This window comes from Xanthomonas sp. NCPPB 3761, from assembly GCF_041475705.2.
GTDB lineage: Bacteria > Pseudomonadota > Gammaproteobacteria > Xanthomonadales > Xanthomonadaceae > Xanthomonas > Xanthomonas phaseoli.
The window spans coordinates 3681494-3796836 of sequence record NZ_CM191262.1 but is presented as its reverse complement, the minus strand read 5'-3'; the positions used below and the strand labels follow the sequence as shown (position 1 = coordinate 3796836).

The 115343-nt window shown below is 64.4% G+C and carries 93 protein-coding genes, 1 tRNA gene and 8 pseudogenes (2 of these 102 running past the window's edge); 55 read left to right on the top strand and 47 right to left on the bottom strand.

Going from position 1 to position 115343, the window contains the following annotated elements; translation table 11 throughout:
- A protein-coding gene (gene tkt / locus ACCQ00_RS16500; protein WP_039572075.1) for a transketolase crosses the window boundary here: on the top strand, positions 1 to 1090 show its 3' portion. The gene continues 911 nt to the left of window position 1, outside the view; 1090 of the gene's 2001 nt are visible here — the last part of the coding sequence; its start codon lies beyond the left edge, outside the window; the stop codon is at positions 1088 to 1090.
- An 86-nt stretch (positions 1091 to 1176) separates the two neighbouring features.
- Here the strand turns inward: tkt and ACCQ00_RS16495 are convergent, their stop codons facing one another.
- Positions 1177 to 1680, bottom strand: a complete 504-nt coding sequence (locus tag ACCQ00_RS16495; RefSeq protein WP_162292264.1) for a hypothetical protein — start codon at positions 1678 to 1680, stop codon at positions 1177 to 1179.
- Positions 1681 to 1750: 70 nt separating this feature from the next.
- Between ACCQ00_RS16495 and ACCQ00_RS16490 the strand changes: the two genes are divergently transcribed.
- Together ACCQ00_RS16490 and fhuE are read left to right on the top strand one after the other, a co-directional pair.
- Complete coding sequence (locus tag ACCQ00_RS16490) at positions 1751 to 1972, top strand: hypothetical protein (protein ID WP_039572078.1); 222 nt, start codon at positions 1751 to 1753, stop codon at positions 1970 to 1972.
- A gap of 119 nt (positions 1973 to 2091) precedes the next feature.
- Entirely contained in the window at positions 2092 to 4272 is a 2181-nt protein-coding gene (fhuE, locus tag ACCQ00_RS16485; protein WP_039583634.1) for a ferric-rhodotorulic acid/ferric-coprogen receptor FhuE, read from the top strand.
- Positions 4273 to 4747: 475 nt separating this feature from the next.
- On the opposite strand, the gene ACCQ00_RS16480 is transcribed toward fhuE, so the two are convergent.
- From ACCQ00_RS16480 to ACCQ00_RS16460, 5 genes are all read right to left on the bottom strand, one after another.
- Complete coding sequence (locus ACCQ00_RS16480) at positions 4748 to 5464, bottom strand: M23 family metallopeptidase (RefSeq protein ID WP_039572085.1); 717 nt, start codon at positions 5462 to 5464, stop codon at positions 4748 to 4750.
- Positions 5465 to 5466: 2 nt separating this feature from the next.
- Complete coding sequence (locus ACCQ00_RS16475) at positions 5467 to 6396, bottom strand: L,D-transpeptidase family protein (RefSeq protein WP_372354146.1); 930 nt, start codon at positions 6394 to 6396, stop codon at positions 5467 to 5469.
- Between the two features lie 385 nt (positions 6397 to 6781).
- The gene (locus ACCQ00_RS16470) at positions 6782 to 9496 is read right to left on the bottom strand and encodes a TonB-dependent receptor (protein WP_039572091.1); all 2715 of its coding nucleotides are present in this window, start codon (positions 9494 to 9496) and stop codon (positions 6782 to 6784) included.
- A gap of 116 nt (positions 9497 to 9612) precedes the next feature.
- Positions 9613 to 10788, bottom strand: coding sequence for a phosphatidylinositol-specific phospholipase C1-like protein (locus ACCQ00_RS16465; RefSeq protein ID WP_039583636.1), 1176 nt, complete (start codon positions 10786 to 10788; stop codon positions 9613 to 9615).
- Positions 10789 to 10922: 134 nt separating this feature from the next.
- Positions 10923 to 12881 (bottom strand): acetyl-CoA hydrolase/transferase C-terminal domain-containing protein, encoded by a 1959-nt coding sequence (locus ACCQ00_RS16460; RefSeq protein WP_372353985.1) that lies wholly within the window; start codon positions 12879 to 12881, stop codon positions 10923 to 10925.
- A 175-nt stretch (positions 12882 to 13056) separates the two neighbouring features.
- On the opposite strand from ACCQ00_RS16460, the pseudogene ACCQ00_RS16455 reads away from it, so the two are divergent.
- The 10 genes and pseudogenes from ACCQ00_RS16455 (at position 13057) to ACCQ00_RS16410 (ending at position 21786) form a co-directional block, all read left to right on the top strand.
- Positions 13057 to 13703: pseudogene (locus ACCQ00_RS16455) on the top strand (thermostable hemolysin).
- The gene (locus ACCQ00_RS16450) at positions 13700 to 15199 is read left to right on the top strand and encodes an AMP-binding protein (RefSeq protein ID WP_039571142.1); all 1500 of its coding nucleotides are present in this window, start codon (positions 13700 to 13702) and stop codon (positions 15197 to 15199) included. The pseudogene ACCQ00_RS16455 and the gene ACCQ00_RS16450 overlap by 4 nt, the downstream one beginning before the upstream one ends.
- Positions 15196 to 15870 (top strand): iron-containing redox enzyme family protein, encoded by a 675-nt coding sequence (locus tag ACCQ00_RS16445; RefSeq protein ID WP_039571140.1) that lies wholly within the window; start codon positions 15196 to 15198, stop codon positions 15868 to 15870. Before ACCQ00_RS16450 ends, ACCQ00_RS16445 begins: the two co-directional genes overlap by 4 nt.
- Entirely contained in the window at positions 15870 to 16709 is an 840-nt protein-coding gene (locus tag ACCQ00_RS16440) for an SDR family oxidoreductase (RefSeq protein ID WP_039571138.1), read from the top strand. Before ACCQ00_RS16445 ends, ACCQ00_RS16440 begins: the two co-directional genes overlap by 1 nt.
- Complete coding sequence (locus tag ACCQ00_RS16435) at positions 16690 to 17352, top strand: tetratricopeptide repeat protein (protein ID WP_017156898.1); 663 nt, start codon at positions 16690 to 16692, stop codon at positions 17350 to 17352. Before ACCQ00_RS16440 ends, ACCQ00_RS16435 begins: the two co-directional genes overlap by 20 nt.
- A gap of 22 nt (positions 17353 to 17374) precedes the next feature.
- A complete protein-coding gene (locus tag ACCQ00_RS16430) occupies positions 17375 to 18073 on the top strand; it encodes a response regulator transcription factor (protein ID WP_017156899.1) in 699 nt (232 codons plus the stop codon).
- 17 nt (positions 18074 to 18090) lie between these two features.
- Positions 18091 to 19452: an ATP-binding protein gene (locus ACCQ00_RS16425; protein WP_039571157.1), complete on the top strand. Its 1362-nt coding sequence runs from the start codon at positions 18091 to 18093 to the stop codon at positions 19450 to 19452.
- Between the two features lie 99 nt (positions 19453 to 19551).
- Positions 19552 to 19917: a BlaI/MecI/CopY family transcriptional regulator gene (locus tag ACCQ00_RS16420; RefSeq protein ID WP_039571126.1), complete on the top strand. Its 366-nt coding sequence runs from the start codon at positions 19552 to 19554 to the stop codon at positions 19915 to 19917.
- On the top strand, positions 19907 to 21205 hold the full coding sequence (locus ACCQ00_RS16415; RefSeq protein ID WP_039571122.1) for a TonB family protein: 1299 nt from the start codon (positions 19907 to 19909) through the stop codon (positions 21203 to 21205). Before ACCQ00_RS16420 ends, ACCQ00_RS16415 begins: the two co-directional genes overlap by 11 nt.
- Positions 21202 to 21786, top strand: a complete 585-nt coding sequence (locus ACCQ00_RS16410; protein ID WP_039571119.1) for a hypothetical protein — start codon at positions 21202 to 21204, stop codon at positions 21784 to 21786. The genes ACCQ00_RS16415 and ACCQ00_RS16410 overlap by 4 nt, the downstream gene beginning before the upstream one ends.
- Before the next feature lie 94 nt (positions 21787 to 21880).
- Here the strand turns inward: ACCQ00_RS16410 and modC are convergent, their stop codons facing one another.
- From modC to ACCQ00_RS16370, 8 genes are all read right to left on the bottom strand, one after another.
- Positions 21881 to 22495: a molybdenum ABC transporter ATP-binding protein gene (gene modC / locus ACCQ00_RS16405; RefSeq protein WP_039571117.1), complete on the bottom strand. Its 615-nt coding sequence runs from the start codon at positions 22493 to 22495 to the stop codon at positions 21881 to 21883.
- The gene (gene modB / locus ACCQ00_RS16400) at positions 22495 to 23181 is read right to left on the bottom strand and encodes a molybdate ABC transporter permease subunit (protein ID WP_180301719.1); all 687 of its coding nucleotides are present in this window, start codon (positions 23179 to 23181) and stop codon (positions 22495 to 22497) included. The genes modC and modB overlap by 1 nt, the downstream gene beginning before the upstream one ends.
- Before the next feature lie 16 nt (positions 23182 to 23197).
- A complete protein-coding gene (modA, locus tag ACCQ00_RS16395; RefSeq protein ID WP_039571111.1) occupies positions 23198 to 23974 on the bottom strand; it encodes a molybdate ABC transporter substrate-binding protein in 777 nt (258 codons plus the stop codon).
- A 75-nt stretch (positions 23975 to 24049) separates the two neighbouring features.
- Positions 24050 to 24874 (bottom strand): MBL fold metallo-hydrolase, encoded by an 825-nt coding sequence (locus tag ACCQ00_RS16390; RefSeq protein ID WP_039571154.1) that lies wholly within the window; start codon positions 24872 to 24874, stop codon positions 24050 to 24052.
- 13 nt (positions 24875 to 24887) lie between these two features.
- Entirely contained in the window at positions 24888 to 25661 is a 774-nt protein-coding gene (locus ACCQ00_RS16385; protein ID WP_306316064.1) for a S1/P1 nuclease, read from the bottom strand.
- 286 nt (positions 25662 to 25947) lie between these two features.
- Complete coding sequence (locus ACCQ00_RS16380; protein WP_039571106.1) at positions 25948 to 26562, bottom strand: OmpW/AlkL family protein; 615 nt, start codon at positions 26560 to 26562, stop codon at positions 25948 to 25950.
- Between the two features lie 117 nt (positions 26563 to 26679).
- On the bottom strand, positions 26680 to 27303 hold the full coding sequence (locus tag ACCQ00_RS16375; protein ID WP_039571104.1) for an OmpW/AlkL family protein: 624 nt from the start codon (positions 27301 to 27303) through the stop codon (positions 26680 to 26682).
- 285 nt (positions 27304 to 27588) lie between these two features.
- On the bottom strand, positions 27589 to 28101 hold the full coding sequence (locus ACCQ00_RS16370; RefSeq protein ID WP_007972396.1) for an SgcJ/EcaC family oxidoreductase: 513 nt from the start codon (positions 28099 to 28101) through the stop codon (positions 27589 to 27591).
- A 465-nt stretch (positions 28102 to 28566) separates the two neighbouring features.
- On the opposite strand from ACCQ00_RS16370, the gene gap reads away from it, so the two are divergent.
- On the top strand, positions 28567 to 29568 hold the full coding sequence (gap, locus tag ACCQ00_RS16365) for a type I glyceraldehyde-3-phosphate dehydrogenase (protein ID WP_039573701.1): 1002 nt from the start codon (positions 28567 to 28569) through the stop codon (positions 29566 to 29568).
- 74 nt (positions 29569 to 29642) lie between these two features.
- On the opposite strand, the gene ACCQ00_RS16360 is transcribed toward gap, so the two are convergent.
- Both ACCQ00_RS16360 and ACCQ00_RS16355 read right to left on the bottom strand, forming a co-directional pair.
- Positions 29643 to 30041, bottom strand: coding sequence for a hypothetical protein (locus ACCQ00_RS16360; RefSeq protein WP_039573698.1), 399 nt, complete (start codon positions 30039 to 30041; stop codon positions 29643 to 29645).
- 107 nt (positions 30042 to 30148) lie between these two features.
- Positions 30149 to 30631 carry a hypothetical protein gene (locus tag ACCQ00_RS16355; RefSeq protein WP_017155486.1) on the bottom strand — a complete coding sequence of 161 codons (483 nt, stop codon included), beginning with the start codon at positions 30629 to 30631 and terminating at the stop codon, positions 30149 to 30151.
- Between the two features lie 286 nt (positions 30632 to 30917).
- On the opposite strand from ACCQ00_RS16355, the gene ACCQ00_RS16350 reads away from it, so the two are divergent.
- The 7 genes from ACCQ00_RS16350 (at position 30918) to ACCQ00_RS16320 (ending at position 41313) form a co-directional block, all read left to right on the top strand.
- On the top strand, positions 30918 to 31346 hold the full coding sequence (locus ACCQ00_RS16350; RefSeq protein WP_017155485.1) for a hypothetical protein: 429 nt from the start codon (positions 30918 to 30920) through the stop codon (positions 31344 to 31346).
- 196 nt (positions 31347 to 31542) lie between these two features.
- Positions 31543 to 34386, top strand: coding sequence for a DUF2339 domain-containing protein (locus ACCQ00_RS16345; RefSeq protein WP_039573694.1), 2844 nt, complete (start codon positions 31543 to 31545; stop codon positions 34384 to 34386).
- A complete protein-coding gene (locus ACCQ00_RS16340; RefSeq protein ID WP_039573691.1) occupies positions 34383 to 35738 on the top strand; it encodes a DUF3999 domain-containing protein in 1356 nt (451 codons plus the stop codon). Before ACCQ00_RS16345 ends, ACCQ00_RS16340 begins: the two co-directional genes overlap by 4 nt.
- Positions 35739 to 36057: 319 nt before the next feature.
- The gene (locus ACCQ00_RS16335) at positions 36058 to 37233 is read left to right on the top strand and encodes a phosphoglycerate kinase (RefSeq protein ID WP_039573688.1); all 1176 of its coding nucleotides are present in this window, start codon (positions 36058 to 36060) and stop codon (positions 37231 to 37233) included.
- Positions 37230 to 37874, top strand: coding sequence for an HAD family hydrolase (locus tag ACCQ00_RS16330; protein ID WP_008574673.1), 645 nt, complete (start codon positions 37230 to 37232; stop codon positions 37872 to 37874). The genes ACCQ00_RS16335 and ACCQ00_RS16330 overlap by 4 nt, the downstream gene beginning before the upstream one ends.
- 258 nt (positions 37875 to 38132) lie before the next feature.
- On the top strand, positions 38133 to 39599 hold the full coding sequence (gene pyk / locus ACCQ00_RS16325; RefSeq protein ID WP_011348424.1) for a pyruvate kinase: 1467 nt from the start codon (positions 38133 to 38135) through the stop codon (positions 39597 to 39599).
- 709 nt (positions 39600 to 40308) lie between these two features.
- The gene (locus tag ACCQ00_RS16320; protein ID WP_039583629.1) at positions 40309 to 41313 is read left to right on the top strand and encodes a class I fructose-bisphosphate aldolase; all 1005 of its coding nucleotides are present in this window, start codon (positions 40309 to 40311) and stop codon (positions 41311 to 41313) included.
- 212 nt (positions 41314 to 41525) lie between these two features.
- Here the strand turns inward: ACCQ00_RS16320 and ACCQ00_RS16315 are convergent, their stop codons facing one another.
- The 4 genes from ACCQ00_RS16315 to cobA all read right to left on the bottom strand — a co-directional run bounded on the left by ACCQ00_RS16315 (position 41526) and on the right by cobA (position 45251).
- Positions 41526 to 42065 carry an O-acetyl-ADP-ribose deacetylase gene (locus ACCQ00_RS16315; protein WP_017155479.1) on the bottom strand — a complete coding sequence of 180 codons (540 nt, stop codon included), beginning with the start codon at positions 42063 to 42065 and terminating at the stop codon, positions 41526 to 41528.
- Between the two features lie 194 nt (positions 42066 to 42259).
- Positions 42260 to 42766 carry a methyltransferase family protein gene (locus tag ACCQ00_RS16310; protein WP_017155478.1) on the bottom strand — a complete coding sequence of 169 codons (507 nt, stop codon included), beginning with the start codon at positions 42764 to 42766 and terminating at the stop codon, positions 42260 to 42262.
- Positions 42767 to 43072: 306 nt separating this feature from the next.
- On the bottom strand, positions 43073 to 44032 hold the full coding sequence (gene cysK / locus ACCQ00_RS16305) for a cysteine synthase A (RefSeq protein ID WP_039573680.1): 960 nt from the start codon (positions 44030 to 44032) through the stop codon (positions 43073 to 43075).
- Between the two features lie 16 nt (positions 44033 to 44048).
- Entirely contained in the window at positions 44049 to 45251 is a 1203-nt protein-coding gene (gene cobA, locus ACCQ00_RS16300) for a uroporphyrinogen-III C-methyltransferase (protein ID WP_080949059.1), read from the bottom strand.
- A gap of 165 nt (positions 45252 to 45416) precedes the next feature.
- Here cobA and ACCQ00_RS16295 point away from each other — a divergent pair, with 165 nt between their 5' ends.
- Positions 45417 to 46400, top strand: a complete 984-nt coding sequence (locus ACCQ00_RS16295) for a LysR family transcriptional regulator (protein ID WP_003487249.1) — start codon at positions 45417 to 45419, stop codon at positions 46398 to 46400.
- A gap of 8 nt (positions 46401 to 46408) precedes the next feature.
- Positions 46409 to 46690, top strand: a complete 282-nt coding sequence (locus ACCQ00_RS16290) for a hypothetical protein (RefSeq protein WP_039573676.1) — start codon at positions 46409 to 46411, stop codon at positions 46688 to 46690.
- A gap of 841 nt (positions 46691 to 47531) precedes the next feature.
- Here ACCQ00_RS16290 and ACCQ00_RS16285 read toward each other — a convergent pair.
- Positions 47532 to 48728: a sensor histidine kinase gene (locus tag ACCQ00_RS16285; RefSeq protein ID WP_017155473.1), complete on the bottom strand. Its 1197-nt coding sequence runs from the start codon at positions 48726 to 48728 to the stop codon at positions 47532 to 47534.
- A gap of 302 nt (positions 48729 to 49030) precedes the next feature.
- Between ACCQ00_RS16285 and ACCQ00_RS16280 the strand changes: the two genes are divergently transcribed.
- The 3 genes from ACCQ00_RS16280 to ACCQ00_RS16270 all read left to right on the top strand — a co-directional run bounded on the left by ACCQ00_RS16280 (position 49031) and on the right by ACCQ00_RS16270 (position 53268).
- Entirely contained in the window at positions 49031 to 49468 is a 438-nt protein-coding gene (locus ACCQ00_RS16280) for a DUF2946 family protein (protein WP_039573673.1), read from the top strand.
- A gap of 195 nt (positions 49469 to 49663) precedes the next feature.
- Complete coding sequence (locus ACCQ00_RS16275; protein ID WP_372354145.1) at positions 49664 to 51667, top strand: TonB-dependent receptor; 2004 nt, start codon at positions 49664 to 49666, stop codon at positions 51665 to 51667.
- Entirely contained in the window at positions 51667 to 53268 is a 1602-nt protein-coding gene (locus ACCQ00_RS16270; protein WP_372353984.1) for a PepSY domain-containing protein, read from the top strand. Before ACCQ00_RS16275 ends, ACCQ00_RS16270 begins: the two co-directional genes overlap by 1 nt.
- A gap of 137 nt (positions 53269 to 53405) precedes the next feature.
- Here the strand turns inward: ACCQ00_RS16270 and ACCQ00_RS16265 are convergent, their stop codons facing one another.
- From ACCQ00_RS16265 to ACCQ00_RS16255, 3 genes are all read right to left on the bottom strand, one after another.
- Positions 53406 to 54131 carry a phosphoadenylyl-sulfate reductase gene (locus ACCQ00_RS16265; protein WP_039573664.1) on the bottom strand — a complete coding sequence of 242 codons (726 nt, stop codon included), beginning with the start codon at positions 54129 to 54131 and terminating at the stop codon, positions 53406 to 53408.
- Positions 54128 to 55834 (bottom strand): assimilatory sulfite reductase (NADPH) hemoprotein subunit, encoded by a 1707-nt coding sequence (gene cysI / locus ACCQ00_RS16260; RefSeq protein ID WP_039573663.1) that lies wholly within the window; start codon positions 55832 to 55834, stop codon positions 54128 to 54130. Before cysI ends, ACCQ00_RS16265 begins: the two co-directional genes overlap by 4 nt.
- 108 nt (positions 55835 to 55942) lie before the next feature.
- On the bottom strand, positions 55943 to 57790 hold the full coding sequence (locus tag ACCQ00_RS16255) for an assimilatory sulfite reductase (NADPH) flavoprotein subunit (protein ID WP_039573661.1): 1848 nt from the start codon (positions 57788 to 57790) through the stop codon (positions 55943 to 55945).
- A gap of 179 nt (positions 57791 to 57969) precedes the next feature.
- Here ACCQ00_RS16255 and cysD point away from each other — a divergent pair, with 179 nt between their 5' ends.
- The 8 genes from cysD to ACCQ00_RS16215 all read left to right on the top strand — a co-directional run bounded on the left by cysD (position 57970) and on the right by ACCQ00_RS16215 (position 71681).
- Entirely contained in the window at positions 57970 to 58878 is a 909-nt protein-coding gene (cysD, locus tag ACCQ00_RS16250) for a sulfate adenylyltransferase subunit CysD (protein ID WP_022558614.1), read from the top strand.
- Between the two features lie 17 nt (positions 58879 to 58895).
- Entirely contained in the window at positions 58896 to 60854 is a 1959-nt protein-coding gene (gene cysN / locus ACCQ00_RS16245; RefSeq protein WP_369908123.1) for a sulfate adenylyltransferase subunit CysN, read from the top strand.
- Positions 60855 to 61115: 261 nt separating this feature from the next.
- A complete protein-coding gene (locus ACCQ00_RS16240) occupies positions 61116 to 62186 on the top strand; it encodes an efflux RND transporter periplasmic adaptor subunit (RefSeq protein WP_039573656.1) in 1071 nt (356 codons plus the stop codon).
- A complete protein-coding gene (locus ACCQ00_RS16235; RefSeq protein ID WP_039573653.1) occupies positions 62183 to 65308 on the top strand; it encodes an efflux RND transporter permease subunit in 3126 nt (1041 codons plus the stop codon). Before ACCQ00_RS16240 ends, ACCQ00_RS16235 begins: the two co-directional genes overlap by 4 nt.
- A 343-nt stretch (positions 65309 to 65651) precedes the next feature.
- Complete coding sequence (locus ACCQ00_RS16230) at positions 65652 to 68333, top strand: M1 family metallopeptidase (protein WP_039573651.1); 2682 nt, start codon at positions 65652 to 65654, stop codon at positions 68331 to 68333.
- Positions 68334 to 68400: 67 nt separating this feature from the next.
- The gene (locus ACCQ00_RS16225; protein ID WP_039573706.1) at positions 68401 to 68970 is read left to right on the top strand and encodes a GNAT family N-acetyltransferase; all 570 of its coding nucleotides are present in this window, start codon (positions 68401 to 68403) and stop codon (positions 68968 to 68970) included.
- Between the two features lie 288 nt (positions 68971 to 69258).
- Positions 69259 to 70176 (top strand): TrmH family RNA methyltransferase, encoded by a 918-nt coding sequence (locus ACCQ00_RS16220; protein ID WP_039573648.1) that lies wholly within the window; start codon positions 69259 to 69261, stop codon positions 70174 to 70176.
- Positions 70176 to 71681, top strand: coding sequence for a carboxylesterase/lipase family protein (locus ACCQ00_RS16215; RefSeq protein WP_039573645.1), 1506 nt, complete (start codon positions 70176 to 70178; stop codon positions 71679 to 71681). The genes ACCQ00_RS16220 and ACCQ00_RS16215 overlap by 1 nt, the downstream gene beginning before the upstream one ends.
- A gap of 116 nt (positions 71682 to 71797) precedes the next feature.
- On the opposite strand, the gene ACCQ00_RS16210 is transcribed toward ACCQ00_RS16215, so the two are convergent.
- Entirely contained in the window at positions 71798 to 73762 is a 1965-nt protein-coding gene (locus tag ACCQ00_RS16210) for a glycoside hydrolase family 97 protein (protein WP_372353983.1), read from the bottom strand.
- A 218-nt stretch (positions 73763 to 73980) separates the two neighbouring features.
- Here ACCQ00_RS16210 and ACCQ00_RS16205 point away from each other — a divergent pair, with 218 nt between their 5' ends.
- Both ACCQ00_RS16205 and ACCQ00_RS16200 read left to right on the top strand, forming a co-directional pair.
- On the top strand, positions 73981 to 77451 hold the full coding sequence (locus ACCQ00_RS16205) for a glycosyl hydrolase 2 galactose-binding domain-containing protein (RefSeq protein ID WP_372353982.1): 3471 nt from the start codon (positions 73981 to 73983) through the stop codon (positions 77449 to 77451).
- Positions 77452 to 77592: 141 nt separating this feature from the next.
- Positions 77593 to 80529: pseudogene (locus tag ACCQ00_RS16200) on the top strand (TonB-dependent receptor).
- A 363-nt stretch (positions 80530 to 80892) separates the two neighbouring features.
- On the opposite strand, the gene ACCQ00_RS16195 reads toward ACCQ00_RS16200, so the two are convergent.
- The 6 genes from ACCQ00_RS16195 to ACCQ00_RS16170 all read right to left on the bottom strand — a co-directional run bounded on the left by ACCQ00_RS16195 (position 80893) and on the right by ACCQ00_RS16170 (position 85788).
- Complete coding sequence (locus ACCQ00_RS16195) at positions 80893 to 81945, bottom strand: LacI family DNA-binding transcriptional regulator (RefSeq protein WP_039583627.1); 1053 nt, start codon at positions 81943 to 81945, stop codon at positions 80893 to 80895.
- Between the two features lie 355 nt (positions 81946 to 82300).
- Positions 82301 to 83719 (bottom strand): M28 family peptidase, encoded by a 1419-nt coding sequence (locus tag ACCQ00_RS16190; RefSeq protein WP_017160431.1) that lies wholly within the window; start codon positions 83717 to 83719, stop codon positions 82301 to 82303.
- Positions 83720 to 83842: 123 nt separating this feature from the next.
- Complete coding sequence (mscL, locus tag ACCQ00_RS16185; RefSeq protein WP_372353981.1) at positions 83843 to 84274, bottom strand: large-conductance mechanosensitive channel protein MscL; 432 nt, start codon at positions 84272 to 84274, stop codon at positions 83843 to 83845.
- A gap of 60 nt (positions 84275 to 84334) precedes the next feature.
- Entirely contained in the window at positions 84335 to 85048 is a 714-nt protein-coding gene (locus ACCQ00_RS16180; protein ID WP_039573626.1) for a fumarylacetoacetate hydrolase family protein, read from the bottom strand.
- A 31-nt stretch (positions 85049 to 85079) separates the two neighbouring features.
- On the bottom strand, positions 85080 to 85403 hold the full coding sequence (locus ACCQ00_RS16175; RefSeq protein WP_046736039.1) for a hypothetical protein: 324 nt from the start codon (positions 85401 to 85403) through the stop codon (positions 85080 to 85082).
- Positions 85404 to 85512: 109 nt separating this feature from the next.
- Entirely contained in the window at positions 85513 to 85788 is a 276-nt protein-coding gene (locus tag ACCQ00_RS16170) for a hypothetical protein (protein ID WP_017155446.1), read from the bottom strand.
- A 265-nt stretch (positions 85789 to 86053) separates the two neighbouring features.
- On the opposite strand from ACCQ00_RS16170, the gene ACCQ00_RS16165 reads away from it, so the two are divergent.
- Positions 86054 to 86395 (top strand): Rieske (2Fe-2S) protein, encoded by a 342-nt coding sequence (locus ACCQ00_RS16165; protein ID WP_039573622.1) that lies wholly within the window; start codon positions 86054 to 86056, stop codon positions 86393 to 86395.
- 59 nt (positions 86396 to 86454) lie between these two features.
- Here the strand turns inward: ACCQ00_RS16165 and ACCQ00_RS16160 are convergent, their stop codons facing one another.
- The 4 genes from ACCQ00_RS16160 to thiS all read right to left on the bottom strand — a co-directional run bounded on the left by ACCQ00_RS16160 (position 86455) and on the right by thiS (position 90448).
- A complete protein-coding gene (locus tag ACCQ00_RS16160) occupies positions 86455 to 88317 on the bottom strand; it encodes an SLC13 family permease (RefSeq protein WP_005914542.1) in 1863 nt (620 codons plus the stop codon).
- Between the two features lie 77 nt (positions 88318 to 88394).
- Positions 88395 to 89153, bottom strand: coding sequence for a tRNA (guanosine(46)-N7)-methyltransferase TrmB (gene trmB, locus ACCQ00_RS16155; protein ID WP_025982204.1), 759 nt, complete (start codon positions 89151 to 89153; stop codon positions 88395 to 88397).
- Positions 89154 to 89403: 250 nt separating this feature from the next.
- A complete protein-coding gene (locus ACCQ00_RS16150; RefSeq protein ID WP_033473827.1) occupies positions 89404 to 90198 on the bottom strand; it encodes a thiazole synthase in 795 nt (264 codons plus the stop codon).
- Between the two features lie 49 nt (positions 90199 to 90247).
- Complete coding sequence (gene thiS, locus ACCQ00_RS16145) at positions 90248 to 90448, bottom strand: sulfur carrier protein ThiS (protein WP_017155443.1); 201 nt, start codon at positions 90446 to 90448, stop codon at positions 90248 to 90250.
- 187 nt (positions 90449 to 90635) lie between these two features.
- On the opposite strand from thiS, the gene ACCQ00_RS16140 reads away from it, so the two are divergent.
- The 5 genes and pseudogenes from ACCQ00_RS16140 (at position 90636) to ACCQ00_RS16120 (ending at position 94946) form a co-directional block, all read left to right on the top strand.
- Positions 90636 to 92420 carry an autotransporter domain-containing esterase gene (locus tag ACCQ00_RS16140; protein ID WP_014090904.1) on the top strand — a complete coding sequence of 595 codons (1785 nt, stop codon included), beginning with the start codon at positions 90636 to 90638 and terminating at the stop codon, positions 92418 to 92420.
- Between the two features lie 118 nt (positions 92421 to 92538).
- Positions 92539 to 92612: transfer RNA gene (locus ACCQ00_RS16135), tRNA-Gly, on the top strand.
- A gap of 251 nt (positions 92613 to 92863) precedes the next feature.
- Entirely contained in the window at positions 92864 to 94090 is a 1227-nt protein-coding gene (locus ACCQ00_RS16130; RefSeq protein WP_080950267.1) for a site-specific integrase, read from the top strand.
- A gap of 140 nt (positions 94091 to 94230) precedes the next feature.
- A pseudogene (locus ACCQ00_RS16125) lies at positions 94231 to 94386 on the top strand (site-specific integrase); the annotation flags it as partial.
- Positions 94383 to 94946 carry a hypothetical protein gene (locus tag ACCQ00_RS16120; protein WP_039575883.1) on the top strand — a complete coding sequence of 188 codons (564 nt, stop codon included), beginning with the start codon at positions 94383 to 94385 and terminating at the stop codon, positions 94944 to 94946. The pseudogene ACCQ00_RS16125 and the gene ACCQ00_RS16120, both read left to right, overlap by 4 nt.
- Position 94947: 1 nt before the next feature.
- Here ACCQ00_RS16120 and ACCQ00_RS16115 read toward each other — a convergent pair whose 3' ends face one another.
- Positions 94948 to 95151, bottom strand: coding sequence for a hypothetical protein (locus ACCQ00_RS16115; protein WP_157926033.1), 204 nt, complete (start codon positions 95149 to 95151; stop codon positions 94948 to 94950).
- Positions 95152 to 95413: 262 nt separating this feature from the next.
- Between ACCQ00_RS16115 and ACCQ00_RS16110 the strand changes: the two are divergent.
- Positions 95414 to 95497: pseudogene (locus ACCQ00_RS16110) on the top strand (histone-like nucleoid-structuring protein); the annotation flags it as partial.
- Between the two features lie 40 nt (positions 95498 to 95537).
- Here the strand turns inward: ACCQ00_RS16110 and ACCQ00_RS16105 are convergent.
- Positions 95538 to 96625 (bottom strand): IS3-like element ISXac2 family transposase gene (locus tag ACCQ00_RS16105; protein ID WP_099770635.1). Its coding sequence is split into 2 segments (ribosomal slippage): positions 95538 to 96373 and positions 96373 to 96625, totalling 1089 coding nucleotides; the frame shifts between segments, so codons are not numbered across the junction.
- A 70-nt stretch (positions 96626 to 96695) separates the two neighbouring features.
- Between ACCQ00_RS16105 and ACCQ00_RS16100 the strand changes: the two are divergent.
- Positions 96696 to 97355, top strand: a pseudogene (locus tag ACCQ00_RS16100) (IS256-like element ISXax1 family transposase); the annotation flags it as partial.
- 32 nt (positions 97356 to 97387) lie between these two features.
- Here ACCQ00_RS16100 and ACCQ00_RS16095 read toward each other — a convergent pair.
- Both ACCQ00_RS16095 and xopG read right to left on the bottom strand, forming a co-directional pair.
- Positions 97388 to 97693, bottom strand: a pseudogene (locus tag ACCQ00_RS16095) (transposase); the annotation flags it as partial.
- Positions 97694 to 98230: 537 nt separating this feature from the next.
- Positions 98231 to 98872, bottom strand: coding sequence for a XopG/HopH/AvrPtoH family type III secretion system effector (xopG, locus tag ACCQ00_RS16090; RefSeq protein WP_005997167.1), 642 nt, complete (start codon positions 98870 to 98872; stop codon positions 98231 to 98233).
- A 419-nt stretch (positions 98873 to 99291) separates the two neighbouring features.
- Here xopG and ACCQ00_RS16085 point away from each other — a divergent pair, with 419 nt between their 5' ends.
- From ACCQ00_RS16085 to ACCQ00_RS16070, 4 genes are all read left to right on the top strand, one after another.
- The gene (locus ACCQ00_RS16085; RefSeq protein ID WP_039575752.1) at positions 99292 to 99516 is read left to right on the top strand and encodes a hypothetical protein; all 225 of its coding nucleotides are present in this window, start codon (positions 99292 to 99294) and stop codon (positions 99514 to 99516) included.
- A gap of 398 nt (positions 99517 to 99914) precedes the next feature.
- A complete protein-coding gene (locus tag ACCQ00_RS16080; protein ID WP_039575701.1) occupies positions 99915 to 100394 on the top strand; it encodes a JAB domain-containing protein in 480 nt (159 codons plus the stop codon).
- A gap of 70 nt (positions 100395 to 100464) precedes the next feature.
- On the top strand, positions 100465 to 100656 hold the full coding sequence (locus ACCQ00_RS16075; RefSeq protein ID WP_046736104.1) for a hypothetical protein: 192 nt from the start codon (positions 100465 to 100467) through the stop codon (positions 100654 to 100656).
- A gap of 335 nt (positions 100657 to 100991) precedes the next feature.
- On the top strand, positions 100992 to 101390 hold the full coding sequence (locus ACCQ00_RS16070) for a DNA adenine methylase (RefSeq protein ID WP_127446520.1): 399 nt from the start codon (positions 100992 to 100994) through the stop codon (positions 101388 to 101390).
- 23 nt (positions 101391 to 101413) lie between these two features.
- Here the strand turns inward: ACCQ00_RS16070 and ACCQ00_RS16065 are convergent, their stop codons facing one another.
- Together ACCQ00_RS16065 and ACCQ00_RS16060 are read right to left on the bottom strand one after the other, a co-directional pair.
- Positions 101414 to 102436 carry an IS3 family transposase gene (locus ACCQ00_RS16065; RefSeq protein WP_236493351.1) on the bottom strand — a complete coding sequence of 341 codons (1023 nt, stop codon included), beginning with the start codon at positions 102434 to 102436 and terminating at the stop codon, positions 101414 to 101416.
- A pseudogene (locus ACCQ00_RS16060) lies at positions 102409 to 102558 on the bottom strand (transposase); the annotation flags it as partial. The pseudogene ACCQ00_RS16060 and the gene ACCQ00_RS16065, both read right to left, overlap by 28 nt.
- Positions 102559 to 103287: 729 nt before the next feature.
- Between ACCQ00_RS16060 and ACCQ00_RS16055 the strand changes: the two are divergent.
- The 3 genes from ACCQ00_RS16055 to ACCQ00_RS16045 all read left to right on the top strand — a co-directional run bounded on the left by ACCQ00_RS16055 (position 103288) and on the right by ACCQ00_RS16045 (position 104958).
- Positions 103288 to 103974, top strand: coding sequence for a thermonuclease family protein (locus ACCQ00_RS16055; protein ID WP_039575373.1), 687 nt, complete (start codon positions 103288 to 103290; stop codon positions 103972 to 103974).
- A 108-nt stretch (positions 103975 to 104082) separates the two neighbouring features.
- A complete protein-coding gene (locus tag ACCQ00_RS16050; RefSeq protein ID WP_017154749.1) occupies positions 104083 to 104475 on the top strand; it encodes a hypothetical protein in 393 nt (130 codons plus the stop codon).
- Between the two features lie 90 nt (positions 104476 to 104565).
- A complete protein-coding gene (locus ACCQ00_RS16045; RefSeq protein ID WP_017154750.1) occupies positions 104566 to 104958 on the top strand; it encodes an H-NS histone family protein in 393 nt (130 codons plus the stop codon).
- 458 nt (positions 104959 to 105416) lie between these two features.
- Here ACCQ00_RS16045 and glgX read toward each other — a convergent pair whose 3' ends face one another.
- Positions 105417 to 107549, bottom strand: coding sequence for a glycogen debranching protein GlgX (glgX, locus tag ACCQ00_RS16040; RefSeq protein WP_039575367.1), 2133 nt, complete (start codon positions 107547 to 107549; stop codon positions 105417 to 105419).
- 491 nt (positions 107550 to 108040) lie between these two features.
- On the opposite strand from glgX, the gene rimK reads away from it, so the two are divergent.
- The 4 genes and pseudogenes from rimK (at position 108041) to ACCQ00_RS16020 (ending at position 111608) form a co-directional block, all read left to right on the top strand.
- Complete coding sequence (gene rimK / locus ACCQ00_RS16035; protein WP_039575370.1) at positions 108041 to 108928, top strand: 30S ribosomal protein S6--L-glutamate ligase; 888 nt, start codon at positions 108041 to 108043, stop codon at positions 108926 to 108928.
- 176 nt (positions 108929 to 109104) lie between these two features.
- Positions 109105 to 109579 (top strand): annotated as a pseudogene (locus tag ACCQ00_RS16030) (hypothetical protein).
- A gap of 24 nt (positions 109580 to 109603) precedes the next feature.
- A complete protein-coding gene (locus ACCQ00_RS16025) occupies positions 109604 to 110281 on the top strand; it encodes a response regulator transcription factor (protein ID WP_003490678.1) in 678 nt (225 codons plus the stop codon).
- A complete protein-coding gene (locus tag ACCQ00_RS16020) occupies positions 110274 to 111608 on the top strand; it encodes a sensor histidine kinase (protein ID WP_039575364.1) in 1335 nt (444 codons plus the stop codon). Before ACCQ00_RS16025 ends, ACCQ00_RS16020 begins: the two co-directional genes overlap by 8 nt.
- Positions 111609 to 111713: 105 nt before the next feature.
- Here ACCQ00_RS16020 and ACCQ00_RS16015 read toward each other — a convergent pair whose 3' ends face one another.
- The 5 genes from ACCQ00_RS16015 to ACCQ00_RS15995 form a co-directional block, all read right to left on the bottom strand.
- Positions 111714 to 111983: a SymE family type I addiction module toxin gene (locus ACCQ00_RS16015; protein WP_080948717.1), complete on the bottom strand. Its 270-nt coding sequence runs from the start codon at positions 111981 to 111983 to the stop codon at positions 111714 to 111716.
- A gap of 8 nt (positions 111984 to 111991) precedes the next feature.
- Positions 111992 to 113079, bottom strand: a protein-coding gene (locus tag ACCQ00_RS16010) for an IS3-like element ISXac2 family transposase (RefSeq protein ID WP_099770635.1) whose coding sequence is annotated in 2 segments (ribosomal slippage) — positions 111992 to 112827 and positions 112827 to 113079 — 1089 coding nt in all. Because the reading frame shifts where the segments join, the coding sequence is not laid out codon by codon here.
- Positions 113080 to 113127: 48 nt separating this feature from the next.
- Entirely contained in the window at positions 113128 to 114198 is a 1071-nt protein-coding gene (locus ACCQ00_RS16005; RefSeq protein ID WP_157926032.1) for an RHS repeat domain-containing protein, read from the bottom strand.
- 181 nt (positions 114199 to 114379) lie between these two features.
- On the bottom strand, positions 114380 to 114991 hold the full coding sequence (gene coaE / locus ACCQ00_RS16000) for a dephospho-CoA kinase (protein ID WP_007962470.1): 612 nt from the start codon (positions 114989 to 114991) through the stop codon (positions 114380 to 114382).
- Between the two features lie 10 nt (positions 114992 to 115001).
- Positions 115002 to 115343: the end of a prepilin peptidase gene (locus ACCQ00_RS15995; protein WP_039573976.1), read on the bottom strand. It continues 522 nt past the right edge of the window; only the last 342 of its 864 coding nucleotides appear in the window; its start codon lies off the right edge, out of view; the stop codon is at positions 115002 to 115004.

The window sequence follows — 115343 nt, the reverse complement described above, 5'->3', positions numbered from 1 at the left end:
GCGTCAGGCCGAATGGGAACAGCTGTTCGACAAGTATGCCAAGCAGTACGCCAGCGAAGCCGACGAGCTGACCCGTCGCTCGCACGGCGAGTTGCCGGCCGACTTCATCGCCAAGGCCGATGCCTACATCGCCAAGGCGCAGGAAGAAGGCCAGACCATTGCCTCGCGCAAGGCCTCGCAGCTGGCGATCGAAGCATTTGCGCCGCTGCTGCCGGAGTTGATCGGCGGCTCGGCCGACCTGGCGCATTCCAACCTGACCTTGTGGAAGGCCAGCAAGTCGGTCGCCACCGACGACCCGGACGCCAACTACGTGTATTACGGCGTGCGCGAGTTCGGCATGACCGCCATTGCCAATGGTCTGGCGCTGCATGGCGGGTTCATTCCCTTCGACGCCACCTTCCTGGTGTTCAGCGACTACGCACGCAACGGCGTGCGCATGAGCGCGTTGAACCCGGCGCATGCGATTCATGTGTATACGCACGACTCGATCGGCCTGGGCGAGGACGGCCCGACCCATCAGCCGGTGGAACACCTGGCCTCGCTGCGCTACATCCCCAACAACGATGTGTGGCGCCCGGGCGATGCGGTGGAATCGGCAGTGAGCTGGAAGGCGGCCATCACCCGCAAGGACGGCCCGAGCTGCCTGATCTTCAGCCGTCAGAACCTGCAGCATCAGCCGCGCAGCGCCGAGCAGATCAAGCTGATCGAACGCGGTGGCTACGTGCTGGCCGATGCCGAAGGCGGTACGCCGGACGTGATCCTGATCGCCACCGGCTCGGAAGTCGGCTTGGCAGTAGAAGCCAAGAAGACGCTGGATGCGTCCGGCCTGAAGACGCGCGTGGTGTCGATGCCGTCGACCGACGTGTTCGATCGTCAGGATGCGGCGTACCGCGAGTCGGTGCTGCCGAACGCCGTGCGCAAGCGCGTGGCGGTGGAAGCGGGCGTAACCGGCTTCTGGCGCAAGTACGTGGGCCTGGATGGCGATGTGGTCGGCATGGATACCTTCGGCGCCTCGGCACCGGCCGATCAGCTGTACGCGTACTTCAAGATCACCGCCGAACACGTGGTTGCGGCAGCCAAGGCGCTGTAACGGCTTGCGTGGTGCTTGAAAGAAAAAGCCGGCGAAAGCCGGCTTTTTTTGTTGGATCTCGTAAGCGATGCGCGGTAGGTCATCGTTCAACGGACGCCTTGCGTGTTCCAGTGCGCATCGTTGGCCAGCGCCGCTGCACGGATCCTGTTCAGCACGTTCAGCTGTGCGTCCATCATCGGCGGATGGGATCGTGTCCTGTGCGTGGCAGCAGGAGGCATTCCTTGCTCGGTGCAGCAAGAACCATCGAAATAGGCTGTGCTGATGTGCGCCGAAGTCCCCAGATCCTGTTCGCCCTGAATCAGATAGACCAGCATGGCGAACTGCGGCCCGAGTACGCGCAGGTCGATCTGCGGACTCATGCCGTCGCCTGCCAGCCCGACGAACTGCAGGAAGGAAGCGTCTTCCCCAGCCGCATCGGCTGCGCGGTAGTGGGGCGTGTCGTACTCCGCTGCGAAGGGGAACCAGTCTTCCGGTGGCGGGTCGGTATTCAGGGCTTCGTACTTGCGTGATGCGCCGCAGGATTCCGACGTTGCGTGGGTTGGTCCATTGCGGCGGGCCGATCTTCTCCGGCTTGCCGACCGCATCTGCATCGCTGGCTGCGCGGGGCTGGCTCAACGTCCTGACGTAGCTAAACGCCAGGACGTCCTGGTAATTGACCAGTTGCGCCGTGCCGACATCCGCGTGGAACAGGTTCGGATTTGCCTTGGCGATAGCGACCGCGACAGTGCGAAGCCCGACGGTCTGCCCACCAGGATGCGCTGGGGTTTGCCCAGCGGTGGCGAGGCATGGCGTGCGACCTCGCTGCCGTCCTGGGTCAGCCGCGGCATGGTCGGCGGCTCGCCGTCGGCAGATTGCTTGCCGCATGCCAATCCGGCTATTTAAAATGTGAATCATTCCCATTAAAATGGTGCGCTGCCACGCTTGCGTGGCGCGTCCTCCCCTTTGTTCGCCGTCCGGCCCTGCCGTGATGGATGCCCTCGACTGCCTGTGCCGGAGCTGTGATGAATCGTCCTACCGTAATGCGTCTCCTTCCCATTGCGCTGCGCCCGCGCGCGCTGTCGCATGCGGTGTTCGCCGCGCTGTGCACCTTGTCGGCAGGGCAGGCGTTGGCCGAAACGCCGGCCGGCGATGCGGAGGTCACCACGTTGGACCGGATGACCGTGCAGGGCGAGCAGGCCAAGGGCTACACGGTGGAAAAAACCTCCGCCGGGACGCGCATGAACCTGGCGCTGCGCGAGATTCCGCAATCGGTCACCGTGATCACCCGCGAGCGCATGGACGACCAGAACCTGCAGAGCATCACCGACGTGCTCAATAACGTCACGGGCATCTCCGCTTCGCAGAATGACAGCGAACGGTTGGACTTCTATGCGCGTGGTTTCTACATCGACAACTACCAATTCGATGGCATCCCGGCCTACATGGAGCAGGCGTGGAGCTACGGCGATTCCGCGCTGGACCTGGCGTTGTACGACCGCGTGGAAGTGGTGCGCGGTGCGACCGGTCTGCTGACCGGCTCGGGCAACCCGTCGGCCTCGATCAATCTGGTGCGCAAGCATGCAGTGAGCCGCGACTTCACCGGCGCCGTGTCGGTGGGCGGCGGCGACTTCAACAAGACCCGCAGCGTGGCCGATGTCACCGTGCCGCTGAGCCCTGAAGGTACCGTGCGCGCACGCGTGGTAGGCGTGTATCAGGACGGCGAATCGGACATGGATCGCTACAATCTGCGCAAGAAGATCGGCTCGGCGATCATCGATGCCGACCTCACCGAGAGCACGCTGTTGAGCGTGGGCTACGAGTACCAGAAGAAGGAATCGGACGATGTCACCTGGGGCGGCTTCCCGCTGTTCTACAGCGATGGCACGCGTACCGACTACAAGCGCTCGTTCAATCCGGCAGCCGACTGGACGTTCTGGGACACGCGTCTGCAGCGCACCTTCGCCAGCCTGCAGCAGAGCTTCGACAGCGGCTGGACCCTCAAGGCCAATGTGAGCCACGAAAAGACCGAAGCGACGAACCACCTGTTCTATCCGTACTACACGATCTTTGGTTTCGACCGCACCACCGGCGGTGGCGTGGTGCCGTATTCGGGCAATTACCAGACCGAGCGCAAGGCCGATGGCGCCGATGTCTATGCGGAAGGTCCGTTCCAGCTGTTCGGCCGCGAGCATCAGCTGGTGGCCGGCGCCAGCTACAACCGGCGCGAGTACGTCAATAACGGTACCTTCGACTTCCCCGCACCGCTGGACAGCTACCTGGGCTGGAACGGCGCGTACCCGGAGCCCAATTGGAGCCCGCGCACGGTACAGAGCGAAGGCACCGTCACGCAGAAAGCAGCCTACGTGGCTGCACGGTTCTCGCTGGCCGATCCGCTGACGTTGCTGGTGGGCGCGCGCTATACCGATTGGCAGATTGATGGCCGTAACGCGGCGACCCAGGGGCTTGTGCCGTTCTCCGACACCCAGACTGAAGTCACTCCATACGCCGGGCTGGTCTACGACATCGACGATGTCTGGTCGACCTACGTCAGCTACACCGAGATCTTCAATCCGCAGACCTTGCGCGATGCCGCTGGCGGCTACCTGGATCCGTTGAGTGGCAAGGGCTACGAAGCCGGCGTCAAGGCTGCCTGGTTCGATGATCAGCTCAATGCCTCGCTGGCCCTGTTCCGCATCGAGCAGGACAACCTGGGGGTGGCGACGAGCACCCTGGTGCCGGGTAGCAGCGATTTTGCCTACGTCGCTGCCAATGGCGTGGTCAGCGAAGGCTTCGATTTCGAACTCTCCGGCCGCCTGGCCCAGGGTTGGAACGCGACCTTGGGCGCCTCGCACTACACCGCACGCGACGACAGCGGTGCCTCGATCAACACGCAACTGCCGCGCACCACCATCAAGCTGTTCAGTAGCTACACCCCGCAGGGCGCGTGGAGCGATCTGACCGTCGGTGGTGGGGTCAACTGGCAGAACCGTTCGTACTATGTGGACCCTGTGTATGGCACTTTCCAGCAGAGCGCGTATGCACTGGTCAGCGCATTTGCGCGCTATCGCCTGTCGCCGCAGTTCTCGGTGCAGCTCAACATCGATAACTTGCTCGACAAGCGTTACTACGCGCAGTTCAACAATGGCTATGGCGCGTGGGGCGCATCGCGCAACGGCATGCTGACCTTCAACTACACGTTCTGACCTGAAGCGACATCGGGCGTTTGCAACGCTCGCTGCGATTGCGCTAGGGCACAGGCATCTTGCGAAAGGTGCCTGTGCTTTTTCGTATTCCGACTTTCAGCCGACTGCAGGAAATCGCGCTGTCGAACAGGCACGTTCGTCAGCCGCGCTGAGTGCGAGTGGGGCACGTCATGCATGGAGACATCGATTGTCTTGAGGTAGCTTGCCGCCTCATCGAGTCGACCGGCATGCGATGCCCTCAACATCAGCGCCGCACGTTTGCTGCGAAGTACACAATGCAAGGGGCTCGCTGTGCATGACTGCCGATCGGCGCAGCACGCTGCGCCGATGTACGTGCTGCTTATCGCAAAAGCGGCTGCAGACGCGGTCCCGCCACTTCTGCCCTCCAAACCTATGCAGGCGCGCACGCGTTGCGGCCGATGGCGGCGCTGAGCCACAGGCGCAGGCCCTAGCCAGACCCACTGGTGCGACTGCTTCACTGCAGGGATTGGTCCCCATGCAATACCGGATAGGGGTTGAGCGCCTCGCCTTTCCACCACTGTTTTTCCGGCCCCAGCCGATGGATCTCGAAGTGCAGATGCGGTGCGGCGGGATTGGCGTTGCCGGTGCTCCCGACATAGCCGATGACCTGGCCACGCTTGATCGATTGTTTCTCCGCCAGGCCGTCGGCATAGCGCTCCAGGTGCGCGTAGTAATAGCAGTATTTGCCGCCGGGCTCGAACTGGTAGACGGTCAGGCCACCCCGGTCGCTGGTGAATAGTTTCTCCACCGTGCCGTCGGCAACTGCCACAACCGGCGTGCCGGTGGGAGCGAGGATGTCGATGGCATCGTGCACGCGGCCTTCGCTGCGCGCATCGGTGAAGGTGTCCTGCAGCTGGCTGGCGCTGATGCCTTGTACCGGAATCAGCAAGCCGCTGCCCGGTGGGGCGGCGTCGGGCGACTGCGCCGGCGTGGTGGCGACCGGCATGCTGGCAGGCGCGACGTCGGCGACTGGCGCCGAGGCAACCATCGGTGCCGGCGCGGCCGGTTTTGAGGCCGCCACCGGCGCGGAAACCGCTGCGTTGCGGTCTGCTGCGATGGGGGCAGCGCCCGATGACGGCTCCACGTTTGCTTCCGGCGCGGTGCGTTCCAGCCACCAGTAGCCGGCCGCACCCAGTACAACGCCCACCACCAAGGTCATCAGCAGTTTCATGTTTATTCCTGCATCACCACCGGCACCGACGGGCCCACCACGCTGGCGAGGTTGACCACGTCCCAGTTGGTCAGGCGCACACAGCCGTGCGATTCGGTCTTGCCGACATGGCCGGGCTCCGGCGTGCCGTGCAAGCCGTAATGCGGTTTGGACAGATCGATCCAGACGCGGCCGACCGGATTGTTCGGACCCGCGGGCAAGGTAGCCTTCTGCTCACCCTTTTTCGCGTCCCAGAACAGCTTGGGGTTGTACTTGAACACCGGGTCGCGCGAGATGCCAAGGATTTTCCACCGGCCAATGGGCAGCGGATCATGCTTGCTGCCGGAAGACACCGGGAATTGCGCATAGACCTTGCCGTCGGCGTCGAATAGCCGCAGGGTCGAATCGGACTTGTCCACCACCAGCTTGGCCGGCTTGGCCAGCGGCGGCACGCCGTCGATGTTGGGTACTTGAATGACACTGCCGGCCTTGCTCAGATCCACGCCAGGATTGAGTTGGCGCAGCAGCGCCGGGTCTGCGTGGAAACGTTCGCCCAGGGCTTCATCGACGGAGGCGTAGCCAAGCGCAGTCAGCTTGGCCTGTTCGGCAGGCCCCTTGGGAATGGGCTGGAACGGGCCGGCAACATCGGCGTCGGTGAGCGTGTACTGCACCAGGGCCGGCGTGGTGTCGGCCTGCAGGGCTTGCCAGGTCGCGTCATCCAGCTCGCCGGTGACCTTGATGTTGTGGGCGGCCTGGAACCCGGACACTGCGCGCTTTTGATTGGAGCCGCGCTCGCCGTCGATCTGGCCCGGCGAAAAATGCGCGCGATCCAACAACACCTGCGCGTGCTGATCCGAGCGTGCGCCGGTCGGGACGACCTTGGCCGCAGGAGCGGCGGCCGATCCAGGCGCAGCGGCAGGCGCGGGCTGCTGCGCTTGCGCCAGCGCAGACAAGGAAGCGCCCAATGCAAGGGCAAGCAGGCAGACGCGAGCGTAGGAGCGTGGTGGCATGTGCAGGTCCGTAAGAGGCATGCGCGCACCTTGCCGCAGCTGCCTGCGTTTTCGGCGTGAAATCGCTGCACCGGTACTGACTGGGCAAGCGTGGCGATGCGGCATTGTTGTGGGCATTGCCGCCGCGCAATCGACTGACGCAGCCTACCCTCGTGATTGATCTCCACGTGCCGATACCGTTACCGGTACCGCGGCGCGATCATGCGGCCGTGCACTCGCCTATCGCGCGATCGCGCTGCGCCAGCCGCCAGATAGCACGTGGGGCAATCGCCGCAGCGGCGCACGTTCCGTTGAAAGATCGCCGCTGCAGCGTGCCCCCCATTGTCGATCAGTATGTGTAGCCCAAGGTCAGCATGTAGGTGCGCCCGGTTTGCACATAGGCACCGTCGGCGCCGGGATCGTAGGCCATGTAGCGCTTGGACTTGCCCTGCGTTTCGTAGAACGTGGCGGCATTGAGCAGGTTCTTTGCCGATACGCCGACATCGATATGGTGCGGCAAGTGATAGGTCGCGTTGAAATCCAGCGACTTCACCGGCTGCAGGTAGTAATTGAGGCGGTCGGTGGTGAGCCCCAGCAGTTGCAGGCCGGTGTAGTTGTAGCTCAGGTCCGTGCGCAGGTGCGTGTCGTCGTAGAACAGATCCAGGTTGTAGATGCGCTCCGGTGCGCGCGGCAGCCAGGTCGTTTCCGGCTGGTCGCTGCGTTTGCTATCTGCCTGGCTGTGCTGCAGCGTCAGGTTGGCGGTGACGCCGAAATTGCTCCAGAGACCGGGCAACTGCTGCAGCCGCTTGCTCGCTGCCAACTCCAGCCCATAGAGCTTTGCGGTGCCGCCATTCTGCGGCATGGTCACCGGCACGCCATTTTCGAAGGTGGTGCCGGTTGGCACCAGGCCACCCAGGGTGCTGTCGTTGCTGGTGGCCGATTGCGAGGTATAGATGAACCCATTGATGCGCTTGTAGTACGTCGAGGCGCTGAGCACGCCGCCCGCGTGGTCGTAGAACTCGGCAGACAGGTCGGCGTTGTAGGCGGTGCTGGCCTGCAGGTTGGGGTTGGGCTTGGAGATGCCGACCACTTTTTGCGTGTCGTCGATCGAATACACCGTCTCGCCGGAAATCAGCCCGAATGCCGGGCGGCTGAAACTGCGGCGCAACGATGCGCGATACACGGCGAGATCGTCCGGCCGATAGTTGACGCTGATGCCGGGCAAGACCTTGCCGTAGGTACTGCCGCTGCCGACGAAACTGCCGGTGCTGCCATCGCCGCTGGATTGCCAGGAGTCAGCCGAATACTGGGTCAGTTGGTAACGCACGCCGGGCAGGATGCTCACCTTGCCGAGATGCAGCGCGGCCATCGCATAACCCGAATAGATCGCCTCGGTGCTGGAGGTGGTGTTGGCGTTGTAGTCGTTGGCGGTATAGATGCCTGCGCCGTTCGGGTCGTCGACGTATTTGTAGGGCAGCGCCTGCGCACGCATCCAGCCGCGATCCAGCAGCTTGAACGGCCCTGCGTAATGACCATCGAATGCGTTGTACGTGATGCGGCCGGGAATCGCGCTCAGCGGCGGGCCGCCGGCGGTGGGAAAGGCGTAATTGGGTCCGCCAAAGTACGGGCCGTTGGTGACGAAGTTGCCATCCTTGTGGAAGAACGGGTGGTCATAGGCGTCGCGCGCGGAGTGATCGGCCGACAGGCCAAGTTTGACGCTGTCCAGTACAGCGCCATCGACCTGGTACGCAATGTCGGTATGCGCGTTGAAGCGGTTATCGTGGCTGCCGGCGTCGTGGCCCTGCACCTTCCACAACAGCGAAGAATCCAGGTTGTAGAAGAAGTCCTTCAACGCCGGCGAGCTTGGGCCGATGCTCGGGTAGGCCGGGTCGCTGAGGTCGAAGGCGAAGCTGCCCGGGGTGAACCCGTACAGGCTGGCGGATACGTAATCCGGCCGGCTGCGGGTGCCGCGGCCGAACGAGGTGCCGTAGTCGAAATGCAGGCGGTCGAGCGTGGTCTGCCCACCCAACTGCACCGTGGCCAGGGTCTCGTCGATATCGTGTGTATTGAAGTACCCGCCACGCACCGCCGTGGGCTGGTTGCGATAGGTCTCCAGGCGCGCACTGGACTGGTCCTGCGTGCCGGTGACGCCGTAACTGCCGTAGATGGCACGTGCATACAGCGCGCTGCTCTCGCCCTGCCAATCCAGCGACAGGTTGCCGCCATAGCGTTCGATCTGGCTGGCGTACACGCTGTATTTGTAGCGCGTGCTGATCAACGGGCCGACATCGCGCAAATCGGCGGCTGCGGCGAGCGCAGGGTCGGCGGGTACGTATTTGCTGTTGGGCGCCGGGGCCTGCGCCATGGTGTTGTTCTTGCCGTAATAGGCCGATGCGTAGATGCCGAAGGCATCGCCCTGCCCGAACTTCCAGGCCAGCTCTTGCTGGAACGTGCCGCCGCTGTCCTTGCCACCCAGGTGGTGGGCCAATGCGTTGAACTGACCTTGCGCGGTGCTCTTGGCATAGACGTCCTGGTCGAAATCGAATGCATTGGGGGTGCGCATATCGATCGCGCCGCCGATCGAATCGCCGGGCATGTCGGGCGTTGGCGATTTGGAGACCTGCACCGACTGGATGCCGAACGGTGCCAGCATGTTCAAGGAGATGGCGCGTGTGGAGGAGTCGGTTTCCGGCATGCCGAACCCGTTGAGCGTGTACGCGTTATAGCTGGCGTCCATGCCGCGGATGCTGACGTAGGCGTTCTCGCCGGTGGTCGCCTGGCCAAGATGCATGTCGCTGTAGGACGACAACCCCGGCATGTGCGCCACCACATCGGCAATGCCGCCGGAGGGGATTGCGTCGATCTGCTGCTTGCTCATCACGCTGTTGACGCTATTGGACAGGCGCTGTTCGTTGAGCGAGCCCGGCGCCGCGGCCTGGGTGGCTTGCACATTGACCGAGTCCAACGTGGTGGTGGTCATCTCTGCAGCGCATGCAAGCGATGGTGCGCAAAGCACCGCGGCAATGGCGCAGCTCAAGCGATGGAGGGGGCGGGAAAACTGCATCTTGGAGGCTCGCGTGATGGGGGAGGTGGGGCGCGCGCCCGGTCAGCGGGCACGGTCATGGATCGCCGACGCTTCCATTGCGACAGGGCTGATGTGTCGGGCCGCGTGCGCTGCCCTCAGTGGTGCAGGTCGATGCTGTCGCAGCCCACATCGGGTCGCTGCGGATTGCAACGCGCCACCGCGTCGCCCTCGAAGCGCACCACGTAGCCGTTATCGGCCGGCTCATTGATCGGGAAGTCGGTACTGAGCAACTGTGCGCCGCTGGCCAACATGGCGTCGCGCCGGGCAGTGTCGTTGTGCTGCGCTTCCTTCAAATCCGCATCGGTGCGTGTACGCACCAGGTAGCCGGCCTTGACCAGCTTGGTGATGTCATCGGCAGGGCCGTCGTTGCGCTCGACGAAGGCCGCATCGTCTTCGCCCGGCACCGCATTGGTGAAACACACCCGGCCGCGCAGCGACGGGTGGCCGGGCAGGTAACTGGCGCTGGCAGCGCGTTGGTCGAGCAGGAACACCACCTTGCCGCGTGCCTGGGCCAACGACGGCCAGCCATGCGCGAGCACGCCCGCGTTGAGCGTCGGCGCGCGGCCGCGTACCTGGTCGGGACTGATGTATTCGCCGGGTTTGAAGACCGAGCGCACTTCGGCATCCAGCGCGTCCATCGCCTTTGCATCGAAGGGTTCGGGTTGCACGGTGGGAAATGCCAACTGGATCGGCGCCTGCTTGGTTTCGAGCAGGATGAAGATGGGCACGTGGCCCGGGTGCTGCTTCGACCAGCTGCGGATTTCCTGCAGGCAGGCAATCAAGGGCTGGCAGTTGCTGCGTTGATCCAGATCCTGCACATGCATGACCTTGAAGCCGGGCCTGTCCATCACTCCGGTGGGCGCGCTCGCCGGTGCGGTCGGCAGCCCGGCCTTGGCGATCTGCGCGACGATGGCCGGGTGTGCGTAGCGCCCACCCTGTGCATCGGCGAAGACGTCCAGTTCGAGTTGGCGCACGCCATCGTCAAGTTGCTGCGTCAAGGCGGGATGGCGGTAATCCAGTGCGGCAAACAGGGCCGGGTCCAGTTGCTTCAACAACGCCGCTTCGCTGGGCGCAAAGCCGGCGTGGTAGCTGTTGTGGCTGCCGATGTACTGCAGGTCGGTCAGGCGCGGCGCGGCGTGCGCGACAAGACTGCTCAGCAATAACGCGGCGCAAATGGCGGTGCGCGGCGTCTTTCTTCGCTTTGCACGCAACAACTTCGTTTTGCGATTGATGCCTGACGTGACAGCAGTAAACGCGCGAAAAAGATGCATGCAGCACAGCCGGAAAGCGACGAGGTCGCCATCATCACGGCCCAGTTTGACGCATATCTTTCCGCTGTGTGTCCGTGATGCGTCAGTGCTTGCCGCGATGTGTTCGTGCCGGTGGCAAAGCGCGGCATTGTTTTTTATGAAGCGGCGGTCTGTCGCAAGGCATAGGTCAGCAGCCGGGCCTGCAGGCGATCGCCAAGGCTGTCTGGCGCATCCAGTGCCATGCGTTGCAGGCAGGCGATCTGGTTAGTATCCGACGCGTCGCGCGCGAGCAGTGCGCGGGTCACCGTGGCGATCTTTCCGCCAGTGCTGGCGGTTGCGCCTTTGAGCCAGCCCAATGCGGGCAGCAGGCGCTGTTCGATCTCCGTGAAGTCGCTGCCGAGGGGGTAGTCGGGCAAGCTGCCGTCGCGTCGAAATGGCGCCAGTGCCTGTTCCAGTGCCCGTGGTGTGTTGCGCTGCGCGCGTGGCGGCAATTCCGGCGCGGTACGCAGCTTGCGCGACCGTTCCGCCTGGACGAGCAATTCATCCTGGAAGCGGGAATCGCAGATGGCGGCCATTTCCAGCACGCAGTCCTGGTCGGTCTTGTGGCGCAGATCGGCGATGCCGTATTCGGTGATGTAGAGATCGCGTAGATGACGTGGAATGGTGGTGTGGCCGTAGTTCCAGCGCACGTTGCTGGCGGTGTGTGCACCAGCCTCGCGCGTGGCGCGCAGCATCAAGGCACTGCGTGCGTGGGGCAGCGCATGCGCCATCGCCACGAAGTTGTACTGCCCACCAACCCCGGACACGATGCGGCCATCTTCCAACCCGTCGGAGACTGCCGCACCCAGCGCGTTCGCCATCATGCAGGAGTTGAAGAAGCGTGCGTCCTTGCGTTTGAGCCGGCTTAATGTCTCGTTGCCGCCGTAGAGCTGGTTGATCTCGCTGATGCGGCGCATGCCGATCGCCGCACGTGTCGGCGCATCCAGATCGCGCAGCCATTGATAGAACGCAGGCGAACCGAGATAGAACGCGCCATGCAGGAACTCGCCTTCGGCAGCAAGACGCGCGTGGTCGGCGAAGTCGGCGCTTCCATCGGCAATGCGTTGCATCAGTGGCAGATCGTCGTGCACCTTGCGACGGATCACGCCGCTGTCCACCAGTTGCTTGAAGCCTTCGTTGAGCATCTCGCTGCAGCCGTACAGGCCGACGGCGAACGGCTCCAGGCCACCGCTGGCCTGCACGGCCGGGTGCTGTTCCAGTGCCGGATCCAGCGCATGCAGCACACGGCGGTAGGTCGCGTTGTCGGTATGCCGCAGCACCAATGCATGGCTCAGTGCATCGGCCAGCGTGCCGATGCCAATCTGCAAGGTGCCGCCGTCGCGCACCAGGGCGCTGGCATACAAGCCGATGGCATAGTCGACGCTGCTCACCGCTTGCCGCGGCAAGCCGAACAGCTGGGGGAACGGGCCTGGCACATCGATGATCAGATCGAAGAACGCCGCATCTACCGCTGCGGTGCCTCCCATCCATGGCAGTTGCGGATCGACTTCCGCCACCAGCATCGGGCGCGGCAGGCCGAGTGCCTGTACCGCATCCAGCGTGTCCTGGGTGATGTCGTTGTTGCACGACAACGATAGCCGCGTGCTGCCCGGTTCGCGCGCCACTTTTTGCACGATCAGGTTGGGCGCGCGTTGCGCCACCGCTGCGGCGGCATGCGTGTAGTTGAGGCTGGTGTAGTCGGCCTGGGCCTGGGTGGAATGCAATAGCCCGCCGGACTGCATGTAGAACTCTTCCACCTGCACATGCGCGGGCAATGCATCGCGCAGCATGGCGTCGACATAGGCAAGGCGAGGGAAATCCTCGCCGAAGTGACGCGCGATGAACGGTGCGGCAAAGCGCGCCTGGATCCCGGCACCCGGGCTGGGGGGATTGAGCGAGAGCGCCGTGTAGATTGCCAGTGGTCGCGCCGGCGTGTCCTTGAGCTCTGCGTAGAGCGCGTTCAACAGACTGTGCGGCTTGCCGATGCCCAGCGGCGCGCCCACGCGCAGCGGGCCGTCGATGCGTTGCAGGATGTGCGAAACCGCCGTGCTCAAATCACTGACATAGGTGCTCATGCGCGAAAGCGTAGCCGAAAGTGTTGTCGGGCAGGCACCGACAGCCTTCAGGCCAGGCCCGACACCGCGCAACGAATTGCTATTGCAGAAATTACAACTCGATAACACATGACTCATGGTCACTTAATCGAGCTGGCCCAGCATGCGCTGCATGATCACTTCCACAACTTCCAGGTTGTATTCCCGCCACGGCTTTGCCAGTGCCAGCCTGGTCGAGGCGGGGCACCCGCAGCGCCAGGAGGTGGAACGCTTTATCGCAGCGGTCTACCTGCGGCGCTACGGCGCGCAGCTGCGCAGCTTCCTGCCGCAACTACTGGTTTATCGCGATGCTGATGGCGCGCTGATGGCAGCCGTGGGCATGCGGATCGGCAGTGCTGGCGCGTTATTCGTGGAGCAGTACCTGGACGAACCTGCCGAGTCGGCCTGGCGGCCCGCATGGCTGCGCCGGTGTCGCGCTCTGGCTTGGCCGAAGTGGGCAACTTCGCGGCGATCAGCTCCGGCAGCGCACGCGCACTGATTCCGCAGATGACCCATGCGCTGCACAACGCCGGCGTGCGCTGGGTGTTGTTCGCCGCGACCCGTGGCCTGCGCAATACCTTCGACCGGCTGCAGCTTCGGCCGCTGGTGCTGGCGCCGGCCCTGCAATCGCGCCTTCGCGACGATGGCACCGACTGGGGCAGTTACTACGCCACGCATCCGCAGGTGGTATGCGGCGACGTGGCCGCCGGCCATGCCTTCTTGCTGGAGCGACGGGCGCTGCACCCGCAGTCCGCACGCCTGGGCGTCGAACCCACGCGTTACCTGATGGGAGTGAGCGCATGAATGCACGTTTCGCCCAGTTGCTCAGTGAGCCACCTGCGCAGGCACCGCGGGTGTTGAGCGCTACCGGCGCGCTGGACGCGCAGACGCTTGCCGATGCGGTCGCGCGGTTGGCCGCTGGCCTGCAGGCCGCGGGGTTGACGCGGGTGGCGAGCCGGCTCGACAACGGCCCGGACTGGTTGATCCTGGATCTGGCGCTCCGTCTGGTCGATGCCGTGCATGTGCCATTGCCGACGTTCTTCTCCGACGCCCAGGTAGTGCACGCGCTGACTACCAGTGGCGCGCAATGCGTGGTCACCGACGCGGCCGCTGCTGCGCCGCCCGGCACCAGCGGCCCGCTCCCGGCACTGCAGCACGATGGGCTGCGCTTGTGGCGGGTGGCCGTGGCCGTCGAGCGACCGACGTTGCCGGATGCAACGGCCTGCATCACCTATACCTCCGGCACCACCGGCCGCCCCAAGGGCGTGTGCCTGTCCGCTGACAGTTTGCTCACGGTGGCAGCGTCGCTGGTGGATGCCTCCGCTGCCATCGCCCCGCGTCGGCATCTGTGCCTGATGCCGTTGTCCACCTTGCTGGAAAATGTGGCCGGGCTATATGCGACCTTGTTGTCCGGTGCGCAGGTGGCGCTGCCGTCGCTGGCGCAGATCGGGTACACCGGTGCCAGCGGCCTGGATGTGCCGACGCTGCTGCGCTGCCTGCACCAGTATCAACCCGAGAGCGTCATCCTGGTGCCGCAGTTGTTGCTGGCCCTGGTCAGTGCTGCCGAACAAGGCGTGGCACTGCCGGCATCGCTGCGCTATATCGCCGTCGGTGGCGGGCACATCGGCCCCAGTTTGCTTGCGCGTGCCGCCGCATTGGGGCTGCCGGTGTTCGAGGGCTATGGCTTGACCGAATGCGGCTCGGTGGTCTGCCTCAACCGGCCGGGTGCGGCGCGTGCCGGCAGCGTCGGTCGGCCCTTGGCGCATGCGCAGGTGCAGATTGTCGATGGCGAAATTCAGGTCGATGGCGTGCAGGCACTCGGGTATCTGGGTGAGGACGCGCCACCGCCAGGGCCGGTGCGCACCGGCGATCTGGGGCACGTGGACCAGGACGGTTTCGTGCACATCACCGGGCGTCGCAAGCATGTCTTCATCACCGCTTTCGGCCGCAACGTCTCGCCCGAATGGGTGGAAAGCGAGCTGCTGCAGCACCCGTTGCTTGCACAGGCAGTGGTGTGGGGCGAGGCGCAGGCCGACAACGTCGCAGTGCTATGGCCGCGCCGGCCCGACAGCGACGACGCAGCGCTCGTCAAAGCACTGGCCGAGGTCAATGCCGGCTTGCCCGACTACGCACGGGTGGCGCGCTTCGTCCGCGCCGATGCACCTTTCAGCGCACGCGAAGGCCTGCTCACGGCCAACGGGCGCCCCCGCCGCGACGCGATCCTCGCGCGCTATCAATCTGCCGTCGATCGCAGCTATCTGTCGCCGGCCACCGTCATCTCTCAAGGAATTTCTCCATGACGTTTTATGCATCCCTGCTGGCGCAGACCCAGGCCGAACGCGAGCGCATGACCCAGGTGCCGATCATCCAGGCGGCCCTGGCTGGCAATATCGCGCGTGCCGACTACGTTGCGTTTCTCGGCCAGGCCTATCATCACGTGCGGCATACGGTGCCGTTGCTGATGGCCTGCGGTGCACGCCTGCCGGCGCGGCTGGAATGGCTGCGCGAAGCCATCGGCGAGTACATCGAGGAAGAGATGGGGCACCAGGAGTGGATCCTGGATGATCTTGTGGCGTGTGGGCAGGCGCGCGAAGCCACTGTGCTGGCCGGCCCGTCGCTGGCCACCGAGTTGTTGGTCAGCTACGCCTACGACACCATCCAGCGCGGCAACCCGGTCGGCTTCTTCGGCATGGTGCTGGTGTTGGAAGGCACCAGCGTGGCGTTGGCCACGCGTGCGGCCAATAGCATTGCGCAGTCGCTGGAATTGCCACGCAATGCCTTCAGCTATTTGTTGTCGCATGGCGATCTGGATATCGAACATGCCGGCTTCTTCGAGAAACTCATGAACCGGCTCGAGGACCCACTCGACCAGCAGGCGGTGGTGCATGCAGCCCAGCGTTTCTACGTGCTGTACGGCGATCTGTTTCGCACGCTGCGCAGTGACGGCGTGCGTCTGGCGGAGGCGGCGTAATGGATCTGCATGGCAGGTGCGTCATCGTGACCGGCGCCACTGGCGGCATCGGCAGCGTACTTTGCGCCGGCCTGGTGGAGGCGGGGGCAACCGTCGTCGCGGTGGGGCGAACAGAGCAGACGTTGCAGCGGCTGGCTGCCGCGCATGCGCCTGGGCGCGTCGTGCCGGTGGTCGCGGACCTGGCCAGCGACCCGGGCCGTGCCGTGTTGCTGACACGCACGCAGGAGATGCGCTCGGCACCGTCGGTGCTGGTGCTTGCGCATGCGCAAAGCCATTTCGGATTGCTGCAGGATCAAGACCCGGCGGCCTTGGCTGCCGTCGTGCATCTGAATCTCACCGTGCCGATGCTGCTGGTGCAGGCGTTGCTGCCGGCCTTCGCGCGTCAGCCGGAGGCAGCGATGGTGGCGGTGGGCTCCACCTTCGGCAGCATTGGATTTGCCGGTTTTGCCGGCTACAGCGCCAGCAAGTTCGGTCTGCGCGGTCTGTTCGAGGCACTGGCGCGCGAGCATGCCGGGACCAGCGTGCGTTTTCAGTATCTATCGCCGCGTGCCACGGCCACGACGTTCAATCCGGCGGCGGTGGATGCGCTCAATGCAGAGTTGGGGACGGCGGTGGATCGTGCCGAGGACGTGGCCGCAGCGCTCTTGCAATCGATCGTGCGCGGCGATGCACGGCGTCAGTTGGGATGGCCGGAAAAGCTATTCGCCCGGCTCAACGGGCTGCTGCCCGAACTGGTGGATCGCGCCTTGCACAAACAGCTTCACCTCATCCGTCGCCATGCGCGACCCAGCGGCACTGCCGCCAACCAGGAGTTTTCGCATGAACCGCAGTTGCCGTAAGTCGCGCATCGTCACTGCGCTGGGCTTGTGCATGATCGCCGGTGCCGGCTGGGCGGCAGGCCTGTCGCCACAGGTGGCGCAGCTGCAGGACCGCTGGGCGGCGATCACCTATCAACTGCCAAAACCGCAGCGGGTCGCCGCGTTGGAGGCGCTGGCACAGCAAGCCGATCAGGTGCGCCATGCCCTGCCAGAGGATGCAGATGCATTGATCTGGGACGGCATCGTGCGCTCCAGTCTTGCGGGAGAAAAAGGCGGCCTGGGTGCCCTGGCGCAGGTCAAGCTCGCGCGCACGGATTTCGAACAGGCCATCAAGCGTGCACCGCGTGCGCTCGACGGCGCGGCCTACACCAGTCTGGGCGCGTTGTATTACCAGGTGCCTGGTTGGCCGATCGGCTTCGGTGACGATGCCAAGGCACGCACCTTGCTCTATCAGGGCTTGGCGATCGACCCTGACGGACTGGACAGCAACTACTTCGTCGGCGACTTCCTGCGCGACCAGAAGGACTGGGCTGGCGCGGAGAAGGCCTTCGAGAAGGCCGCGGCCGCGGCGCCGCGCCCCGGCCGGCAAGTTGCCGACGCCGGCCGCCGCAAGGAACTGGCCGCCAAGCTGGCAGATGTGCGGGCGCAGCTTGCCAAGCACTGAGCGGGCTTACAGACTGCACTGCATGCGCATTCTGCTGGTTGAAGACGATCTTTCACTGGGCGAGGGCATTCGCACCGCGCTGCGGCGTGCCGCCTATGCAGTGGACTGGGTGCATGACGGCGTCAGTGCGTTGATGGCCTTGCAGGAAGAGACCATGGATCTGGTCATCCTGGATTTGGGCTTGCCGCGCATGGATGGCATCGAGGTCATTCGCACCGCACGCGCCCGTGCGGTGGACACGCCGATCCTGGTGCTCAGCGCACGCGAGCGTGCAGCCGACCGCGCGTTGGGCCTGGATGTCGGTGCAGACGATTATCTGGGCAAGCCCTTCGACACCAATGAACTGCTGGCGCGCACGCGTGCCTTGCTGCGCCGCTCGGCCGGGCGCGCGCAGCCGGCATTGCAGGCCGGCGCATTGCGGCTGGATCCGGCCGGCATGTCGGTGCGCTGGCACGGCCGGGATCTGGACCTGACCCGTCGCGAGTTCGCACTGTTGTGGCTGTTGATGGAGCAGCGTGGCCGGCCCATCGGTCGCGAACGCATCCAGCAGCATCTCTATGGCTGGGACGAAGACGTCGCCAGCAATGCGGTGGACGTGCATGTGCACCAGCTGCGTCGCAAGCTGTCGGCAGCCGTGATCCGCACCGTTCGCGGTATTGGCTACGCGCTGGACGAGCAGGCCGCAGAGGCGGCCGCGGCCCCGCCGCAGGCACCGCAATGAATTCGATTCGGCGTGTGTTGTTGCTGGCCTTGCTGGGCGTGTTGTCGTTGCTGATGCTGGCCGCAGCCGGTTTTAGCTATCGCGCAGGCCTGCAGGAAGCCGGTGAGATGTTCGATGCACGGCTCGTGCAGTCCGCGCGCGTGCTGCTCTCGTTGGTGGATCAACCCCTGGACGATCTGCGAGCAGGCGAGCCGATCGTGATCGGCGGATGGCATGGGCAGGCGCAAGGCGTGGGCGAAGCGTTGGCGTTCAACGACGGCCATGCCTACGAAACCAAACTGGCATTCCAGGTGCGCAATGCGGCCGGCGCGCTGCTCTTGCGATCGGACAGCGCACCGGCGCAACCACTGGCACCGCTGCGTGCCGGCTATGCAGACGTGCAACTTGCCGATGGCCAATGGCGCACATTTACCCTGCGCTCGCCGGGCGGGCGCTGGTTCCAATCGGCCGAACGCGCCGATATTCGTGAAGAGCTTGCCGAAGATATCGCGCTGGGGACCTTGTTGCCGTTGCTGATGGCGTTGCCATTGATGGGGCTGTTGATCTGGGCGGTGGTGAACTGGGCCACACGTTCGCTGGTGCGCGTCTCCGACGAGATCGGCGAGCGTGACCCAAAGCGTCTGCAACCGCTGCAGCCGCAGCACATGCCGCGCGAAGTACACGGCCTGGTGCGTGCGGTCAACGGTTTGATGGACCGCGTGCAGGAGGGACTGGAACGCGAACGTCGCTTCATCGCCGATGCCGCACACGAGCTACGCACGCCGATTGCGGCATTGAAGGTGCATGCGGCCAATCTGCGCCTGGCCGCCAATGCGCGGGAACGCGACGAATCGCAACAGCAGCTGGATGCCAACGTGCTGCGCATCGAACGCATGGTGGCGCAATTGCTGGCCTTGAGCCGGGTCGAAGCGGTGGCTGCCTTGCCCCGCCGCAGCGTGAACCTCGACACCCTGGTGCGCAGTGAATCCGAAGACGTGCTGGCGATTGCAGCGCAGCGACAGCAGACCCTGGAACTGGCACTGCAACCGGTGCAGGTCATCGCCGACGAAACCGCGTTGTCGTTGCTGCTGCGCAACCTGCTGGAGAATGCCGTGCGCTACACGCCGCCCGGTGGACGCATTCTGGTCAGCACGCACAGCGCGCCGTCGCCAACGCTGGTGGTGGAAGATTCCGGTCCTGGCATCCCCGAAGCGGCGCGCGCGCGGGTATTTCATCGTTTCCACCGTGAACTGGGCACCGGTGTGGAGGGCAGCGGGCTAGGCTTATCGATCGTGCACGACATCGCCGTGGCACATGCAGCGCGCGTGCAGTTGGACCAGGCGCCCGTGCTGGGCGGTTTGCGCGTCAGCGTGCAATTTACCGGCGACGCGGCCAGTTGACCAAGATCCGTAGGGCAGGTGCGGTAACGCACCGGCAAACGGTGCTTGACATCGGATTCGATTACGCGCGTAATCGATAAAAATTACGGGTGTAATCGTATGTCCATCAGCGATGCCGAAGCAGTGGTGATGCAGGTGCTCTGGGATGGCGCACCGCGCACGGCAGAAGAAGTGATCGCCGCGCTGTCGCACACCGGCTGGGCCGAGCCGACCATCAAGACCTTGCTCAATCGGCTGCTCACCAAAGGTGCGGTCGCGGCGGAAAAGCACGGTCGCAAATATCACTACGCGCCGCTGCTGGCGCGCGCGCAATGGGTGCAGCAGCAGAGCGAAGGGCTGCTGCAGCGACTGTTCGGCGGGCGAGTGGCGCCGCCGGTCGCGCACTTCAGCGAACGCGGGCAACTCAGCGCGTCGGACATCGCGGAATTGAAGCGTCTGCTCAAGGAGTTGGACGATGCACCTTGACCTGCAATTGCTCTTGCACGTCACCCTGTACAGCAGTGCCGCGTTGCTGGCATGCCTGGTGCTACGTCGTGCACTGCGTGCATGGCTGGGCGCAACAGCGGCGTATGCGATCTGGGCCGCCGTGCCGCTTGCCGTATTGGCAGCTGTGATGCCGGGGCCGCCGATAGCGAGCGCATTGCCGACGATGCCGGCGTTGGTCGCGATGCCGCTCAACCTGCACGCTAGCGAACCCGTATGGGCGGCGGGGCTGCTGACTGCATGGTTGGCTGGTGCAGCTGCGATGGCTGTAGCGCTCTGCTGGCGGCAATGGCGCTTCGTGTGCAGCCTGGGCGCATTGCGTGCGGTCGACGCTGGAGTGTGGACTGCGATGCATGACGTGGGCCTACCAGTGTCGCTGGGCATCTGGCGCCCACGCATCGTGCTGCCGATGGATTTCGATACGCGCTACAGCGCCGCCGAACGCACCTTGATCCTGGCGCACGAGCGCCTGCATCTGCGGCGCGGCGATCTGCATGCCAACCTGCCGGCCGCACTGTTGCTGTGCATCGGCTGGTGGAATCCATTGATGCATCTGGCATGGCGCGCGTTCCGGCTGGATCAGGAACTGGCCTGCGATGCAGCGGTGCTGATGCGCTACCCGGGCAAGCGCCACAGTTACGCTACCGCGATGCTCAAGACCCACGCTGGTGCCGGCTGGACACCGACGGCCTGCCGTTGGAATGCGCCGCACGCGCTCACCCAACGCGTGGCTGCCTTGCTGAAGCCTGCGGTAGAGGCGCCCCGTGCGCGATGGAACCTGCGCATGGTAGTGGCACTGGCGGTGATGGTCAGTGGCGCCTGCTGGGCGTTCCAACCCGCACAACTGCAGGGTATGCGCGTGCCCGGCAACGCGCTGGATTTCCGCACCATGCAGCCGCCCAGGTATCCGCCTGACGCGGTCGCTGCAGGCCTGGCGGGATTTGTCGAACTGCAGATCGCAGTGAGCGCGACTGGAGCGCCCGAGCACATCGCCATCGTGCGCAGCACGCCCACGGGCGTGTTCGATCAGACCGTGCTCGACGCAGCACGCCACTGGCGCTTCACACCTGCGCTGGAGGACGGCACGGCAGTGGCGTCCGAGGTGCGCGTGCCGGTGAAGTTCGAACTGGATCCGCCAGATACGGCATCGTCGCTTGCGGATATCCATTCCGGTCCCGAAACCACCGCAAGCCCACACGCTGCCGACCAGTCCGAACGTGTTGCCAGCTGTGCACCAGCGGGATGCGCCTTACGCGGTGCGTTGCAATGAACCGCTGCCTGATCGGCAGCCTCGCCCTGATGCTGGCCCTGAGTAGTTGCGCCACGCGTCACCTCGCGGAGCGGCAGCGCAGCCAGCGCGAGGATTCGGTGGATCAACGCATGCTGCCCTCACAGCCGGACGGCGCCGGCGCTGCGGGTGTCCAACCCTACACGCTGGCGCCAACGCAACGCTTCCGCATGCCACGCGCGGTGCGCAGCGATGCCCCGATGCTGCCCGCCGATTCGCCGCGGCAGAGCCTGGCGCCCACCACGGTTTGCGCGCATCTCATTCTGAGTGCAGAGGGTTCGGTGCAACGCGTGGATCCGATGTCCGACCGCGACGAATGCGCCGCCGGGTTGCTGCCGGACAACGCCGACCTCATGCAAGCGGTGCGCACGACCGCGCTGCGATGGCAGTTTGTTCCGGCAGCGATGTGCACCTACCCCCCAGGGGTTGCGCAACCGGCAGCGCCAGACGACTGCACTGATGCGACGCAGATCGAGCCGGTGCCGGTGACATTGTCGTTCGCGTTCACCTTCGAGATGCGGCAGGGCAAGGTGAGCGTGCGAACCGGGAAGGTGGTGCGATAGCTGCTGCAGCCGTGGCGCAGTGTGTCCAGTCACCAGCAACACTGCGTCCTCTCACGACATGTCAGACCCAAGCGCTATTTAGGCCACACCGCCTTCAATCCAGCACATGCACGCTGTCGGCAATGCGCTGGACTTCATCGGGGTTATGGCTGACGTAGAGCATCGGCAGGCGAATCTCGTCGCGCACGCGTTGCAGATAAGGAATCAATTCTTCGCGGCGCGCCTGATCCAGGGCCGACAGGGGTTCGTCGAACAGCAGAATCGCCGGTTGTGCCAACAACGCGCGGCCAATCGCCACGCGTTGCGCTTCGCCGCCAGACAGGTTGCGCGGCCGGCGTTGCAACAGCGGGGCAATGCCGAGCAGGGCCACCACATCGTCGAAACCGAACGGCGCCGTGCCGCGCGCATGCCGGCCGTAGCGCAGGTTGCGCCGCACATCCAGATGCGGGAACAGCCGCGCATCCTGGAACACGTAACCTATCCGGCGCTGGTGCGTCGGCAGGTCGATGCCTTGCCCGGCGTCGTACAGGCAGCGCCCATCGATGTGGATATGCCCGGCCTGCGGGCGCACCAGGCCGGCAATTGCGTTGAGCACCGTGGTCTTGCCCGCGCCGGAGGGCCCCACCAGCGCCACCACACGCGCATCGTCATGGATGCGGATGCGGCGTTGGAAGGTGCCGCGCTGCAGCTGCAGGTCGATATCCAGCATCACGCGTCCTCGCGCGGATGCGGCCGACGCACCAGCCATTCGGACAGCAACAGCGCCGCCAGCGAAATCGCCAGCGCCACGCCCGCCAGCCGCCAGATGCCCGATTCCATCCCCGGGACCTGCATCAGCCCGTAGATGGCCGATGACAAGGTTTGCGTTTCGCCAGGGATATTCGACACGAAGGTGATGGTGGCACCGAACTCGCCAAGCGCCTTGGCGAACGCGAGCACCATGCCGGCGACCAGGCCCGGCCAGGCCAGCGGCAAGGTGATGCTGAAAAACACCCGCCACGGCCCGGCCCCGAGCGTGGCGGCGGCCGCTTCCAGGCGACGATCGGTGGCTTCGATGGACAGACGAATCGCGCGCACCATCAGCGGAAATCCCATGACCGCGCACGCCAGTGCCGCGCCGGTCCAGCGGAAGGCGAACTGGATACCGAGGTGTTCCAGCAACCAGCTGCCCACCGGCCCCTGCGTGCCCAGCACCACCAGCAGCGCATAGCCGGTGACCACCGGCGGCATCACCAAGGGCAGATGCAGCAACGCGTCCAGCAGGGCCTTGCCGGGGAAGCGGCGGCGCGCCAGCAGCCAGCCGCAGGCGATGCCCGGCGGCAGGCTGGCGAGCGCTGCCACGATCGCGACCTTGAGACTCAAGCCGATCGCGGTCAGCTCTTCCGGGGTAAACATCGACAAACGGTGTGCCTCAATCCTTCAACGAAAAACCACGGCGCGCGAAGATCGCCTTGGCCGGCTTGCTTCCCAGCCAGGTTACGAACGCTGCGGCGGCGGGATTGCGGCTGTTCTTCAATGCAGCCACCGGATACACGATGGCCTCATGGCTGTCGTCGGGAAAGGTGGCGACCACGCGCACCTTGGCATCGGCGCGCGCATCCGAGCCATACACGATGCCCAGCGGCGCCTCGCCACGCGAGACCAGCATCAATGCCGCGCGCACGCTTTCCGATTCGGCAAGCCGATTGCTGACGCTGTCCCATTGGCCGAGCGTGCGCAGCGCAGCGGCGGCGTATTTGCCGGCCGGCACGCTGGCGGTCTGGCCCACGGCCAGGCGCCCGCCCTGCCCAAGCGCCTTGGCAATGGCGCCGGGCGCACGCAGGTCAACGCGCAGCCTGCTGCTCGCCGGCGCGACCAACACCAGCGTGTTGCCGAGCAGGTTGTGCCGCTGCGCCGGCAGCACCAGCCCACGCTGCTGCAGATAGTCCATCCATTCCAGGTCGGCCGAAAAGAACACGTCCGCCGGTGCGCCCTGTTCGATCTGGCGTGCCAGCGCAGAACTGGCTGCATACGACACCCGTACCGGCGTGCCGGTCGCTTTTTCATACGCGGCAGCGGCTTCGTCCATCGATTCTTTCAGGCTGGCGGCCGCAAACACCGTCACCGGGGCGGTCTGCGCACTTGCCAGCACAGGCAACGCCAGCATCAGCACGCACAACGCGCGCTGCCAGAAACCGATCATGCGCATCGAATGCTCCTCACCAGGACAGGGGCCCGATCATAGCGGCTACGCGATGCGCACCGCGTGGCGAGCCTGCGCGCGCTACAGGACCACTCCGGCGCAACGCCCGGCCTGAAGATTGGTTTGCAGGGCCGGGCGGATCAGCTTGGGCTCGGGCAAGGTGGCATCGCGCGCCTGCCGCTGCGCCACGAAGGTCTCCACGTCCACGCCGTCGCGCACGTGGATGTTGCTGCGCCGCTGCGCGCCGATACTGGTCTGATGCGCCACCGCGCGCCCGCCCGGGCCGTAGTCGTGGCAGACGAACACGCGGGTGCTTTCCGGCAGCGCGTACAGGCGCTGGATCGACGCAAACAGCTGGCGTGCATCGCCGCCGGGAAAATCGCAACGCGCCGTACCCGCATCCGGCATGAACAACGAATCGCCAGGAAACAGTGCATCGCCGATCAGATACGCAATGCTGTCGCTGGTGTGGCCGGGCACCGCGATGACGCGTGCTTCGATACCGCCTAGCTTGAAGCGCTCGTCGTCGGCAAACAGATGATCGAATTGCGAGCCATCGGCGCGGAAGTCGTCCGGCAACGCGTACTGCGGGGCAAGGGTGCGTTGCACCTGGCAAATACCCTCGCCGATACCGATGCGCGCCTGCGGCCAATGCTGCTTCAGCCACTGCGCCGCAGACAGGTGATCGGCATGCGCATGGGTTTCCAGCAGCCACTGCAACTGCCATCCGTGTTGCTCGATGGCCGCAAGGATGGCCTGCGCCGCTTGGCTGCCGACGACGCCGCTCTCGGCCGCGTAGTCCAGCGCCGGGTCGATCACTGCCGCCGCACCGGTGGCCGCATCGGCGACCAGGTAGGTGAAGGTGTTGCTGTCGGCATGAAAGAAGGCAAGCACCTGGGGCTGCATCGGCGTCTCCACGTCAGGGGTTGGCCAGTGCCGCGTTGAGGATGGCGGCGAGCCGGTCACCTGCGATGCGCAGCTGGGTTTCGGCGATCGGGCGATAGGTGGCGATGTAGGTGGCGGGCAACACGTGCGCGCTCGGGTAGACGCCGGGCGTGATGGCGATCTTGCACGACGCCTGCGCCCACGCCGCAGCCGGCGGCGGCAGGGCCGCAGACACCGCAGTGGTGGCCGGCAATGCCAGCAAGCGTTGCAGGTACGCATCGTCGCTCAGGTGGCGGTCGTTGAGCATGCCGCTGTCCCACAGCGCATGCAGGTTGCTGCCCTTGCCATCGATCTGCAGCTGGAAGTCGTTACCGCCCTTGTCGTGCGCATAGCCGGCGTGCATCGGCTGATGGATGTCGCCGACGAAATGCACCACGAACTTCAAGGCCTGGCGGCGGACGTCCAACGGCTGGCTGCGATCTGCGAGCAGGGCGGCTTGCTGGTCGAGCGCGGCGATCACGCAGTTGCCGTCCGGGCAGTCGCGCGGTGGCAAGTACGTGCAGTCGTGTTCGCCCAGGTTGACGTAGTGCCATGGCCCTGAGCGCTTGCCCAGGTCCGGGTCGTGCTCGCGCAACTCATCGGCCCAGGTGGCCACGCCGTGCAGGGTCGGGTCCGGCTCGCCGGCCAGCAATTGCGCCACCTGCGTGCGTGCCTGCGGGCTCAGTTCGGTTTCGGCAATACGCGCCACCAGACGGTGGCCTTGCGGGCCCCAGGCCAGGGCGGTGCTGGGGTGGATCGCGGCGGCCATTGCCGCGGCAACTACGAATGCAGAGAGGGAAAGTGTCTTCATCCGGCGATTGTACGCATCGCTCCGGGACGGTTTGATGGCCATCCGGCAGTTGCGACAGCCACGCCTCAGCATGGCGCCAATGCGTGCCTGGAGCACGCCCGGATGGTGCAAGTAGTCGTCGGGCGGGTTTGCACGCAACGCGGCAACTGCAGCATTCGCATGGGGCATGCCGCACCGGTGCCGGCCGCGCCCATCTGGCGATGAACGCAGTCGTGTTGCCAGATGCTCTTATTGCCAGACGCTCTTAGTAATACACCAGGTACGACACGCCGAAGGTCAACGGATCGATGCGTGCCTTGCCCAGCCGCGCACCGTTGAGGTCGACATTGCTGCGCGAATCGGTCCAGCGCGCATCCACGCGCAGGCCGCTCCGGTCGTTGAAGATGAAGTCGACACCGACATGCGCAGTGGCGCCGACCGAATCGTCGAAACGCAGATCGCCGCCAGCCACCGTCGGCTCGGTGTCTTCGCCCAGGAACGCGGTGTAGTTGATGCCGACGCCCACGAACGGCGACACCGTGCCGTAGCCATTGATGTGGTACTGCAGCAGCACGCTCGGTGGCACCGACCAATAGCTGCCTACCTTGCCGATGCCCTGCAGTTCGAGGTCGTGCTTGCCTGCAACTGCGGCGTGCACTTCGATACCCAGGTTGTTGCGCAGGAAATATTCGTAGGTGAACGACAGTGCCGGCGCGCCCTTGATCTCGGCCTGGGTGCCGCCGAAGGTGCCGCTATTGGACTTGGGCGAGACATAGCCCGCACCGTAACCGGTCGTCCAGTGACCGGCCGACTGTGCAAGGGCGGGTGCGGCCGAGGCGGCCAGTGCGATGGCGAGGGCGGTGCGAGTCAGCGTGTTCATGGAATCCCCGGTAGGTCGGACAGACGGGCGACGTGACCGACCTGTCCGCAACTCCGGCGGTGGATGCACGTCCCTGGACGGCAAGTGTGCCAGAGATGCGCCGCCCACGCCGCGGGATCAGAAACGGTGCACGTAGGCCACGCCGTAGACCAGCGGGTCGATATTGACCGTGCCGATACGGTTGCCGTCCAGGCGCGCTTGGGTATCGATATCGATCCAGCGCAGGTTGACGCGCAGCGCGCCGCGGTCGCTGAGCTTGTAGTCCACGCCTGCATGCAGTGCCAGGCCCCAGGAATCGTCCAGCTCCAGCGTGCTGCCGGCCAGCGCGCCGCGGGTATCGGTGTCGAAGAAGCGCGTGTAGTTGATGCCCGCGCCGAGGAAGGGCGACACCTTGCCCTGGCTGTTGAAGTGGTACTGCAGCGACACCACCGGCGGCAGGTGCTTGGTGCTGCCAACGCGGCCCAGTCCACGCAGCGCGATGTCGTGCTCGAACGGCAGCGCGGCCAGGACCTCGATGCCGAGGTTGTCTGCGATGAAGTATTCGGCGGTGAAGGTCGGCTTGATGTCCTTGCCTACGTCTGCTTCCAGCGTGCCGCCAACCAGGCGGCCATTGTCGGATTTGGGAGCGACCTGGTGGGCACCGACGGCAACGGCCCAGTCGCCTTTGGATTGCGCCAGTGCGGGGAGGCTGACGCAAGAAGCGGCCAGCGCGGCGAACAGAAAGGTAGAGCGAAGATGCATGGGAAGCCTCGTAGGGTGCAATGGACGTGGGAAGTCTTCGCGCTTGGCGTCGCCGCTGCCTTGATCCTGATCAATTTGGCCGTGCGCTCGGGTGTGCGGGTCTGCAATGGCTGTAGTCACACCCTGCGCGCACGACCGCGATACGCGCTATGCCGATGCTCGCAGCGGGCATCGCACGTGCGGCATCGCGCGATGGGCTGACCACGGCTGTCGGCGCGGGAGGAGCGCCGACGGTTGCGTGCGCAGTGGCGTCGACAGCGATCGATCGCCGTTGCGATGTACCGCTTACTTGACCTTGGCGACCTTGGGTGCATCCACTTCCGGCATCGCCGAGCTGTGGTGGTTGATGATCAGCCACTTGCCGTCGCGCTTTTCGTAGACGAAGGTGTAGCGGGCCTGCACGTTGCTCTTCTTGCCGGCCTTGTCGGTCAAGGTGAAGGTGTACACGCCGGCATCCACGGCGCTGTCGTCGTCGAGCACGCGCACGGTGCGGTAATTGACCACGCCCTGCGGCTTCTTGGTCAGGAACATCGCGAAGTAGTTTTCGATCTGCTCGCGCGAGGCGCGCACTTCGTTGGAGACCGTCGGCAGCAACACGCCGTCCGGTGCGTACAGGTCGGCCACCTTGTGCGGGTTGCCGGTGGCCAGCGCCGCGTTCCAGGTGTCGAACAGCGCAGCGACTTCGCGCTCCTCGCCGCCGGCCGGCAGCTTGGCCTTGTCGGTGTAATGCATCACGCCGCCAGCCAGCGCCGGGGTGGCAGCCACAGCCAGAACCAGAGAGAAGAGGGTGCGACGCATGGGAAATCTCCGTGTGATTGATGGGTTGCCTCAGCAGGCAGCGCCAGTATCGAAATCCACGGAGTGCCGAAATTCTGCTGTTCGGCATAGCGGTGAATATGCTTTTCAGCGTATTTGCTTCGTTTTTAAGTGGATGAAATACATGGAGTTATGGCCTCTTTCACCATGCTCGATGCAGTGGCGCTTGATGCGGCTGGCATGAGCTCATCCGGAAACCGTCGGTCATCGATGCGATGGCGCGCGGATCGGCCGCTCACGCGCGTTCCCGCAGAGGCCGAGCGCAGTTGCGGTCCGATGGCTCACCAAGCGACGCACAGAGCTCATTCACTGGCGAACCGCTCACCCATCCCGAATGCCCATTCCCCCATCACGGCCCACACCAACACGGCTGCAGACAAGTGACGCTGCTAGAATGACAGCCCCTTTCCATCCGCCGCGCTGTCGCGGTCGCAGGAGCTAGTGAACATGGCAATCAAGGTTGGCATCAACGGATTCGGTCGCATCGGACGCAACGTGCTGCGCTCTGCGGTGCAGAACTTCGCCAATGACATCGAGATCGTGGCCATCAATGACCTGCTCGAGCCCGACTACCTGGCCTACATGCTGCAGTACGACTCGGTGCATGGCCGCTTCAAGGCCGATGTCTCGGTCGACGGCAACACGTTGATCGTCAATGGCAAGAAGATCCGCCTGACCCAGGAACGCGACCCGGCCAACCTCAAGTGGGATGCCGTCGGCGCGGACGTGGTGATCGAGTCCACCGGCCTGTTCCTGACCAAGGAAACCGCACAGAAGCACATCGATGCAGGTGCCAAGAAAGTCATCCTGTCGGCGCCGTCCAAGGACGACACCCCGATGTTCGTCTACGGCGTAAACGACAAGACCTACAAGGGCGAAGCGATCATCTCCAACGCCTCGTGCACCACCAACTGCCTGGCGCCGTTGGCCAAGGTGATCAACGACAAGTGGGGCATCAAGCGCGGCCTGATGACCACCGTGCATGCGGCCACTGCGACGCAGAAGACCGTGGACGGCCCGTCCAACAAGGATTGGCGCGGCGGCCGCGGCATCCTGGAGAACATCATCCCGTCCTCCACCGGCGCGGCCAAGGCCGCGGGCGTGGTGATCCCCGAGCTCAACAAGAAGCTCACCGGCATGAGCTTTCGCGTGCCGACCTCCGACGTTTCGGTGGTCGACCTCACGGTCGAACTGGAAAAGCCGGCCACCTACGCCGAAATCTGCGCCGAAGTGAAGGCACAAAGCGAAGGTGCACTGAAGGGTGTGCTCGGATATACCGAAGACAAGGTCGTGGCCACCGATTTCCGCGGCGAAACCTGCACCTCGGTGTTCGACGCAGACGCAGGCATCGCGCTGGACTCCACCTTCGTCAAGCTGGTGTCCTGGTACGACAACGAGTGGGGCTACTCCAACAAGTGCCTGGAGATGGTGCGGGTTGTGGCCAAGTAATCGGCCTCTTTCGATGCAATAAAAAAGCGCCTTTGGGCGCTTTTTTATTGCAGATCGCAATTTCTGGAAGGCCTTTATTCCGCAATAATACGCATGTCTTCACCTTTGCCAGTGACCGAAACGCGGCTGCCGACTGCGAGGCCCGACACTTCTGCACTCGGTTTCGTCACGATTACCTGCGACTTGTTATCGAAACGAATCTTCAGCATGTAGTGCGAGGCGGCGCCGTTGCTGATGACCTTTTCGCCTACCTGTGTGCCGGCATAAGTGCCTGCGGCGGCTCCAGCTTCAGCACCAAGTGGGCTATTGGCTGTAAGGCCGAGGAAGCTGCCTGCCATGCCGCCAAAGTTCGACGCCGCGTTCTTAAGCCTTTTAGTACGTTCCGGAACATTGTCACCCTTGTTTTCAATGGGCTCCAGTGCTGCGATGGTTCCATGCCGTGCCGATTCGGCCATGACCGGGGCGACAAGCATCCCCTGCGAGAGAGCAAGCGTCAGCCAGGCAGTACGGCAAATCCAACTCCTTGTTTTCATCTAGGGCAGTCCTTTATTGATGGATCGATGTTGGGCTAGTGATGGCATTACTTCTTCTTCGCGCGCCCCCAGCTGCGCGCATGTTCATTGCACCTGCTGCCAGCGAAATCGTATCGGGTGATGATGCCGTCCGCATTGGCGATAAAGGTGATTTCACAATGATGTTCGGCAGGAACGAAGACTTCTTCGCTATGCTGGTTTTCCTGGAAAATTGGGGTGGGTGCCACACCATTGCCCCCGCCGACCATGCCGACAACTCCCCCTTGCGTGCTCCAATAATGGGTGCGGTAGTGCGCTTCTATGCCGAAGTTATACGTGTAGGCAGTTTCCTGCGTTTCGATGTTTTCCGATGTGTATAGCCCTTTTCCTACAGGCCATTGCATCATCAATTCGCTAGCATCGTGACCAATCCAGCTTTGGGCGACGCTTTCAGCAGTACCGAACACATCGGCAGATGCCTGCTGCGCGGGCGTCAGTAACGCAATTGCGCAAATCGCAAGCAGTGAGTAAGGTCGGAAGACAACGTGCATCGAGATGCGTCCTTGCAGGGCAGGCAAACCATTGGTCCTTGCGACTCGGGTGCTTACCCGTGCGCTGGCGCGTTTTTGGCATTCTGCGTAACGTTCTGCAAGCCGCTCACTATATATGTCTGCAAGACTGACCAACGTAGACATCGGCGCAACCGCATGCCCTAATCGCATGCTGCCAGCGATTGCCTTGCGCTGGAACTACAGAGGACGTATGGGCACCCAATGAATTCAAGGAGAGACAAACGTGCAGATCAATCGTAAGTGGATTGGCTCAATTGTGCTGGCCATGGTTGTAGCAGGACTGGCGCCACAGGCAATTGCCAAGAAGCAGACCGGGACGCCGGCCTGGATGAATGCCGATGGCGAGGTGATCAAGTCGTCCGATGTCGAGGCGGGCTACGGCGAGACCGTCAAGGGCGTCAATGATTACGAGGGCGAGATCACCGGCAAGCCGGCGCCTGGCAGCAAGTTCACCCAGCTGAAAATCGGTATGCCGATGAAGCAGGTCACCGACCTGATTGGTCAACCGGACGACCAGGGTGCTTACGTGACCGGCAAGGCATTTATCCCGTTTTTCTTCGGTGGCGACCGCTACCGTTACGAAATGGCCTATAAGGGCCAGGGACGCCTGGTGTTCGCTGGCAAGTCGATGGGGACCGGCGGCAACCTGATCTGGATCATCCATAACAAGAACGACAGCGGCTACCGCGAATAACCGTTCAAAGCGCCCGGTTCTCCGGGCGTTTTCTTGTGTGAGGCACCCACGCAAGCACGCATGCGACCGCATGCTTGCCGACGCTCCATCCGTCGTCCAAGCGATAGGCTAGCTGCCCAGCCGCAGCCCGAGGCTGTATGGTGCGCGCATTCGGCTGGACGCCGGCTCGGGGATTGCTGCGTTGGAAACGATAATCGTGTTGGTGGCCCTGGTGCTGCTCGCCGTGCCGATGGGTGTGGTGATTGCGCTGGTATGGATTGCCGGGCTGCGGCGACGGGTGGCGGCGCTGGAGCAGCGGCTCGCGCAGTGGCAGGGCAGTGGTGCCGGGCGTGCGGATACGCCGGCGCAAGCACCCGCGGACGCGCAGGGCAGGGCATGGGAGCGACCGGACGAGGCTCCCGCTGCCGGCACTGGTCCGGGCGTCGTGGCCGACAGCGATCTTTCGGGGTACCGCACCTCCGATGCGGCGCGTCAGGACGACGGTTGGCATGCGCCGGGCGCGGATCACGAGGCGGTTGGTGTGTCTGCCTCGGCGATGCCGCCGCCGTTGCCGGCGCAGGCGCCTGCGCGGGCGCCTGCAGATGCGATGGCGCGCAGTGCAATCGCGGCGTCGGAACGCCCCGGCCCGCAAGCGCAGGCAACGCGCGCCCAGCCGGCGCAACCGCAATCGGCGCAACCCCAACCGCCCCAGCTTCCGGCCGCGCCCAGCGCCATCGCGCGCGCAGCCAGCGCCTTGAAGCGTTGGTTCACCGAGGGCAATGTGCCGGTGAAGGTCGGCATGCTGGTGTTGCTGGCCGGCGTGGCATCGCTGTTGAAGTACGCCAGCGACCAGGGCTGGATGCGCATGCCGATCGAGCTGCGCTTGGCCGGCATCAGCGTCCTGGCATTGGCCGGCCTGATCTTCGGTTGGACGCAGCGCGCGCAGCGGCCGGGCTTTGCGTTGGCGTTGCAGGGCGGCGCCATCGGCGGCTTGTTGTTGACGGTGTTCGCGGCGTTCAAGTTGTACGGCTTGCTCGATGCCGCAATGGCGCTGGGCATCAGCGTGGTGCTGATCGCAGGCATGTGCGTGCTGGCGGTGCTGCAGGATTCGCGCACGTTGGCGGTGCTGGGCGTGCTGGCCGGTTTTCTTGCGCCGATCTGGTTGTCTACCGGCAGCGGCAATCACGTGGCGCTGTTTTCGTATTACGCCGTGCTCAACGCCGGCATCGTGGCGATTGCATGGACACGTCCATGGCGCGTGCTGAACCTGCTGGGGTTTGCTTTCACCTTCGGCATCGGCACCGTGTGGGGGGCGCTGCAGTATTCCCCGGCGAAATTCGCCACGACCGAGCCATTCCTGTTGCTGTTCTTCGCGATGTACGTGGCGATCCCGGTGCTGCATGCGCGCCGCGGCGACGGCAGTGCCGGCAGGCTCATCGATGGCAGCCTGTTGTTCGGAACGCCGCTGGTGGCGTTTGCGTTGCAGGCGCGCCTGCTCGAGGGCGACCGGCTGCCACTGGCGTTGTGCGCGGTGGCGGTGGCCGCGTTGTACGCGGGCCTGGGCAGCTGGCTGCTGCGCCGCGCGTCTACGCGCGTGCTGGGCCAGGCGCACGCGATGCTGGCGGTCGGGTTTGCAACCCTGGCCGTACCGCTGGCGCTGTCGGCACGTGCCACTGCAAGCGTGTTTGCGCTGGAAGGCGTCGGTTTGCTGTGGCTGGGGCTTCGCCAACAACGACGGGTCTCGCAGGTCAGCGGTGTTGCGCTGCAGGTGTTTGCGGCGGTGGGTGTCGCCTTCGGCGTGGATGCCTGGCGCCACGATGCGGTCGCGGTGGCCAATGCAACCTGCATGAGCACGGTGCTGCTGGCGCTGGCCGGCTGGGCCAGTGCCTGGTTCCTGCGCGATGCCGGGCATCGGCGGCGTGCGCTGCTGGCATATCTGTGGGGACTGGGTTGGTGGACGCTGTGCGGCGTGCATGAGATCGTGCGTTTTGCCGACCTGCGCAGCGAACCTGATCTGCTGCTGGGCTTGGTCGCACTCAGTGTATGGCTGGCGGCGGAAGTGCATCGGCGCCGTCCTGCAGCGGCGTTGGTATGGACGGTGATGTCGGGGCTGGCGCTGGCGGCGCCGTTGGCGCTGTGGCAAGACGCAGCGCACACCCAGCCATTCGCGCACTGGGGCGCGCTGGCATGGGGTGTATTTGCGGTGGCGGGCGCGCGTGCGCTGTGGTGCCTGCGCACGCAGCAGGGCGCTGGCGCGATGGCGGCGCAGTTCATCTGGTGGCTGCTGTGGCCGTTGGTCATTTCGCTGGGCGCGGCCTGGCTGGCCGATGCGTTCTCGCTGGCCAATGGCTGGCGTTGCGCCTTGCTGGCGGCGCCATGGTTGCTGGTGGCGACGCTGGGGCTGTTGCGCTGGCCGTGGCTGGCCTGGCCGCAGGGAACCGGCTTTGATCCTGCACGCAACGCGCTGCTGAGCTGCGTGTTCGCGTTACTGGGGCTCGGCTGGCTGCTCGCGTTGCTGGACCCGGTGAGCGCAGCGCCGTTGCCCTGGCTGCCGTTGCTCAATCCCGCCGAGCTGGCGCAATTGGCGGTCCTGGCCTTGCTTGCGGGCTGGGCCTGGTCCGCACCTGCGCCGACAGTGCTGCAGCGTTCGCGCGTGGGTGCGCTGGGTGTGCTGGGGTGGGCGTTGATCACCGGCAGCACCTTGCACAGCGTGCATCACTGGGGCGGTGTGGCGTGGGATCGGGCGCTGATCGGCGCCACCTTGTCGCAGACCAGCCTCACCATCGTCTGGAGTGTGCTCGGCGTGCTGGGCTGGGTGATCGGCTCGCGTCGTGGGCAACGCGGGCTGTGGCTGGGCGGCGCGTTGCTGATGGGGCTGGTCCTGGCGAAGTTGGTGTTGGTCGACCGCCAGCATCTGGGCAATCTTCTCGGCATCGGCTCGTTCATGGCCTATGGCCTGTTGTGCACCGTGGTGGGCTATCTGGCGCCGGCGCCGCCACGGGCGGTCGCGGCCGAAGGTCGTGCTGCCGAAGAGAACGGCGTCGAAAAGGATCAGGCATGAACGCGATGCGATGGGCGCTGCTGCTGTTGGTGCCGCTGCTGGCGCAGGCCGCCGATGTGCGGCAGGACTACCGCCAGCAGTGGCCGCTGCAGGTCACCGGCTCGGATGCCGGCCTCTATCAGCTGACCTTGGATGCGGCGGTGTATCGCATTGCGCACGACGCGGCGTTGCGCGATGTCACGGTGATCGATGCGCGTGGACAAGAGCTGCCCACCGCCTGGCTGCCGATGGATGCGGCACCGGCGGCTGCGGTACGCCGTCAGCGCTTGCCCGTGTTTGCGCTGCCCGCCGGTGCCGCGCCGGCCAACGGCGATCTGCAGTTGATTGCCGAGCGCGACGCCAGTGGTGCAGTGCGCCGCCTGGAAGGTCGCTTTGCGACCGGAGCTGTCGCTGCGGGCCGCGGTGTCAGCTGGCTGATCGATGCCAGCGCGCTGCGCGATCGCCCGCGTGCGCTAGTGCTGGACTGGGAGGGCGACATGCCGGTGCAGGCCCAGGTGCGTGTGGAAGGCAGCGACGATCTGCGCGACTGGCGCATGCTCGCCTCCAACGCCATGGTCATGGCACTCGACAATCAGGCGCAGCGACTGCAGCAGCGCCGTATCGCCCTGGATGATGGGGCGCGTTACCTGCGCCTGGTCACCGCATCCGGCGCGCTGCCGGCACTACGCGTGGTCGAGGCGGAGCTGGAGGGCATCGCCATGTCCACACCGCCGCAGTGGCTGGACTTGCCCGGCACCACGCAAGATGCCGCGCTGGTGTATGTCTTGCCCGGTCGCTTTCCGATCAGCCAGCTGGATGTCGGCGGCAGTCAGGCCGAGGCGGTCGAGTGGATCGTGGCAAGTCGCGATTCCGACGATGCGCCGTGGCTGCAACGTGCCGGCCCATGGCTGGCGTATCGATTGGGCCAGGGCGCGGCCGCCGCGTCGCCGCCGCAATTGCTGTCTGCGCCCGTGCGCGATCGCCAATGGCGGCTGGTCGCTGCGCAGGGTCGCAGCACCGCCGTGCCGACGCTGCGCGTCGGTTACCGGCCGGAGCGGCTGATGTTTCTCGCCCAAGGCCAGCCACCCTATGCATTGGTCGCCGGCAGTGCGCGTGCGCAGCGCACCGACGCACCGCTGGGCGCAATGCTGCAGGCACTGCGGCGCGAACGCGGCGCACAGTGGCAGCCGGCGCAGGCCCGTCTGGCTGCGCAGGCGCAGCCGCTTGCCGGCGATGCCGCGCTGCAACCGGCCGCCACGCCGCGCGACTGGAAGCGTTGGTTGCTGTGGGGCCTGCTGGTTGGCGGCGCCTTGCTGGTCGGCGGTTTCGCGGTGAGCCTGTTGCGTAGCGCATCGGCCAATCGCAACGGCTGATTGCGGCCGCTTCGCATCGCGGTTTGCCGCTGCAGCGCGAAGGTCGGACAATGGACGTCCCCCGTGACCAAGGCAGCCGTATTGCCCGTCGTGTTCGACCAAGCATCCCGCGCCTCGCCGACCGTCTTGGCGGCCTCGCGCGTGGTGGGCAAGCTGCGCGCCAGGCGATCCGCCCGCGGGCGCAACGACATCGCGCTGGCGTTTTACGGCCAGTTGCCGCCAACGGCACAGCGCTCACCTGTTTGCCCCGGCGCGTGTCCTGGGTGCTTCTGCCTGACCATTCCCCATTCCCCCTCCCTAGACCGAACGAGCTGAGCCCATGTCCATTGTCCGCATGACCGACCTCGATCTCTCCGGCAAGCGCGTGTTGATCCGCCAGGATCTCAACGTGCCGATCGACAACGGCCAGATCACCTCCGAACAGCGCATCACCGCCTCGGTGCCCACCATCAAGCTGGCGCTGGAAAAGGGTGCGGCCGTCATGGTGACCTCGCACCTGGGCCGCCCCAAGGAAGGCAGCTGGACCGAGGAAGATTCGCTGGCGCCGGTTGCCACGCGTCTGGCCGCATTGCTGGGCGTGGACGTGCCGCTGGTGCGCGACTGGGTCGATGGCGTGGAGGTCGCGCCGGGCCAGGTGTTGCTGCTGGAAAACTGCCGCATGAATGTCGGCGAGGGCAAGGACGATGAGACGCTGGCGCGCAAGTACGCCGCGTTGTGCGACGTGTTCGTGATGGATGCCTTCGGCACCGCGCACCGTGCGCAGGCCTCCACGCACGGCGTGATCCGTTTCGCGCCGGTCGCAGCAGGCGGCCCGCTGTTGATGGCCGAACTCGACGCCCTGGCCAAGGCGCTGGACAACCCGGCCAAGCCCTTGCTGGCCATCGTTGCCGGCAGCAAGGTGTCCACCAAGCTGGAGCTACTGTCCAACCTGGTCAACAAGGTCGACCAGCTGATCGTTGGCGGCGGCATCGCCAACACCTTCATCGCCGCGGCCGGGCATGCCGTGGGCAAGTCGTTGAACGAGCCGGATTTGATCCCGACCGCCAACCAGATCGTGGCCGATGCCAAGGCGCGTGGCGCCGAGATTCCGCTGCCCACCGATGTGGTCGTTGCCAAGCAGTTCCTGCCCGATGCGCAAGCCAGCGTGAAGTCGCTGGAGGCGGTCGATGCGGACGATCTGATCCTGGATATCGGCCCGCAAACCGCGCAGCGCTACGCCGAACTGATCGCCAGTGCCGGTACCGTGGTGTGGAACGGTCCGGTGGGCGTGTTCGAATTCGAGTCCTTCAGCCACGGCACCGAGACGCTGGCGCGCGCGATCGCCAGTTCCAAGGCGTTCTCGATCGCTGGCGGTGGCGACACCCTGGCCGCAGTGGACAAGTACGACATCGCCCAGGACGTGACCTACATTTCCACGGGCGGCGGTGCGTTCCTGGAGTTTCTGGAAGGCAAGACCTTGCCGGCGGTGGCCGCACTCCAGGCCCGCGGTCAGTGAGTGCAGCCACGCTGTTTTTCGATCTGGACGGCACGCTGGTCGATTCGGAGCCAGGCATCGTTGCCAGCATCGTGCATGCCTTCGACGAACTCGGCCAGCCGCGTCCGTCGGCGCAGACCTTGCGCGCCTGGATCGGCCCGCCGTTGCGCGACAGCTTCACCGAGTGTTTTCCGGACGACCCGGAGTTGGTGCAGCGCGCGCTCGGGCTCTACCGCGCACGCTACGACGCGGTGGGCTGGACCGAACTCAGCGTGTTCGACGGCATTGGCGAGGTTGTCACCGGCCTGCAGCGCGCCGGTCATCGTCTGGCCGTGGTGACCTCGAAAAATGAGCGCTATGCGCGGCGCATCGTCGAGCACCTGCCCTTCGGCGCGTGCTTCGAAGAGGTGATCGGTGCCAGTGAAGATGGCGAACGTCGCTTCAAGCCGGACCTCATTGCCGAAGCGCTGCGCCGTTTGCAGATCGACAAGGCCGGCTGCGTGATGATCGGTGACCGGCGCATGGATATCGATGGCGCCAATCACCACGGCATCCACAGCATTGGCGTGTTGTGGGGCTTCGGCGACGAGGGCGAATTGCGCGCCGCCGGTGCCGGTGCGCTGGCGCGCACGCCGGCTGAACTGGCGGCATTGCTGCAGTGATGAGCGGTGCGCGTCGACCGTTGTGTTCGCTTGGTCGCCGCGCCCGCAACTGCGGTTCGCAGCGCGCAGAACACGCTTCACCGCTGCCGGGTTAGGGTGGCGACCGTTCGCATTGCTCATGGCAGCGCGGGCGCAGGCGTACGTACTGTCCCGCACTGTCTATAAGACATGCCGGAATCGGAGGAAGGCTATGCCGCAATGCCATCCTCGGTACGTGACGTGTGTGTTAAGTTTCGCGGCTTTTACAGGGAGGCCATCATGAAAGAACGTCAACGCCGCACCAAGATCCTCGCCACCCTCGGACCGGCAACGGATGCGCCCGGTGTGCTGGATACGCTGTTCAAGGCGGGCGTCAACGTGGTGCGCCTCAACTTCAGCCATGGCGACCCCTCCGGCCAGGCCAAGCGCGCCGCCGAGGTACGTGCCGCTGCGGCCCGCGTCGGTGCCGAAGTCGGCATCCTTGCCGACCTGCCGGGCCCGAAGATCCGTATCGAACGTTTTGCCGAAGGCAAGATCAAGCTGACCATGGGCGATCGCTTCGACCTGGTGGCCGATGCCAACGCACCGGCTGGCGACCAGACGCAGGTTGGCGTCAGCTATCTGGGTCTGCCGCAGGACGTGACCGCCGGCGACGTGCTGCTGCTCGACGATGGCCTGATGCAGTTGCAGGTGACCGATGTGCAGGGCGAGCGCATCGTCACCAAGGTGTTGAACGATGGCGTGCTGTCCGACCGCAAGGGTCTCAACAAGCAGGGCGGCGGTTTGTCGCTGGGCGCGTTGACCGAGCGCGACAAGGAACTGATCGGCATCGTGGCCAAGATCGGCGTGGACTTCATCGCGGTCTCGTTTTGTCGCAATGCGCAGGACATGCACGACGCGCGTCAGATCGCCCAGCAGCACGGCTGCGATGCACAGCTGGTATCCAAGATCGAGCGCACCGAGGCGATCGAAAACCTGGTCGAGATCGTCGAAGCCTCCGATGTGGTGATGGTGGCGCGTGGCGACCTGGGCGTGGAAATCGGCGACGCCGAATTGCCGGGCCTGCAGAAGAAGATCATTCGCGAGTCGCTGGCGCAGAACAAGGTGGTGATCACCGCCACGCAGATGCTGCAGTCGATGGTGGAAAGCCCGATCCCCACCCGCGCCGAAGTGCTGGACGTGGCCAATGCCGTCATCGACGGCACCGATGCGGTGATGCTGTCGGCCGAAACCGCCGCCGGCGCCTATCCGGTGCGTGCGGTGGAAGCGATGGCGCGCATCTGCCTGGGGGCCGAACACCAGTTCGAATTCGATACCGACTTCGAAGCGGCGCAACGCAATCTGCAGCGCGCCGACCAGGCGATTGCGATGGCGACCATGTTCCTGTCCGAGCACATCGGCCTGGGCGGCGTGGTGGCGTTGACCGAATCCGGCGGCACGCCGCGCTTCCTGTCGCGCTTCCGCTCGAATATGCCGATCTACGCCTTTACCCGTCACGATGGCGCGCGCCGTCAGATGGCGATGATGCGTGGCGTGTTCCCGATCAGCTTCGACAGCCGCGGCCTGACCCCGCGCGAGGCCGCACGTGCGGCGATCCGCCTGCTGGTGGAGAACGAGCGCATGGGGCCTGGCGACCGCGTGGTCTTTACCAGTGGCGAGCACATGGAAACCCACGGCGCCACCAATACGCTGCGCCTGCTGGAAGTGGGCGAAGACGGCCGCGCCACCGGTCTGGGCGAGCTCTAACGCCTGTCGACTGCATCCGGCGCATGACCTGAGCCGGAACAGACGAGACACACGACGGCGGCCCCAGGGCCGCCGTCGTGCTGTGGAACTGCCGGGCACCGGCGAGTGCTCGGGTCGGCGTATTGCTCAACGACCGGGTTCGGCGGCTGCAAAGCCAGCCCGGCATCGTCGCCGCGCCATAACGGCGCTGGTATGGCGCGCCATGCATGCCGCAAGGCGACGCCCCCCACGACGGCGTTTCGGTTTTCCTGCGCGTCGACGAAACGGAACAACGCTGAACGACGCGCGGTACGACCGGATAGACGCGAAGCAGGTGCTCGTCGTGACGTAGCACGCGCCGTAGCCGGCTCTATGCAACAGGCCAACACCTACAAACGCCAATCAACGCAGACGTGGCGCAGTTCCAGCCGCGCCAGCGCACGTCATGTAAGCAATGCATCAGCACCGCAAGCAACAAGCAGCACCTCATGCTCTGCTTGCCGAATCCCGAATCCCGACTCCCGACTCCCGACTCCCGACTCCCGACTCCCGACTCCCGATTCCCGATTCCCGATTCCCGATTCCCGATTCCCGATTCCCGCGATGCGAGCATCACCACACATCCTGTCACGCAGATCACGTGTAATCGGTTGCAGGCATTCCGTGAAGGAATGTGTACGACTTTCGTCGCTATACTTTCGTTCTCCCCCGCAGCTGCCACAGGAACTACATGAGCATCGAACAGCTTGCTGAAACCGCCCAGGCGATGGTCGCCCCGGGTAAGGGCATCATCGCCATCGACGAATCGACCAGCACGATCGCCAAGCGTTTTGCCAGCGTCGGCATCGAGAACATCGAAGAGAACCGTCGCGCCTACCGCGAACTGTTGCTGACCACGCCCAAGCTGAGCGACTACATCTCCGGCGCCATCCTGTTCGACGAGACCATCCGTCAGAAGACCAAGGATGGCGTGCCGTTCGCCGAGTACATGACTGCCCACGGCATAATCCCGGGCATCAAGGTCGACAAGGGCGCGCAGCCGCTGGCCGGCATGCCGGGCGAATTGGTCACCGAAGGCCTGGACGGCCTGCGTGCACGGCTGGAGGAGTACTACACGCTGGGTGCGCGCTTCGCCAAATGGCGTGCGGTCATCAACATCGGCGAAGACATCCCGTCCGGTACCTGCATCGAGGCCAACTCGCATGCGTTGGCGCGTTACGCAGCGCTGTGCCAGGAGCAGGGCCTGGTGCCGATGGTCGAGCCGGAAGTGATCATGGACGGCAACCACGACATCGAAACCTGCTATGAAGTGACCGAAGCCACGCTGCGCTCGCTGTTCGGTGCGCTGTATGAGCAGAACGTCGTGCTCGAAGGCACCATCCTGAAGGCATCGATGGTCATCTCCGGCAAGAGCTGCGAAGAGCAGGCCAGCATCGAAGAGGTGGCCGAGTCCACCGTGATGTGCCTGAAGTCCACCGTGCCGGCGATCCTGCCGGGCATCGTGTTCCTGTCCGGCGGCCAGACCGACGAGCAGTCCACCGCCCACCTCAACGAAATGCACCAGCTCGGCAATCTGCCGTGGCCGCTGAGCTTCTCCTACGGCCGCGCCATGCAGCAGGCCGCGCTGAAGCTGTGGGCCAAGGACATGACCGGCAACTTCGCCAAGGCGCAGCAGGTCATCTACGAGCGTGCCAAGGAAAACGGCCTGGCCGCGCTGGGTAAGTGGAAGGGTTGATCGATTGATGGCGCCTGCAAGGTCGCCGCGTCGATGAAACGAAAACGCCGGCAGCGATGCCGGCGTTTTTTCGTTTGCGGCATCCGCAGATGCACGCCGATGCCGTGCGGAAAACGCAAAGGGCGCCGCTCGGCGCCCTTTGCTCAGTCAATCGCTCAATCAACTTGCTCGTGCAGCCGGCCGAGGCGGCATGCTGCCAACTCGATCCAGCCTCAGGCCGCCGCAGTTTCCTGCGTAGCCAAGGCCTGCTGGTAGGCCTTGTAGGTCGCCTCGTTGTAGGCCACCAACACGATGTGCTTGGGCACCTTGTGCGAGCGCTGCCAATCGCGCGTTTCGGTCACCGCGATACGCGCGGCCTGGTACAGCGGATAGCCGTAGATGCCGCAGCTGATCGCCGGGAATGCGATCGAATGCAGCATCATCTGTTCGGCGAGTTTCAGCGACTGCCAATAGCAGTTGGCCAGCTGTTCGGGCTCGTTGTGCTTGCCGTCGCGCCACACTGGGCCAACGGTATGGAAGACATGGCGTGCCTTCAAATTGAACCCGTCAGTGATGCGGATTTCGCCGGTAGGGCAACGCACGCCCGGGCGCACCTGTGGCAACGCTTCGCAGGCTTGCAGCAAGCGCGGGCCGGCGGCGCGGTGGATGGCGCCATCGACGCCACCACCGCCGAGCAGTGATTCGTTGGCGGCGTTGACGATGACGTCAACGTCGAGTTCGGTGATGTCGCCTTGCCAGACTTCGATTCTCATAGCGCGATAATTATGCGAATTGCATGATGGGCGCGTGATGGGGAGCACGCTGCGGAATCCGCACGCTATCGGCCATTCATCTCATCTGCTGCGACTGTCTGACCGGTCGCACTGTATGCCGTGTCGCGACATCTGGAAGCTCTCCCGGAGCGATCGGCAGCAACCATTGCCACGCGCGGTAATGCGTGTTGCGTCTACACCCAGCGGCGGACACGCGCGCAGTAGTCGTTGTAGTGGCGGCCGAATTCGGCGCGCAGACGCGCCTCTTCGAACGGGATGACGTAGCGCTGCAGCGCAAGCCACGGCAGCGGCACCAACGCAACCGCCCACAGCAGGCCAAGTTGCAGGCACAGGCCGAGGTAGCTCAGCACCAAGGCCAGGTACATCGGGTTGCGGGTGACGCGATACGGACCGTCCAGCACCAAGCGCGAGGGATGGCCGCTGGGCATGATGGTGGTGCGCCGACGCGCAAACAGGACAAAACAGCTGACCGCCAGCGCCAGGCCAAGACAGGCGATGCCGCCGCCAGCCAATTCGATCCAGGCCAGCGGCGAGGGAGGCGGGAGGGGCAGATCCAGCGCCTCTTGCAACCATGCGCCTAGCCCCAGGGCCAGCGCAAAGTGGACCGGGGAGGTCATTTTTACCAGCCATGGCGCCCGCGCGGCGCGGGTCTCGCTGTGTCCATACGGCTGGTTGCTCACACATCTCTCCCTACATCACGGCCGCCATCCTAACGTTTCCTTGACATGGACGGGAGTGCGGGCGTGCCGACACCCGGAAGCGGGAGCGGACGCTGCTCCCAGACGCCAGACGTGCCGGGCGCCTCTCACGTGCCCGATTTCGGCATGACCGCGTGCGCTGTTGCCTCGCGACGACAGCCACGGATCGTGGGTACGAAGTGGCCGCCGCGACGCAGCGTCTTTCGGCGCACGTGCGCGGTTCGGCCGGGACCGAAAAAAAAAGCCGCGCATTGCGCGGCTTCAGGTCTGGTCATCGACTGCGCCCGATCAGGGCAGCCCGGCCAGCCAGTCGTCGTCGGAGCCTTCGTTGATGTCGGCAAAGAGCGGGGTGGAGAAGTAGCGTTCGCCGGTGTCGGGCAGCATCGCCAGGATCACGGCGCCAGGCACCGCGCCTTCTGCCACGCGCAGCGCGGTGGCGACGGTGGCGCCGCCGGAGATGCCGGTGAAGATGCCTTCTTCGGCGGCCAGGCGCCGCGCTACGGTGATGGCGTCGGTGTCTTCCACGCTCAGCACCTCATGGGCGACCTCGCGGTTGAGCACCTCGGGTACGAAGTCCGGGGTCCAGCCCTGGATCTTGTGCGGCTTCCAGTCCTGGCCTTGCAGCAAGGCGGCGCCAGCCGGCTCGGTGGCGGTGATGCGCACTTCCGGGCGCGCAACGCTCAGGACCTCGCCCACGCCGGTGAGGGTGCCGCCGGTGCCCCAGCCGGTGACGAAATGGTCCAGCCGGTGGCCGGCGAAATCGCGCAGGATCTCGGCAGCGGTGGTGTTGCGGTTGTAGGCCGGGTTGGCCGGATTGGCGAACTGGCTGGCCAGGAACCAGCCGTGCTGTTCGGCCAGTTCCTTCGCTTTGCGCACCATGCCGCTGCCGCGCTCGGCAGCCGGGGTCAGGATGACCTTGGCGCCATAGGCACGCATCAGCTTGCGGCGTTCGATGGAGAAGGTTTCCACCATGGTGGCGACGAACTTGTAGCCGCGCGCTGCGGCCACCATGGCCAGTGCCACGCCGGTGTTGCCGGAGGTGGCTTCGACGATGGTGTCGCCGGGCTTGAGCAGGCCGCGCTGTTCGGCGTCCAGGATGATCGCCAGCGCCAGCCGGTCCTTGACCGAGCCGCCGGGATTGAACGATTCAACCTTGACGTACAAGGTCACGTTGTCCGGGGCGAGGCGTTGGAGCTTGACCACCGGGGTGCGGCCGATGGTGTCGAGAATGTTGTCGTACAGGGCCATGGGGTCTCCGTCGGAATCAGGCTGCGTGGGCCAGTGTGGGCGTGTGGGGCGTTGCGCCGGGTGAGTGCGGCGACGAGGCGCTCAGCGGCGCGCTGCCGAACCAATGCAGCGTCTGCGCCAGTGCCGTTACCTCGCCCAGGATCAGCAGCGCCGGTGCGGTCACGGCGTGCTGCCGGGCGCTGGCGGCCAGGCTGGCGAGCGTACCGGTGATCACGCGTTGCTGCGGGCGCGAGCCGTTTTCGACCAGCGCAAACGGGGTGGAGGCTGCGCGCCCGGCCTGCAGCAGCCGCTGCTGGATGGCGTCCAGGCCGGCCACGCCCATGTAGAAGGCCAGCGTCTGCCGCTCCTGACCGAGCGCCTGCCAGTCCAGCGTGTCCAGCGAGTCCTTGCAGTGCGCGGTGATCAGCCGCAGCGATTGCGCGTGGTCGCGGTGGGTGAGCGGGATACCGGCATAGGCAGCGCAGGCGATGGCGGCGGTGATGCCGGGAATCACCTGGAAGCCGATGCCGTGCGCGCACAGGAATTCCAGCTCTTCGCCGCCGCGGCCGAACACGAATGGGTCGCCGCCCTTCAGCCGTACCACGCGGCGACCGGCGCGGGCGTGTTCCAGCATCAGGGCGTGAATCTGTTCCTGCCGGGTGCTATGGCCTTGCGCCGACTTGCCCACTTCGATGAGGCGCGCGCCTTGCCGTGCCAGGCGCAGGATCTGCGGGCTGACCAGGCGGTCGTGCAGCACCACCTCGGCCTGACGCAGTGCGCGCAGCGCATGCCGGGTGAGCAGGCCCGGATCGCCGGGGCCTGCGCCGACCAGGCTTACGTTGCCGGGTACCAGCGTGCCGATCGCGCGGCGCGATCCTGTGGAGCGCGCAGGAACCGTTGCGGACGCCGCAGGCGCTGCGGCGTGGGTCAGCAGCCGATGGGCACTTGCTGCCTGGCGCAGGGCGTCGTTGAGCGCTGCCGATTCGCTGGCGGCGATGGTGAGCCATAGCGGTTGGTCGGACTGCGCCAGCCATGCCGGGTCGAACCGGCCGGCCAACCAGCGCAGCCGCCCTGCCTGCGCCCAGTGCCGCAACTGCGCGGAGAGCTCGGGCGCGCCGACCAGCGGCAGCGCACCGGCCTGCAGCAACTGGCCAGTGGCGCGCTCGGCATCGGCGCCGCCGCCGACCACCAGGACGGCACGGCCACGCAGGTCGGCAAGCAGCGGGAACGCAGGAGTCACGGGTCGGCAGCATCGTTGGGGGAGGGCCAGACCGTAACGCCGGCTTATAGCCGTCGGAAATGACTTCATACATCCTAAAAATAGCGTTCGGTTATAAGCTGGCCCGCAGAACTCCTCTACAGTCGAATCCCTTGTAGCGCCTCGCGCTTTTTTGGATATAAGCCCATGACGCTGACCCAACTTCGCTATCTGGTGGCCATCGCCGATGCCGAGCTGAACATCACGCTGGCCGCCGCGCGCGTGCACGCGACCCAGCCCGGCCTGTCCAAGCAGCTCAAGCAGTTGGAGGACGAACTGGGCTTTCTGTTGTTCGTGCGCAAGGGGCGCAGCCTGGATGCGGTGACGCCGGCCGGTGTGGAAGTGATCGAGCGCGCGCGTGCGGTGCTGTCGGAGGCCAACAACATCCGCACCTATGCCGCCAACCAGCGCCGCGAAAGCCAGGGCCAGCTGACCCTGACCACCACCCACACCCAGGCGCGCTTCGTGCTGCCGCCGGCGGTGGCGCAGATCAAGAATGCCTACCCGCAAGTGAGCGTGCATCTGCAGCAGGCCGCCGAAAGTGCAGCCCTGGATCTGCTGAGCCAGGGCGATGCGGACATCGCGGTGGTCAGCACCGCCGGTGGCGAGCCGAGCGCCGGCATCGCAGTGCCGCTCTACCGCTGGCGGCGGCTGGTGGTGGTGCCGCGGGGGCATGCACTGGATCACCCACGCACGGCGCCGGACATGCACGCGCTGGCCGAACATCCGCTGATCAGTTACGAATCCTCCACCCGGCCGGGCTCCTCGCTGCAGCGCGCGTTTGCGCAGGTGGGGCTGGAGCCGAGCATCGCGCTGACCGCGCTGGATGCCGACCTGATCAAGACCTATGTGCGCGCAGGGCTTGGCGTGGGATTGGTCGCGGAAATGGCGGTCAATGCCTTCGACGAGGATCTGCGCGCCTGGCCGGCGCCCGCGCCGATTGCCGAGTGCATTGCCTGGGCGGTGCTGCCGCGCGACCGCGTGCTGCGCGACTATGCCCTGGATCTGGTGCATGTGCTCGCGCCGCAAATCGACAAGCGCGATCTGCGCCGGGTGCTGGACGGCAATCAGGCACCGAACTGGCCACTGCCGCCGACCTGGGAATCGCTGACCCAGACCATCACCAGCTGAGCGGCACGATGACCGAGCCATTGCGTCCGGCACTGAGCAGACTATGGTCGTCCGAGCCGGACGGCGGCATGTCGCTGCAACTATCGGCCAGCATCGAGGGCCGCGAGCATGAGGTAATGACGGTGCTGGCCGACCCGCGCGACGAAGCGTTATGGGTGGCGGTGCAGGCGGGCAGCGCGCGTGTGCAGATTCCGCTGGACGTGCTGCGCAAGGCGCTGGAGGTTGCGGCCGAGGAGGTGCATTCGGCCGAATGGTTCGCGCGCCAGGATGCGGATGCGTCCGGGGCCTGAGGCGGCGATATAGCGTTAGCGCGCCCCTGACGAGCAGTCGTCGGGCGACATCGACGGCGCACCGGAGCCGGAGAGGACGTGCGCGCATGGTCGTTCCAAGCATGGGCCACCGGCCGCGTCATCGGTGCGTGCGCGCGACCTTCGGTGCTGCGCTGCAGCGCAATCGCAGCAAAAAAATGCCTGCAGGATCAAAGGGATGCGTGCGTTCCCGACAGCGCTGCCAGGTGTGCTGTGGGTGATTTTCCCTACCCGTGTCAGGGCGATGCAGCCGGCGTCGACCGGGCGCATCAAGTTGCGCGCTGCGTTGTCGAAAACCTTTATAGCAACCATGACGCGACACTCTCGAACGTCTAGGGGTGGACGGCGCAGAGCTGGCGATGCAGGGGATCGCATTGCCGGTGTGTTTCGCGGTGTCGTCGAAGGGTTGCTAGCGCTGTCGCATCACTGTTGCACGAGGCTGTGCACAGGGCGACTGGCGCATCCGGGTCCCTGGGGAGAGGCCTGGCGTGCTTGGCGGCGGACCCGGGTCGGGAGCCCGGGTCCGCCTTTTTTTGTGTCCCGCAGCGGCATCCCGGTTGAAGCTGGAACAGCGCCAAGCCGTGCCCGATGCAGTGCAGGCAGTGCGCGATCAGGGCCGGGCTGGATTCTTACACCTGCGGCGGGTTGCCGGGGCTCAGCGGTCGCCGTTGACGCGCGACTTGGCGTGGCGCGGGCAGCTGCAACGTCGGCTCGACGCGATGCAAGGGCCGGCGCGCTCTGGTCCGGCCATAGCCCGATGCCCCAACCGGTGCGACCCCAGGCGTACGCCGCGCAGCCCGAACACGCTGCGAGCCACGCATCGTCAAGCCAAGGGAATCCGCACCGAAAAACAGGTGCCGCCCTGCGGCCGTGGCCGGACGTCCACCTCGCAGCCCAACGTCTCGGCAGTGCGATGCACGATCCACAGGCCGATGCCCAAACCGTCGCTGCGCGGGTCGGCCTGGCGGAACGCCTGAAAGACCTGCTCGGGATGGTCCATGTTCAAGCCGATGCCGCTGTCGATGATGTCCACTTCCGCAAAACCGGGGCGGCGACGAGTGCCGACCAGCACGCGGCCACGCTCGGTGTACTTGATGGCATTGCCGACCAGGTTGCCGATCAAGGTGGTCAGCAGTGTGGGGTGGCTGCGCACGCGCAGCGAGGTGTGCACGTAGCGAAGGGCCAGGTACTTGTCGATGGCCGGTTGACGCCACACGCCGAGAACCGAATGCAGCACGTCTTCCAGCTGCAGCGGCTGCAGGTCCGGCATGGCGGCCTCGCTCGCGGCGGCCAGCGTGGCCAGCTCGTCCAGGCTGCGGCCGACCAGGCTGATCGCATCGCGTGCGGTCACCAAGGTCGGAATGGAGTCGACGTTGGCATGCCGGCGCATCTTGTCGATGGCGTAGGCGGCAGTGCGCAGCGGGGTCTTCAGATCATGCCCGGCGATGGCCATCAGGCGGCTGCGGTAGCGATCCGATTCCTCGGCGATGGCCAGTGCGCGGCGCAGTTCCAACTGCGCCATGGTCTGGCGAGCCAGTGCACGCAGGGCTTCCACCTGCTCATCGGTGAGCTGGCGTGGTTTCCGGTCCAGGACGCAGACCGTGCCCAGCGGCAGGCCGTCGGGCGTCTTCAGCAAGGCACCTGCATAGAAATAGAGCGGTGCTTCGCCAGTGACCAGCGGGTTGCGCGAAAAGCGGATGTCCTCGCGTGTGTCCGGCACCACCAGCACATCGTTGTCGAGCAGCGCGTGCGCGCACATCGACTTGAACAATGGGGTCTCGCGCTCGCCCATCCCGAGCTCGCTCTTGAACCACTGGCGGTCCGCGTCGACCAGGCTGATCAGCGCGATCGGCGTCTGGCAGATGATCGAGGCAAGCCGGGTGATGTCTTCGAAGGCCGCTTCGCGCGGGGTGTCGAGAATGCCGTAGCTGCGCAGCGCCTGGAGACGCAATGCTTCGCTGGGAGGCTTGGGTGCGCAGGGAAGCGGTTCGGCCGCTCGATCGGACAGGACGGTGCTCATGCGCGCAGCTACAGGGTGGAAGCGGCAAGCATAGGGCATGCCAAGGCCCATCATGTGTCTACGGTCACAGAGGCCGGACGAAAGTGTGACTGCCGACCAGCACGGCGACGCGTGACGCGTCCGGCGTGTGGTCAACGGGCTCGGAAGCTGAAGCAGCAGGCCCAGCCGATTCTGGCGCGCCGGCTCCGGCGCATGCCTGGGCGCGGATCATTCGGGGCGACCGGTGCAACCGGGTGCGACATCCGGTCGCGCATCGGCCGCGACCATCGCCCCGGCTTGCGTGGCGGCTTACACTTCCAGGCATGCTGCGTTTGTCCCGTCGCCACCGGTTGTTGCCCCTGCTTGCCTGTCTGGCGGTGGTGCTGATGCTGGTCGCTCCGCTGATCAGCCGCTGGAGCCAGGCGCAGCCGATCGAGCCGATGTGCATGGGCGTTCCGGCCCTGTCGGCAGAGAGCTCGCTGCATGCCGGCCATCGAACCCAGCCGCCAGCTATGGCCGTGGACGCGCACCCCGGCGCCGTAGTGAACACGCAGCACGCCGGCAGCCACGACGCAGCGACGCATGGTGAAGCCTGCGATTACTGCGTCTTGGCCGCACGCTTGCTGCCAGTGCTCATCGTGGCGTTGCTGTGCCTGCTGCAGTTGCGGCCGACGCCGGCTCCGGCGGTCACCCAGGCAAGCGCACGCGCGGTCTTTCGATGGGCCGCACTCGGCGCACGCGGACCACCGCTGGCTGCATAAGCTGGCCCCTGTGCGGGCGTCCATGCAGCAATGCCCCGTGCGCGCCTGAGGTTGTCGGCGTCACTGCCGGGCAGTGCGGGCGACTCGCTTCTTATCCAGTGATGCCGATGCGCGCCGCGACGGTGGCAGCGCACGGCTGTGCGGCCGTGCAGTCACGGCGAAGGGTTGGTCATGCGTCTGCGGTTGTTGAAAGCGATGTGGTGCGCGCCGTCGTTGGCGTTGGTGTGGGGGCCTGCATGCGATGTGCAGGCGCAAGACGCGGCACTCACCCTGGGCAAGGTGCAGGTGAGCGAGCATGCGCAGCGCAGCCCGAGTACGGCGCGCGTGCTGAGCTCGGTGGATGTGATCGGCGGCGAGCTGCTGCACGATCAGCATGTGGACTACAGCTGGGAGCTGCTGATGCGCGCGCCCGGGGTGCAGGTTACCCAGTTCCGCATGGGTACCGATGCAGGGCGTTTTTCGTTCCGCGGATTCAATGGCGAGGGACGCATCAATGCGGTGAAACTGCTGATCGACGGCATCCCCAGCAACGACAATGCCGGCGCCATGCCGTATCTGGACGCGGTATTTCCGCAGGACATCAGCGCCATCGAGATCGTGCGCGGCACCAACGACGCGCGCTATGGCTTGAATGCCATTGCCGGCAGCGTGGACGTGCTCACCCGTACCGGCGGCAACGACGGCCGCTTGAGCGTGACGGCCGGCAGCTTCGATGCGCGTGAGGTGCAACTGAGCAAAGGCTTCGAACAGGGCGCCTGGAGCCAGAACTATGTGCTGGCCTGGCGCGACTCGGACGGCTATCGCGATCATGCCGACGCACGCAAACGCAGCGTGGCGGGCAAGTGGTTCTACACCGACCCGGACGGTGCATTCCGCGCAGGGCTCACCACGCGGTACTACGACAACCATGCCTTGGAAGCCGGCTATCTGGATGCGGCCACCGCACGTGCGGCGCCGCGCAGCTCGCCGGACTATGCGCAGGACGACCGCAGCGAGCGTCGCCTGCGCCAGACCGCGTTGCATGCGGACGGTGCGCTCGGCGAGCAGGCGCAATGGAGCGCCAAGGCCTACCAGAACGACTACCACAATCAACGCTGGGTGCGGTTTTCTGCGGCCGGGCTGCAGCAGGAACGCGATACCGACGAAACCCATCGCGGGCTGCTGCTGCGTAGCAACTGGCAGCCGGACTGGGGCGCGCTGCAGGCCAACCTGGAAGCCGGGGTGGATGCGCAGTGGCAGGACAACCAATCGCAGCGGCATCGCACCGTGGCGCGTGTGCGCGGGGCGCAGCTGCGCGATTGGGACTACGACCTGCGCACGCGTGGTGCGTATGTGCAGGCGGTGCTGACCCCGATTGCACGCCTGCAGCTGGTGCCGGGGTATCGCATCGATCGTGTCGATGGACAGCTGCACGACGTGCTGGCTGGCGTCGTTGCGCCAACCTACGACTACGGCACCATCAAGCAACCCAAGTTCAGTGCCAGCTACCGCGTGGGCGAGCAGGGCAGCGTGTATGCAAACTGGGGGCGCACGTTCCAGATCGGCAGCGGCGATGGCGCCTACCGTCGCCAGCCCGGCAATCTGGGGCCCTCGATCAACGACGGCTGGGAGACCGGCTTGAAGTTGGCACCGTCGTCCCTGCTGGATGGGCGCCTGGCGTATTGGGAGCAGCGCGCCTCCGGCGAGGTGGCGACCATTTTTGGCGTCAATGGCGTGGTCGGCATCGGTGATGTGGCCAATGTCGGCCGTACCCTGCGGCGCGGTTGGGATGCGCAGCTCAACCTGCAGCCGGCCGAGCATTGGCGCGCATGGGTTTCGTATTCGCGGCAGAAGGCCAGCATCGCCACGCCCGATCCGAGCGCCCCGGCCACGCGCGGCAAGGAGATCGAAAACGTGCCGCACTGGTTGGCCACCGCCGGGCTGGAGTGGCAGGTCAGTTCGTCGGTGCAGGTGAGCGCCTGGGGCAACGCACAAGGCGATTACTACCTGGAACGCACCAACACGTTGGGCCGCACCGGCGGCTACGCCTTGCTCAACCTGGGCGCGCGCTGGGCGGTGGATGCGCGCAATGCCCTCAGCCTGCAACTGCGCAACGTCACCGATCGCGCGTATGTGTACGCCTGGTACGACAGCGGCAGCTCCGGTTATTCGCCCGGCGATGGGCGTGCGTTGTCGGTGTCGTGGGATTGGAGCTTCTAATGCACGCAACGATTGACCACGGTGGCGTGGACGAGGCACGCCAAGCCAGTCGCTGGCGCTTCTATCGCGCGGTGTGGCGCTGGCATTTTTATGCCGGGCTGCTCGTGCTGCCTTTCATCATCTGGCTGGCGGTGACCGGGGCTGCGTTCCTGTACCAGGACGCCATCGACCGCAGCGTGCACCACGGGTTGAAGGTGGTGCCGGTAGGCGATGCGCGCCTGCCCGCACAGCAGTTGGTTGCCGCTGCACAAGGGCGCTACGGCGGCAGCGTGTTTGTGTACACCACGCCCAAACGCGTCGATGCGAGCGCCGAAATCGGGCTGGTGGACGCGCACGGCGTGCGGCAGGTGGTGTATGTCGACCCATACCGTGCGCGGGTGTTGGGCGCCTTGCCCGAGCACGGCACGCTGAGCTGGACGATCCGCCGGCTGCACAGTCTTGCGCTGGTGGGGCCATATGCCCGTGGCCTGATCGAAATGGCCGGCGGATGGGCCATCGTGCTGGTGCTCACGGGGGTGTATCTGTGGTGGCCGCGCGGACGACGCGGCGATGTGATCAGCGTGCGCGGCAAGCCGAAGCAGCGGCTGTTCTGGCGCGACCTGCACGCAGTGACCGGTGCCGGGGTTGGTGCGATCCTGCTGTTTCTGGCGCTGACCGGCATGCCGTGGTCGTGGCTGTGGGGTGCGCAGGTCAATCGCTGGGCCAATGGGCATGATTTCGGCTATCCCGCCGGGTTGCGCGTGCAGCAGCCGATGTCGCAGCAGCGCTTGGCCGACAGCGGCGAGCCCGCGTGGTCGTTGCGGCAGGCGCGCCTGCCGGAATCGGTGGTGCCTGCCCAGCGCGCTGGCGCGGCGGAACAACACGCGCATGGCGAACAAGCACCTGCGTCGCAGGTGGCCGACGACCATGTCGAGCACTCCGGGCATGGCGCGCCCTCGGCAAATGCAGCCCACGCAGGCAACAAAGATCACGCAGGGCACCTGGCGCAGTCGCAGCACGCGGCCCGACACGCGCACTCGGCAGACAACGCCCATGCCGATCACGGCGATTCGGCTGGATTCGCTGCGCCGGGACGCGGCGCGATCGGCCTGGATGCCGCGATGGCGCGCTTTCAGGCACGCGGCATCCAGCCCGGATATAGCGTGGCGCCGCCGCGTGGTGCGACCGGGGTCTATACCGCGTCGGTGTACCCGGCCGATCTGCAGCGGCAGCGGGTGATCCATCTGGATCAGTACAGCGGTGCGGTATTGCTGGACATGCGCTATCGCGACTACGGGCCGCTGGCCAAGCTGCTGGAATGGGGCATCAACGTGCACCTGGGCCAGCAATACGGCACTGCCAACCAGTTGATCCTGTTGTTGGCCTGCATCGCCATCGTGCTGTTGTGCGTCAGCGCGGCGGTGATGTGGTGGAAGCGCCGCCCCAGCGGTGGCTTGGGCGTTCCGCCGTTGCCGGCCGAACCGCGCACATTACGCGGCCTGATGGCGTTGCTGGTGCTGTGCGGTCTGATCTTCCCGCTGGTCGGCCTGTCGCTGGTGCTGATGTGGGCGTTCGATCGTTACTGGATGCGGCGCGCGCACGCCGATGCCTTGGCGGGTTGATGCGCGCGCCTTTGAGTGGGTGCAGCGCGCAGCGCGTTGCCGTTGCATCCTGGATCTCGCATGTCCATGCAGCTTCCCGCAGATGCGGGTGAACGCGTCGCCCGCACACGTGCAGCTGGCAGCGGGCGGCCCTGCCGCTAGATCTCTTCGTGGATGCCGCACTCGCGCTTCAGGCCGAAGAAACGCGTGTCTTCTTCGCGCATGCCGGGTTCCCAGCGACGAGTGGTGTGGAAATCGCCGATGGACACGTAGCCTTGTTCCCACAGCGGGTGATACGGCAGATCGTGCGCTTGCAGGTATTGCCACACATCGCGATCCGTCCAGTCGGCGATCGGGCTGATCTTGTAGCGTTCGCCGCGCTTTTGCACGATCGGCGTCTGCGCGCGGCCGCCGGACTGGCTGCGGCGCAGGCCGGTAAACCAGGTGCCCACCTCGAGTTCGTCCAGGGCCCGGCGCATTGGTTCGACCTTGCGCAGATTGTTGTATTGATCGATGCCGACCATGCCTTGCTCCCACAGGCGGCCGTGGCGCGCTTCCATCCAGGCGCGGCTGACCAACGGGCGATACACCTTGAGATTGAGCTTGAGTCGCTCGGTCAAGGCATCGGCGAAACGGTAGGTTTCCGGAAACAGATAACCGGTGTCGATCAGGATCACCGGGATGTCCGGACGTTGTTGACTGAGCAGATGCAGGGTAACCGCCGATTGCGCGCCGAAGCTGGACGACAAGGCCGCGTTCTGCGGGCCGTGCTGCAGCGCCCAGGCCACGCGTTGATCGGCACGCAGCCCTTCCAGCTGCGCATTGAGCGCGTCCAGATCGTCGAACGCGGAAGAAGTGATCGATGCAGCAGGCAGCGCGGTCATGCGAGCAATTCCAGGTCGAGGCGACGATGCGTGGGGTAGGGCGGCAATGCGATCACCCCGGCGCGATGCAGGAAATCGCCGAAGCCTTCATCGTTGGCGTGGTCGCGTTCGGCGGCATAGCGCGCCAACAGTGGTTCCAACGCGGCCAGGATCTCCGGCTCGGTGATGTTTTCGCGATACAGCGTATTGAGCCGCTGCCCGCGACGGTCGCCACCCAGCATCAGGTTGTAGCGCCCGGGCGCCTTGCCGACCAGCGCGATCTCGGCAAGATACGGGCGCGAGCAACCGTTGGGGCAGCCGGACAGGCGCAGCACGATCGGCGTCTCGGCCAGGCCGTGCTGTTGCAGCAGCGGCTGCAGCGCCGCGCTGAAATCGGGCAGATAGCGCTCGGCCTCGGCCATCGCCAGGCCACAGGTTGGCAGTGCCACGCAGGCCATTGCGCCGCGCGCCAAGGCAGTGGCGGACTGGTTGCCGGCATCCAGCCCGTAGTGCGCGACCAGCGCATCGACGCGTGCGCGCTGGCTGGCCAGTACGTCGGCGATCACCAGGTTCTGGTTGGGCGTCATGCGGAACTCGCCAACGTTCAACTGCGCGATTGCGCGCAACCCACTCAGATGCGCTGCGGTATCGGTGTCGGCAATGCGGCCGGCCGGCAGCGACAGGGTCAGATGCCATAGCCCGTCTTCGCCTTCGACCCAGCCATAGCGGTCGCCGTTGTGGTCGAACGCGAACGGCTGCGCCGGTTGCAGTGCGAAGCCTGCGCGGCGGGCGATCTCGGCCACGATGGTGTCCAGCCCGTGGTCGTCGATGGTGTACTTGAAGCGTGCGCGCTTGCGCACCGCACGGTTGCCGAAGTCGCGTTGCGTAGTGACCACCGCAGTGGCGATATCCAGCAACTGGTCGCGGGTCACGAAGCCGATCACGTTGGCCACGCGCGGCCAGGTCTCGGCATCGCCGTGCGAGGCGCCCATGCCGCCACCGATGCTGACGTTGTAGCCCAGCAACTGCCCATCGCGCAGGATGGCAATAAAGCCCAGATCGTTGGCGAACACGTCCACATCGTTGAGCGGCGGTGCGGCGAAACCGATCTTGAATTTGCGCGGCAGATAGCGCTCGCCGTAGATCGGCTCGTCTTCGCTGCCGGAGCCGGACACGCGCTCTTCGTCCAGCCAGATTTCGTAGTAGGCCCGCGTGTTGGGCAACAGGTGCTCGGATACGCGCGCGGCATCGGCATACAGCGTGGCATGCGCCTGCGACAGCAGCGGGTTGGCGGCCACCTGCACGTTGCGATTCACATCGCCGCAGGCGGCCAGCGTATCGATCAAGGTGGCATTGATGGCCTGCATGGTGGCCTTCAGTTCGCGCTTGATCACGCCATGGAACTGGAACGCCTGGCGCGTGGTGATGCGCAGCGAATGATTGGCGTAGCGGGTGGCGATGCCATCCAGCGCCAGCCATTGCGTGGGCGTGATCACCCCGCCCGGCGTGCGCGTGCGGATCATGAACTGGTACGCCGGCTCCAGCTTCTGCCGCCGCCGCTCGTCGCGAATATCGCGGTCGTCCTGCTGGTAGCTGCCGTGGTACTTGATCAGGGTCTGATCGTCCTCACGCAATGCACCGGTCACCGCATCGGCCAGGCTCTGTTCCAGCGACCCGCGCAGACGGCGGCTTTCGGATTTGACGTCTTCGACAGAGTGGCTCATGAGAATCGGGAATCGGGAATGGGGAATCGTGAAAAGCGGCGCAGTTGGTCGGAAGAACTCGGACATGGGCTGTTCCCATTCCCGATTCCCCACTCCCGATTCTCGGCACTAATAGACATCCCGCGCATAGCGCCCCTCCACCTGCAGTTGGGTGAGATACGCGGCGGCGTCCCCGGCATCCAGGGCGCCGTGCGATGCGACGATGTCGAGCAGGGCGGCGTGCACGTCCTTGCCCATGCGGGTGGCGCCGCACACATACACGTGCGCGCCGCCCTGCAGCCAGGCATAGACCTCGGCGCCACGCGCGCGCAGGCGGTGTTGCACGTAGAGCTTTTCGGCCTGGTCGCGCGAGAACGCCAGGTCCAGCGCGTGCAGCTCGCCGCGTTGCAGGGCCAGTTGCCATTCGGCCTGATACAGGAAATCGGTATTGAAATGCTGGGCGCCGAAGAACAACCAGTTACGGCCCTTGGCGCCGGTTTCCGCGCGCTCCTGCACGAAGCCGCGGAACGGTGCCACGCCGGTGCCCGGGCCGATCATCAGGATGTCGCGATCGGCATCGGCCGGTACCCGGAAGCGCTCGTTCGGTTCGATGTAGACCGGCGCGGTGTCGCCTTCGCCAAGCGCGGCCAGAAAGCCGCTGGCCGCACCCAGATGCGCATGCCCATGCGCCTGGTAGGTGACCTCGTCCACGGCCAGATGCACTTCATCGCCGACGCGCTTGCGGCTGGAGGCGATGGAGTACAGCCGCGGGGTGAGGGGACGTAGCGCGGCGAGCAGGCCGGCGTGGTCCCAATCCGCCGGCCAGCGGCGCAGCACGTCGATCACTTGATGATCGGCAAGCAGCGACGCCAGGCCGGCGGTCTGGGTGGGGTCGAGCAGCGCTTGCAGCTCTTGCGCGCCTGCGCGCTCGGCATGTGCGGTGAGAAACGGCCGCGACAGCTTGGTCAGTTCGCGTTGGGTGGCGAGCCATGCATGCAATGCCAGGGTCTGCTCGCCGACGGTGACTGCGGCATCGCCGTCCAACCGCAAGGTCTGCAGCACCGCATCGACCAACGCGGGCGGATTGCGGTGGCGGATGCCCAGTGCGTCGCCCGGCTCATAGCTCAGGCCGCTGCCTTGCAGCGAAAATTCCAGATGCCGCACGCGCTTGCCGGGCGCCGCATAGACGCGAAATCCCGGGCCCTTGAAGTCGCGTCCGCTGATGATCTGATTGGACAACAACTCGGCGGCGAACGGCTGCTGATGCGACCACACCGGCGTGGCCGGGCTGCTGCGCAGCGGCGTGACCGTGGCCGAGTGCAGGCCGCCCTTGAGCTGCGCGCGCGCGCGCGTGAGTGCCTGTGCGCGCCACGGCACGGCAACGCTGTCGATGTCCAGATCGGCTTCGCCGCGCGGCTGCACGCGGCTGCCGCCCAGTTCGGCCAGGCGTTCGTCGATGCGCCGGGCAATACCGCAGAAATCGGCATAACTGGAATCGCCCAGGCCCAGGACCGCGTACTTGAGCTCGGGCACCTTGGGCGCGCGACGGCTGGTCAGGAATTCCACCAGGCCGATCGCATCGTCTGGCGGGTCACCTTCGCCCTGGGTGCTGATCACCACATACAACAGCCGCTCACTGGCCAGCTCTCGGGTGGGGTAGGCGTCGGCGCGCACCAGGCGCACGCTCAGACCCGCGGCCTCGGCCTCGGCGGCTAGGTGCTCTGCCTCGCGACGGGCATTGCCGGTCTGGCTGCCGTACACCACGGTCAGGCGTTGGCCTTCCTGGGCGAGTGCGTGCGCCTGTCCGCCCGGCAACACCGCCAGCGAGCGCGGCGGATGGCCCTGCGCCAGCCCGGCAGCGTAGCCGGACAGCCACCACAGCGATGCGGTGTCCAGGCCGTCGACCAACCGGTCCAGCAGTACCTTGCGCTCGTCGGGCAAGGGGCTGGGCGCTAGCGTGGAACTGGCGGCGGTCATTCTGATCCGGGGAGTTTGATGAGAGTGACGATGTTAGGGAAGCGTTGCGCCCACCAGAAAGGAATTGCCGTTATCGCGTTATGCCGGGCGCTTATTTCGTGCACTCATCAGGGCGGCACACACTGCCGCGCCTTGCCCTACCATCGGCTGGTCTGCCCGCCGACATCCACGACATCCCGATGACTCTGCCGCCGCTTTCCCATCTCGACCGGCTCGAAGCCGAAAGCATCCACATCCTGCGCGAAGTCGCCGCCGAGTTCCGGGTTCCGGTCATGCTGTATTCGGTGGGCAAGGACAGCTCGGTGCTGCTGCACCTGCTGCTCAAGGCGTTCGCGCCGTCGCGGCCGCCGATCCCGCTGCTGCATATCGATACACGCTGGAAGTTCCGCGAGATGATCGCCTTCCGCGACCGCCGCGCGGCCGAGACCGGGGTGGACCTGCGTGTGCACATCAACCCCGACGGGGTTGTGCAGGACGTTGGCCCGATCAGTCACGGTGCCGCCGTGCACACCGACATCATGAAAACCCAGGGCCTGAAGCAGGCCCTGGAGCATGGCGGCTTCGATGCGGCGATCGGCGGGGCACGCCGCGACGAAGAGAAATCGCGCGCCAAGGAGCGCGTCTTTTCGTTTCGCACTGCGCGCCACCGCTGGGATCCGAAGAACCAGCGCCCGGAGTTGTGGAATCTGTACAACGCGCGCACCGGTCCGGGCGAAAGCGTGCGTGTGTTTCCGCTGTCCAACTGGACCGAGCTGGACATCTGGCTGTACATCTACCGCGAGAGGATTCCGGTAGTGCCGCTGTACTTGGCCGCCCCGCGTCCGGTGGTGGAGCGCGACGGCGCCTGGATCATGGTCGACGACGCGCGCCTGCCGCTGCATCCGGGCGAAACCCCGCAACTGCGCTCGGTGCGCTTCCGCACGCTGGGCTGCTACCCGCTCACCGGCGCCATCGACTCCAACGCCGACACGCTGGAAGCGGTCATCGCCGAAATGCTGGTCAGCACCAGCTCCGAGCGACAGGGCCGCATGATCGACCACGCCCCGGGCGCATCGATGGAACAGAAGAAGCTTGAGGGGTATTTCTGATGGGCAGTGAATGGGGAATGGAGAATGGGGAATCGCAACAGCGGTTGCCGGAAGACGTCACGTTGGCGGAGAACGCTTTTGCGATTCCCGATTCCCGACTCCCAATTCCCGGCAGCATCGGTGCCTACCTCCAGCAACACGAATCCAAGCCGCTGCTGCGCTTCATCACCTGCGGCAGCGTGGACGATGGCAAGAGCACGCTGATCGGGCGATTGCTGTACGACAGCAAGCGCCTGTTCGACGATCAGCTTGCCGCGCTGGAAAACGATAGCCGGCGGCATGGCACCCAGGGCGGGGGCATCGACTATGCACTGCTGATGGATGGGCTGGCGGCCGAACGCGAGCAGGGCATCACCATCGATGTGGCCTACCGCTATTTCGATACCGATCGTCGCAAGTTCATCGTGGCCGATTGCCCCGGGCACGCGCAGTACACGCGCAACATGGCCACCGGCGCGTCGACTGCCGATGTGGCGGTGGTGCTGGTGGATGCGCGCAAGGGCCTGCTGACGCAGACCCGCAGGCATAGCTACATCGTGTCGTTGCTGGGCATCCGGCATGTGGTGCTGGCGGTCAACAAGATGGACCTGGTGGACTACGACGCGCAGGTGTTCGCCGATATTGCGGAAGGCTACGCCGCGCTCGCCGCGCAGCTGGGCATCGACCAGGTGCAGTGCATTCCGCTGTCGGCGCTGGCGGGCGAAAATCTGTCCAGCGCTTCGACGCGGATGCCGTGGTACAGCGGCCCGCATCTGCTGCAGCACCTGGACACCGTGCAGTTGGAGCCGCCGGACGCCGCGAGCGGCCTGCGCCTGCCGGTGCAATGGGTCAACCGTCCCAACGCGCAGTTCCGTGGCTATGCGGGCACGATTGCGGCCGGCCAGGTGCAGGTGGGCGATGCAGTGGTGGTGGTGCCGTCCGGGCGCCGCACGCAGGTGGCGAGCGTGCGCGATGCCAACGGCGAGGTGAGCAGCGCACGCGCCGGGCAGGCGGTGACGCTGACCTTGCGCGATGAGATCGATATCAGCCGTGGCGACATCATCGCCGCCATCGACGACCCGCCGGAAGTGGCCGACCAGTTCGCCGCGCATCTGCTGTGGATGGACGATGCTGCGTTGCTGCCCGGCCGCCCGTACTGGCTCAAGATCGGCACCCGCACGGTCACCGTGAGCATCAGCGACATCAAGCACAAGGTCGATGTGAACACGCAGGAGCGGCTGGCCGCCAAACGGCTGGAGCTCAACGAAGTGGGTTACTGCAACCTGGCGCTGGACGAACCGATCGCGTTCTCGCCTTACGCGCGCAACCGCGTGCTCGGCGGGTTCATCCTGATCGACCGGCAGAGCAATGCCACCGTGGCCGCCGGCACGCTGGAATTCGCGTTGCGCCGCGCCGGCAACGTGCACTGGCAGCATCTGGACGTGGATCGCGGCGCACGTGCGCGCATCAAGGGCCAGGCGCCACGCGTGTTGTGGTTCACCGGCCTGTCGGGTGCCGGCAAGTCCACTGTCGCCAACCTGGTCGACAAGCGCCTGCACGCCCTGGGCTATCACACCTTCATCCTGGACGGCGACAACGTGCGCCACGGGCTCAACCGCGATCTGGGCTTCACCGACGAAGACCGCGTGGAAAACATCCGTCGTGTGGCGGAAGTGGCCCGCCTGATGGCCGATGCCGGCCTGATCGTGCTGGTGAGTTTCATTTCGCCGTTCCGCGCCGAGCGGCAACTGGCGCGCGAGCGCTTCGACCAGGGCGAGTTCGTCGAGGTCTTCGTGGACGTGCCGCTGGCGGTTGCCGAGGCGCGCGACGTGAAGGGGCTGTACCGCAAGGCGCGTGCCGGGCAGATTCCCAATTTCACCGGCATCGACTCGCCATACGAGGCACCCCAGACGCCGGAGATCCATCTTCACGCCGATGGTGAGAATGTAGAGGCGCTGGCGCACCATGTGCTCGAATATCTGGGGCTGGAACGCTAAGCGCGGCCAACACGGCAGGGCAGGCGGCCCTCAGGCAAGCGCGGTACGCGTGTGCAGCGGCGGTGTATGACCCCATACATGCCGTTGCTGCAGACCGGTTGCTCCCGTCTGGCGAATCCGCCGCCACGTCTTGGTCACGCTGACCAGCGCATCGTGCCAAGGACAGCAAGGGTCTTTGGTCATGGTGCAAAGCGCGCCCTTTCTGTCAATTCATGGCGGCTAGGTCGGTAAACTTTCGACGTACCCCGCCAGGATGTCCTGATGCTTGTTCTGCCCAGCGCGCGCGTTTGCGCCGCGCTCTTGTTGGCCGTTGTGCTGGTCGGTTGTAGCCGTCAGGCCAGCACGCCGGCCGCTGCCAAACCCATTCCGGTCTCTGTGCAGGCGGTGGCCGCCCAGCCCTGGAACTCGACCGTACAGTCGATCGCCACCGTGCGCGCGCGCGAATCGGTGGCGCTCACCGCCGCGGTCAGCGATGTGGTGGAGCAGGTGTATTTCGACAGCGGCGACGAGGTCAAGGCCGGGCAATTGCTGCTGCGTCTGCGCGGCAATTCGCAGCAGGCCGCCTTGACCGCCGCACAGGCCACCTTCGAAGAAACCGACCAGTTGTACCGCCGCCAGTTGAGTCTGGTTGGCCAGCAACTGGTGGCCAAGTCCACCGTGGACACGCAACGCGCGCTGCGCGATGCCGCGCAGGCGCGCGTGCAGCAGATGCGCGCGGAAGTCATCGACCGCGAGGTGCGCGCGCCGTTTTCCGGCGTGCTGGGCATCCGCCAGATCAGCCCTGGCTCGCTGATCACCTCCAGCACGGTGATCGCCACGCTGGACGATGTGGCGCGCATGTACGTGGATTTCCAGGTTCCGGAATCGCAGTTCGGCCTGGTGCAACTCGGTAATGCGGTGAGCGGCAGCGCGGCGGCGTATCCGGGCGCGCAGTTCCAGGGCGAGGTGGTGACGATCGATTCGCGGATCGATGAAACCACGCGCTCGGTGACGGTGCGCGCGGACTTCCCCAACGACGATCGCCGGCTGCGTCCGGGCATGCTGCTGGATGTGCGGCTGTTCCAGCCGGCGCGGCAGGCGGTGGTGATCCCGGAAATCGCGGTGGTGCAGGTGGGGCGCGAATCGTACGTGTTCCGGGTCAAGCCCGACAGCACCGTGGAGCGTGCCGATGTGCGGCTGGGCGAGCGCCGCGATGGCAAGGTGGAAATTCTCGAAGGCATCAAGGCCGGTGAGCGCATCGTGGTCGATGGCACCGGCAAGCTGCGCCCGGGCCTGAAGGTTGCCGATCAAGCGGCGCCCGCAGCGCCACGCCCGCAGGCGGCCGCACAATGAAACTCTCCGACCTGTCGATCACCCGCCCGGTGATGGCGGTGGTGATGAGCCTGCTGCTGATCGTGCTGGGGGTGATGTCGTTCACCCGCCTTACCTTGCGCGAACTGCCGGCGATCGATCCGCCCATCGTCTCGGTGGATGTGGAATACACCGGCGCTTCTGCCGCAGTGGTGGAGAGTCGCATCACCCAGGTGCTGGAAGACGCGCTGGCCGGCATCGAGGGTATCTCCACCATCGAGGCGCGCAGCCGCAATGGTTCTTCGGACATCAGCATCGAGTTCGTGCAATCGCGCGATGTGGAAGCCGCTGCCAACGACGTGCGCGATGCGGTCAGCCGCGTGTCCGACCGCATGCCCGACCAGGCGCGTCCACCGGAGATTTCCAAGGTCGAGGCCGATGCCGACCCCATCCTGTGGCTCAACATGAGCTCCAGCACGATGGACACGCTGCAGCTGTCCGACTACGCCGAGCGCTATTTGGTCGACCGCTTCTCCAGCCTGGATGGCGTGGCGCAAGTGCGCATTGGCGGGCGCCAGCGCTATGCGATGCGTATCTGGCTGGACCGCGACCAACTGGCCGCGCGCGCGCTCACCGTGGCCGATGTGGAAGCCGCGCTGCAGAACGAGAACGTGGAATTGCCGGCCGGCAGCATCGAATCGGCGCAGCGCGATTTCACCTTGCGGGTGGAGCGCAGTTATCTCAAGCCGGAGGATTTTGCCAAGCTGCCGCTGAGCAAGGGCGACGATGGCTACGTCGTGCGGCTGGGCGACGTGGCCAAGGTGGAACTCACCTCGGCCGAGCGGCGCGCCTATTTCCAGAGCAATGGCGTGCCCAACGTGGGGCTGGGCATCGTGCGCAACTCCACCGCCAATGCGCTAGATGTGGCGCGCGAAGCGCGCGCGCAGGCCGAAGAAGTGCAGAAGTCGCTCCCGAAGGGCACCAACATCTTCGTCGCCTTCGATACCACCACCTTCATCGATGCGGCGGTAGAGCGCGTCTATCACACGCTGGTGGAAGCGGTGGTGCTGGTGCTGGTGGTGATCTGGGTGTTCCTGGGCAGCGCGCGCGCCGCGCTGATTCCTGCGGTGACGGTGCCGGTGTGCCTGATTGCCGCGTTCATTGCACTGTACGCGTTCGACTTTTCGATCAACCTGCTCACTCTGCTGGCCTTGGTGTTGTGTATCGGCCTGGTGGTGGACGATGCCATCGTGGTGGTGGAAAACATCCAGCGCCGGATCGATCTGGGCGAACCGCCGCTGGTGGCGGCCAAGCGCGGCACCGGGCAGGTGGCGTTCGCGGTGATTGCGACCACGGCCGTGCTGGTGGCGGTGTTCCTGCCGGTCGGTTTTCTGGAAGGCAATACCGGGCGGCTGTTCCGCGAACTGGCGGTGGCGCTGGCGGCGGCAGTGGCGATCTCGGCCTTCGTGGCGCTGACGCTGACGCCGATGATGTCGTCAAAGTTGTTGCGCGCGCACGGGCAGGCCAAGCCCAATCGCTTCCACCAATGGTTCGATGGGCGCATGCGGGCGGTGTCTGGTGCGTACGGGCGCTCGCTGGAGCGGCATGTGCACCGCACCTGGATCTTTGCGCTGCTGATGCTGTTGGCGCTGGGCGCCAGCGCATGGCTGATGGGCCGCATTCCTTCCGAACTGGCGCCGGCCGAAGACCGCGGCAATTTACAGATCATGATCGACGGCCCGGAAGGTGCCGGCTTCGATTACACGGTGGGGCAGATGCATCAGGTGGAAGACATCCTGCGCCCCTTCGTAGGGCCGGACAAACCCATCGTGCGCGCTAATCCGCGCGTGCCCGGCGGCTTTGGCAGCAGCGAGGAAATGCACGCCGGCCGGGTCAGCGTGTTCTTGCAGGACTGGGAAAAGCGCACCCGCCCCACCACCGAAGTGGCCGATGAGGTGCAGCAGAAACTCAATGTGCTCAGCGGCGTGCGCGCGCGCACGCAGGTGAGCGGCGGACTGGTGCGTAGCCGCGGCCAGCCGTTCCAGCTGGTGCTGGGCGGGCCGGATTACGCGGAGATCGCGCAGTGGCGCGACCGCATCCTGCAGCGCATGGAAGCCAACCCAGGCCTGGTCGGCCCAGACTCGGATTACAAGGAAACCCGCCCGCAGATGCGCGTCAATATCGACCGCCTGCGTGCGGCCGATCTGGGTGTGCCGGTCACCGCCATCGGCGGCGCGCTGGAAGCATTGATGGGCTCGCGCCGCGTCACCACCTTCGTCGACAACGGCGAGGAATACGACGTGATGCTGCAGGCCGGGCGCGAAGGCCGCATGGCGCCGGAAGACCTCACCGCCATTCGCGTGCGTTCCAACCGTGGCGAGCTGATCCCGCTCTCCAACCTGGTGACCTTGAGCGAAGTGGCCGAAGCCGGCACCTTGAACCGTTTCAATCGCCTGCGCGCGATCACGATCACCGCCGGCCTGGCACCGGGCTACCCGCTTGGCGATGCCATTGCCTGGGCGCAGCAGGCCGCGCAGGAGGAACTTCCCGAATATGCGCAGGTGGACTGGAAAGGCGAATCGCGCGAGTACCAGCAATCGGGCAGTGCGGTGTTGCTGACCTTCGGCATGGCGCTGCTGGTGGTGTATCTGGTGCTGGCCGCGCAATTCGAAAGCTTCGCGCACCCGTTGGTGATCATGCTCACCGTGCCGTTGGCGGTGCTGGGCGCGCTGGTGGGGCTGTGGCTGACCGGCGGCACGCTCAACCTGTTCAGTCAGATCGGCATCGTGATGCTGGTAGGACTGGCGGCCAAGAACGGCATCCTGATCGTGGAATTCGCCAACCAGTTGCGCGATGAGGGGCGCAGCGTGCATGCGGCCATCGTGGAGTCGGCATCGGTGCGTCTGCGTCCGATCCTGATGACCTCGATTGCCACGGTGGTCGGCGCGATCCCGCTGGTGGTGGCCGGCGGACCTGGCTCGGCCAGCCGCGCCACCATCGGCGTGGTGGTGATCTTCGGCGTCTCGCTGTCCACGTTGTTGTCGCTGTACGTGGTGCCGGCGTTCTACAGCCTGATCGCGCCGTTTACCAAGTCGCCCGAAGCGGTGGCACGCCAGCTGGAAACCCTGGAAGCGCAGACGCCTTCCGTGGGTGGGCATGCGTGAACGAGGCCGGTGGCGCAACGGCTGCCGGCGTTCGCCGATACGGAAGGGGGCGCAAGACCATCGACGCCCTGGGCCGGCGTGTGCAGTCGTCCAGCCGAGCGCCCGGTGTCGCTGCGCGAGACGTTGCAGGCGGCGGCTATGTGCGCGCTGCGATCCGCCTCATACGGCTGTGCCGGGTAGGTCGGCGCTGCGAGCCCTCCTAACGCCGCCCGGCTGAAATAGGCGCCTGTCGTAGCCGATGTCGTAGGCGCGTCGTGGGTGCGAGCCGGTCGCCAACCAATGGCCCATGACAGTCATGGATGGATATGGTGCACTTCGACGATTGCCATCCCCGGAGTTGTCGATGCGTCGTCTTGCCTGTTTGCTTGCTCCTTCTCTTCTCGCGTTGTGCTGCGGCAATGCGCTGGCGCAGTCGTCCGGCGAGCCGGTTCCCAATGGTCGTCTGCCGACCTGGGCAGTGCCGGAGCGTTATAGCCTCGCGCTCAAGATCGACCCGGAGCAGACCCAATTCAGCGGCCGCACCACCATTCGCGTGCAGCTCAAGCAGGCGTCCGACCATCTCTGGCTGCACGGCAAGGAGTTGAAGGTCAGCAAGGTCACCGTCAAGCCCGCTAAGGGCAAAGGCAAGGCGCTGACTGCACGCTATGTGGAAGCCGATGCGCAAGCCGGCGTGGCGCGGCTGGATTTCGGCCGCACGCTCACACCGCAGACGCTTACCGTGGAGATCGCCTACAGCGCGCCGCTCAACCAGCAGCTGCAGGGCCTGTACCAGGTGAAATACCAGGGCAAGGCGTATGCGATGACGCAGATGGAACCGATCAGTGCGCGCTATGCGTTCCCGGGTTTCGACGAGCCGGCGTTCAAGACGCCGTTCGACATCAGCCTGACCGTGCCCAGCAATGACCAGGCGCTGGCCAACACCATCGCGACCTCGACCAAGCCGGCCGGCAAGGGCTGGAAGACGGTGACCTTCGCCCCGACAGTGCCGCTGCCGACCTATCTGGTCGCCTACGCCGCCGGCCCGTGGGACGTGGTGGATGTGGCGCCGATGCCGGCCACCCCGCAGCGCCCCACCGCCACGCCGTTGCGCGGCATTGCCGCCAAGGGCCAGGGCCCGCGCATCACCCCGGCGCTGGACCAGACCCCGGCCATCATCGCCGCGCTGGAGGACTACTACGCCTTCGGTTATCCGTTCGACAAGCTCGATCTGGTCGCTGCACCGGACTTCAGCGCCGGCGCAATGGAAAACCCGGGGTTTGTCACCTTCCGCGATTGGCTGCTGTTGCTGGACAAGGATTCGCCGGCCGAGAACGTGCAGCGCTCCTTCAACGTCAATGCGCACGAACTGGCGCATCAGTGGACCGGCGACACCGTGACCATGGCGTGGTGGGACGACCTGTGGCTCAACGAAGCCTTCGCCACCTGGATGCAGCAGAAGATCACCATGCAGCTGCATCCGGAATACCATGCCAACCTGGACCGCATCGGCGGCGCGCAGCATGCGATGGAGAACGACAGCCTGGTGAGCGCACGCAAGATTCGCCAGCCGATCACCGGCAATGGCGATATCGAAACCGCGTTCGACGGCATTACCTACCAGAAGGGCGCGGCAGTGCTGGCAATGTTCGAGGCCTTCGTTGGCGAAGACGTGTTCCGCGAGGGCATGCGCGCGTATATCGCCAAGCATCAGTTCGGTAACGCGACTGCCGACGACCTGGTCGATGCGATCGCAGAAGCGGCCGGCAAGGGCGATGATTTCAAGGCCGCATTCCGCAGCTTCCTCAACCAGCCGGGCGTGCCGTATCTGCAGACCCAGGTGGCGCGCGAAGGCGGCAAGACCGTGGTCAAACTGCAGCAGCAACGTTACCTGCCGCTGGGCTCCACCGGCTCTGCGGCGCAACAGTGGGGCGTGCCGGTGTGCGTGAAGTACGGCAAGGGCAAGAACCAGGTCAGTACCGCCTGCCAGTTGCTCGAAAACGGCAGCGGCAGCATCGTGCTGGAGGGCGCCGGCAAGAACACCTGGGTGTTCCCGAATGCGCGTGGCGCCGGCTATTACCGTTTCTCGCTGCCCAAGAAGCAATTGGCGGCGCTGGGCAAGCAGGTCGGCCAGCTGGACGATAACGAACAGCTCGCCTACGCCGATGCGATCAATGCGGCGTACCGGCATGGCGATGCCGACAACGCGGCCGTGCTGGCAGCGCTCGCGCAGTTGGCGCCGTCGGCATCGGCCGACGTGTCCACCGCGCTGCTGGAACGCTTCGTGTGGATCTGGCGTTACCAGGCCACCACCGAGGCCCAGCGCGGCGCCTTGCGCAAGGCGGCCGAACAGTCGTACCTGCCGCGTCTGCGTGCGCTGGGTTATACGCGGCGCAGCGGTGAGTCGATCGACGACACCGCCCTGCGCACGTCGCTGGCCAGTGTGTTCGCCTTGCGTCTGCAGAATGCAGAGGTACGCAAGGCCCTGCTGGCGCAAGGCGATGCGGTGCTGGCCGGCGGCAATGGTGCGCTGGATTTTTCCGCCGCCAACCCTGACCTGCTCGGCACCGTGCTGGCAGTGACTGTCCAGGAACGCGGCGCACCGGCGGTGCAGAGGCTGATCGATGCACTGCGCACGCACGCCGACCCAGCCCAGCGCAACGCCATGATCGCCGCACTGGGTGCGGTGCAGGACCCGGGGCTGCTGAAGCAGGTGCGCGATTTCGCGCTGACCGACGCGATCAAGGTGGGCGAGATGAAGAGCCTGCTGATGCGCGGGCACAGCGATGAGCGCTCGCATGATTCGATGTGGGCCTGGTTCACCGCCAACTTCGACCGCATCGTGCAACGCAGTGGCTCGTTCGATGGTGGCGGATTGCCGGCGCTGGGTGCTTCCGGTGGCTGCAGTGTGGACGAGGCCGACCGCCTGGATGCGTTCTTCAAGCCGCGCCTGGCCAAGCTCAGTGGTGCGGACCGCGGCCTGGCGCAGACCGGCGAGACCATCCGCCTGTGCGCGGCACTGAAACAGGCGCAGATCGCCCAGCGCTGAGTTGCGGCGTGCGGCCAGTGTGCGCAGTATCGCGGGAGTCGATGCTGCGCATGCCATGACCAACGCAATGGACCAATCGCTGATGGTGCACGGGGAAGGCTTCGTGCTGCGCCGCTGGCGCCGGGACGACCTGGATGCCTTGGTGCGGCATGCCAACGAGCCGCTGGTGCCGCGCGGATTGAGCGAGCGATTCCCTCACCCATATACCCGTGCCGACGGCGAAGCGTTCCTGGCCGGACGGGTTGTCGATTTGCGCGACCCGGTGCTGGCCATCGAGATCGATGGCCAGGCCTGCGGCACGATCGCAGTGCGCCCAGGGCAGGGCGAACGTCGCTACTCGGCCGAGCTGGGGTATTGGCTCGGTCGCAGCTATTGGGGCCGCGGCTGGATGACCCGGATCGTGGGCACGTATGTCGCCTGGGCGATGCAGACGCGACCGCTGTATCGGGTGCAGGCCACCGTGCTCGATAGCAATCCTGCATCGGCCGCGGTGTTGCTGCGCAATGGCTTCGTCGAAGAAGGCGTCAGCCGCTGTGCGCTGCTCAAGCCGGATGGGCTGCACGATCTGCGGGTGTTCGCGCGGGTGGATCCAGCTGCTGCGCTTTGCGTGCCCGTGTGCGCGTCCAACCCTGCGTGATCGCACGCGCATGATTGCCAGCTGCAGGACGGGGAAATGCCCGCCGCACGAGGTGCGCAGATCCTGCTGGCCTCCGGGTCGCGTCGACGCCCCCCTGCAGGCGGCACGACGTTCAACATGCCTCAGCGCGGCCGCGTGTATGGACCATCGCGCCAGTGGCTTACCATCGTCGTCACTGCTTGTGCGGCAGCGGCGCTGCCGGTGCTGCAACCTGATCGACGCGCAGACGGCGAACGGCCGGAAACAGCCGTTGCGCACTGCACGCAACACGAACTTCTGGATCCGACAATGACACAGCATGATGGACGCGGCGGACGGCCGCCACGCGATGGCGGCTCCGGCCCCTCGCACAACCCCTGGGGCCGCGCCGCGCCGCGCACACCTGCACCGTGCAGCGCCGCACCCCGCGCTGCAGCGCAGCACACTCCTGCTGCCACCCCACCTGCCGCTGCAGCGAATAGCAACGCGCGTGAGGTGCGGCTGTACGGCATCAACGCCGTGCAGGCCGTGTTCCAGGCGCGTCCGCAGGCGCTGCGCAAGCTGTACCTGAGCGAGGCGCGTATTCCGCAGTTCAAGGCGCTGCTGGCGTGGTGCGTGACCCAGCGCATCGGCTATCGCGTGGTGGAAGAGGCCGATCTGAGCAAGCTCGCCGCCAGTGCACACCATGAGGGCGTGGTGGCCGAGGTGCTGCGCGTCGCCCCGCAACCCTTGCAGGAATGGCTGGCTGCGTTGCCGCAGGGCCCGGTGCTGGCGCTGTGGCTGGATGGGGTGGGCAACCCGCATAACTTCGGGGCGATATTGCGCTCGTCGGCGCACTTCGGCGTGGCCGGTCTGTTGTTGCCGGCCGGTTCCACGTTGGGCCTGTCGGGCGCGGCGGCACGCGTGGCAGAAGGCGGCGCCGAAGCGGTACCGCTGGTGCAACTGCCTGACACTGCAACGGCGATGACGCAGCTGCGCCAGGCCGGCTTTGCGATTGCCGCCACACTCGTCGACGGTGGCCAGGACGTCTTCGCCGCCGCGTTGCCGCAGCGCCTGGTGTACGTGATGGGCGCAGAAAGCGACGGCATGGACCGCGCATTTGCGCGCGATTGCGATCTGCAGTTGTCGATCCGCGGCAGCGGCAAGGTGGAAAGTCTCAATGTCGCCTCGGCCACTGCGGTCTTCCAGGCCGCCTGGCACGCGCGCGTGCTCACCGGAGAACACTGATGCTGCGTCTTTGTGCGTTGTTGCTTGCGACCGGTTGCCTGCTCGGTGCGAATGCGTCCGCCGCCACGCCGGCGGCACCTCCCCAGGTGCGCACCGACCATGGTGCGGTGCGTGGCCAATGGCAGGACGATGGCAGTGCGGTTTTCCGCGCGATCCCCTTCGCTGCGCCGCCACTGGGCGCGCTGCGCTGGCGCCCGCCGCAGCCGATCGCCGCATGGACGCAGGTGCGCGACGCCACTCAGGCTGCCACGCCGTGCGTGCAGCCGGCGCTGGGCTGGAACAACGCCATGGCCAAGCGCGGCACCGAAGATTGCCTCTATGTCGAAGTGCAGACACCGCAGCTGCATCCGGCCAGGCCGCTGCCGGTATTCGTGTGGATCCACGGTGGCGCGAACGTGGCGGGCGGCGCCGATGGACATCTGCCCACCAACCTGGTGGCGCAGGGCATGCTGGTGGTGACGCTGCAATACCGGCTGGGCGCATTGGGGTTCCTGTCGTTGCCGGAGCTGGCCGATGGCGACAACGAAGCCGCCGGCAACTACGCCTTGCTCGACCAGATCGCTGCCTTGCAATGGGTGCGCGACAACATCGCGCAGTTCGGCGGCGACCCCGCGCGGGTGACCATCGCCGGGCAGTCGGCCGGCGGCCAGGACGTGGGCTTGCTGATGCTCAGCCCGCTCGCACGCGGCCTGTTCTCGGCAGCCATCGAACAGAGCGGCACTGCCGGCTTCGGCCTGCCGGCGCGCAGCTTGGAAGACAATCGCGCGCTGGGCGTGCGCATTGCCGAACGCGCCGGCATCGACGAGCCGGCCACACGGCTGGCGCAACTACGCGCGTTGCCGGCCGACCGACTGCTCAAGGCCGCGCAGGGCGTGGATGTGCCGGCCTTGGATGACGACGGCTATATCTGGTTGCAGGCGGTCGTCGACGGGCGCGTGCTGCCGCGTGCGCCGGCCGAGCTGCTGGCTGCCGGCGCGCAGGCAAAGGTGCCGCTGTTGATCGGTTACGTGGTGCAGGAACTGCGCTATGGCGGTGAGGAAGGCGCCGAGAAGCGGGTGCGCCGCGACTATCCCGACCACGCCGAGACCATCCTGCAAACGCATCGCGCCGCCACCGCGCAGCGCGCCGAACGGCAAGGCAATGTGTCCATGCAGTTGTCCACCGATCTAACCTTCCGTTGCCCGGCGGTGACCGTGGCGCAACGCCAGGCTGCGTTGGGCGCGCCGGTGTGGCATTACGTGTTCGATACCGCCGTGCCCGGCGGGCAGGTGACGCATAGCGCCGAGTTGCCGTTCCTGTTCAAGAACCTGCCGATCGGCCAGCCGCCGGTGTCCCTGCAGCGCTATTGGGCCGCGTTCGTGCAGCATGGCAATCCGAATGCCAAGGGTCTGCCGGCCTGGCCGGCATTTGCGCCGACGCATGCGGGGCTGCAGTTCGACGCGCATGGCGTGCAACCCATCAAGGACGCGCGCCCGGCGGTGTGTGTGGGCGTGGATATGCCATAACGCCATCCGTGGTGCGAAACGCGCGCACCGCTGCGGTGCGCGCGTGTGATGCCATGACCAAGCGCCTGCGCGTACCGCGAAGGTGCGTGAGGCACTTCGTCCTGAGATGGCGGCCGTTACTTTCTCTGCAGCCTGATCGCCGCGCCGCCATTTGCCGCCAAGTTCAGCTGCAAGGTGTCGTTGCGGGTGAGTGTGCGGGTGTCGATGCGCACGTCCGTCGGCGCCTGTCCATCGGCGTAGATGGTGGCTGTCCAGTTGCCCTTGCCCAAGAACGATAACGGCACCTCCATCGTGCGCGCCTGCTCGTTGGTCATTGCACCCACATACCAGTCCTTGCCGCTACGCCGCGCCAGCGCGATGTGCTCGCCGATGGCGCCATCCAGCGCGCGCGTCTCGTCCCAGCTTGCCGGCACATCACGCAAGAACTGCGCGGCAGGTACGTTTTCGTATTGCTCGGGACTGTCGGCCACCACCGCAAACGGACTCTCGTAGACCACGTACATCGCCAATTGCTGCGCGCGTGTGGTCATCACCTGCGGCCCGACGTGTTGTGGCTTGAACTCGGCCGGACGGACATTGCGGAAGCCGCCAGGCGTGTAATCCATCGGCCCGAGCAACATGCGCGTAAACGGCAGGGTGAGGTTGTGGGTTGCGGTGATGCGCGCGCTCCACTTGTTGTACTCGGCGCCGAGCACGCCCTCCTGGGTGAGGTAGTTCGGATAGGTGCGGGTCAGCCCGGTCGGGTGATACGCACCGTGCAGATCCACCAGCAGCCTGTGCTCGGCAGCCTTGCTCAGAAGACGATGATAGAAGTCCACCATCTGCTGATCGTCGCGGTCCATGAAATCGACCTTGATGCCCTTGATGCCCAGCTGCTGGTACCAGGTGAGCGCTTGGTCCATGTGCGCATCGAGCGCGCGCCAGTGCGCCCACAGCCACAACCCGACATCGCGCTTGCGTGCGTAGTTCACCAAGCCAGGCAGATCGAGTTGCTCGACCGGGCGGAGAATGTCTGCATCGGCGTTGTACTGGCCATCGCCGGTGCTGCCGTAATGCCAGCCGTCGTCGATCAGCATGTATTGCAGCTTCAACTGCTGCGCATGGTCGATATAACGCTGGACGGTGGCGGTATTCATTCCCGGGTTCGCCACCCCGCTGGCCAGACTGCCCGACCACCAATCCCACGCCGATTTGCCCGCGCGCACCCAACTCGCATCGAAGGCGGGCGGCGGATTCAGCGCGGAAATCAGGTTGGATTCGATCAGGCTTGCGGGATTGTCGGCCAGCATGATGACGCGCCACGGCGTGGCGAAATCGCGGCCCTTGGCATCGATGCTGACCGCCACCGTGGGGTCGTCCAGGCGTGGCGACAGTTTTGCCGACACGCCCAGGCCGCCATCGGAACGACCGGTGAGATACAACCCGGCGTAATCGCGCAGATTCGCTTCGCCGATCGCAAGCGTGGTGCCGCCGGCGTCGGTCTGGCACACCAGCGGTAACTCGATCAAATTGTGGGCACGCAATTTCGATGCGGCGATGGCATCGTATTCGCCCTCGTGACTGGTTCCGAAGCGGCCCAGATTCAAGTTCCAACAGCGGTAATCGCGCGGGAACGCGAAGCTGGTGAGTTCGTCGCGAATGCGCACCTGGCCCGTATCCGGCAGGACGTAACGCAGTGCAACGCCGTCGTCATACGCACGCAGTTCGATGCCGAGCTTGCGATGTTGCGTATCGGTCAGTTGCACGCGCAGTGCTCGATAGTGGTCGCGTGCCTGTCGCGTCTTTCCGACCGGCAAGGTGAAGCGGCTGTCGTGCAGTTCGGTCGTGCTGCCTTGCAGCGTCATGTCACGGCCGAGCTTGTTGCCTCGGCCCAGATCCAGCCCGAGCGGTGCATCGTCGAGCACCAATGTGTTGCGATACAGCACGCGATAGCTGGGCACGCCATCGGCGCGCAGCGTGAATTCCACTTGCATGCGTGCATCGGGCGATTGCACGCGCAAGCTCTGTGCTGCAGCGGGTGCAGCGATCAAACACAGCAATGCACATGCCGCCGGGACTGCGGACTGGATCAGGTTTCGCATGATTCCCTCCTCCTGGGATTGCCAACCCTAACCCAGAAAGGTTGTTGTCGATATCCAGCTGGGGTAACGTTACCTCGCACCATGGCCGCTGAAACAGGGGCGGCAGCCACGGGCGGCATCACGGAGGTCATGACGCAGAACGTCTGCACGACGGGTTGCCGATTGCATCGAAGCGGTGTGCACCGTTGCGTGGCAGTAGAGCTTGGGAGAGGCCTCTAATGCTGATGGTTCGCAGGGCGTTCCGCCGCGGAGCGCTGTGGTTGTTGTGTGCTTGCATGGGTTGCACTGCAGTGGAGGCAGCGCCAGCCGACGATCCGCCCGGTCCGTATGACGTGCGCGTGCTTGCCGGTGGCGTTGCGCTGACCAAGAAACTCGCCGCCCAGACGCCGTGGTTGTCTGCCGATGCGGACTGGAGCGTCTTCGGATGGGTGCGCCCATCACGTTCGATCACAGGTCCCGCGTTGATAGCGGGCATCGGCGATCCGCAAGGGGCCGGCCGCTATTTCGTGATCGATGGCGGCACGCTCGGTTTTGCGCAGGGCGCCGACAATGTTCTGCGCAGTACGCAGGCCTTGCATGCGGACAACTGGACGCAAGTGGCCGCAGTTGCCCAGGGCGAACGCCTGACCCTGTACGCCAACGGCCGCAAGGTCGCCAGCGGTCGTGTGCAGCGGGCGGCCGTCGCGCCGACGCTGGTATTCGGTCCACGCCAGCAAGCTGCGGCGTATACGCAGCACTTCGGCGGCGATATCGCGGGCTTTACCGCACAGGCGGGCGCGCTGGATGCACAGGCCATTGCACGGCTTGCCGCAAACGCGCCGGATCCGGCACTGCAACGCTTCGAAGACGCATCGCCAGGCTGGCGCGTGCAGACCAAGCAGATGGCCGGCCAGCTTGCGCCGCAGCCGGCTGCAACGCTGCCGCGCAGTAGCGCCGCGTTCTCGACGCCGGTTGCACAGCCAGTCCCGGATGCGCCTGCGCTGCAATCGCTGGATGCCGCATCCTGGCGTGTAGGTGCATGGCAACTGGCCGCAGCACCCGAGCTTGGTCAAGCGACCGGCGCCACGCTGTCGCGCCGCGATGACACGACCGGCAACGCGGCGTGGCGTGTGGCGACCGTGCCGGGCACCGTGCTCACCACGCTGGTCGACCGTGGCGTGCATCCGGATCCGGACATCGGCCTCAACAACATGGCCATTCCCGAAGCGCTGAGCCGTCAGGACTGGTGCTACCGCAGCAGTTTCGACCTGCCTGCCGCCGCGCAAGGCAAGCGTCTGGAGCTGTTGTTCAACGGCATCAACTATGCCGGCGATATTTGGGTCAACGGCGTGCAGGTCGGGCACACCCGCGGCGCATTCGCGCGCGGTCGTTTCGATGTCAGCAAGCAGCTCACGCCAGGTCGCAACGTCATTGCGGTACGGGTATCGCCGCCACCGCATCCTGGCATTGCGCACGAACAATCGATGAGCGCAGGCGTCGGCGAAAACGGTGGCATGCAGGCCTTGGATGGTCCGACCTTCATCGCCAGCGAGGGGTGGGACTGGATTCCCGCAGTGCGCGACCGCAATGCCGGTCTGTGGCAGGGCGTGCAGTTGCACGCCAGCGGACCGCTCGCACTTGGCGACATCCAGGTGGTGACCGCGCGCTTGGCGCCGGACCATCGACGCGCCGAACTGGAAATCAACGTGCCGCTGCGCAACGACACGCCTGCCGCAGTGCAGGGCAGCGTGCAGTTGGCCTTCGGCGATGTGACCATCCAGCGCCAGGTCACGGTGCCGGCCGGCGGCATTACGCTGAAGTTCACCGCAGGCGATACGCCGCAGTTGCGCATTCTCAACCCGCGGCTGTGGTGGCCTAACGGCTACGGGGAGCCTGCGCTGTACACGCTGCAGGCGGGCGTCGATGTGGCAGGCGCGCGCTCGGATGCGCAGCAGCTGCGCTTCGGTATTCGCGAGGTGACTTACGAACTTTCGTTATTCGACGACGATGGCGCATTGCGCCGTGTGCTGGTCGATCTCAACCAGGCCCGCCAGCGTGGCGAACGCATCGTCGATGTACGCCATGCGGCGATTCGGCCGGTACCCGGTGGTAACGCGCAGTCGCTGTATCCCGGTGCGCTGGGTTCGCCGGCAGTGCAACAGCTGGACGATTCCACGCTGGCCCCGCATCTGGTCATTCGCATCAACGGTGTGCGCATTGCGGTGAAGGGCGGTAACTGGGGCATGGACGATTGGCGCAAGCGCGTTTCGCGTGAGCGGCTGGAGCCGTACTTCCGCCTGCAGCGCGATGCGCATTTCAATGTGGTGCGCAACTGGGTCGGGCAGAACACCGAAGCAAGCTTCTTCGAGCTGGCCGACGAATACGGCATGTTGGTGCTCAACGATTTCTGGCAGTCCACGCAGAACTACAACATGGAGCCGGCCGACGCGGCGTTGTTCCTGGACAACGCGGCCGAGGTGATCAAGCGCTTCCGCAATCATCCGTCCATCGTGTTGTGGTTCGGGCGCAACGAAGGCGTGCCCGCCCCCATCCTGAATGAAGGCCTGGACAAGCTGGTCGCCGAACTCGACGGCACGCGCTGGTACACCGGCAGTTCCAACGAGATCAATTTGCAGGGCAGTGGGCCGTACAACTATCGCGAGCCGGTGGCGTACTTCAACAAGCTGGCGCAGGGTTTCTCGGTGGAGGTAGGCACGCCATCGTTCTCCACGCTGGAGTCGTTCAAGGCTTCAGTGCCGGCCGTTGGCGACCAATGGCCGATCAGCGATGCCTGGGCGTACCACGACTGGCATCAGTCCGGTAACGGCGATACCACGAGTTTCATGCGCACGCTGACCGACAAGCTGGGCGCACCGACCAGCCTGGCCGATTTCGAGCGCAAGGCCCAGCTGCTCAATTACGAAACCCACCGCGCCATCTTCGAAGGCTTCAACGCGCAGCTGTGGAGTAAGAATAGCGGTCGCCTGCTGTGGATGAGCCACCCGGCGTGGCCGAGCAACATGTGGCAGGTGTATAGCCATGACTACGACACCCACGCCGCGTATTACGGCGTGCGCAACGCCGCCGAGACGCTGCATGTGCAGATGAATCTGCCCGGGCACGAGGTGGTGGTGGTCAACAATGCTGCCACTGCGGTGCGTGGATTGCGTGTGCGTGCACAGGTGTACGCCAACGACGGCAGGCTGCTGCAACAGCGCGAACAGGCACTGGATGCCGCGGCGGTGGCGGTGTCGGCACCCGTGCTGCAGTTGGCACCGTTGCTGAAGGACACCAACGGGTTGGGCTTTGTGCGGCTGCAGTTGCTCGATCGCGATGCAGTGGTGCGCTCGCGCAACTTCTACTGGGTGGCGCGCGATGCTGTGGCGATGCGTGGGCTGGAGGCGCTCGCAAAGGTGCCGCTACAGCTCACCATGCAAGTGCAGCAGGGCAACGAGGAGGCCGTGCTGCGCGCCACCGTCCGCAACCCGTCGCAGCAGGTGGCCCTCAATACCAAGCTGACCCTGGTGGATGGACAAGGCCAGCGCATCCTGCCGGCCTATTACAGCGACAACTACCTCAGCCTGGTGCCAGGCGAAGAGCGCGTGGTGGAAATTCGCGGCCCGTCCGCTGCCACCTTGCGCAACGCCACGCTGCAATTGCGTGGCTGGAATGCCGAACCATCCACAGGCGTCGCCAACGGTTCTCCGTAGCGAGGTCTGCGTGTTGCCGCGCCGTGTCGTGCACGGCGCTTGCACTGACGCACCGCCTGGTGCCGTCAGCCAATACCGCATTGCCGTGCCGGCAATGTCAGTCGAACCGGTCGTGGAGTGTCGTCATCCCTGGGAGGGGACATGAACAAACTGCATTCGAATACCCGCCACACCCCATTGGCGGCCGCACTCGCGGCTGCGCTCACCCTGCTTGCCGGCGGCGCAAGCGCACAGGACACCGCCACCACTGCAGGCGTCACCGAACTGGACAAGGTAATGGTCAAGGGCGTGCGCGGCGCACAGGCCGAGGCCATCGAGAACAAGCGCAGCGCCGCGCAGATCATCGATTCGATTTCTGCCGAAGACATCGGCAAATTGCCCGACGTCACCATCACCGATTCCCTGCAGCGCGTGCCGGGCGTGCAGATCCGGCGCTCGGCCGGCGAAGGATCGCAGCTCAATATCCGTGGCATGCCGCAGGTGCAGACCACCATGAACGGTGAGCTGTACTTGAGTGCCGGTGGTGGCGATCAGTATGGCCAGCCGAACATCGGCCGCGCGCAGCCGGATTTCGTGGATATTCCGCCCACGCTGTTCAGTGGCGTGGATGTGATCAAGTCGCCCACTGCCGCCGATCTGGATGGTGGCATCAGCGGCACCGTCTCGCTGAAGACGCGGCGTCCGTTCGATCTGCCGGAAGGCTGGACTTTCAGCGGTCAGGCCGAAGGCTCGTATGGCGACCGCGTGCAGAAAGCCAACGCGTTGTATTCGGGATTGGCCAGTTTCCGTACCGCGCGTTGGGGCGCGTTGCTGGCGGTGTCGTATTCGGATGCCACGCTGGAAAACAAGCACCCCAGCGTGTATTCCAACGGCGCGCAGAAATCCACCGAACAGAATGTCGGCTTCGACTTCAACGGCGATGGACGTATCGGCAACAACACCGATCCGGGCAATTTGCCGCGTGACTATTTCTACAATTGGGTCGCCACCGAGCTGGATAACCGCAGCACCGATCGCCAGCGCACCGGCCTCAACGGCTCGTTCCAGTTCAACATCAACGATGCGTGGACGGTGCTGGCGGACGCCGCCTACACCAAGCTCGAAGACCACGACACCTCGGTAGCCGCGCAGTTGCATACCGGTTGGGCGACCAATCAGCTGCAGCCGGGGTCGGTCGTCGATCCCAACTGGGTGCTGGAGTACGGCAATTTTCGCTACAACCGCTTCCAGGCGCACTCGATGGCCGGGGTGGCTGATTCGGATGCGCTCAACACCAATCTGGAATTGCGCTACGACGACGGCGGGCCGTTCCGTGCCTCGTTCCGCTGGGTGCATGGCGATGCGCAGCGCACCTACGACGAAGCGCGTGCCGATGCAGTGGTGACACGCGGCGACCAGATTCCACGTGCCGGCGGCGTGACCCAGTGGGCCAACGTCAATGGCCTCCCCACGGTGGATGCATCGGTGGATTTCCGCGGCACCTATCCGGCGGTCAACCTGGCGACCGATGTGTCCAATCCAGACAACTGGCAGCTGATGTCCACCTGGGCGCAGGGCAACAAGATCGAGGCCAAGATGGATGCGTTCCGCGCCGATGGCACTTTCGAGTTCGACGAGGGCGTGGTGCGCGGCTTCCAGTTCGGTATTCGCTATGGCGAACGCGATTTCAAGCTCGATACCTATCGGTATCTGTCGCCGGTGTCGTCCAGCTGCGCCGACCCGAACCGTTCGCTGTACTACTACAAGGATCCGCTGATCGTGGATACCTGCAGCGGCGTGTCCGAGGCGCGCTTGCTGCCGTTCAATTCGATTCCCGGTTATTGGGCGTATTTCAACGACTTCGATCCGCTCAAGGTCACCGGCCTGGGTAGCCAGGGCCTGCCTGCAATCAACCCGCAGGCGATGAAAGACCCGGTCGCTTATCTCAATAGCCTGTATCCGGGCAACGTGGCGTATCAGCAGGCAGCCGATTCCTACCAGGTCACCGAAAAAACCAGCTCGGCCTATTTCATGGCCAACCTGGAAGGCGGTACCGGCACGCGCGTGCCGTGGACAGCCAACATCGGTGCACGCATCGTGCAGACCAAGCTGGCGATCGACCAGTACCTGAGCAGCGGCAACGTCTATATCGGCAATGTCGAATGGAATGGCGTCAGTCCTGCGATCGGCACCAACCGTCTGAATCGCCAGTACACCGATGTGCTGCCCAGCGCGAACCTGTCGCTGGACATCACCGATGCGCAGAAGCTGCGTTTCGCCTAAAACAAGGCGGTTGCGCGTCAGGACCTGCCCGATCTGGGCCGTGGTCTGGTGAGCTTCTACGCGGTGAATGGCACACCGCCGCGTAACCCGTCGCTACCATCGGATGCGGTGCTGTTCCTCAATGGCCGTTCGGGCAATCCGGATCTGGATCCGTACCGCGCCACCAACTACAACGCCTCGTGGGAATGGTATTTCGCCGACGCCTCGTTGATCAGCGTGGGTGCGTTCCTGATCGATGTGAAGTCGTTCCCCACCACCGTCACCAATATCGAGCCCTTGCCCGATGCCGATGGCGTCGTGCGCGCGGGTGGCCCGGTCGAGCGCATCGTCAATGGCGGCGGCGGCAAGATCAAGGGCTTCGAAATCGGCTACCAGCAGGCCTTCGATTTCCTGCCGGGCTGGCTGAGCGGCTTCGGGACCAACATCAACTACACCTTCTCCGATGCCGATACCGACAACACCGATATCGACGGCAACACGCTGCCGATCGGCGACAACTCCAAGCATCAGGCCAACGCGGTGCTGTGGTATCAGAAGGACAAGCTGCAGGCGCGCGTGGCCTACAACTGGCGCAGCAAGCGCTTCAGCCAGGTCAACAGTTCTGCATGGGGCGACGAGCTGGCGATCTGGAATGATGACGTCGGTTACCTGGACGCATCGTTGAGCTACGACGTCAACGATCACCTGACCTTGTACGCCCAGGCCACCAACCTGACTGGCGAAAGCGAACGCCGTTACGCGCAATGGACCAATCACTACTTCGACCAGAACATCTTCGAGCGTCGCTACTACGCGGGTCTGCGCTTGCGCTTTTGATGCCATGCACTGATGCAAGACGCTGCTGTGCGGCACGGTGTACGCGCGCCGTGCCGCACATGCGGTTCTCCTCGTTCCTCTCCAAGCGGTCATTGCGCGTTCTTCCCGTCGCCGTTTGATACGGCGCTGCAGTACGTTCGGCGGTGACGTCGAATACCCTCCCATTCGGCTACATCGTCGGGAAGCGATGTGGCCGTTTTTTGTGTGATTGCGTGGGCGTCTGCGCACTCATGCCGGCAGTTGAGTGCTACAACCGTCAGCCTGGGTGCTCATGAAGGGGCAGTCGGCGGCGACGGCGCAGCGTGCGCGCCGACTGATGGGTGGCATCGATGCCGAACCGGACGGTGATCGCCTGCTGCGGCGCTATGTCTTCGGCGGCCCTGCCGTCGAGCCGCGCTTGACCAGCGTGTACTTCATCACCTGATGCACGCCGGGTGCGGTGTCGCCCTTGCGGCGTTGACGGACCGCGTCGGCCAGCAGTGACACAGCAGCGCGCCCCATCGCGGTGACGGGTTGATGCACGGTGGTGAGTTCTGGCCAGATGGTGGTGGCCACCGGGGTATCGTCGAAGCCGGCGATGGAGACATCTTCGGGCACGCGCAAGCCCAGTCCGTGTGCGACCGCCACCGCTGCGGCCGCCATGTCGTCGTTGCTGCAGAAGATCGCGGTGGGTGGTCGCGGCTGCGCCAACAGGCCGCGCGCGGCGAGTAACCCGGAGTGATAGGTGAACAGGCCCTCGGCGATCAAACCCTCTGCGACCGCCACGCCGGCAGCGTGCAGGCTGTCGAGATAGCCGTTGGCGCGCAGCGCGCTCGGGGTGTGTTTCGGGTCGCCCTTGATCAACGCGATGCGACGATGCCCGAGCTCGATCAGGTGGTCGACGATGGCGCGTGCAGCCTGGTAGTCGTCGATCCGCACCGAGCTGATTTGCGCCATCGGTGCGCCGCTGGCCACCGCTACGACCGGAATGCCGCGCGCATCGAGTTCGGTGATGGTCTGGCGCGAGTCGCACAACGGCGGTGGCAGGATCACCCCATCGACCCCGGCTGCGAGCAGACGCTCGGTGGCCGCACGCTGGCTGCGGATGGCACCGCACTTTTCCACCATGACCTGGCTGCCGGTGAGGCTGCTTTGCTCGAGCAGGCCGAGCATGAATTGATTGAGATATGCCGCGCTCGGGTTGCTATACAGCACGCCGATACGCAGCAGCCCGCTGGTCCGCAACGAACGGCCGGCCAGATTGGGCCGGTAGCCCAATGCCTGTACCGAGGCCTCCACGCGCGCGCGCATCGCTTCGCCCACATGCGGGTGACGGTTGATCACACGCGAAGCGGTCATCGGCGAGACGCCGGCGTGTTTGGCGACATCCAACAACGTCGCCGCATTGTTCGCACTGCGTTGCCGCTTGACCACCATTGTGTGTGCTCATCCTGGAGTAAGAGCGAATGCGCGCGCTACCGGTTCGACGTGTAAAGCGACCACAAAAAGCAACCGACCAATCACCTTGTTCAGTACCGGCGAAGACTGCAGGTCGCCGCGGAAGACACCGCGCACGCACCGCCGCCAAGCCAGTAATGTCTGTCTAACCGGTGCGCCCCGCGCGCAGTGGCAGCCGCTTCATCGCAACTGCGCACTCGCCAGACGAACGCGCCGATTTGCGCAAGCAACAGCGCCAGGCATCGTGCAATTCCTGCATGCGCTTGGCGCTCGAAGATCGGCAAAGCATTGCCAGATCCGGCGTTCGGCGCATGCGCCGCATCGTCCTCGCCACTCACTCGCTCGGCGGTTGCACACTCTTGGCGCGGCTGCCGAAATCGCCATCGGCTTCTGCGGCGAGATACGCGAACACGGTGTAGGCGGCCACGTTCTGCGCGAGCGCCTTGGGGTCGATCTTGTCCAGCGTGTCGTCGGCGGTGTGGTGCAGGTCGAAGTAGTCGGTGCCATCCTGCGCCAGCCACCCCCAGGCGCCACCCTTGGCGGAAATCGGCCCGACATCCGGCCCGGGACCACCCTTGCTCGGTTCATACGCGATGCCCAATGGTGCCAGCACCTCGGCAATCTGCTTGGTCGCTGCACGCGAGTCTTCCGGTGCGGCAGCACCGGTGTTGAACGCGTAGATGCGCCCGGCGCCGAAGTCGCTTTCCGCGCCGATCTGGTGCAGTGCCATGTCCTTGGCATCGGTGCCGTGCGCGGCGGCATACGCCTTGCCGCCATACAGCCCTTGCTCTTCGTTGGCGAAGGCCACCACACGGATGCTGCGCTTGGGTGGCTGCTTGAGTTGCCCGATCAGGTGGCCTGCCGCCATGGTGATCGCCACGCCGGCGCCGTCGTCGATGGCGCCGGTGCCCAGATCCCACGAATCCAGATGTCCGCCGATCACCACCACTTCCTTGGGCTTGCTGCGCCCGGTGATCTCGCCGATCACGTTGTACGAGGTCGCCGTGCCGTCCCAGCCGCAATCCAGCGTCAGGCGCAGGCGCGTGCTGCCCAGCGCGGTGAGCCGCGCGAGCTGGTTGGCATCGGGCACCGACAGCGCTGCAGCCGGCACCGGGGTCAGGCCCTCATCGAAACGGGTGATGCCGGTATGCGGCACGCGGTGCGAATCGGTACCGGCCGAGCGCATGACAAATCCCACTGCACCCTTGCGTATCGCTTCGGACGGACCCTTGCTGCGCACGGCGCCGCCATTGCCGTAATCCTTGCCGTCGCGCGCCTTGACCATCTGGTAATCGACGAACGCGATCTTGCCGGCCAGCGAGCCGGCTGGCGCGGCCTGCAACGCAGCCAACGTATCGAAACGCACCACCTCGCCCTCGACAGTGCCGCCCGGGCTGCCGCCCAATGCGGTGATGGTCAGCGGCTGCGCATGCGCACCGAGCACGGCAGCGTGTTCGCTGCGACGCTCCCATTTGGGAAAGGTCACCGGCTCGGTCCATACCTTGTCAAAACCCAGCGAAGCGAATTTCGCCTTGGCCCAGGCCACCGCACGCGGGTCTGCTTCGCCACCGGCAATGCGCGGGCCCACTTCGGTGGTCAACGATTGGACCACCGCAAAGCCGGTGTTGTCGGCCAGCGCCTGCTCGCGTAACTGCGCTGCGGTACGCAATGCGCTGTCGGGGATGCTGGTCTGCGCGGCGAGCGCGCAGGAGCAGGCGAGTAGGGCACAGATGGCAACAGCGAGACGGCGCATGCAGGGCGGCTCCAACGACAAGGGGACCCCGAGCTTATCAGCGCAAGGTCCCCCGTCTGCGTGCGAAAGGTCATCCTTCTGCGCGAAGTTGCGCCACAGCCTGCATCAGTTGGTTGTGCCCGCTTACAGCGCGCCTGGCGGCTTGAGCGTGTCGTTCTTGAGCGCGTCGCGAATCTCGCGCAGCAACAGCACTTCTTCGCTCGGGCCCTTCGGGGCATCGGGCTTGCGATGGGTCACGCGGTTGATCAACTTGACCGCCAGGAAGATCGCGAAGGCGATGATCAGGAACTGCACGACGGTGTTGATGAAGTCGCCGTAGCCAATGGCAACGGCCGGGATTTCCTTGCCGGTGGCATCGACGCCGGCCGGCTTGAGTACCCACGCCAGGCGCGAAAAATCCACATTGCCGATGGCCCAACCGATCGGCGGCATGATGATCTTCTCCACCAGTGCGGTGACGATCTTGCCGAACGCCGCACCGATGACCACACCGACCGCCAGGTCGATGACATTGCCGCGCATTGCGAATTGCTTGAATTCGCTGACCATTCCCATAGTGCACTCCAACTGCGGTCGCGGACCAACTGCCGCAGCCCGATCGTAGCCGGCCCGATGTCAGCCGGCGATGATGCCGTGGCGCTCGGCGACGTTCTCCAGGCGCGCACTGAACTGGTCGCCCGGCAGCAACGGGCCGACGCCGGCCGGCGTGCCCATGAAGATCAGATCGCCCGCGCGCAGTGCATAGAGTTTGGACAACTCGTGCAGGATCTCCGGCACGTTCCAGATCATTTGATCCAGCAACGACTGCTGCCGCACCTGGCCGTTGACCTCCAGCGACAGATTCAGCGCCTCCAGCGCGCCGACTTCGCCGGCATGCACCAGCTCGCTGATCGGCGCGGAGTGATCGAAGCCCTTTGCGATATCCCACGGCAGGCCCTTGGCCTTGGCAGCGGCCTGCAGATCGCGACGGGTCAGATCCAGGCCCACGCCGTAGCCGTAGATCAACGCTTCTGCCTGTTCCACCGGCAACTCGCCGGCCGGCGCATCGCTGCCCAGCGCCACCACCAGTTCCACCTCATGGTGCAGTTCCTTGGTGCCGGGCGGGTAGGGAATGTGGTCGCCGTGGCCGACCACGATGGCATCGGCAGGCTTCATGAAAAAGGTCGGCTGGCCACGCTCGGCCTTGGAGGCGGGTGCGGTGGCGCCCATCTCGCGCGCGTGGTCGGCGAAGTTGCGCCCCACGCAGTAGATGCGGTGCACCGGAAAACTGCCGCCGCCCACCACTGGAATGCGCGGAACATCGGCGGCGGGAATCACATCGTGGGTCATGCACGCATCCTCAACATACGGGCACACGAGTCTAGCGGCTTGCCTGTGTACGACGGAACCGTGACGCTTGCATCCAGTGCACGACACGGCGGGGCTGGCAGCGCTGCAAGGCGTCAGCCAGCCGCATCGACGCGTGAATGGCCACGGGGGCAACCAGACGATTGCGGACCCACCACAGACCCTGCAGCGCGCCGCCGGCATTTGATGCGAGCGCAGTGCGCATTGATGCGGTGTCGACCAAAAGTGCGCGCAGGGCGATGAACTGGTGCTCGATGCAGCGATGTGCGTCTGACCCATCAGCGCAGCGCATCACCCGGCGCTGTGGCACTGCCCAGCCCGCGGCAAGCCAGCACACGCCACGTGTGGCTTGCTGGAATCAAATCATCATCGATGCGGGCGTCGACCACACCCGGCACCTGCTGCGCAGGCCGAGCCGGCGGCGCAGCCATGCAGTCAGCCAGGTGTCAGTGCGACAACGGCAATGCGGGCTTGCGCACCACGTGGTACTCGGCCTCGACCACGCGTGCCTGCTGCGGCGTGCGGCGGTTCGACTTGCTCAACAGCTTCCAGGCAATGCCGCCCAGGATCATTGCTGCGCCAACGAACACGCTGAAGAAAATCAGCACCGCAAGGATCACCAGGCCAGCCAGGCCGGCGGCAACGCGCACCAATGGGTGACGCGGCTTGCGCGGCGCAAACAGGTGATGGAAGTTGCCGAATTGGAAGATGCGTGCGGGCATGGCGGTGGGCTGCCGGGCAGGAAACGAGCGCGCAGTATCGTTGCGGTTTCATGTCATTGAGTGAAAAGTTCGTTAATTGAGGCGGCGATTTGCGAAGGCGATCACGTGCGGCATGCATGGATGGCGGCGCATAAGGCCGGTTGTGTCCGGTTGTCCGAGGAATCGCGTTGTCCGCGCTCACCAGGGGGCTGCCTGAGGCTGCCAGTGCTGCCCGGCCCGCATGCCACAATCCAGGCCTCATCGCCCATCGTTTCCGGTCGCCTGCATGTCGTTGCCATCGCCCACCACGCTTGCCACGTTGACGCAGATTCCCGACGCCGGGTTTCTGGAAGTCGAAGCACTCCTGGATAGCGGTACCGAATCGCTGGTGCTGTATCGCGAAGGCGCCCAGGTCCGTGCCTGGTTGAACATCTGCCCGCATGCCGGCCGCCGGCTGGACTGGGCGCCGGGGCAGTTCCTCAAGACCAAGGAAGGGCAATTGGTCTGCGCCGCGCACGGCGCGGCCTTCGAACTCAGTGGTGGCGAGTGCATCAGCGGGCCGTGTCGCGGCCAATCACTGTTTGCGGTGCCGGTGCGGGTCGACAATGAGCAGGTGCTGCTGGGGTAAGCGCCAGGGAACGATTGCCGAGGACGCTTTGTCAGCGGCCCGAAAAGCGCAACGCTGGATTAGCGCGCCGCCCACCAGAACATCAGGTTGATCATCGACACCATCACCACGATGTAGATCAGCGACAGCGGTGCGCCCACGCGCCACAACTCGCGCGGTTGATAATTGGCGGGGCCGGCCACCATCGAGATCACCGGGTTGGACGCGGTCATCAGATTGTTGGACGCCGACAACGCCACGATCAGCGCGAACGCGGTCGGGTTGCCGTTTGCGGCCAGCGCCAGATTCACCGCAATGGGCACCATCACGATGGTCGCACCCACATGGCTGATCACCAGCGAGAAGGCGGTGGTCAATAGCGCCAGGCTGATTTCCAGCGCCCACACCGGAATGCCTTCGGGCAGGCGGTCGATGGTGTGGCCGGCCACCCAGGCCGCGGTGCCGCTGCTGTCCATGGCCCAGCCCAGCGGAATCAGCCCGGCCATCATGAAGATGGTTTTCCAGTTGATCGATGCGTAGGCCTCGTCCATGCGCAGCACGCCGCTGACCAGCATGCAGGCCACGCCGGTCATCAGCGTCAGTGCCACCGGCAGGCGCGACGTCAGCGCAATCAGGATGGTAAAGGCGAAGATCGCCATCGCGATCTTGAACTTGTGCGGGCGCTGCTCGCCTTTTGGGAAGTCGGTCACCGGCACGAAATCGCGGCTTTCCGCCGCCTGCACCAGGTCCTGCCAGATGCTGTGGAAGACCAGCATGTCGCCGGCGCGCAGCGGCACGTTGCGCACGTCTTCGCGGATGACCTGCTTGTCGCGGTTGATCGCCAGCAGGCTGATGCCGGCCTGCTTGCGCAGGCGCAATTCGCCGGCGCTCTTGCCGATCAACCGGGAGTTCGGCGGAATCAACGCTTCGGAAATGCCGGCCAGGCTGGGATTGAACAAATCGCCCAGGTTGCGCAGGCGCGAGGACATGCGCAGGAACTGGTTTTGCGCAAAGTCGGCCACTTCCTGGCGCGGGCCCATCGCGCCGAGCACGCTGCCGACCCAGATACGCATATCGGCCGGCGGTGCCAGACGGGTGTCGTTACCGGTCTTGAGCGCAAGCAGCAACGGTGCATCGTGCAGGGCTTCGGCCTCGCCCAGGGTCATACCCACCAGTGGGCTCTCGGCAGTGACGGTCAGCTCGAACACATCGCCGTCGATGCCGTAGGTCTTGGCGAAATAGCTTTCGGTGCGCGAGGGCGTCACGCCTTCGTTGATCAGGCGTTCTTCTTCGATCAGCTTGCGGTCGCCGTAGAAGCGGAAGTACAGCAGTGCGGCGATCAGCAGCGCCACGCCGATCGGCAGCGGCGCGAACATCGTCAGCGGCTCGATGCTGGCCATACCTGAGGGCAGGTTGTTGTTGGCCGAGACCAGCAGGTCGTTGAGCAGGATCAGCGGCGAATTGCCCACCATGGTGAGCGCGCCGCCCATCACGATGGCAGCGGCGATCGGCAGCAACATGCGCTGCAAGGTGAGCCCGGTGCGTGCGGCCAGGCGCGAGGCGACCGGCAGGTACAACGCCATCACCGACGGGTTCTGCATGAACGACGAATTCAAGCCGGAAATGGCCAGCGTCATCATCATCAGGCGCTGCTCGCTGCCATGCGAACGCCGCAGCAACCAGGTAGCCAACCGGTTCAACGCACCGGTGCGCTCCAGCCCCGCGCCCAGGATGGTGGTGGCGATGATGCTCATCACCGCATTACCGGAGAAACCACCGAACAGTTCCTCCGGCGCCACCAGCCCGGTGACGCCCAACACCACCAGCACGATCAACGCCACCACGTCGGCGCGGATGCGCTCGAACAAAAACATCGCCATCGTGAAACCGACCAGCCCGAGGACGAGCTTCATGTCGTTGGTCAGCGTCAGCGCGGTGTCCATTGGGGGCCGGGATTCGTGATTCGGGAGTGGGGATTGGTTAAAAGCGCTGAAGCGTCTGGTTGCCGGGGATGCTGCTGTTACGAATCCCCAATCCCCACTCCCGAATCCCGGTCATACAGCAAATCCCACACGCCGTGCCCAAGCTTCTGGCCGCGCGTCTCGAAGTGGGTCTGCGGGCGCCAGGCCGGGCGTTCGACGTGGCCACGCGGGCCGGCGCGATTGACCAGGCCCGGGGTGGCATCGAGTATGTCCCACATCTGTTCGGCGTAATCGGCCCAGTCGGTGGCCGCGTGCAGGCGGCCGCCCTCGCGCAGCTTGCGCACCAGCAACTGCGCGAACGCCGGCTGGATCAGGCGACGCTTGTTATGCCGCTTCTTGTGCCAGGGGTCCGGAAAGTAGATGCGCACTTCGTCCAGCGCGCCATCGGCGATCTCGTGTTCCAGCACTTCCACCGCATCGTGGTGATACAGGCGCACATGCGTGCTGCCGTCTTCCTCCAGCGCGTTGAGCAGGCGGCCCACGCCGGGGGCATGCACCTCGATGCCGATGTAGTCGCGGCTCGGATCCTGCTGCGCGGCAAAGCGCAATGCAGCGCCATTGCCGAAGCCGATTTCCAGCACCTTGTGCGCATCGCGTCCGAAGGTGGCGGCCAGATCGCGCGGCGCACCGGTGTAGTCCAGCCCGAAGCGAGGCCACAGGTCGTCGAAGGCGCGCTGCTGCGCGGGGGTGAAACGGCCCTGGCGCAACACGAAGCTGCGCACTTGGCGGCGGCCTTCTTCGATGGTGAAAGGTTTGGGCGGCATCTTCGCGCCGTCGCTGGTGAAAGGATCAGTCATGAATTAAGTCATCGACGAAACGAACGCCCCTCTACCACCGGGGCGAGGAGGCACAGTTTGCGCGCCATGGGCGCGCGTGCCTGGGAGCGCCCGCGACGCAGGCGCGGGCCGGGGCGCGGAGCGGGGGTTGGGGTGAGGGTACGGCGTGACGGGGCGCTCACAGCAAAGCGCGATCTGGCGGCGGTCATATCCGGCACGCCGCACCACCAATCATTGCGCCTCGGCCGCAATGTCAATGCAGACCACCCACTCATCCAATCACACCATCCACCGGGCTCGACGCCGAGGCATAGCGCTTGCGCGGAATCCGCCCGGCCAGAAACGCCTCGCGGCCGGCTTCGATCGCCTTGCGCATCGCGCTGGCCATCAGGATCGGATCGCGCGCGCCGGCAATGGCGGTGTTCATCAGCACGCCGTCGCAGCCCAGCTCCATGGCAATTGCCGCATCCGAGGCGGTGCCCACGCCGGCATCGACGATGATCGGCACCTTGGCGTTTTCGATGATTTCCAACAGGTTGTACTTGTTCTGGATGCCCAGCCCCGAGCCGATCGGCGCGGCCAGCGGCATCACCGCCACGCAGCCGATCTCTTCCAGCCGCTTGGCCAGGATCGGGTCGTCGGAGGTGTAGACCATCACCTCGAAACCATCGGCGACCAGTTGTTCGGCAGCCTTGAGCGTCTGCACCACGTCCGGGTACAGCGTGCGCTCGTCACCCAGCACTTCCAGCTTGGTGAGGTTGTGGCCATCCAGCAATTCGCGCGCCAGCCGGCAAGTGCGTACCGCATCTTCGGCGGTGTAGCAGCCGGCGGTGTTGGGCAGCAGCGTGTAGCGATCCGGCGGCAGCACATCTAGCAGGCTGGGCGCGTTGGGGTCCTGGCCGATGTTCACCCGGCGAATGGCGACGGTGACGATTTCGGCCGCGGCGGCTTCGGTGGCCAGGCGGGTTTCGTCCAGGTCCTTGAACTTGCCGGTGCCGGTAAGCAGGCGCGAACGGTAGTGTTTGCCGGCGATGACCAGCGCATCAGAGGGGGCGGGATTCGTCATGCCGCAATTATCACCGATCGGGCGCGGATGCGCCGGCTTGCGCGGCGCATCAGCCGCCGCCCAGCGCATGCACGATTTCCACCACATCGCCCTCGCGTAGTAAGTGATCTGCATGCCGTCCGCGCGGCACGATTTCGCCATTGACCTCTACCGCAACGCGGCGTTGTGCTAGGCCTTCCTGCTCCAGCAGGGTGGCCAGCGGCAAATTGTCCGGAAGCGCGCGCGGGGTGCCGTTGAGTTGGATGTTCATGTCATCATTGTTGCATCGCGTGCCGCTCCGGCGCGCGTTTTTGCGTTATGCGGCAATGCAGCGTGAGCGCGGGCGGCGAGGGTGAAACCATGTGCCATTCGCCAGCGTACGTATGCACGCCGGCCCGGTCCCACTCACTCAAGCAGGCATTCCGATGGCTTCAACACTTCGCCCGATCCGCTCCCTGATGGCTATGGCCATCGCTATCGCGGCCGCCCCGGCCATGGCCGAGTCGGCCTTCGACCAGACCGTGTTCTTCGGCGACAGCCTCACCGACAGCGGTTATTACAACCCGCTGCTGCCGGCCGCTTCGCGCGCGGTCACCGGCAAGTTCACCACCAACCCGGGTTGGGTGTGGGCCGAATATGTCGGCGACCATTTCGGCACCAATGCCGCGCCCAACGGCAACGGCCAGACCGGCGACAACTACGCTGCCGGCGGTGCGCGCATCCAGGCCAGCTCGGTCAGCGCACTCGGCGCTGCACCGTCGGTAACCAGCCAGATCAACACCTACCTCACCGCCAATGGCGGCCGCGCCAACCCCAATGCGCTGTACACCGTGTGGGGCGGCGCCAACGACCTGCTCGCCGCGTCGCTCGCCCCGGCACAGGCGCAGGCCATCATCGGCAGCGCGGTGACCGCCCAGGTCGGTGCCGTGGCCACCTTGCAGAATGCCGGCGCGCGTTACGTCATGGTGCCGACCATTCCGGACGTCGGCCTCACCCCGCGCTTCCGCGCCGGCGGCGCCGTGGGAATGGCGCAAGGCACCGCTGCGGCTACCGCCTACAACACCGCCTTGTTCAATGGCCTGCAGTCCGCCGGCCTGCGCGTGATTCCGGTCGACACCTTCCACATGCTGCAGGAAATCGTCGCCAACCCGGGCACCTATGGCTTCAGCAATGTCACCAGCACCGCCTGCAACCCGGCCGTGCCGCTGCCTGCCTGTAACCCGACCAGCCTGGTCGCCGCCAATGCGCAGAACACCTATGTGTTCGCCGATGGCATTCACCCGACCACGGCGGTGCACCAGATCCTGGGCGAATACGCCATCTCGTTGCTGGAAGCGCCGCGTCTGCAGCAGGTGCTGACGCATTCGGCGCAGGCTGGCGGCCGCGCGCGCGCCGACCAGGTGGCCTGGCATCTGGACGGCAAGCCCGACGCCGATGGCATGCGTTGGTGGGGCAGCGTGCGTGGCGACATGCAGCGCTACGACCACGCCGACCTGTACGACGGCATGGCCCCGGCCGGCTTGTTCGGCGTGGATTGGACTGCAGGCGACCTGGTGTTCGGTGGCTTTGCCGGTTTCGGCCGCATGGACGCCGACTTCGGCAACCGCAACGGCAGCTTCAAGCAGGACGACACCACGCTGGGCGGCTTCTTCGGCTGGTATACCGGCCCGGTGTGGGTCAATGCCCAGGTCAGCTATAGCTGGCTGAGCTACGACGTGGACCGCGAAGTCCAGCTTGGGCCAGCGACCCGCGTGCACAGCGGCTCCCCCGACGGCAGCAACCTTACCGCCGCCCTCAACGCCGGGTATTCGCTGGGCGAAGGCAACCTCAAGTACGGCCCGGTGGCCGGCCTGACCTGGCAGAAGATCAAGCTCGACGGCTATACGGAAAGCAACGACAGCGCCACCGCGCTGGGCTACGCCAACCAGGACATCGATTCGCTGGTCGGCCGCGTCGGCTTCCAGGTGCGTCTGGACGGTGCCATGGTCAAGCCGTACCTGCAGGCAACCTACGACCACGAGTTCAAGGACGGCGGCGAAGCCAGCGCCTGGCTGCAGTCGATGCCCGAAGTGGGCATGTACACCGTCCCGGGGCAGAACTTCGATCGCAATTACGCCACCGTCGTGCTGGGTGCCCGTACCGGGCTGTGGGGCCTGCAGAGCAACATCGGCCTGAGCACCACCACGGCCCAGCGCAGCGCCCGCGACGCCACCTTGTTCGTGAACTTCAGCGGCAACTTCTGAGGCGCGGTAGGCCGCAGTTAGCTCACACGCAACACACGAGGGCCGGGCAACCGGCCCTCGTCTTATCGGCGCACATTGCGCCGGACACCTGCACCCGCATAAACTCTGCCAGCGCCATGCGGGCGTAGCTCAATGGTAGAGCTGTAGCTTCCCAAGCTACTGACGTGGGTTCGATTCCCATCGCCCGCTCCAGTCTTGCGATGTTCCGCGCTAAGCTCTTGATTGTGCTGATTATTTCGCTTGGTTGAAGACCGCCTCGAACGACCTCCCAAGGTATCGTTTGAGGTATCGTTTTGCCAAAGCCCCTCTTGCTGCATCGGCCGTCAGGCCTCTACGTGCGATTCTTGGTTCCTGTTGATTTGCGGGGGCAGGTCGGCTCGCGTTTTTTGGTTCGTCCTCTCCATCTTCGCCCCGGCGATACTGCGCGTCTGGTGTCTGCCTACATGGGGATGGCACTATCGAACGCGTTCCAAGCGTTGAGGCAGGGGAAGCCGGTGGATCTGGACGAAGTGCTGCGGCGCATCCGAGAGCAAGGACTGCGCGAACTCACATTGACCGATGTGATGCTGCCTAATGGCACGCGTCTGGGCAAGGCCCAGATCGACACGCCCGAGGACGCAGCGCTGTTTGCTGAGTTGTTGCGTGAGCCTGCCTCCGAGCTTGCCGCACCTGCCAAGCCAAGCGGGTGGCGCACCGGGAAGGCCAAGGCGTCTGGCCCGCTGCTGTCCAAAGCGATTGCGGATCACTTGGGGGACTTGGGTCGCGCGAAGCTCCACAGCAAGACAGTGCTTGAAAGCCGCCACTCATTGCGTTTGTTTGCTGGTGCGGTGGGGCAAGACTTGGCAGTGTCCGAATTGACGGCAGACCATGTGCGGGCATTTTTCGATGTCGTGCGGTGGTGGCCGTCGAATGCGACCAAGCGAGCGCCCTACAAGGACCTTGCGGTCATGGACGTGGTCGCCCTTGCCCAAGCCAATCAAGTTCCGGAGCCAGCCGCCTGGACGGTTGCCAAGCACCGTCAGCGCTTATCGGTGTTCTTGGTGTCGCTGGTGTCGGCAGGGCTTCTGGGAAGCAATCCGTTGGCCGGTATCCGTGCGATTTCGACGCCTGACGCAGACGACACGGGTGAGCCCTTCACCGATGACCAGTTGAAGGCCATCTTCGATCCGGTGGCTTTTCCTGCGTGGGCCAAGAAGTATCCGCACAGGTGGTTCGGTCCGATGCTTGGGCTTTACTCAGGGGCTCGTGTTAACGAGATCGCGCAGCTTCGGGTGGAGGACATCGACACGATCGATGGTGTGCCGGGCTTCTTCGTGCGACAGGGTGGGAAGGGGCAGAGCGTCAAGAACAAGAACAGTCGCCGTTTTGTGCCGTTGGCCAAGCCGGTGATCGATGCCGGTTTTCTTGTCTACATCGATGAAGTGCGCCAAGCGGGGCACACGCAAATCTTTCCGCATCTACCCAATAGCACCGGACTGGGCTTTGGTCGACAGTTGAGCCGACAGTTTTCGGTCTACATTAAACGCCAAGGGATCACGGCGAAGGGGCAAGGCTTTCATGGCTTTCGCCACACCGTTGCTTCGCGTTTGGATGAGGCGGGTGTATCGGCCTCAGCCATTGCGGCAATCACAGGTCATGCGCGGGGGCAGGGCGTGTTAGGGAACCTCTGAACAAAGCCCTGGACCGCGAGCAAATTGGGAATTTCGGTTGATCGTGGCGATTTCCAGTACTTGAAATCAAGCACTTGCACGAGATGGCAATTGCCCCGGCTCTCAATCGTAAGCTCGCGAAATAGTTGTTCAGAGCTTCCTTAGAGAAGTTTTATATCGATCGACGGACTTTGCCCGATCGTGTGGCGACGTTGGCACGCTTTATTGTTCCGACGAGGCTTCCTGATTACATTGCAGGTCAGTTCTATGCTGCTTTTAAAACTTCTAATTCAAGAACTGTGGGAGTTAACAAGTGAGCGGTGAAAAAATAAGTCCGACCGATAATGAGAGAGTCACGATCCAATCAGTGATAAAAGATTCGGGCGGGGTTCTCATAGTTAGGATAGATGTCTACGACAGGACGGGGCGCGTGGCGTCGAGTCAGCCCGTTGGCAGGTTTCGCGTCATATCGAAGAGTGGGATCAATCCTTCCGTCTATAAAACTTTTGACTCGGCTACCGAGGCGTGGGGTTGGATGGATGCTATTGACAGAAATGGAGTCTCAGAAGGGGCAGGCATCAATGAGGATTTTCTGAATTCTGCTTACGAAAGCGAACAGGTCAAGGAAGGTTTTGAAGATAAGAATTTTATCGGCGGAGAGGTCAATATTCTTAGGCGTCCTTTGGATGATTTGGAGGACGCGGACTATGCGCTAAGTCAATCTCAGTTTAAGAATAAATTTCTACTGTTGATCCCTGATGAAAATCTCTCTACTCTTCTTGGGTGTGAAATCAAAGAGGCGCTTATGAATATGTTGTCGCCGGAAGGAAATCCAGAGCCTGTTGTGAGTTCCGTCTTTAGGCGGAAGATGATTTAATTTATTCTTTAATTTGTCTAGGGACACGGGATATATCCTGATCCTTCCACTTGGGGACGCTCAGTGGGGCCCAGTGCAGTTCGTGCCTTTGCCAGTGACCAATACACAACTCGGTTGCCTTGTCGGCTTCCGCCTTGGCTTCTTCCGCTGATAGGCGGGTAAGTGCGGCAAGAAATGCCTTATTCCAAAATTGTTCAACTTTCATATGGATGGTGTCGATGAGGGTGGTTTGCTTTTTGTAATCGAATGATGGAGCATGTCAAGCCGTCGGTTCTATATAATTTATGTTTCAGTGGCGACGGGAATGCAATGTCATTTCGCCTAAAAAAAGCGTCAAGCGGCGTAAGACTTGCGGAACAATTTCAGTTATCGAGAACGCAAGTTGAGCTTGTGATCGAAAAGTAGGGCTTTACTGGGCTCGACTTTTTGCGAATAATTTACTAATCAATTGACTGGATAAATTTCGAATGAAGAACGCGTCTCTGAGTGCCCTTGCCGCTGCCAAGGAAAAATTGGCAGAAGAAATTCGTAAGTTGGAAGAGCAGGAAGCTCTGGTAATCCCCCCACTTTTAGCGGTCGCCAGAAGTGGAGCTAAGCGGCCATCGCCAACTTCATGGCAGGCGTGATGCCGCCGAGCGCCATATTCGGACGCTCGTGGTTGTACGTCCATAGCCAGCGGGTGGCTTTGTCCTGCACCTGGTCGATGGTGTCGAACAGGGTTTGGGCGAGCCAGGCGTAGCGGATGGTGCGGTTGTAGCGTTCAACGTAGGCGTTCTGCTGTGGCTTGCCCGGCTGGATGTGCTCGACCCGGATACCATGCCGCTGCGCCCAGGACAGCAACGCGCCACTGATGTATTCAGGGCCGTTGTCGCAGCGGATCACGGCGGGCTTGCCGCGCCACTCGATGATCTGCTCCAGCGATCGGATCACACGGGCTGACGGCAGCGACAGATCCACCTCGATCCCCAGCCCCTCGCGATTGAAGTCGTCGAGCACATTGAACAGCCGGAAGCTGCGGCCGTCGGCCAACTGGTCGTGCATGAAGTCCATCGACCAGACCTGGTTGATAGCCTCCGGCACCGCCAGAGGCTCGGGCCGCTCACGCACCAGCCGCTTCCTCGGCTTGATCCGCAGGTTCAACTCCAGCTCGCGGTAGATCCGGTAGACCCGCTTGTGATTCCAGCCAAAGCCCTTCACGTTGCGCAGGTACAGGTAGCACAGGCCAAAGCCCCAGTCGCGATGGGCGGTCGTCAGGCGGACCAGCCAGTCGGCGATCCGGGCGTTCTGCTCGCTGGCCTTGGCCTGGTAGCGGAAGCAGGTCTGGCTCACCGCGAAGGCCTGGCAGGCGTGGCGGATGTTCGTACGCCCGCTCGTGACTGCCGATTGGGCCATCTCGCGTCGCTGAGATGGCCTCACCATTTTTTTGCGAGCGCTTCCTTCAGCAGGTCGGTACTGAGCTGCGCCTCGGCGTACATCTTCTTGAGCCGGCGGTTCTCCTCCTCCAGCTCCTTCATGCGCGCGACCATGGACACGTCCATGCCGCCGAACTTGCTGCGCCACTTGTAGAACGTGGCCGAGCTGATGCCGTGCTCGCGGCACAGCTCCGGCACGGGCGCACCGGCCTGGGCCTGCTTGAGCACGGCGATGATCTGGCTGTCGGTAAAGCGGGACTTCTTCATGGAACCTCCTCGAGAAAGGATACGAGAAAATTCCACTTCTGGCGTCTGCTAATGGGCGGGGGGATTACCGGTGTACCTGGCCATCGGCATCACCATGGGCGGCGAGAAGGAAGTGCTGGGCCTATGGCTGGCGCAGGCCGAGGGTGCCAAGTTTTGGCTGCAAGTCGTGACGGAGCTACGCAACCGCGGGGTGCAGGACATCTTCATTGCCTGCGTCGATGGCCTGAAGGGGTTTCCCGAGGCGATCGAGGCGGTGTTCCCGCAGACCACCGTGCAGCTGTGCATCGTGCACATGGTGCGGCACAGCCTGAACTACGTCTCGTGGAAACGCCGCGCCGAGGTTGCCGCCGATCTCAAGCGCATTTACGCCTGCGCCACCGTCGAGGAGGCCGAGCAGGCACTGACCGAGTTCGAGGCCAAGTGGGACGCCCAGTACCCGCCCATCAGCCAGTCATGGCGGCGCAATTGGTCACGACTGATCCCGTTCTTCGACTACCCACCGGAGATCCGCAAGGTGATCTATACGACCAACGCCATCGAGTCGGTCAACATGAGCCTGCGCAAGCTGACCAAGAACCGCGGCGCGTTCCCCAGCGACGAAGCCTTGATGAAACTGTTCTACCTGGCTCTGCGCAACATCACCAAGAAATGGACGCTGCCGATCCGCGACTGGAAGGCTGCGCTGAACCGCTTTACGATCCAGTTCGAGGGGCGACTTCCTCAGCGGTAACCCAAACCACGGTTACACAAAATTCTGCACACGCTCTCGTCCGGCACCTCATCCAGCCCGCCGATCTTGGCGAAACGGCGCATCGACACCGTGTCGTACAAGGCTTCTTCCGCCGATGGATCGCTCAATGCATACCACTGCTGCAAAAAGTGGATGCGCAGCATCGTCTCCAGCCGATACGGCTGTCGTCCCGGTTGCCCCGACTTCGGATAGTGCGGCTCGATCAGCCCCAGCAGCTCCTTCCACGGCACGACCTGCTCCATCTCGGCCAAAAACACCTCACGCCGCGTCCGCTTGCGCTTGCCGTCGTACTCCGCGTCGCCGAAGGTCAGCTGCATCGAAATCGTCTACTCGGGTCGATGATCGATTGTGGCAGATCAGGACGGATTGTTCAGAGTTTCCTTAATCCCCTGCCATGGCAGGTTCACCCCCGCCACCTCCTATCGTCAAACCTAAATTCAGTCGTAATTTTGGAATGTAGAGCTCGGTCACACTTGACGGCCAACGCCCACAAAAATCTGGTCTGAGGCTGGGCCTGACGGCCGTCGAGCAGAGGAAATCCTGTCGTGGCACGGGCTAACGGACGCGGACGACAAGGGTTGATGCCAAGTTGCGGTTAGGCCGCGCTTAGCGAGCTTGTGCTCTAGTCGTAGCACATGGTCATCCAATGCTTAGCTTAGCCACGCGCAGCGCTTCGCTCGGGAAGACGGCGCTGGGACTGGAGTAGCGTTGACGAGTAATGCCGCTTGATAAAAATGTTCCAGGCAGTATCCCCAACTGAGCAGCCGGGGCATGCCGGGCACTTGTGAAGCGGCAGGATGTGTGGCTCTGAGATGGTGTGACGATCTAATCAAGTGCTTAACCGATATGCGGCCTCACATGCCGTGAGGCTTATATTTTTTGCGGACAGGTAGCCCATGTTCCTGCCTGATGGAGTTTTCGCTCGGTTGCCTGGTCTTTCGATATTCGTATTTTCCGACGCCGACGGCCCTGAGTTCCTCCTTTCCGGCTTCGGATGTTTCGTCGTAGCGATCTCCACCCTTGTAGGCTCTCGACGTGCCCGCCAATAGATGCTGAGCATGGATAAGCTCGTGTGCAAGAACTACAAACGACTCCTCGGGATCCGATCCAAGACGAAGAGGGGAGCCGTTTGAATTCAGTTCGATATGACTCTGCGGGCTCCATTCTATAATGGCATTGCATCCCTTTCCTTTTCTTGCTCGTTCCTTGGCGAGCTCTAGGTTATCGGCGAAAGTCTCTGGATCATATTTTTCAACTTCGCTCGCGCTAAGTACGGCTCTGGTATTGGGCTGCGCTTCAGCGCCGATCTCCGCTATGGTCACTTTTCGATTCTTGCGAGCGCTGATAGCGCTCAAGCCTTGAAGAAGAGCGCTGCCTGAGCTGCCGGCCGCAATCTTCTCAAGCGCTGATTCAACTTGGTTCTTGTATGGCTCTTCTCGAGCGCTTGTCTGAGTGGAAATATAGATTCCTGGAAAGTTCGTTTGACTGATTGGCATGTGAGTATGTGTCGTCGAAGTGTCTGTAGGAGTTGCACTTGAATGGTAACGGTGAGGAGGCTGACATGTCGCCGGCATGTGAAATCCTGTCATCAATGGCGAATGCATGTTCCATTTCGGGCTCTGTGGATTGAGTTGTCGCAGAGCAGTTCAACCTCCGCGACGCGGTTGAATTAATCAGATTTATATTCAAAGCAGCGATATGTGTGCCTCGGAACTTTCTGGCATCCAATAGGGCGCGACACCGATGGCGCGACGAATGCTAAGAGCGCAATCTGACCTTGCCGGACGTGGGACCCAATGGTCGCTCACCCTACGGGGCGCTTGAGCAGCGCCATCTCGGCACCTGAAGGGGCTAGCTGTCTTGCGTTGGCCGCGGCGTCTCAAGCAGTGCGACCGCACTGCCGATACTCAGGCCCATGGACAGAGCCGAGCTTCGCCGTCACCTCGAACGCCTGGATGCTGCGGTGCCCGCCCTGCGGGCCTCCAGTCCTGATCGCCGTCATTTTTGGCAAGCCTTTGCCAATATGGCTGCTGCCATCGAGAGCAAGGCGATGATGAGCGAGGACGCGCAGTTCGTCGGCCGTCGGGCCGAGGAAATCTTGTCGTGGCACGGACTGGGAAGCATAGACGAACACGTCTGAGCCCGTTGGGGTCGACCAGCCCATCCCGATGCCTGCGTGCTTCTCATGCGCAGCGATGCGAACGTCAGGCAAGCACAGGTCCGCAGAAGGCTCATCACTGACAGCCAAGCTCAAGCATCGCCTGATGACATCAATCGACCCCGTCCATTCGAATGCCGTTTGGTCCGAAAGCCTTGTGGGGCTGCATGGGGCTGTATCCACCAGCGCTGGGCCTCTGAAAGGGACCTTAGCTTCGCTGCCCCTATCCGCAAGGCCAGGCCTCCTTCTCGACGCTGACGCTCTGTTGCGGCCCTTCGCTGCGCGCCGCTACCGCGGTGCTCACTCCTGGGTGCGGTAGGGCCGGACGCTTCGCCTGTCGGTTCCCACGAGGCGCACAACGCGCTGGTGGAGAAGAACCGATGAAGCGCACCCAAGACCTGAAGGCTCAATACCAACTCCAGATGGACGAGGAGGGCATCTTGCTCGCCGCCGCGACCATCCTGGAGCAACGCCTTCAACGCCAAGGCCGAATCCACAGCCCCGACCAAGCCGGCAGCTACCTGGTCGCCCGCTGCGCCCACCTGCCGCACGAAGTCTTCGGCGTCGTCTTCCTCGACACCAAGCACCACATCCTGGCCGCCGAGCATCTGTTCACTGGCACCATCGACGGCTGCGAAGTCCATCCACGGGTCGTCGCCAAACGTGCCCTGGGGCTCAACGCCGTCGCCCTCATCCTCTTCCACAACCACCCGAGCGGGAACCCTGAGCCCAGCGAAGCAGACCGCAAGGTCACCCAACGCCTGCAGGAAGCCCTCGGCCTCCTGGACATCCGGATCCTTGACCACCTGGTCATCGGTGGTCAGAAGAGCGTCAGCCTGGCTAGCAGGGGGTGGGCATAGCCCGCCCCCTTCACTTCCCCGGTCTGCCGACGCTAGACTGCGAAGGCAGATCCACATCCATGGAGCAGGAATGAAGGCGTTTCACGTGCGTGGGATCGTGTGGGAGACCGACGGCAAGCGTCCGTCATTGCCCGCTGAAGCCACGGTCGAATGCGAGAGCGAAGAAGACATCGCCGATGCGCTTAGCGATGCTTACGGATGGTTGGTGAGTGACTTTACTGTCGTGGGCAGATCCAGTAGCGGTCGCGGGCCAAGCGCTTAATTCGGATTTAGAGATGCGAGCCATCCTGCTTGTTAGGCTAATGGAACTACTTGGACCCAAGGACCATACAAGCTGCTTCTCTTCGCCTGCGAGGCTCGGGTGGAGCTGCGGAGCTTTGATCTCCTGCTCCAAATCTGGTTTGCAAAAAGGCCTCCACGATTGACAAATCAGCACCCGTCTTTAGGATTGCCTTACTGGAAAAGAGCGAAATTGTGACATGAGCGAGGGTAAGGACGGAAACTTTTATAGCCCTCTGCGTTACCCAGGTGGCAAAGGCAGAATGGGGCCTTGGCTCGCAAGGCTGATGCGTGAAAATGGCTTGGAAGGAGGATGCTATGTCGAGCCTTACGCGGGTGGGGCTGGGGCTGCACTTTAATTTGCTTCTGCGAGGGCATGCTAAGCGAATTGTGATCAATGACGCAGACCCAGCTATTCACGCTTTCTGGGAGACTTTAGTTGATCGCCCTGACGAATTGATACGCCTCATTTGGGCGCATGCTCCCACGATGGAAACCCGGCGCTGGTCCCAGCAGGTGCTGCGGGATTTAGCGAACCACACAACTGCTGAGGTCGGTTTCGCCGCTTTCTTCTTGAATCGAACCAGTCGGTCGGGAATTCTAAATGGGGGCGTTATTGGGGGGAAAGAGCAAGCCGGCCCTTACAAGTTGGACGCGCGCTATAACCGTCAGAGATTGGTCGCGCGCATTGAAGCGGTTGCGGCTTATTCTGACTGATACGCCCAGGGTTCCGTAGACACTCAAGACCCTCGTTGCGCGTAGCGCCGTTCAAACTCTACAGGGGACAGGTCACCAGTTGAACCGTGGCGGCGGTTGGGGTTGTAGAACATCTCGATGTAGTCGAATACCTCGGCGCGTGCGGCGTCCTTGGTGGGATAGATTCGTCGCCTGATCCGCTCGCGTTTGAGCAGGCCGAAGAAGCTCTCCACGGGTGCGTTGTCGTGGCAGTTGCCACGCCGACTCATGCTGCATACCAAGCCATGGGACGCCAGGAAACTCTGCCAGTCATCGCTGGTGTAGACCGACCCTTGGTCTGAGTGAACCAAGCAACCAGCATTGGGTTTGCGCCGCCACACCGCAGACAACAAGGCCTGCACGACCAACTCGGTGTCGGCCCGATCGCGCATCGCCCAGCCGACGACCTGCCTGGAAAACAGATCGATCACCACAGCCAGGTACATCCAGCCTTCGTGCGTGCGGATGAAGGTGAAATCGCTCGCCCAGGCCGTGTCCGGCTCGGTCACGTCGAACTGTCGGTCAAGCAGGTTGGCCGCCGCCTTGCACTGCATCCCTCCATGGAAGCGCGGTTTGCGACCATAGCCCACCTGGGCACGCAATCCCTCGGCGCGCATCAATCGATGCACCCGATGGCGACTGCAACGCTCACCCAGATCGCGTAGATCCTTGGCGATCTTGCGATGCCCATACACACTGCCGCTGGCCAGCCAGTGGTGCTTGATCAGCCCCAGCAGGCGTTCGTCTTCCTTGGCGCGCTCACTGTCCGGCGACTTTAGCCACGCGTAGTATCCAGCCCGGTTCACCCGCAACACCCGGCACATCGCACACACCCTGAACTCCCCGCAGTGGGCTTGCATGAAGGCGTACTTTGCCTTTACCCCTTGGCAAAGTACGCGGCGGCCTTTTTTAGGATGTCGCGCTCCTCGGTCACTCGACGCAACTCTGCCTTCAGCCGCCGAACCTCGGCGCTCTGGTCCACCTCGGCGCGCTGTACCACGCCGGGCTTGCCGAACTTGCGCAGCCAGGCGTACAGGCTGTGCGTCGTGACACCCAGCCGCTCGGCGACGTCTGCCACCTTGAACCCACGATCCGTCACTTGCCGGACCGCCTCGATCTTGAACTCATCCGTATACCGCTTGCTGCTCATAGACATCTCCGAATCGACTATTTTCCATGGCCATGAGATGTCTAGGAAACCCTGGGCGTATCACCTTGAAGCGCTGCCGCCCGCTTGGCTATGATCGGGTATCACGCGGGGTATCATTTTTGGATCACCCCACTCCGGGATAAGCTAGGAAAATCAATTGGTTGGCGTGGTAGGATTCTGTTCCCATCGCCCGCTCCATATTCGGCGCGTCTTTTGCCAGAGCGCATCGCTCCGCAGCTCACTTTCCTCGATTGCATGCAGCCGAGCATCGGTTGATCGGGCGCTGTGCGATCGCGCATCACGCTGAGCCGCAGCGCATTGAGATCCATCATCGCGCGTTCGGTATTGGCGGCGCCCCGCGCGATACATGACGCATCGTGCTCAGCGAGCGGTGCAATGTGTGCTGAAGAAATCTACATCTAGCACCAGTCTGGCCAAGCTTCGGCTGAATTCCTGCGGCGAATCGCTACAGAGCGCGCTTGTCTACCTGCGCGCCATCCAGCACGTCGCGTGCTCGCTCTGTGCATGCAAGACATCTGAAGCATGCGCAAACAACGAGGAAAAAGGATAGGCATCGCGGGTGGATTGGCATACAGTGCCGGCCGCTGCGCTGGCATTGGTTGCCGGCGCAGATGTCAGGTTCGATGGAATGCTTGACCAGGCCGACCGGCTGCAGTGGCAACAAGGCAAGACACGCGGAGCGCAGTCTGCCGATTAGACGGGAAGTGGCTGTTGAAGTTGTTGAAACGTTGGGTTTTGTCGGTGCTGGTATTTTTTGCTTTACCTGTCAGTGCTGCGGAGCTGGTCGGTCGTGCGACGGTGACCGATGGCGACACCATCACCATTGCCCATCAGCGCATCCGCCTGTGGGGAATCGATGCGCCGGAGAGCGCGCAGCAGTGCGGCGCACACGATGGCAGCGCCTGGCCGTGCGGCCGCCGCGCTGCAGCGGCATTGGATGGCTATCTGCTGGACAAGACCGTGTATTGCCAGCCGAAAGATACCGATCGCTATGGCCGCACAGTGGCCGAATGCTTCGTGCAGGGGCAGTCCGTCAATGCCTGGATGGTGCGCTCTGGCTGGGCGGTCGCCTATCGTCAATATGCCACCGCGTTCGAGGCGGACGAGCGCATCGCGCAGCAGCAGCGGCGCAATCTCTGGCAGGGCGCGTTTCAGATGCCGGCAGACTACCGCCGCGACAAGAAGGCGCGGACAGCAACCACACGCCAGGTTGCAACGTCGGCGCCAGGCAATTGCGCGATCAAGGGCAATATCTCCAGTGACGGCAAAAAGATCTTTCATGTCCCGGGCCAGCGCGATTACGCAAAGACGCGCATCTCGCCAGCGAAGGGCGAGCGTTTCTTCTGTTCGGTGAATGAAGCGGCTGCTGCCGGGTGGAGACCGGCGCAGCGGTGATGGTGCTGCGGCGTCCCGATGCCCCGGCATCCGGGCTTCTGAATTTTCTTGCCTAGAGTCAGGGAGATCCCGATTGAGCCGGCGCTAGCGCCGCCGCATAGTGCAGGCATGGCCACCCATTCCCAACTCGTCGGCGCGCTGATCAAGGGGATGCGTCGTGCCGAGTCTGCGTGGGTGGCGTCGATCGCCTATGGCGCCGGGCTGGCAAGGCAGGTGCGCACCGGCCATGTCACGCCGGACAATGCGGGCAAGGTCTTGGACATGTTCGCGCTCGATCCCGAGCAGATCCGCGAACTCGGGCTGATCGGGGTGGAGGAGCTGGGCGAGGCGGTCTACCACGCCTGGTCGATCAATGCCGGCGAATTGGATCGGGTGGTGCAGTGGTTTCGCACGCCACGGGTGGAATTTGTCGGCAAACATTGCAGCGAACTGATCCGCGCCGGGCGGATCGGCCCGGTCCTGACCATGGCCCGCGAGCACGCACTGCTGCGCCATCGCTGAGCGCCGGCAGACCCGCGCGGGCCCGGGCGCTTTACGCTGGGCGGCCCAGCGGCAATACTCGTTGACCCGCCCATACCTTATGTTTTGCCAATGCGCCAGGATTCGCCCGCTTCACCCACCGCCGCCGCCCGGGCACAACTACTGGAAGAGCTGCGCAAGCTTGAGCAGGAAGAAGCGCAGCTGAAATACGCCCAGACGCTGGAAGCCTTCGACCAGGTGATCGAGGTGCTTACCCAGTTCGGCAACCGTTTCAATGCCAAGCAAAAATCCCAGATCGCCTCGCTGGCGATGACCGGCAAGACCAAGGGGCCGCTGTCTTCCACTGGCGAAGTGGTCGCCAAGTACTGGATTCCGCATTCCGGCGAAACCTGGTCCGGCCGTGGTCGTACACCGAAGGCGTTCAAGGCCTGGGAAGGCACCAGCTCTTATAAAGAGTGGAAAGCCAATCATCCGGACAAGCGCTTCCCGCTGTATCCGGGTTGAGTCGCCCGACATGTGATGTCGAAGGCCCGCAATGGGTGAGGCATTGCTTTTGGCCTTCGATGTTTTGATGAACGTTTGGCGCACCAGTACCTTGCTGTTGAGTGTCGTAAGCCGCGTGCCTTCAAACGACGCAGTGGGTGCCGGATCTCCAAGCAAAGCCCACGAGCTCAATACTTGCGAAAAAGCATTTGCCGTTTTTTCGCGCAAACCCCGCGATGGATGTTTACGCCTGCTAATTCCCGATCCAGGGAGTAAGCGATGATGACGTGGTCCAACGTGAGGGGTCGCGCAGATTCGCTTGGGTGTTGCCATCGGCACCATCACCCTGGCCATGCGCAAGCCGGGTAGCGCACGCAGGACCAATCCGTCATTCCGACGACGGAAACGAAAACGCTTGCTGCCTATCCGATACCGGTAGGCAGCAAGCGTCGCTTCTGATGTGCGTTGCTGGGACAGCCTTACTGGTCGCTCTTGCACTCGAAGACCGACACGCTACGCGGCGGGGCCAGGAATTCGCTGGCACCGGCCGGCATCATGTCCACTTCCAGCGCTTCGTCGGTGGAGAGCACCAGCTTCCAGTGCACCGGCTCATCGGAGGAGGGCAGGGTAAACGTCACGCCCTCGTGGTAGGCGTTGATGACGATGAGCAAGGTGTCGTCGTTGGCCAGTTCCTTGACCCCCGAGGTCTGCGCCTTGCCTTCCAGCAGCAGGCCCACAGAGCGCGCGGCCGGATCGGTCCAGTGCGCATCGTCCATTTCGATGCCGCCCGGATTGAGCCAGGTTAGATCGCGCAGCCCGGCTTCTTCGTTGTACTGCCCGTTGAGAAAGCGGCCCCGCGACAGGATCGGGTAGCGCTTGCGCAGACGGGTCAGTGCCTTCACGAATTCGGTCAGGCGGCCGTCGGTGGGATCGTTTTCCCAATCCAGCCAGGTGATTTCGTTGTCCTGGCAATAGGTATTGTTGTTGCCCCCCTGGGTCTGCGCGCGCTCGTCGCCGCTGAGCATCATCGGCGTGCCTTGCGATAGCAGCAGCGTGGCCAGCAGGTTCTTCATCTGGCGCTCGCGAATCTGCAACACCTCGGCGTTCTCGGTGTCGCCTTCTTCGCCGTAGTTGCAGGAGCCATCGTTCGACGAACCGTCGCGGTTGTCCTCGCCGTTATCGATGTTGTGCTTTTCGTTGTAGCTGACCAGGTCGCGCAAGGTGAAGCCATCGTGCGCGGTGATGAAGTTCACCGACGCCCACGGGCGCCGGCCGCGACGATCGAATAGATCGGCCGAACCGGTGAAGCGGGTCGCGAACTCCGCCAGCTTGCCGTCTTCGCCTTTCCAGAATTCGCGCGCATTGTCGCGGAACTTGTCGTTCCACTCCGACCAACCCGGCGGGAAGTGACCCACCTGATAACCACCCGGGCCGCAGTCCCACGGCTCGGCGATCAGCTTGACCTCCGACAGCAGCGGGTCCTGGTTGCAGGCATCCAGGAAGCCGCCGCGTTGATCGAAGCCGCTCGGCTCGCGGCCAAGAATGGTGGCCAGATCGAAGCGGAAGCCATCCACATGCATTTCGCCTGCCCAGTAGCGCAGCGAGTCGTTGACGAACTGGATCACCCGCGAATTGCTCAGATTCAGCGTATTTCCGGTGCCGGTATCGTTGATGTAGTAGCGCTTGTCGTCGGCCAAGCGGTAATAGCTGGCGTTGTCGATGCCCTTGAACGACAGGGTCGGCCCCAGCTCGCTGCCTTCGGCGGTGTGGTTGTAGACCACGTCCAGAATCACTTCCAGGCCCTGCTTGTGCATGGCCTTGACCATGTCGCGGAACTCATCGCGATGACCGCTGGACAGGTAGCGCGACTTCAGCGCGAAAAAGCCGATGGTGTTGTAGCCCCAGTAATTGCGCAGCCCCTTGTCGAGCAGATGCTGATCGTCCAGGTACGCATGTACCGGCAACAACTCCACCGCGGTGATGCCCAAGTCCTTGATGTATTGGAGGACCTGCGGCTGGGCCAGGCCGGCGAAGGTGCCACGCACCGCCTCGGGCACCTGTGGATTGCGCATCGTGTAGCCGCGTACATGGGTTTCGTAGATGACCGTTTCGTTCCACGGCTTGAGCAGGCGTGTGTCGTCTCCCCAGTCGTAGGTGTCTTCGACCACCACGCACTTGGGCATGAATGGCGCGCTGTCGCGCTCGTCGAAGCTCAGGTCGCCATCGGGGTGGCCCACGGTGTAGCCGTAGAGCTCGTCGGACCAGACCAGGTCGCCTTCCAGCTCGCGCGCATACGGGTCCAGCAGCAACTTGTTGTGGTTGAAGCGATGACCTTCGGTCGGCGCGTAGGGACCGTGCACGCGGTAGCCATAGCGCTGGCCCGGCTTGGCATCGGGAAGATACCCGTGCCAGATTTCGTTGGTGTACTCCGGCAGGTCGACGCGGGTTTCGTTGCCCTGTTCGTCGAACAGGCATAGCTCGACCCGCGTGGCATGCGCGGAAAACAGCGCGAAATTGGTGCCCTTGCCGTCGAAGACGGCGCCGCGTGGAAACGGGCGCCCCTGACGGATGCGGGAGGGGTTGGCATAGGCCGCGCTTGCTGGACGTCGCATGGAGAGTCTCGGAGGTGCCGGCACGCCGGCATTGAGGGGCCTCAAGCATTGCGTCTACCGCTGTGCAAAACGCGTTACGGCAACAGGTGTGCGGCGTGAGGGCGGCCGTCGCGATCGCTCACGCGGCGCGCCGCTGCAACGACGCGCCGGCGGGCCAGCTTACGGCCAAGCGCGAGTCATCGGGCAAGCCACCCACCGGTTGTGATCGGGACGACGGCATAGCGAGCGCTTTTCGCCACTACGCGCATGCGTTGCTTGAGCGACGCGCCAGCGCCCTGCTAGCATCGGCCCGGTTGAGGCCGTGCAGCACAATGTTGTTCGGACTTGTCGCGGTACCGTCGCTCTTCCGTTCTCGGGACCGTCGCAGTCGGCCTGATCGCAGCGTACATCGCGGGCTGCCGCGAACGCGCAATCGGCCTGCGCTGTACGGACTTGGGTCACTTCGTCATCAGACTCTGCCCATGTCCAAGCCGCGCCGTGTGCCTGCCGCGATGAAAATCGCCATCCTTTCCCGCAACAGCAAGCTCTATTCGACCCGGCGGCTGATCGAAGCCGGACGCAAGCGTGGTCACACCGTGCGCATCCTCGACCCGCTGCGTTGCTACATGCGCATCGCCGCCGACGGCTTCAGCCTGCACTACAAGGGCAAGTCGATCACCGGCTTCGATGCAGTGATCCCGCGCATCGGCGCCTCGATCACCCGCTATGCCACGGCAGTGCTGCGCCAGCTCGAGTTCATGGGCACCTACACGCCCAATCCGTCGGACGCCATCCTGCGCTCGCGCGACAAACTGCGCGCGCATCAGTTGTTGGCCGCGCAGGGCATCGACATGCCGGTCACCGTGTTCGGCGACAACCCCGACGACACCCAGGATCTGCTCTCCATGCTCGGCCCACCGCCGCACGTGGTGAAGTTGAACGAGGGTGCGCAAGGCGCCGGGGTGATCCTGACCGAAAAGGCCAGCGCTTCGCGCGGCGTAGTCGAAGCGCTGCGCGGGCTGTACGCCAACTTCATCGTGCAGGAGTTCATCGGTGAGGCCGAAGGCGCCGACCTGCGCTGCTTCGTGGTCGGCGACAGGGTCGTGGCGGCGATGCGCCGGCAGGCGGCCGAGGGCGATTTCCGGTCCAATCTGCACCTGGGCGGCACTGCCGCCGTGGCCGAGGCAACCGCGCAGGAACAGGAGGTCGCGGTGCGCTCGGCACGCGCCTTGGGCTTGGCAGTGGCAGGGGTGGACCTGATCCGGTCAAGACGCGGCCCGCTGGTGCTGGAGGTCAACTCGACCCCGGGTCTGGAAGGGGTGGAAGGCGTGTGCGGCGTGGATGTGGCCGAGGCGATTGTCCAGCACCTGGAGCAGTCGGTCCGCCGATCAGCTGGTTAACGGGTTTACCAAAAATTAACGAAAATCTAATTACGGCCTCGCTAGCCTCTTCCGACCGTAGCTCCGCTCTCGGCAGTGACGGTGATCGGGATGAACTTTTGGCCCAAGTGCGATGTCGCACTTGGGCCTTTTTATGGACGGCTTGCCGCTGTTTGGGTTCGCGTCTACATTCGCCAATGTTAAATGGGTCGGGCACAAGGAGGCGTCGCATGGCAAAGCGTTGGAGTATTGCGGGACTGCTGCTCGCCACTGGCCTGATGAGTGGTCATGCCCTGGCCGTTGCTCGATCTGGACAAGCCGTTCCAGCCTCAGGCCGCGCAGGTCCGTACCGATCTTGCCGACGGCGAGAAGTACTCCGAGATCAGTCAGGATGAGCGCGCTAAGGTGGGCGCTGCGCTTGATCGGATCGAAGCAGTATTCCAGACGCAGCCGGATCTCCAGGCACTGCAGCCAGCGCAATTGGCCGCCGTTCGCAACGATCAGGAGCTCGTCACCAGAATTTTGACCAGGGCGCGCGAAGATAGCCGGCTGATTTGTCGGCGCGTGCGCGCGACTGGGTCGCGGATGAGTACGAAACAGTGCATGACGGCTGCCCAGCGGCGCCGTCAGACCACGGTGAGTCAAGACGAAATTTCTCGGCGCCAGCGCTAAAACAGCTTAACGAACGAGGTTCCAGTGCGAATTCTAGTAATTGAAGATAACAGCGACATTGCCGCAAACCTTGGCGATTACCTCGAAGACCGTGGTCATACGGTGGACTTCGCCGCCGACGGGGTGACTGGCCTCCACCTTGCCGTGGTGCACGAGTTCGACGCCATCGTGCTCGACCTCAACCTGCCCGGCATGGATGGCATCGAGGTCTGCCGCAAGCTGCGCAACGAGGCGCGCAAGCAGACCCCCGTGTTGATGCTGACCGCGCGCGATTCGCTGGACAACAAGCTGGCCGGCTTCGACTCCGGCGCCGACGACTATCTGATCAAGCCGTTCGCGCTGCAGGAAGTGGAAGTGCGCCTCAACGCGCTGTCGCGTCGTGGCAAGGGCGTGCACACCCGCGTGCTGGAAACCGGCGATCTGGAATACAACCTGGATACGCTGGAAGTGCGGCGCCGCGGCAAGCTGCTCCAGCTCAACCCGACTGCGCTGAAGATCCTGCAGGCGCTGATGGAAGCCTCGCCGGCGGTGGTCACACGCCAGGAACTGGAAACCCGCGTGTGGGGCGAAGAACTGCCCGATTCGGATTCGTTGCGCGTGCATATCCACGGCCTGCGCGCCGTGGTCGACAAGCCGTTCGATGTGCCGATGATCCAGACCCGCCACGGCATCGGCTACCGCATCGCCTCGCCCGATGCCTGAAAGTACGAGCGAGACGCGGCCGGCGCGTAGGCGCGGCCGCTATCGGCGGCGCCTGCGCAGCCGCATCATCCTGTCGTTCGTGTTGTTGGGCTTCTGCCTGACAACGCTGTTCGCCTTCGCCACCAACTGGGCGCGCTCGCGCTTGGAAAACCAGCTGGTGGAAGATGTGATGAACCGCAACATCGACGCTTTCGCGCAACGCTTTTACTCCGATCCGATGCGCAACCCCGATCTGCCGTTGCAGCAGATGCGCGGGCGCGTGGTCAAAAGCGACAAGTTCGAAGCGCTACGCCGCGAACAACCGGAGTGGTATCAGCTGCCCGACGGCATCCACACCATCACCGGCGTGGACGAAAGCGGCAATACCTATTCGTACAAGCTTGCGGTGCGCAAGACACCGAGCGAATGGTTCTTCCTCGCCTACGACATGACCCAGGCGCTGAAGGGCGAGATCCAGCTCAAGCGTACCCTGGTCCTGTCGGTATTGGTGTTCAGCGGGTTTTCGTTGCTGATCGGCTGGTGGTCCGCGTCCAAGGTGATGCGCCCGGTCTCCGATCTGGCCGCACGCCTGCGTGCCTATCGCGGCGGCACCAGCCAACCCAAGCCACTGGCTGCGCACTTCCCGGACGACGAGGTCGGCCAGCTCGCCGAAGCGCTCGACGACTACTCGGCGCGTCTGACCGAAGTGGTGCAGCGCGACCGCGAATTCAACGCCGACGTCAGCCACGAACTGCGCACGCCGCTGGCGGTGATCCGCGGCGCCACCGAGCTGCTGCTCACCAAGCCCAACCTGGACGAAAAGGTGTTGCAGCGGCTGCAACGCATCCAGCGCGCAGAGCAGCAATGCAGCGATTTGATCGGCTCGCTGCTGTTGCTCTCGCGCAACGAGCGCTGGCAGGGCAGCAGCAACGTCGCCAAGGTGGCCGAACAACTGATCGATTCGCACCGCGCCCAGCTCGGCGGAAAGCCCCTGGAACTCGTGCTGGAAGGCGGGCGCGACCTGGTCATCGATGCACCGGAATCGGCCCTGTCGGTCGCGCTCGGCAACTTGATCGGCAACGCCGTCAAATACACCCAGGATGGCCAGGTGCGCGTGCGCGTGCTGGGCGATGCCGTCGAAGTGATCGATTCGGGCCCCGGCCTGAGCGAGGAAGACGCCGCCAAGCTGTTCCAGCGCGGCTACCGCGGCACCCACGCCGGGCACTCGCAGGGTGGTGGCATCGGTCTATCGATCGTCAGCCGTCTTTGCGATCTGTACGGCTGGCGGGTCAGCGTGCGCCCAGGCCAGCAGCGCGGCGTCATCGCAACATTGGCCTTCCATCGCTGACCACCACACGCACTCCCGTAGGAGCGCACCCGGGCGCGACGGCCTTACCCATTGCGCCCCCAGGGCAGCGCCTCCAGACAACAACAACCACACCCAAAACCCAGCTCAGCGCTCCACCACCGTCACCACCAACTTGCCCGCACGTGCCGTGGTCTGCAGCTTGCAGCCAACCGCAAAGCCCAATTGTTCCAGCCACAGCCCGCGCAAGCGCACGCTAGGGATGCGCTGGCTGTGTGGCCGGCCGGGTTCTGCATCGTAGAACGCATAGCCCACGGTGCAGCGCGAGGGCGTGCGCGCCTTGCGCGGTGGGCGCGGCGGTAGATCGTCCGCGCGAGGTCTGTTATGGGTAATCCCCCCACTTCTAGCGGTCGCCAGAAGTGGAGCTAAGCGGCCATCGCCAACTTCATGGCAGGCGTGATGCCGCCGAGCGCCATATTCGGACGCTCGTGGTTGTACGTCCATAGCCAGCGGGTGGCTTTGTCCTGCACCTGGTCGATGGTGTCGAACAGGGTTTGGGCGAGCCAGGCGTAGCGGATGGTGCGGTTGTAGCGTTCAACGTAGGCGTTCTGCTGTGGCTTGCCCGGCTGGATGTGCTCGACCCGGATACCATGCCGCTGCGCCCAGGACAGCAACGCGCCACTGATGTATTCAGGGCCGTTGTCGCAGCGGATCACGGCGGGCTTGCCGCGCCACTCGATGATCTGCTCCAGCGATCGGATCACACGGGCTGACGGCAGCGACAGATCCACCTCGATCCCCAGCCCCTCGCGATTGAAGTCGTCGAGCACATTGAACAGCCGGAAGCTGCGGCCGTCGGCCAACTGGTCGTGCATGAAGTCCATCGACCAGACCTGGTTGATAGCCTCCGGCACCGCCAGAGGCTCGGGCCGCTCACGCACCAGCCGCTTCCTCGGCTTGATCCGCAGGTTCAACTCCAGCTCGCGGTAGATCCGGTAGACCCGCTTGTGATTCCAGCCAAAGCCCTTCACGTTGCGCAGGTACAGGTAGCACAGGCCAAAGCCCCAGTCGCGATGGGCGGTCGTCAGGCGGACCAGCCAGTCGGCGATCCGGGCGTTCTGCTCGCTGGCCTTGGCCTGGTAGCGGAAGCAGGTCTGGCTCACCGCGAAGGCCTGGCAGGCGTGGCGGATGTTCGTACGCCCGCTCGTGACTGCCGATTGGGCCATCTCGCGTCGCTGAGATGGCCTCACCATTTTTTTGCGAGCGCTTCCTTCAGCAGGTCGGTACTGAGCTGCGCCTCGGCGTACATCTTCTTGAGCCGGCGGTTCTCCTCCTCCAGCTCCTTCATGCGCGCGACCATGGACACGTCCATGCCGCCGAACTTGCTGCGCCACTTGTAGAACGTGGCCGAGCTGATGCCGTGCTCGCGGCACAGCTCCGGCACGGGCGCACCGGCCTGGGCCTGCTTGAGCACGGCGATGATCTGGCTGTCGGTAAAGCGGGACTTCTTCATGGAACCTCCTCGAGAAAGGATACGAGAAAATTCCACTTCTGGCGTCTGCTAATGGGCGGGGGGATTACCCCCATATTTGTACGAAAAGGCAAGACTTCGCCCATTCGCATCAGTCGCTATTGAAACTTTCCCCTCACTGTAGCGAAAGGTTATAAAATCGCCGTCAGGGTAGTCGATTTTCTGCAAGTTGCCAGCTGCATCAAACTCTTCAATGGTCTGATCGGGAGCGTGGACATGCCAGCTCACCAGCGCCCCGTCCTCCCTAACTTCCTCGAGTACGTAGCGCACGTCGCTTTCTGCATGCCATTCGCCACTTCCCACGTCCTTGAACAAATAAGAGTTGCCACTTGGTCTTGTTAGCAGAACTGTTTTTGCGCCCGATGCTAAGTTGGCTCTGATGGACCGCATGTAAGAATGCCGCCACTCAATGCCTAGCGGAGAGCCGGCATCAAGCCCGATATTTCCGCTGGTGTAAAAGCGAGCGAATTGGAGCTTGGTTGCGGGTGCAGAGAAATCTATATCTTTCTGTAGCTTGGTGCCAGTAAAAAAATTGACCGGATTTCCTGCGGTGCAAGAGCCAGATGTTGGTGCATCACATTCGTTGTTCTTGCCCGGGTCAACTGGCCGACGAATGCATGTCATTATGTTATTTGGATTGGGATCAAATCCGGCTGGGCATTGCCAATGTTTTGCCAACAATGTAGGGAAATAACCGCTGCTTGAAGGTCGGCAAGTGGAATTGTCTGTGGTGCAATTATTTGCGCTTGAAAATCCAGCCGCAATGTAAGGGCGAAGTTCTGGTCCCTCCGGCCCTGTGTAGCTGATAACCACTATTGATGCGGGTTGTCCATTCCATAGTCCGTTGCCTTGTCCTTCACATTGGAGGATTCGGCAGCCAGCGCCATAATTGTCAATCTCAGGGTTGAATTCACCGGGTAGCGGTGGGATTTTGCTAACTTCGAAGTCTTGAGCGAGTACAGCAGACGTAGGAAGGCAGAGCGCTGTCATTAAAACAAGTTTTGATGCTTGTTGCAGCGCGATTGCCGTGAACCGCTTTTGAGAAATTAACGGTGAATTATTTGACTGGGTGATAAATGAATTACTGCTTCTGGCGTGCATTGCTCTCTTCCTTGATGGCTAAAATAATGGCTGGGGCAAAGGGTGTATTCATGCAACTATGCCCGAAGTGTCACTTGGGCGCATTGTCTGCACTCCTGCAATGCGAAAAGTAGCGTTTTTCGCCGATGCTCGTGACATGGTTTGCAACCACGGCCGCACCATCGTTGCCTACGATCAAGCGCTAATGCTCTGAAGCGGCTACCCGATAGACAACATCCAACCTGCGCGCTTCCTGCTCCAATTGTTCCGGAGTGCGGTCATTGCTAACAACATCGTCTGCGATGGCTTCTCGCTGTTCGCGCGTTGCCTGCGCGGCGATCATCCGATTCGCCAACTCGGGGGTTGCGCCATCGCGCCGCATTAGGCGCGCGTGCTGCAAGGCGGCGGGGACATCGACGACTAGGATGCGGTCCAGCCACGGGTAGGTGGCACGTCCCCCGGCTTCAGCAAGCAGCGGGATGGCCACGATGGTGTACGGCCCCGGGGTAGCCAGTGCCGCGCGACGCAGTTCGGCGCGGATGGCGGGGTGAGTGATGGCTTCCAGCGCCTTCCGTTGGAGTGGATCGGCAAAGACAATTTGGCGCAAGGCGGAGCGATCTAGCGCGCCATCCGGCAACAAGATGGCGCGTCCAAAGCGATCGGCGATGGCATCAAGAATGGGGCCGGGCTCCACAACCTGCCGCGCAACCACATCCGCATCGATCACCGGTACACCCAGTTTCTCGAACTCCGCGGCTAGCGCGCTCTTGCCGGACGCGATGCCGCCCGTAAGACCGACGATGAAATCACTCATCGTGCCAGGGTCAACGCAGACCCGCGAAGTGCAGATAGCTGTCCACCAGGTCGTTGCCCCAGAAGAACACCACCCAGCCGGCAATGGCCAGGTAGGGGCCGAACGGGATGGGGGTGGCGCGGTCGCGGCCCTTGGCGACCAGCCAGATCGAGCCGAGGATGGCGCCGACCAGCGAAGAGATCAGGATGATGGGCAGGATGCCTTTGAGCCCACACCAGGCGCCGAGCGCGGCCAGTAGCTTGAAATCGCCGTGGCCCATGCCCTCCTTGCCGGTGAGCTGTTTGAACAACCACCATACGGTCCATAGCGAAACATAGCCCACCGCCGCGCCCAACAGGGCGGGCTTGGCCGG

Bases quoted from the DNA above. Each gene is read 5' to 3' on its own strand.
- ACCQ00_RS16470 (WP_039572091.1), bottom strand. From the start codon at position 9,496: ATGCAGTTTTCCCGCCCCCTCCATCGCTTGAGCTGCGCCATTGCCGCG.
- ACCQ00_RS16220 (WP_039573648.1), top strand. From the start codon at position 69,259: ATGACACAGCATGATGGACGCGGCGGACGGCCGCCACGCGATGGCGGC.
- ACCQ00_RS16265 (WP_039573664.1), bottom strand. From the start codon at position 54,131: ATGACCGCGCTGCCTGCTGCATCGATCACTTCTTCCGCGTTCGACGAT.
- ACCQ00_RS16460 (WP_372353985.1), bottom strand. From the start codon at position 12,881: ATGAGCACCTATGTCAGTGATTTGAGCACGGCGGTTTCGCACATCCTG.
- ACCQ00_RS16150 (WP_033473827.1), bottom strand. From the start codon at position 90,198: ATGACGAATCCCGCCCCCTCTGATGCGCTGGTCATCGCCGGCAAACAC.
- ACCQ00_RS16190 (WP_017160431.1), bottom strand. From the start codon at position 83,719: ATGCGCCGTCTCGCTGTTGCCATCTGTGCCCTACTCGCCTGCTCCTGC.
- ACCQ00_RS16160 (WP_005914542.1), bottom strand. From the start codon at position 88,317: ATGGACACCGCGCTGACGCTGACCAACGACATGAAGCTCGTCCTCGGG.
- rimK (WP_039575370.1), top strand. From the start codon at position 108,041: ATGAAAATCGCCATCCTTTCCCGCAACAGCAAGCTCTATTCGACCCGG.
- ACCQ00_RS16375 (WP_039571104.1), bottom strand. From the start codon at position 27,303: ATGCATCTTCGCTCTACCTTTCTGTTCGCCGCGCTGGCCGCTTCTTGC.
- ACCQ00_RS16020 (WP_039575364.1), top strand. From the start codon at position 110,274: ATGCCTGAAAGTACGAGCGAGACGCGGCCGGCGCGTAGGCGCGGCCGC.
- ACCQ00_RS16350 (WP_017155485.1), top strand. From the start codon at position 30,918: ATGGTTGTAGCAGGACTGGCGCCACAGGCAATTGCCAAGAAGCAGACC.
- ACCQ00_RS16355 (WP_017155486.1), bottom strand. From the start codon at position 30,631: ATGCACGTTGTCTTCCGACCTTACTCACTGCTTGCGATTTGCGCAATT.
- ACCQ00_RS16445 (WP_039571140.1), top strand. From the start codon at position 15,196: ATGACGTTTTATGCATCCCTGCTGGCGCAGACCCAGGCCGAACGCGAG.
- ACCQ00_RS16410 (WP_039571119.1), top strand. From the start codon at position 21,202: ATGAACCGCTGCCTGATCGGCAGCCTCGCCCTGATGCTGGCCCTGAGT.
- ACCQ00_RS16465 (WP_039583636.1), bottom strand. From the start codon at position 10,788: ATGCATCTTTTTCGCGCGTTTACTGCTGTCACGTCAGGCATCAATCGC.
- ACCQ00_RS16275 (WP_372354145.1), top strand. From the start codon at position 49,664: ATGTGGTGCGCGCCGTCGTTGGCGTTGGTGTGGGGGCCTGCATGCGAT.
- ACCQ00_RS16315 (WP_017155479.1), bottom strand. From the start codon at position 42,065: ATGAGAATCGAAGTCTGGCAAGGCGACATCACCGAACTCGACGTTGAC.
- ACCQ00_RS16360 (WP_039573698.1), bottom strand. From the start codon at position 30,041: ATGCTTGTCGCCCCGGTCATGGCCGAATCGGCACGGCATGGAACCATC.
- fhuE (WP_039583634.1), top strand. From the start codon at position 2,092: ATGAATCGTCCTACCGTAATGCGTCTCCTTCCCATTGCGCTGCGCCCG.
- pyk (WP_011348424.1), top strand. From the start codon at position 38,133: ATGAAAGAACGTCAACGCCGCACCAAGATCCTCGCCACCCTCGGACCG.
- mscL (WP_372353981.1), bottom strand. From the start codon at position 84,274: ATGGGAATGGTCAGCGAATTCAAGCAATTCGCAATGCGCGGCAATGTC.
- ACCQ00_RS16335 (WP_039573688.1), top strand. From the start codon at position 36,058: ATGTCCATTGTCCGCATGACCGACCTCGATCTCTCCGGCAAGCGCGTG.
- ACCQ00_RS16255 (WP_039573661.1), bottom strand. From the start codon at position 57,790: ATGACCGCCGCCAGTTCCACGCTAGCGCCCAGCCCCTTGCCCGACGAG.
- modB (WP_180301719.1), bottom strand. From the start codon at position 23,181: ATGTTTACCCCGGAAGAGCTGACCGCGATCGGCTTGAGTCTCAAGGTC.
- ACCQ00_RS16320 (WP_039583629.1), top strand. From the start codon at position 40,309: ATGAGCATCGAACAGCTTGCTGAAACCGCCCAGGCGATGGTCGCCCCG.
- ACCQ00_RS16215 (WP_039573645.1), top strand. From the start codon at position 70,176: ATGCTGCGTCTTTGTGCGTTGTTGCTTGCGACCGGTTGCCTGCTCGGT.
- trmB (WP_025982204.1), bottom strand. From the start codon at position 89,153: ATGACTGATCCTTTCACCAGCGACGGCGCGAAGATGCCGCCCAAACCT.
- ACCQ00_RS16230 (WP_039573651.1), top strand. From the start codon at position 65,652: ATGCGTCGTCTTGCCTGTTTGCTTGCTCCTTCTCTTCTCGCGTTGTGC.
- modC (WP_039571117.1), bottom strand. From the start codon at position 22,495: ATGCTGGATATCGACCTGCAGCTGCAGCGCGGCACCTTCCAACGCCGC.
- ACCQ00_RS16070 (WP_127446520.1), top strand. From the start codon at position 100,992: ATGTCGAGCCTTACGCGGGTGGGGCTGGGGCTGCACTTTAATTTGCTT.
- cysK (WP_039573680.1), bottom strand. From the start codon at position 44,032: ATGGCCCTGTACGACAACATTCTCGACACCATCGGCCGCACCCCGGTG.
- ACCQ00_RS16045 (WP_017154750.1), top strand. From the start codon at position 104,566: ATGCGCCAGGATTCGCCCGCTTCACCCACCGCCGCCGCCCGGGCACAA.
- ACCQ00_RS16080 (WP_039575701.1), top strand. From the start codon at position 99,915: ATGAAGCGCACCCAAGACCTGAAGGCTCAATACCAACTCCAGATGGAC.
- cysD (WP_022558614.1), top strand. From the start codon at position 57,970: ATGACTCTGCCGCCGCTTTCCCATCTCGACCGGCTCGAAGCCGAAAGC.
- ACCQ00_RS16235 (WP_039573653.1), top strand. From the start codon at position 62,183: ATGAAACTCTCCGACCTGTCGATCACCCGCCCGGTGATGGCGGTGGTG.
- gap (WP_039573701.1), top strand. From the start codon at position 28,567: ATGGCAATCAAGGTTGGCATCAACGGATTCGGTCGCATCGGACGCAAC.
- ACCQ00_RS16165 (WP_039573622.1), top strand. From the start codon at position 86,054: ATGTCGTTGCCATCGCCCACCACGCTTGCCACGTTGACGCAGATTCCC.
- ACCQ00_RS16140 (WP_014090904.1), top strand. From the start codon at position 90,636: ATGGCTATGGCCATCGCTATCGCGGCCGCCCCGGCCATGGCCGAGTCG.
- ACCQ00_RS16285 (WP_017155473.1), bottom strand. From the start codon at position 48,728: ATGAGCACCGTCCTGTCCGATCGAGCGGCCGAACCGCTTCCCTGCGCA.
- ACCQ00_RS16130 (WP_080950267.1), top strand. From the start codon at position 92,864: ATGGGGATGGCACTATCGAACGCGTTCCAAGCGTTGAGGCAGGGGAAG.
- ACCQ00_RS16385 (WP_306316064.1), bottom strand. From the start codon at position 25,661: ATGGCCGCCGCGATCCACCCCAGCACCGCCCTGGCCTGGGGCCCGCAA.
- cysI (WP_039573663.1), bottom strand. From the start codon at position 55,834: ATGAGCCACTCTGTCGAAGACGTCAAATCCGAAAGCCGCCGTCTGCGC.
- ACCQ00_RS16210 (WP_372353983.1), bottom strand. From the start codon at position 73,762: ATGCGAAACCTGATCCAGTCCGCAGTCCCGGCGGCATGTGCATTGCTG.
- ACCQ00_RS16075 (WP_046736104.1), top strand. From the start codon at position 100,465: ATGAAGGCGTTTCACGTGCGTGGGATCGTGTGGGAGACCGACGGCAAG.
- ACCQ00_RS16195 (WP_039583627.1), bottom strand. From the start codon at position 81,945: ATGGTGGTCAAGCGGCAACGCAGTGCGAACAATGCGGCGACGTTGTTG.
- ACCQ00_RS16435 (WP_017156898.1), top strand. From the start codon at position 16,690: ATGAACCGCAGTTGCCGTAAGTCGCGCATCGTCACTGCGCTGGGCTTG.
- ACCQ00_RS16450 (WP_039571142.1), top strand. From the start codon at position 13,700: ATGAATGCACGTTTCGCCCAGTTGCTCAGTGAGCCACCTGCGCAGGCA.
- ACCQ00_RS16050 (WP_017154749.1), top strand. From the start codon at position 104,083: ATGGCCACCCATTCCCAACTCGTCGGCGCGCTGATCAAGGGGATGCGT.
- ACCQ00_RS16270 (WP_372353984.1), top strand. From the start codon at position 51,667: ATGCACGCAACGATTGACCACGGTGGCGTGGACGAGGCACGCCAAGCC.
- ACCQ00_RS16295 (WP_003487249.1), top strand. From the start codon at position 45,417: ATGACGCTGACCCAACTTCGCTATCTGGTGGCCATCGCCGATGCCGAG.
- cysN (WP_369908123.1), top strand. From the start codon at position 58,896: ATGGAGAATGGGGAATCGCAACAGCGGTTGCCGGAAGACGTCACGTTG.
- ACCQ00_RS16420 (WP_039571126.1), top strand. From the start codon at position 19,552: ATGTCCATCAGCGATGCCGAAGCAGTGGTGATGCAGGTGCTCTGGGAT.
- ACCQ00_RS16180 (WP_039573626.1), bottom strand. From the start codon at position 85,048: ATGACCCACGATGTGATTCCCGCCGCCGATGTTCCGCGCATTCCAGTG.
- ACCQ00_RS16430 (WP_017156899.1), top strand. From the start codon at position 17,375: ATGCGCATTCTGCTGGTTGAAGACGATCTTTCACTGGGCGAGGGCATT.
- ACCQ00_RS16370 (WP_007972396.1), bottom strand. From the start codon at position 28,101: ATGCGTCGCACCCTCTTCTCTCTGGTTCTGGCTGTGGCTGCCACCCCG.
- ACCQ00_RS16170 (WP_017155446.1), bottom strand. From the start codon at position 85,788: ATGCCCGCACGCATCTTCCAATTCGGCAACTTCCATCACCTGTTTGCG.
- ACCQ00_RS16480 (WP_039572085.1), bottom strand. From the start codon at position 5,464: ATGAAACTGCTGATGACCTTGGTGGTGGGCGTTGTACTGGGTGCGGCC.
- ACCQ00_RS16005 (WP_157926032.1), bottom strand. From the start codon at position 114,198: ATGCACGCCAGAAGCAGTAATTCATTTATCACCCAGTCAAATAATTCA.
- ACCQ00_RS16440 (WP_039571138.1), top strand. From the start codon at position 15,870: ATGGATCTGCATGGCAGGTGCGTCATCGTGACCGGCGCCACTGGCGGC.
- ACCQ00_RS16495 (WP_162292264.1), bottom strand. From the start codon at position 1,680: ATGCAGATGCGGTCGGCAAGCCGGAGAAGATCGGCCCGCCGCAATGGA.
- ACCQ00_RS16225 (WP_039573706.1), top strand. From the start codon at position 68,401: ATGGACCAATCGCTGATGGTGCACGGGGAAGGCTTCGTGCTGCGCCGC.
- ACCQ00_RS16115 (WP_157926033.1), bottom strand. From the start codon at position 95,151: ATGAAAGTTGAACAATTTTGGAATAAGGCATTTCTTGCCGCACTTACC.
- ACCQ00_RS16390 (WP_039571154.1), bottom strand. From the start codon at position 24,874: ATGCAGCCCCAGGTGCTTGCCTTCTTTCATGCCGACAGCAACACCTTC.
- ACCQ00_RS16085 (WP_039575752.1), top strand. From the start codon at position 99,292: ATGGACAGAGCCGAGCTTCGCCGTCACCTCGAACGCCTGGATGCTGCG.
- coaE (WP_007962470.1), bottom strand. From the start codon at position 114,991: ATGAGTGATTTCATCGTCGGTCTTACGGGCGGCATCGCGTCCGGCAAG.
- ACCQ00_RS16240 (WP_039573656.1), top strand. From the start codon at position 61,116: ATGCTTGTTCTGCCCAGCGCGCGCGTTTGCGCCGCGCTCTTGTTGGCC.
- thiS (WP_017155443.1), bottom strand. From the start codon at position 90,448: ATGAACATCCAACTCAACGGCACCCCGCGCGCGCTTCCGGACAATTTG.
- glgX (WP_039575367.1), bottom strand. From the start codon at position 107,549: ATGCGACGTCCAGCAAGCGCGGCCTATGCCAACCCCTCCCGCATCCGT.
- modA (WP_039571111.1), bottom strand. From the start codon at position 23,974: ATGCGCATGATCGGTTTCTGGCAGCGCGCGTTGTGCGTGCTGATGCTG.
- ACCQ00_RS16415 (WP_039571122.1), top strand. From the start codon at position 19,907: ATGCACCTTGACCTGCAATTGCTCTTGCACGTCACCCTGTACAGCAGT.
- ACCQ00_RS16380 (WP_039571106.1), bottom strand. From the start codon at position 26,562: ATGAACACGCTGACTCGCACCGCCCTCGCCATCGCACTGGCCGCCTCG.
- ACCQ00_RS16290 (WP_039573676.1), top strand. From the start codon at position 46,409: ATGACCGAGCCATTGCGTCCGGCACTGAGCAGACTATGGTCGTCCGAG.
- ACCQ00_RS16340 (WP_039573691.1), top strand. From the start codon at position 34,383: ATGAACGCGATGCGATGGGCGCTGCTGCTGTTGGTGCCGCTGCTGGCG.
- xopG (WP_005997167.1), bottom strand. From the start codon at position 98,872: ATGCCAATCAGTCAAACGAACTTTCCAGGAATCTATATTTCCACTCAG.
- ACCQ00_RS16280 (WP_039573673.1), top strand. From the start codon at position 49,031: ATGCTGCGTTTGTCCCGTCGCCACCGGTTGTTGCCCCTGCTTGCCTGT.
- ACCQ00_RS16205 (WP_372353982.1), top strand. From the start codon at position 73,981: ATGCTGATGGTTCGCAGGGCGTTCCGCCGCGGAGCGCTGTGGTTGTTG.